Source organism: Pajaroellobacter abortibovis, assembly GCF_001931505.1.
Taxonomy (GTDB): Bacteria; Myxococcota_A; Polyangia; order Polyangiales; family Polyangiaceae; genus Pajaroellobacter; species Pajaroellobacter abortibovis.
Genome location: NZ_CP016908.1, coordinates 345,012 through 458,758 on the forward strand (window position 1 = coordinate 345,012; position 113,747 = coordinate 458,758).

114 protein-coding genes, 5 tRNA genes, 1 other RNA gene and 1 pseudogene (1 of these 121 only partly in view) are annotated in these 113,747 nt (G+C 47.0%); 69 read left to right on the forward strand and 52 right to left on the reverse strand.

Annotated features, from left to right (window positions below):
* The 6 genes from nusB to hemB all read right to left on the reverse strand — a co-directional run.
* Positions 1-74, reverse strand: partial view of a transcription antitermination factor NusB gene (gene nusB, locus BCY86_RS01705; RefSeq protein ID WP_075276175.1) — the 5' end (the start) only. It extends 361 nt beyond the left edge of the window; the window shows 74 of its 435 coding nt (coding positions 1-74); it begins with the start codon at positions 72-74; its stop codon lies off the left edge, out of view.
* Positions 75-80: 6 nt separating this feature from the next.
* Entirely contained in the window at positions 81-572 is a 492-nt protein-coding gene (gene ribH / locus BCY86_RS01710; RefSeq protein WP_075276176.1) for a 6,7-dimethyl-8-ribityllumazine synthase, read from the reverse strand.
* Positions 573-581: 9 nt separating this feature from the next.
* Positions 582-1,718 carry a 3,4-dihydroxy-2-butanone-4-phosphate synthase gene (gene ribB, locus BCY86_RS01715; protein WP_075276177.1) on the reverse strand — a complete coding sequence of 379 codons (1,137 nt, stop codon included), beginning with the start codon at positions 1,716-1,718 and terminating at the stop codon, positions 582-584.
* Entirely contained in the window at positions 1,715-2,395 is a 681-nt protein-coding gene (locus tag BCY86_RS01720; RefSeq protein WP_075276178.1) for a riboflavin synthase, read from the reverse strand. The genes ribB and BCY86_RS01720 overlap by 4 nt, the downstream gene beginning before the upstream one ends.
* Positions 2,396-2,463: 68 nt before the next feature.
* Complete coding sequence (locus BCY86_RS01725) at positions 2,464-2,925, reverse strand: hypothetical protein (RefSeq protein WP_156864983.1); 462 nt, start codon at positions 2,923-2,925, stop codon at positions 2,464-2,466.
* A 30-nt stretch (positions 2,926-2,955) separates the two neighbouring features.
* Entirely contained in the window at positions 2,956-3,954 is a 999-nt protein-coding gene (hemB, locus tag BCY86_RS01730; RefSeq protein WP_075276180.1) for a porphobilinogen synthase, read from the reverse strand.
* A gap of 76 nt (positions 3,955-4,030) precedes the next feature.
* On the opposite strand from hemB, the gene BCY86_RS01735 reads away from it, so the two are divergent.
* From BCY86_RS01735 to BCY86_RS01745, 4 genes are all read left to right on the forward strand, one after another.
* On the forward strand, positions 4,031-4,852 hold the full coding sequence (locus tag BCY86_RS01735; protein ID WP_083604113.1) for a uroporphyrinogen-III synthase: 822 nt from the start codon (positions 4,031-4,033) through the stop codon (positions 4,850-4,852).
* Positions 4,853-4,925: 73 nt separating this feature from the next.
* Positions 4,926-4,999 (forward strand) — tRNA-Met (locus BCY86_RS01740).
* A 154-nt stretch (positions 5,000-5,153) separates the two neighbouring features.
* Positions 5,154-5,324: a hypothetical protein gene (locus BCY86_RS09560; protein WP_156864984.1), complete on the forward strand. Its 171-nt coding sequence runs from the start codon at positions 5,154-5,156 to the stop codon at positions 5,322-5,324.
* A gap of 24 nt (positions 5,325-5,348) precedes the next feature.
* Positions 5,349-7,127 (forward strand): asparagine synthase-related protein, encoded by a 1,779-nt coding sequence (locus BCY86_RS01745; protein WP_075276182.1) that lies wholly within the window; start codon positions 5,349-5,351, stop codon positions 7,125-7,127.
* A gap of 5 nt (positions 7,128-7,132) precedes the next feature.
* Here the strand turns inward: BCY86_RS01745 and BCY86_RS01750 are convergent, their stop codons facing one another.
* Positions 7,133-7,996 carry a hypothetical protein gene (locus tag BCY86_RS01750; RefSeq protein ID WP_075276183.1) on the reverse strand — a complete coding sequence of 288 codons (864 nt, stop codon included), beginning with the start codon at positions 7,994-7,996 and terminating at the stop codon, positions 7,133-7,135.
* 87 nt (positions 7,997-8,083) lie between these two features.
* Positions 8,084-8,947: a phosphoenolpyruvate carboxykinase (ATP) gene (locus tag BCY86_RS01755; RefSeq protein WP_156864985.1), complete on the reverse strand. Its 864-nt coding sequence runs from the start codon at positions 8,945-8,947 to the stop codon at positions 8,084-8,086.
* An 18-nt stretch (positions 8,948-8,965) separates the two neighbouring features.
* Here BCY86_RS01755 and BCY86_RS01760 point away from each other — a divergent pair, with 18 nt between their 5' ends.
* Positions 8,966-10,675 (forward strand): ATP-binding cassette domain-containing protein, encoded by a 1,710-nt coding sequence (locus BCY86_RS01760; protein WP_075276185.1) that lies wholly within the window; start codon positions 8,966-8,968, stop codon positions 10,673-10,675.
* On the opposite strand, the gene BCY86_RS01765 is transcribed toward BCY86_RS01760, so the two are convergent.
* The 11 genes from BCY86_RS01765 to mnmA form a co-directional block, all read right to left on the reverse strand.
* Positions 10,661-10,999, reverse strand: coding sequence for a lasso peptide biosynthesis B2 protein (locus tag BCY86_RS01765; protein ID WP_075276186.1), 339 nt, complete (start codon positions 10,997-10,999; stop codon positions 10,661-10,663). The genes BCY86_RS01760 and BCY86_RS01765 overlap by 15 nt on opposite strands.
* On the reverse strand, positions 10,996-11,274 hold the full coding sequence (locus BCY86_RS01770; RefSeq protein ID WP_172824770.1) for a PqqD family protein: 279 nt from the start codon (positions 11,272-11,274) through the stop codon (positions 10,996-10,998). The genes BCY86_RS01765 and BCY86_RS01770 overlap by 4 nt, the downstream gene beginning before the upstream one ends.
* Positions 11,275-11,389: 115 nt before the next feature.
* Positions 11,390-12,766, reverse strand: a complete 1,377-nt coding sequence (locus BCY86_RS01775; protein WP_156864986.1) for a hypothetical protein — start codon at positions 12,764-12,766, stop codon at positions 11,390-11,392.
* Between the two features lie 27 nt (positions 12,767-12,793).
* Entirely contained in the window at positions 12,794-13,171 is a 378-nt protein-coding gene (secG, locus tag BCY86_RS01780; protein ID WP_075276189.1) for a preprotein translocase subunit SecG, read from the reverse strand.
* Positions 13,172-13,177: 6 nt separating this feature from the next.
* Positions 13,178-13,975 carry a triose-phosphate isomerase gene (gene tpiA, locus BCY86_RS01785; protein ID WP_083604115.1) on the reverse strand — a complete coding sequence of 266 codons (798 nt, stop codon included), beginning with the start codon at positions 13,973-13,975 and terminating at the stop codon, positions 13,178-13,180.
* Positions 13,972-15,213 carry a phosphoglycerate kinase gene (locus tag BCY86_RS01790; RefSeq protein WP_245776246.1) on the reverse strand — a complete coding sequence of 414 codons (1,242 nt, stop codon included), beginning with the start codon at positions 15,211-15,213 and terminating at the stop codon, positions 13,972-13,974. The genes tpiA and BCY86_RS01790 overlap by 4 nt, the downstream gene beginning before the upstream one ends.
* A 10-nt stretch (positions 15,214-15,223) precedes the next feature.
* Positions 15,224-16,240: a type I glyceraldehyde-3-phosphate dehydrogenase gene (gap, locus tag BCY86_RS01795; protein ID WP_075276191.1), complete on the reverse strand. Its 1,017-nt coding sequence runs from the start codon at positions 16,238-16,240 to the stop codon at positions 15,224-15,226.
* 89 nt (positions 16,241-16,329) lie between these two features.
* Positions 16,330-18,270: an ATP-dependent zinc metalloprotease FtsH gene (ftsH, locus tag BCY86_RS01800; protein ID WP_075276192.1), complete on the reverse strand. Its 1,941-nt coding sequence runs from the start codon at positions 18,268-18,270 to the stop codon at positions 16,330-16,332.
* A gap of 149 nt (positions 18,271-18,419) precedes the next feature.
* On the reverse strand, positions 18,420-19,346 hold the full coding sequence (gene tilS, locus BCY86_RS01805; RefSeq protein ID WP_075276193.1) for a tRNA lysidine(34) synthetase TilS: 927 nt from the start codon (positions 19,344-19,346) through the stop codon (positions 18,420-18,422).
* On the reverse strand, positions 19,343-19,549 hold the full coding sequence (locus tag BCY86_RS09565; RefSeq protein ID WP_075276194.1) for a hypothetical protein: 207 nt from the start codon (positions 19,547-19,549) through the stop codon (positions 19,343-19,345). Before BCY86_RS09565 ends, tilS begins: the two co-directional genes overlap by 4 nt.
* A gap of 72 nt (positions 19,550-19,621) precedes the next feature.
* Complete coding sequence (mnmA, locus tag BCY86_RS01815; protein WP_075277511.1) at positions 19,622-20,722, reverse strand: tRNA 2-thiouridine(34) synthase MnmA; 1,101 nt, start codon at positions 20,720-20,722, stop codon at positions 19,622-19,624.
* Positions 20,723-21,018: 296 nt separating this feature from the next.
* Between mnmA and BCY86_RS10465 the strand changes: the two genes are divergently transcribed.
* The 4 genes from BCY86_RS10465 to BCY86_RS01840 all read left to right on the forward strand — a co-directional run bounded on the left by BCY86_RS10465 (position 21,019) and on the right by BCY86_RS01840 (position 24,716).
* The gene (locus BCY86_RS10465; RefSeq protein ID WP_275935835.1) at positions 21,019-21,144 is read left to right on the forward strand and encodes a hypothetical protein; all 126 of its coding nucleotides are present in this window, start codon (positions 21,019-21,021) and stop codon (positions 21,142-21,144) included.
* Between the two features lie 300 nt (positions 21,145-21,444).
* A complete protein-coding gene (locus BCY86_RS01825) occupies positions 21,445-21,702 on the forward strand; it encodes a hypothetical protein (protein WP_156864987.1) in 258 nt (85 codons plus the stop codon).
* A 545-nt stretch (positions 21,703-22,247) separates the two neighbouring features.
* Positions 22,248-22,820, forward strand: a complete 573-nt coding sequence (locus tag BCY86_RS01835; RefSeq protein ID WP_075276198.1) for a hypothetical protein — start codon at positions 22,248-22,250, stop codon at positions 22,818-22,820.
* 603 nt (positions 22,821-23,423) lie between these two features.
* Positions 23,424-24,716: a hypothetical protein gene (locus BCY86_RS01840; RefSeq protein WP_075276199.1), complete on the forward strand. Its 1,293-nt coding sequence runs from the start codon at positions 23,424-23,426 to the stop codon at positions 24,714-24,716.
* 72 nt (positions 24,717-24,788) lie between these two features.
* On the opposite strand, the gene BCY86_RS01845 is transcribed toward BCY86_RS01840, so the two are convergent.
* A complete protein-coding gene (locus tag BCY86_RS01845; RefSeq protein ID WP_075276200.1) occupies positions 24,789-26,066 on the reverse strand; it encodes a S41 family peptidase in 1,278 nt (425 codons plus the stop codon).
* 176 nt (positions 26,067-26,242) lie between these two features.
* Between BCY86_RS01845 and BCY86_RS01850 the strand changes: the two genes are divergently transcribed.
* From BCY86_RS01850 to BCY86_RS01880, 5 genes are all read left to right on the forward strand, one after another.
* Positions 26,243-26,476: a TIGR04563 family protein gene (locus BCY86_RS01850; protein ID WP_075277512.1), complete on the forward strand. Its 234-nt coding sequence runs from the start codon at positions 26,243-26,245 to the stop codon at positions 26,474-26,476.
* Between the two features lie 238 nt (positions 26,477-26,714).
* A complete protein-coding gene (locus tag BCY86_RS01855; RefSeq protein WP_156864988.1) occupies positions 26,715-27,482 on the forward strand; it encodes a hypothetical protein in 768 nt (255 codons plus the stop codon).
* A gap of 27 nt (positions 27,483-27,509) precedes the next feature.
* Positions 27,510-28,364 carry a class I SAM-dependent methyltransferase gene (locus BCY86_RS01860; protein ID WP_075276202.1) on the forward strand — a complete coding sequence of 285 codons (855 nt, stop codon included), beginning with the start codon at positions 27,510-27,512 and terminating at the stop codon, positions 28,362-28,364.
* A 363-nt stretch (positions 28,365-28,727) separates the two neighbouring features.
* Positions 28,728-28,946: a hypothetical protein gene (locus BCY86_RS01870; protein WP_075276204.1), complete on the forward strand. Its 219-nt coding sequence runs from the start codon at positions 28,728-28,730 to the stop codon at positions 28,944-28,946.
* A gap of 443 nt (positions 28,947-29,389) precedes the next feature.
* Positions 29,390-29,701 carry a hypothetical protein gene (locus tag BCY86_RS01880; protein ID WP_156864989.1) on the forward strand — a complete coding sequence of 104 codons (312 nt, stop codon included), beginning with the start codon at positions 29,390-29,392 and terminating at the stop codon, positions 29,699-29,701.
* A gap of 192 nt (positions 29,702-29,893) precedes the next feature.
* Here BCY86_RS01880 and BCY86_RS01885 read toward each other — a convergent pair whose 3' ends face one another.
* Both BCY86_RS01885 and BCY86_RS01890 read right to left on the reverse strand, forming a co-directional pair.
* Positions 29,894-30,625 (reverse strand): glycosyltransferase, encoded by a 732-nt coding sequence (locus tag BCY86_RS01885; protein WP_075276207.1) that lies wholly within the window; start codon positions 30,623-30,625, stop codon positions 29,894-29,896.
* 7 nt (positions 30,626-30,632) lie between these two features.
* Entirely contained in the window at positions 30,633-32,021 is a 1,389-nt protein-coding gene (locus BCY86_RS01890) for a protoporphyrinogen/coproporphyrinogen oxidase (protein WP_245776247.1), read from the reverse strand.
* Between the two features lie 59 nt (positions 32,022-32,080).
* On the opposite strand from BCY86_RS01890, the gene BCY86_RS01895 reads away from it, so the two are divergent.
* The 10 genes from BCY86_RS01895 to tmk all read left to right on the forward strand — a co-directional run bounded on the left by BCY86_RS01895 (position 32,081) and on the right by tmk (position 41,378).
* Positions 32,081-32,566 (forward strand): single-stranded DNA-binding protein, encoded by a 486-nt coding sequence (locus BCY86_RS01895; RefSeq protein WP_075276208.1) that lies wholly within the window; start codon positions 32,081-32,083, stop codon positions 32,564-32,566.
* 124 nt (positions 32,567-32,690) lie between these two features.
* Positions 32,691-32,912 carry a 50S ribosomal protein L31 gene (gene rpmE / locus BCY86_RS01900; protein ID WP_075276209.1) on the forward strand — a complete coding sequence of 74 codons (222 nt, stop codon included), beginning with the start codon at positions 32,691-32,693 and terminating at the stop codon, positions 32,910-32,912.
* A gap of 13 nt (positions 32,913-32,925) precedes the next feature.
* Positions 32,926-34,143, forward strand: coding sequence for a DUF1385 domain-containing protein (locus BCY86_RS01905; protein ID WP_075276210.1), 1,218 nt, complete (start codon positions 32,926-32,928; stop codon positions 34,141-34,143).
* Positions 34,144-34,223: 80 nt separating this feature from the next.
* Entirely contained in the window at positions 34,224-35,315 is a 1,092-nt protein-coding gene (gene prfA / locus BCY86_RS01910) for a peptide chain release factor 1 (protein ID WP_075276211.1), read from the forward strand.
* A 139-nt stretch (positions 35,316-35,454) separates the two neighbouring features.
* A complete protein-coding gene (locus BCY86_RS01915; protein ID WP_075276212.1) occupies positions 35,455-35,799 on the forward strand; it encodes a histidine triad nucleotide-binding protein in 345 nt (114 codons plus the stop codon).
* A gap of 15 nt (positions 35,800-35,814) precedes the next feature.
* Positions 35,815-38,436 carry an MFS transporter gene (locus BCY86_RS01920; protein WP_083604117.1) on the forward strand — a complete coding sequence of 874 codons (2,622 nt, stop codon included), beginning with the start codon at positions 35,815-35,817 and terminating at the stop codon, positions 38,434-38,436.
* Between the two features lie 170 nt (positions 38,437-38,606).
* Positions 38,607-38,680: transfer RNA gene (locus BCY86_RS01925), tRNA-Ile, on the forward strand.
* A 120-nt stretch (positions 38,681-38,800) separates the two neighbouring features.
* Positions 38,801-39,526 (forward strand): zinc ribbon domain-containing protein, encoded by a 726-nt coding sequence (locus BCY86_RS01930; RefSeq protein ID WP_075276214.1) that lies wholly within the window; start codon positions 38,801-38,803, stop codon positions 39,524-39,526.
* 15 nt (positions 39,527-39,541) lie between these two features.
* Entirely contained in the window at positions 39,542-40,639 is a 1,098-nt protein-coding gene (locus tag BCY86_RS01935; protein ID WP_075276215.1) for a serine/threonine protein kinase, read from the forward strand.
* Between the two features lie 79 nt (positions 40,640-40,718).
* Entirely contained in the window at positions 40,719-41,378 is a 660-nt protein-coding gene (gene tmk / locus BCY86_RS01940) for a dTMP kinase (protein WP_075276216.1), read from the forward strand.
* A 101-nt stretch (positions 41,379-41,479) separates the two neighbouring features.
* On the opposite strand, the gene BCY86_RS01945 is transcribed toward tmk, so the two are convergent.
* From BCY86_RS01945 to BCY86_RS01955, 3 genes are all read right to left on the reverse strand, one after another.
* A complete protein-coding gene (locus BCY86_RS01945; RefSeq protein WP_172824771.1) occupies positions 41,480-42,268 on the reverse strand; it encodes a YcbK family protein in 789 nt (262 codons plus the stop codon).
* Between the two features lie 86 nt (positions 42,269-42,354).
* Positions 42,355-43,188, reverse strand: a complete 834-nt coding sequence (locus BCY86_RS01950) for a hypothetical protein (RefSeq protein WP_075276218.1) — start codon at positions 43,186-43,188, stop codon at positions 42,355-42,357.
* Between the two features lie 17 nt (positions 43,189-43,205).
* Positions 43,206-43,511: a YfhL family 4Fe-4S dicluster ferredoxin gene (locus BCY86_RS01955; protein ID WP_075276219.1), complete on the reverse strand. Its 306-nt coding sequence runs from the start codon at positions 43,509-43,511 to the stop codon at positions 43,206-43,208.
* Between the two features lie 201 nt (positions 43,512-43,712).
* Between BCY86_RS01955 and BCY86_RS01960 the strand changes: the two genes are divergently transcribed.
* From BCY86_RS01960 to BCY86_RS01985, 6 genes are read left to right on the forward strand one after another with little or no spacing between them, the layout of a single operon-like run.
* Positions 43,713-44,312 carry a hypothetical protein gene (locus BCY86_RS01960; RefSeq protein WP_075276220.1) on the forward strand — a complete coding sequence of 200 codons (600 nt, stop codon included), beginning with the start codon at positions 43,713-43,715 and terminating at the stop codon, positions 44,310-44,312.
* Positions 44,299-45,282, forward strand: a complete 984-nt coding sequence (locus tag BCY86_RS01965; RefSeq protein WP_075276221.1) for an ABC transporter permease — start codon at positions 44,299-44,301, stop codon at positions 45,280-45,282. The genes BCY86_RS01960 and BCY86_RS01965 overlap by 14 nt, the downstream gene beginning before the upstream one ends.
* Positions 45,283-45,299: 17 nt before the next feature.
* Positions 45,300-46,097 (forward strand): ABC transporter permease, encoded by a 798-nt coding sequence (locus BCY86_RS01970; RefSeq protein ID WP_172824772.1) that lies wholly within the window; start codon positions 45,300-45,302, stop codon positions 46,095-46,097.
* A complete protein-coding gene (locus BCY86_RS01975) occupies positions 46,090-46,605 on the forward strand; it encodes a DUF4149 domain-containing protein (protein ID WP_075276223.1) in 516 nt (171 codons plus the stop codon). The genes BCY86_RS01970 and BCY86_RS01975 overlap by 8 nt, the downstream gene beginning before the upstream one ends.
* 15 nt (positions 46,606-46,620) lie before the next feature.
* Positions 46,621-48,027 (forward strand): dihydrolipoyl dehydrogenase, encoded by a 1,407-nt coding sequence (gene lpdA, locus BCY86_RS01980; protein WP_075276224.1) that lies wholly within the window; start codon positions 46,621-46,623, stop codon positions 48,025-48,027.
* A 51-nt stretch (positions 48,028-48,078) separates the two neighbouring features.
* A complete protein-coding gene (locus BCY86_RS01985; RefSeq protein WP_075276225.1) occupies positions 48,079-48,744 on the forward strand; it encodes a PspA/IM30 family protein in 666 nt (221 codons plus the stop codon).
* A gap of 12 nt (positions 48,745-48,756) precedes the next feature.
* Here BCY86_RS01985 and obgE read toward each other — a convergent pair whose 3' ends face one another.
* Positions 48,757-49,800 (reverse strand): GTPase ObgE, encoded by a 1,044-nt coding sequence (gene obgE / locus BCY86_RS01990; RefSeq protein ID WP_075276226.1) that lies wholly within the window; start codon positions 49,798-49,800, stop codon positions 48,757-48,759.
* Between the two features lie 72 nt (positions 49,801-49,872).
* Positions 49,873-49,945 (reverse strand) — tRNA-Arg (locus BCY86_RS01995).
* Between the two features lie 156 nt (positions 49,946-50,101).
* Between BCY86_RS01995 and BCY86_RS02000 the strand changes: the two genes are divergently transcribed.
* A complete protein-coding gene (locus tag BCY86_RS02000) occupies positions 50,102-51,160 on the forward strand; it encodes a hypothetical protein (protein ID WP_075276227.1) in 1,059 nt (352 codons plus the stop codon).
* A gap of 12 nt (positions 51,161-51,172) precedes the next feature.
* On the opposite strand, the gene BCY86_RS02005 is transcribed toward BCY86_RS02000, so the two are convergent.
* The 5 genes from BCY86_RS02005 to BCY86_RS02025 all read right to left on the reverse strand — a co-directional run bounded on the left by BCY86_RS02005 (position 51,173) and on the right by BCY86_RS02025 (position 54,133).
* Positions 51,173-51,769 (reverse strand): SAM-dependent methyltransferase, encoded by a 597-nt coding sequence (locus BCY86_RS02005; RefSeq protein ID WP_075276228.1) that lies wholly within the window; start codon positions 51,767-51,769, stop codon positions 51,173-51,175.
* 21 nt (positions 51,770-51,790) lie between these two features.
* Positions 51,791-52,459 (reverse strand): 50S ribosomal protein L3, encoded by a 669-nt coding sequence (rplC, locus tag BCY86_RS02010; RefSeq protein ID WP_075276229.1) that lies wholly within the window; start codon positions 52,457-52,459, stop codon positions 51,791-51,793.
* Positions 52,460-52,478: 19 nt separating this feature from the next.
* On the reverse strand, positions 52,479-52,859 hold the full coding sequence (gene rplS, locus BCY86_RS02015) for a 50S ribosomal protein L19 (protein ID WP_075277514.1): 381 nt from the start codon (positions 52,857-52,859) through the stop codon (positions 52,479-52,481).
* 247 nt (positions 52,860-53,106) lie between these two features.
* Entirely contained in the window at positions 53,107-53,634 is a 528-nt protein-coding gene (locus tag BCY86_RS02020) for a hypothetical protein (protein WP_075276230.1), read from the reverse strand.
* 64 nt (positions 53,635-53,698) lie between these two features.
* Entirely contained in the window at positions 53,699-54,133 is a 435-nt protein-coding gene (locus BCY86_RS02025; protein WP_245776249.1) for a (deoxy)nucleoside triphosphate pyrophosphohydrolase, read from the reverse strand.
* Between the two features lie 129 nt (positions 54,134-54,262).
* Here BCY86_RS02025 and BCY86_RS10680 point away from each other — a divergent pair, with 129 nt between their 5' ends.
* The 4 genes from BCY86_RS10680 to BCY86_RS02045 all read left to right on the forward strand — a co-directional run bounded on the left by BCY86_RS10680 (position 54,263) and on the right by BCY86_RS02045 (position 56,122).
* Positions 54,263-54,499, forward strand: a complete 237-nt coding sequence (locus BCY86_RS10680) for a DNA gyrase inhibitor YacG (protein ID WP_083604120.1) — start codon at positions 54,263-54,265, stop codon at positions 54,497-54,499.
* Positions 54,500-54,714: 215 nt separating this feature from the next.
* Entirely contained in the window at positions 54,715-54,999 is a 285-nt protein-coding gene (gene rpsT / locus BCY86_RS02035) for a 30S ribosomal protein S20 (protein WP_075276231.1), read from the forward strand.
* Positions 55,000-55,065: 66 nt separating this feature from the next.
* Positions 55,066-55,139 (forward strand) — tRNA-Glu (locus tag BCY86_RS02040).
* Positions 55,140-55,306: 167 nt separating this feature from the next.
* A complete protein-coding gene (locus tag BCY86_RS02045; RefSeq protein ID WP_156864990.1) occupies positions 55,307-56,122 on the forward strand; it encodes a hypothetical protein in 816 nt (271 codons plus the stop codon).
* Positions 56,123-56,175: 53 nt separating this feature from the next.
* Here the strand turns inward: BCY86_RS02045 and BCY86_RS02050 are convergent, their stop codons facing one another.
* Complete coding sequence (locus BCY86_RS02050) at positions 56,176-56,997, reverse strand: lysophospholipid acyltransferase family protein (RefSeq protein ID WP_075276233.1); 822 nt, start codon at positions 56,995-56,997, stop codon at positions 56,176-56,178.
* Between the two features lie 110 nt (positions 56,998-57,107).
* Here BCY86_RS02050 and BCY86_RS02055 point away from each other — a divergent pair, with 110 nt between their 5' ends.
* Complete coding sequence (locus BCY86_RS02055; protein WP_075276234.1) at positions 57,108-57,608, forward strand: hypothetical protein; 501 nt, start codon at positions 57,108-57,110, stop codon at positions 57,606-57,608.
* A 553-nt stretch (positions 57,609-58,161) separates the two neighbouring features.
* Here BCY86_RS02055 and BCY86_RS02060 read toward each other — a convergent pair.
* The gene (locus BCY86_RS02060) at positions 58,162-58,359 is read right to left on the reverse strand and encodes a hypothetical protein (protein ID WP_075276235.1); all 198 of its coding nucleotides are present in this window, start codon (positions 58,357-58,359) and stop codon (positions 58,162-58,164) included.
* Between the two features lie 653 nt (positions 58,360-59,012).
* Here BCY86_RS02060 and BCY86_RS02070 point away from each other — a divergent pair.
* The 5 genes from BCY86_RS02070 (at position 59,013) to rfbF (ending at position 64,098) form a co-directional block, all read left to right on the forward strand.
* Complete coding sequence (locus tag BCY86_RS02070) at positions 59,013-59,999, forward strand: NAD-dependent epimerase/dehydratase family protein (protein ID WP_075276237.1); 987 nt, start codon at positions 59,013-59,015, stop codon at positions 59,997-59,999.
* Entirely contained in the window at positions 59,996-61,237 is a 1,242-nt protein-coding gene (locus BCY86_RS02075) for a class I SAM-dependent methyltransferase (protein WP_075276238.1), read from the forward strand. Before BCY86_RS02070 ends, BCY86_RS02075 begins: the two co-directional genes overlap by 4 nt.
* Before the next feature lie 38 nt (positions 61,238-61,275).
* Positions 61,276-62,193 (forward strand): NAD-dependent epimerase/dehydratase family protein, encoded by a 918-nt coding sequence (locus tag BCY86_RS02080; protein ID WP_172824773.1) that lies wholly within the window; start codon positions 61,276-61,278, stop codon positions 62,191-62,193.
* Positions 62,169-63,260: a glycosyltransferase family 2 protein gene (locus BCY86_RS02085; RefSeq protein ID WP_075276240.1), complete on the forward strand. Its 1,092-nt coding sequence runs from the start codon at positions 62,169-62,171 to the stop codon at positions 63,258-63,260. Before BCY86_RS02080 ends, BCY86_RS02085 begins: the two co-directional genes overlap by 25 nt.
* A 61-nt stretch (positions 63,261-63,321) precedes the next feature.
* Entirely contained in the window at positions 63,322-64,098 is a 777-nt protein-coding gene (gene rfbF, locus BCY86_RS02090; protein ID WP_075276241.1) for a glucose-1-phosphate cytidylyltransferase, read from the forward strand.
* A gap of 50 nt (positions 64,099-64,148) precedes the next feature.
* Here the strand turns inward: rfbF and BCY86_RS02095 are convergent.
* A tRNA-Gly gene (locus tag BCY86_RS02095) sits at positions 64,149-64,220 on the reverse strand.
* Between the two features lie 152 nt (positions 64,221-64,372).
* Between BCY86_RS02095 and mgtE the strand changes: the two genes are divergently transcribed.
* From mgtE to BCY86_RS02120, 5 genes are all read left to right on the forward strand, one after another.
* Positions 64,373-65,752, forward strand: coding sequence for a magnesium transporter (gene mgtE / locus BCY86_RS02100; protein ID WP_075276242.1), 1,380 nt, complete (start codon positions 64,373-64,375; stop codon positions 65,750-65,752).
* 79 nt (positions 65,753-65,831) lie between these two features.
* Positions 65,832-66,464 (forward strand): phosphoribosylglycinamide formyltransferase, encoded by a 633-nt coding sequence (purN, locus tag BCY86_RS02105; protein ID WP_075276243.1) that lies wholly within the window; start codon positions 65,832-65,834, stop codon positions 66,462-66,464.
* Positions 66,465-66,593: 129 nt separating this feature from the next.
* Positions 66,594-68,153 (forward strand): phytoene desaturase family protein, encoded by a 1,560-nt coding sequence (locus tag BCY86_RS02110; protein ID WP_156864991.1) that lies wholly within the window; start codon positions 66,594-66,596, stop codon positions 68,151-68,153.
* 312 nt (positions 68,154-68,465) lie between these two features.
* On the forward strand, positions 68,466-70,082 hold the full coding sequence (gene ffh, locus BCY86_RS02115) for a signal recognition particle protein (protein ID WP_075276245.1): 1,617 nt from the start codon (positions 68,466-68,468) through the stop codon (positions 70,080-70,082).
* Complete coding sequence (locus BCY86_RS02120) at positions 70,079-71,506, forward strand: carbohydrate-binding family 9-like protein (RefSeq protein WP_075276246.1); 1,428 nt, start codon at positions 70,079-70,081, stop codon at positions 71,504-71,506. Before ffh ends, BCY86_RS02120 begins: the two co-directional genes overlap by 4 nt.
* Here BCY86_RS02120 and BCY86_RS02125 read toward each other — a convergent pair.
* Entirely contained in the window at positions 71,503-72,096 is a 594-nt protein-coding gene (locus BCY86_RS02125; protein ID WP_075276247.1) for an acyltransferase, read from the reverse strand. The two genes, BCY86_RS02120 and BCY86_RS02125, sit on opposite strands and share 4 nt — an antisense overlap.
* Positions 72,097-72,127: 31 nt before the next feature.
* Positions 72,128-73,087 (reverse strand): Gfo/Idh/MocA family oxidoreductase, encoded by a 960-nt coding sequence (locus BCY86_RS02130; RefSeq protein WP_216636027.1) that lies wholly within the window; start codon positions 73,085-73,087, stop codon positions 72,128-72,130.
* A 142-nt stretch (positions 73,088-73,229) separates the two neighbouring features.
* Between BCY86_RS02130 and BCY86_RS02135 the strand changes: the two genes are divergently transcribed.
* A complete protein-coding gene (locus tag BCY86_RS02135) occupies positions 73,230-75,440 on the forward strand; it encodes a GumC family protein (RefSeq protein ID WP_075276248.1) in 2,211 nt (736 codons plus the stop codon).
* Positions 75,441-75,465: 25 nt separating this feature from the next.
* On the opposite strand, the gene BCY86_RS02140 is transcribed toward BCY86_RS02135, so the two are convergent.
* From BCY86_RS02140 to BCY86_RS02150, 3 genes are read right to left on the reverse strand one after another with little or no spacing between them, the layout of a single operon-like run.
* A complete protein-coding gene (locus BCY86_RS02140) occupies positions 75,466-78,015 on the reverse strand; it encodes an O-antigen ligase family protein (protein ID WP_156864992.1) in 2,550 nt (849 codons plus the stop codon).
* Positions 78,016-78,018: 3 nt separating this feature from the next.
* Positions 78,019-79,983, reverse strand: a complete 1,965-nt coding sequence (gene asnB / locus BCY86_RS02145) for an asparagine synthase (glutamine-hydrolyzing) (protein ID WP_075276250.1) — start codon at positions 79,981-79,983, stop codon at positions 78,019-78,021.
* Positions 79,984-80,024: 41 nt separating this feature from the next.
* A complete protein-coding gene (locus BCY86_RS02150) occupies positions 80,025-81,209 on the reverse strand; it encodes a glycosyltransferase family 4 protein (protein WP_075276251.1) in 1,185 nt (394 codons plus the stop codon).
* 48 nt (positions 81,210-81,257) lie between these two features.
* Here BCY86_RS02150 and BCY86_RS02155 point away from each other — a divergent pair, with 48 nt between their 5' ends.
* Positions 81,258-83,066, forward strand: coding sequence for an ATP-binding cassette domain-containing protein (locus tag BCY86_RS02155; protein WP_075276252.1), 1,809 nt, complete (start codon positions 81,258-81,260; stop codon positions 83,064-83,066).
* An 8-nt stretch (positions 83,067-83,074) separates the two neighbouring features.
* On the opposite strand, the gene BCY86_RS02160 is transcribed toward BCY86_RS02155, so the two are convergent.
* Complete coding sequence (locus BCY86_RS02160) at positions 83,075-84,340, reverse strand: hypothetical protein (protein ID WP_075276253.1); 1,266 nt, start codon at positions 84,338-84,340, stop codon at positions 83,075-83,077.
* 56 nt (positions 84,341-84,396) lie between these two features.
* On the opposite strand from BCY86_RS02160, the gene BCY86_RS02165 reads away from it, so the two are divergent.
* Positions 84,397-85,542, forward strand: coding sequence for a DegT/DnrJ/EryC1/StrS family aminotransferase (locus BCY86_RS02165; protein WP_075276254.1), 1,146 nt, complete (start codon positions 84,397-84,399; stop codon positions 85,540-85,542).
* A gap of 5 nt (positions 85,543-85,547) precedes the next feature.
* Positions 85,548-87,479 (forward strand): polysaccharide biosynthesis protein, encoded by a 1,932-nt coding sequence (locus BCY86_RS02170; RefSeq protein ID WP_075277518.1) that lies wholly within the window; start codon positions 85,548-85,550, stop codon positions 87,477-87,479.
* Here BCY86_RS02170 and BCY86_RS02175 read toward each other — a convergent pair.
* Positions 87,388-88,113 (reverse strand): sugar transferase, encoded by a 726-nt coding sequence (locus tag BCY86_RS02175; protein WP_075276255.1) that lies wholly within the window; start codon positions 88,111-88,113, stop codon positions 87,388-87,390. The two genes, BCY86_RS02170 and BCY86_RS02175, sit on opposite strands and share 92 nt — an antisense overlap.
* A 115-nt stretch (positions 88,114-88,228) precedes the next feature.
* Here BCY86_RS02175 and BCY86_RS02180 point away from each other — a divergent pair, with 115 nt between their 5' ends.
* Together BCY86_RS02180 and BCY86_RS02185 are read left to right on the forward strand one after the other, a co-directional pair.
* The gene (locus tag BCY86_RS02180; protein WP_075276256.1) at positions 88,229-89,299 is read left to right on the forward strand and encodes a UDP-N-acetylmuramate dehydrogenase; all 1,071 of its coding nucleotides are present in this window, start codon (positions 88,229-88,231) and stop codon (positions 89,297-89,299) included.
* A 31-nt stretch (positions 89,300-89,330) separates the two neighbouring features.
* Positions 89,331-91,223 (forward strand): hypothetical protein, encoded by a 1,893-nt coding sequence (locus tag BCY86_RS02185; protein ID WP_156864994.1) that lies wholly within the window; start codon positions 89,331-89,333, stop codon positions 91,221-91,223.
* 9 nt (positions 91,224-91,232) lie between these two features.
* Here the strand turns inward: BCY86_RS02185 and BCY86_RS02190 are convergent, their stop codons facing one another.
* On the reverse strand, positions 91,233-92,111 hold the full coding sequence (locus tag BCY86_RS02190; RefSeq protein ID WP_083604123.1) for a tetratricopeptide repeat protein: 879 nt from the start codon (positions 92,109-92,111) through the stop codon (positions 91,233-91,235).
* Between the two features lie 109 nt (positions 92,112-92,220).
* Between BCY86_RS02190 and efp the strand changes: the two genes are divergently transcribed.
* The 3 genes from efp (at position 92,221) to BCY86_RS02205 (ending at position 95,344) form a co-directional block, all read left to right on the forward strand.
* Positions 92,221-92,781 carry an elongation factor P gene (gene efp / locus BCY86_RS02195; protein WP_075276259.1) on the forward strand — a complete coding sequence of 187 codons (561 nt, stop codon included), beginning with the start codon at positions 92,221-92,223 and terminating at the stop codon, positions 92,779-92,781.
* Between the two features lie 275 nt (positions 92,782-93,056).
* Positions 93,057-94,556: a GTPase HflX gene (gene hflX, locus BCY86_RS02200; protein WP_245776250.1), complete on the forward strand. Its 1,500-nt coding sequence runs from the start codon at positions 93,057-93,059 to the stop codon at positions 94,554-94,556.
* Positions 94,557-94,705: 149 nt separating this feature from the next.
* Positions 94,706-95,344 carry a protein-L-isoaspartate(D-aspartate) O-methyltransferase gene (locus BCY86_RS02205; RefSeq protein WP_075276261.1) on the forward strand — a complete coding sequence of 213 codons (639 nt, stop codon included), beginning with the start codon at positions 94,706-94,708 and terminating at the stop codon, positions 95,342-95,344.
* Positions 95,345-95,360: 16 nt separating this feature from the next.
* Here BCY86_RS02205 and BCY86_RS02210 read toward each other — a convergent pair whose 3' ends face one another.
* The gene (locus BCY86_RS02210) at positions 95,361-95,774 is read right to left on the reverse strand and encodes a bactofilin family protein (protein ID WP_075276262.1); all 414 of its coding nucleotides are present in this window, start codon (positions 95,772-95,774) and stop codon (positions 95,361-95,363) included.
* Positions 95,775-96,008: 234 nt separating this feature from the next.
* Here BCY86_RS02210 and BCY86_RS10470 point away from each other — a divergent pair, with 234 nt between their 5' ends.
* The 3 genes from BCY86_RS10470 to BCY86_RS10685 all read left to right on the forward strand — a co-directional run bounded on the left by BCY86_RS10470 (position 96,009) and on the right by BCY86_RS10685 (position 96,682).
* Positions 96,009-96,152, forward strand: a complete 144-nt coding sequence (locus tag BCY86_RS10470) for a ferritin-like domain-containing protein (protein ID WP_275935836.1) — start codon at positions 96,009-96,011, stop codon at positions 96,150-96,152.
* A gap of 58 nt (positions 96,153-96,210) precedes the next feature.
* Positions 96,211-96,354, forward strand: coding sequence for a ferritin family protein (locus BCY86_RS10475; protein WP_275935837.1), 144 nt, complete (start codon positions 96,211-96,213; stop codon positions 96,352-96,354).
* Between the two features lie 169 nt (positions 96,355-96,523).
* The gene (locus BCY86_RS10685) at positions 96,524-96,682 is read left to right on the forward strand and encodes a (2Fe-2S)-binding protein (protein WP_420814550.1); all 159 of its coding nucleotides are present in this window, start codon (positions 96,524-96,526) and stop codon (positions 96,680-96,682) included.
* 76 nt (positions 96,683-96,758) lie between these two features.
* On the opposite strand, the gene BCY86_RS02225 is transcribed toward BCY86_RS10685, so the two are convergent.
* The gene (locus tag BCY86_RS02225; RefSeq protein WP_156864995.1) at positions 96,759-97,418 is read right to left on the reverse strand and encodes a hypothetical protein; all 660 of its coding nucleotides are present in this window, start codon (positions 97,416-97,418) and stop codon (positions 96,759-96,761) included.
* 89 nt (positions 97,419-97,507) lie between these two features.
* Here BCY86_RS02225 and ygfZ point away from each other — a divergent pair, with 89 nt between their 5' ends.
* Positions 97,508-98,458, forward strand: a complete 951-nt coding sequence (gene ygfZ, locus BCY86_RS02230; protein ID WP_075276264.1) for a CAF17-like 4Fe-4S cluster assembly/insertion protein YgfZ — start codon at positions 97,508-97,510, stop codon at positions 98,456-98,458.
* 294 nt (positions 98,459-98,752) lie between these two features.
* Here ygfZ and BCY86_RS02235 read toward each other — a convergent pair whose 3' ends face one another.
* Positions 98,753-98,956 carry a hypothetical protein gene (locus BCY86_RS02235; RefSeq protein ID WP_075276265.1) on the reverse strand — a complete coding sequence of 68 codons (204 nt, stop codon included), beginning with the start codon at positions 98,954-98,956 and terminating at the stop codon, positions 98,753-98,755.
* 321 nt (positions 98,957-99,277) lie between these two features.
* Complete coding sequence (locus BCY86_RS02245; protein WP_156864996.1) at positions 99,278-100,375, reverse strand: hypothetical protein; 1,098 nt, start codon at positions 100,373-100,375, stop codon at positions 99,278-99,280.
* 177 nt (positions 100,376-100,552) lie between these two features.
* Here BCY86_RS02245 and rnpB point away from each other — a divergent pair.
* Positions 100,553-101,033: RNase P RNA component class A (rnpB, locus tag BCY86_RS02250), an RNA gene on the forward strand.
* 67 nt (positions 101,034-101,100) lie between these two features.
* Here rnpB and BCY86_RS02255 read toward each other — a convergent pair.
* The 3 genes from BCY86_RS02255 to BCY86_RS02265 form a co-directional block, all read right to left on the reverse strand.
* Positions 101,101-101,487 (reverse strand): HesB/IscA family protein, encoded by a 387-nt coding sequence (locus BCY86_RS02255; RefSeq protein WP_083604125.1) that lies wholly within the window; start codon positions 101,485-101,487, stop codon positions 101,101-101,103.
* A 67-nt stretch (positions 101,488-101,554) separates the two neighbouring features.
* The gene (locus tag BCY86_RS02260) at positions 101,555-102,535 is read right to left on the reverse strand and encodes an electron transfer flavoprotein subunit alpha/FixB family protein (protein ID WP_075276268.1); all 981 of its coding nucleotides are present in this window, start codon (positions 102,533-102,535) and stop codon (positions 101,555-101,557) included.
* Positions 102,536-102,551: 16 nt separating this feature from the next.
* A complete protein-coding gene (locus BCY86_RS02265) occupies positions 102,552-103,376 on the reverse strand; it encodes an electron transfer flavoprotein subunit beta/FixA family protein (protein ID WP_245776251.1) in 825 nt (274 codons plus the stop codon).
* Positions 103,377-103,498: 122 nt separating this feature from the next.
* Between BCY86_RS02265 and nadB the strand changes: the two genes are divergently transcribed.
* From nadB to BCY86_RS02305, 9 genes are all read left to right on the forward strand, one after another.
* Positions 103,499-105,112, forward strand: coding sequence for an L-aspartate oxidase (gene nadB / locus BCY86_RS02270; RefSeq protein ID WP_075276269.1), 1,614 nt, complete (start codon positions 103,499-103,501; stop codon positions 105,110-105,112).
* A gap of 19 nt (positions 105,113-105,131) precedes the next feature.
* On the forward strand, positions 105,132-106,268 hold the full coding sequence (locus BCY86_RS02275) for a thiamine pyrophosphate-dependent dehydrogenase E1 component subunit alpha (RefSeq protein WP_083604326.1): 1,137 nt from the start codon (positions 105,132-105,134) through the stop codon (positions 106,266-106,268).
* A gap of 76 nt (positions 106,269-106,344) precedes the next feature.
* On the forward strand, positions 106,345-107,319 hold the full coding sequence (locus BCY86_RS02280) for an alpha-ketoacid dehydrogenase subunit beta (protein ID WP_075276270.1): 975 nt from the start codon (positions 106,345-106,347) through the stop codon (positions 107,317-107,319).
* A gap of 11 nt (positions 107,320-107,330) precedes the next feature.
* Positions 107,331-108,635, forward strand: a complete 1,305-nt coding sequence (locus BCY86_RS02285; protein ID WP_075277526.1) for a dihydrolipoamide acetyltransferase family protein — start codon at positions 107,331-107,333, stop codon at positions 108,633-108,635.
* 752 nt (positions 108,636-109,387) lie between these two features.
* Positions 109,388-109,648, forward strand: a complete 261-nt coding sequence (locus BCY86_RS02295) for a hypothetical protein (protein WP_156864997.1) — start codon at positions 109,388-109,390, stop codon at positions 109,646-109,648.
* Between the two features lie 498 nt (positions 109,649-110,146).
* Entirely contained in the window at positions 110,147-110,338 is a 192-nt protein-coding gene (locus BCY86_RS09570) for a hypothetical protein (RefSeq protein ID WP_156864998.1), read from the forward strand.
* Entirely contained in the window at positions 110,325-110,483 is a 159-nt protein-coding gene (locus tag BCY86_RS09575; protein ID WP_172824774.1) for a hypothetical protein, read from the forward strand. Before BCY86_RS09570 ends, BCY86_RS09575 begins: the two co-directional genes overlap by 14 nt.
* A 217-nt stretch (positions 110,484-110,700) precedes the next feature.
* Positions 110,701-110,901, forward strand: a complete 201-nt coding sequence (locus tag BCY86_RS09580) for a hypothetical protein (protein WP_156865000.1) — start codon at positions 110,701-110,703, stop codon at positions 110,899-110,901.
* The gene (locus BCY86_RS02305; protein ID WP_075276274.1) at positions 110,898-111,245 is read left to right on the forward strand and encodes a hypothetical protein; all 348 of its coding nucleotides are present in this window, start codon (positions 110,898-110,900) and stop codon (positions 111,243-111,245) included. Before BCY86_RS09580 ends, BCY86_RS02305 begins: the two co-directional genes overlap by 4 nt.
* 329 nt (positions 111,246-111,574) lie before the next feature.
* Here BCY86_RS02305 and lepA read toward each other — a convergent pair whose 3' ends face one another.
* Both lepA and BCY86_RS10690 read right to left on the reverse strand, forming a co-directional pair.
* Positions 111,575-113,383 carry a translation elongation factor 4 gene (lepA, locus tag BCY86_RS02310; protein ID WP_075276275.1) on the reverse strand — a complete coding sequence of 603 codons (1,809 nt, stop codon included), beginning with the start codon at positions 113,381-113,383 and terminating at the stop codon, positions 111,575-111,577.
* Between the two features lie 140 nt (positions 113,384-113,523).
* Positions 113,524-113,682 (reverse strand): annotated as a pseudogene (locus BCY86_RS10690) (ribbon-helix-helix domain-containing protein); the annotation flags it as partial.
* Positions 113,683-113,747 lie beyond the last annotated feature (65 nt).

Here is a 113,747-nt window from a genome sequence, read left to right on the forward strand (position 1 = left end):
AGGTTAAGCTCTGAGGCATCTATTTGAAATAAAATTTGGAGGGCTGCTTGTCGACCCGAATGACGTGCGCCCATTCTGGATTAAAGCCCCTGATCGGTGAGAATTTGATTGAGATTAGCCATTTCGATCGCTGCGAGTGCAGCTTCCCATCCTTTATTCCCCATTTTCGTTCCTGCACGCTCAGCCGCCTGTTCGATTGTTTCCGTTGTGAGAATGCCGAAGAGAATAGGGATGCCTGTAGAGAGGGTAATATGAGCAATGCTCTTGGTGACCTCGTGAGAGATTAAGTCAAAGTGGGAAGTAGACCCTCGTATCGCACACCCTAGAGCAATGATTGCATCGAATTTTTGCGATTGGGCAAGGCGTTGAAGTGGGATTGGCATTTCAAACAACCCAGGGAGACGGACGAGCGTAATATTTTCTGCTTTAGCCCCGTGCCGTACAAGGGCATCTTGGGCCCCTTCAATCAATCTATCCACAACCAGGTGATTGAACCGACTAGCGGCAATAGCAAAACGTGCCTCTTGTGGAACGATCAGATTTCCTTCAAGCGTGCGAATGGATACAGACATGGTGTGACCTCAACTTCCAATAACTTTGATACCAAGTGATTCCACTTCCGAGGCAAACACTTGTTCTTTTTCTCGAAGGCGAATTTGGGAGGACGATAGATGCCGTAGCACTTGAGCTTCTAGTCCACTGATTTGAATTCTCTTTGTCGGATCGATAGAGCTACTATCGGACAAGGGGGAAAGAGAGTCTGAAGCTAAAGATGGTGGAGAAGAGATTCCTCTGTGAGCATCAGACTTGTTTTTGTAGAGAAGCAGGATATCTGCGCAGTACTCATTCATTTCTTGGAAGAGTGTAGAAGCTTCTCCCCTTTTCAGGAGGGTATACAAAGCTGCTGACCCTTTCGGATCAATCGAAAATAGGCATAAGGGAGGCGATGATGGCTCTTTTTGGGTGCGTACCAGAGCAGCGAGAGAAATGTCTGGTAAAGCCGAATCAAATTCATGTAAAACCCATCTTGTTTGTTCTTCCTGAAGATCAAGGAATGGGGTCTGTTGAGTAGGCCATACAAGCTTTTCTGTCGACAATCGGTAGTAGATCAGGTCCTTAACGGTGACCAAACATAACTGATGCTTTTGTGCGAATGAACGAAGGGCTGTTGTTCTCGCAGGAACTCCGTGCTCGTCTATTACTTCACAAGTGACACCGGCAGGGGTTAGTCCAGCAAGTCTAGTTAGATCCACGGCGCTTTCTGTATGACCTGCTCTTTGGATAACCCCTCCTGGTTGTGCGCGGAGAGGGAAGATATGCCCTGGACAAATCAATTTATCTGGATTGCATTTCGGATCAGAAGCGAGACGGATAGTGTGGGCTCGATCGGCTGCACTAATACCTGTTGTTACTTCTGATTTGGACCCGATACTCACCGTGAATGCTGTTCCGAGCGTTGGGCGCTCATGTCCTGGCCATTCCATGAGGGGTAATCCAAGATGGTTGATCTGGCTGGGTGTTAGAGCCAAGCAGACCAACCCCTTACCGTGGGTAATCATAAAATTAATGGCTTCAGGCGTTGCATGCTGTGCGGCTAAGATCAGATCGCCTTCATTTTCTCGAGTCTCATCATCGAACACAAGAACTGGTTGACCGCGAGCCAAATCGGAGAGTGCTTGTTGCACTTGTTTCATAGAAGAACAAGGAAGAGATGTCATTCATCCTCTTGGGTTAAAATAGGGTCTGTTTTAAGTGAAGTGCCACGAATCTTCTGATTCAGATAGCCTGTTTTGGATAGAGACTGAAGAAGTGTGTTGTGCTCTAACCATCTTGCGACATAACGAGCCATAACATCGAGTTCTATGTTGACTTTTTGGCCTATCTTGAGACGATGGAGGTTCGTTAAATGACAGGTTGTAGGAATAATCACCACTTCAAATCGGTTGAGCTCAATGTTTGTCAGCGTCAGGCTTACTCCGTTGATGGTAATACATCCTTTGATCGCTAACATCGAGTTCCACTCCTTCGGATAGGAGAAGCCTAATTGAAAAGAGTCTCCTTTAGGGATGCGCTGGACGAGAGGTGCAGTTCCATCTATGTGTCCAAGGACCAGGTGTCCCCCTAAACGATCATGAAGCTGTAGTGAACGTTCTAAATTGAGCGAGGATCCAAGAGAGAGAGCTCCAAGAGTCGTGCGGCGTAGGGTTTCTTCTGAGGCATCTACCTCGAAGCAATCATTTTTAAGCTGAGCTATAGTAAGGCACGTTCCATCTACTGCGACCGATTCACCAAACGAAGGGAATAGAGAAGAGCATTGGATTGTAAGTCTAGCACCTGAACTCTTCTGAAGACGCCCCTTAAGAATACCACACGCCTGAATGATCCCTGTAAACATGGTACAAATGCTGAAAATGATAGTCAGTCCACAAGAAGGTGTAAAGAATAAATCCTTATTCTTGAAGGCTACGGTGAAGGCGGGGGAATAAAGGGGACGCGTGGGGGGAAATGAATCACCACCCGAGCGTAAAAGTGCGCGCACGTGTTGTTATGCACCACGACCTGACCAGGACCAGGTATGAACGTTTCTGCTAGGTTGCCTGAGGCTAGAGCAAAGTTGTCAGGGATAGGTTGGTTGGGATCGGGAGTGGCCTGATTCGGAGCCTGGTAACCGCTGATATACACCTTGACCTCGAGAGGGATGCGGTCTGAAAAATAAGGTATGGATAAACGCAAAATCTGACGGGGGCCATACGGGAGCCAAGCTTCTTCCATAGCGTTGCTTTCCCATGTCCTGTCGTCAATAAGACGTCCTTCCCCTTCTTTTAAGCCGAAATCGAGTGTCTCACCACCACACATATTCGGTTGACAGTGGCTGATCCCAATCCAAAAAAGAACTATCAGTAAAGGGTGGATAAAGTGATACATAGGCTTCAGAGAGGAAAAGAAATGGGGTCGCTAAGAGTAGAGCCATTCAGCTGCTTCAAGCGCATGGTAGGTAATCACGAAATTAGCTCCAGCGCGGCGAATGGCTGTCAACACTTCAAGAACAGCGCGTTCTAAGGGGAGTATTTTGTGCGCGGCGCTTGCATGCAGCATCGCGTATTCACCTGAAACGTGATAAGCGGCGATCGGAAGATAGGTTGATTCCGATAAGGTGCGGATGACATCTAAGCATAAAAGCCCGGGTTTGACTAAAAGGATGTCAGCCCCTTCTGCTTCGTCGAGCGCTGCTTCTCGGAGTGCTTCTCGCTGGTTGGAGGGGGGCAGCTGGTAGCTTGCGCGGTCCCCAAATTGCGGTTTACAGTCTGCTGCATCTCGGAAAGGAGCGTAGAAAGCACTTGCGTATTTGACTGCGTAACTCATGATCGCTGTAGGGTTATGCCCTTCCTGATCGAGGGCTTGTCGAATCGCGGAGACCTGTCCATCCATCATTGCACTTGGGGCAACCATATCTGCGCCTGCTCGTGCGTGGGTGACGGCAACTTTGGCAAGGACTTCTAAAGTGCTGTCGTTATCGATTTCGAAACCATTGAGGTGGGGAGAAGTGCTGGATTTGAGAAGTCCGCAATGCCCATGATCGGTGTATGCGTCTACGCATACGTCGGTCATCAGATAGAGATCGGGGGCAGCGTTTTTCATTTCAGCAAGGGCTCGTGGGACAGGGCCATCGGGATCATATGCGCTTGTTCCGTAGGCATCTTTCGTGGTGGGGAGTCCAAACAGGAGAGCTCCTTTGATGCCTCTCGAGACGAGTTCCTTGGCCTGTTGGCGTGCCTCTCGTACAGGATGTCTTATCTGATTCGGCATGTTTTTAATAGGTTCGCCTTTGTCGATGGAATCAGAGAAGAAGAGAGGGTAGATCAGTTGAGATGGCGCGAGGTAAGTTTCCTGAACGAGACTGCGGATGAATGGAGTTGCGCGAAGTCGTCGGGGGCGTATAGTTGGAAAACCCATAGTTTTTTTCTACCATAAATGTATCCAAACTGACGAATTCAAAGAGAGAGAGCACTATCCTCTTTGAAAGGCTGCAATGATGGAAGATAAGTCTCTGCAGGGCAAGCGGATTTTAATTACACGAGCTCAACATCAAGCCGAAGAAACAGCGGTTCTTGTGAGGAGTTATGGTGCAGAACCCCTTCTGGCTCCGATGATCGCACTGCGTCCTCCTCCTTTTCCTGAACTTGTCACGCATGCTCTTCACAGTCTCCCTCAGGGGTATCTGTGGGTTTTATTTACAAGTGTGAATGGGGTTGAGTGGACGTGGAAGGCGATAATCGAGCAGCATCTTGATGCATCCATTTTCAAAGGGGTTCGGCTAGGTGCGATTGGCCCTGCAACGGCTCGAGCGCTTGAGTCAAAGGGTCTTAAAGTCGATGTGGTTGCTCAGGAGTTTCGAGGAGAAGGACTAGCAAAGGAGCTTATTGAATCAAAAAAGGGTCCTCAACAAGAGAATCGCGTGCTTATTTTACGCGCTTTGGAAGCTCGCCAGGCTCTACCTAATGCATTGCGCCTGCACGGTTATCAAGTCGATGTGGTTGCTGTTTATGAGACTTATACTCCCTCTCTGGAAACGTTTCAAAACTTGGCATCCGCTTTTGAACATCAGGCAATCGATGCAGTTTTGCTCACTTCAAGCAGTATAGCTCGCTCTTTATGCGTGGGCCTTGGAGAAAGGGCCGGCTCGCTGCTAGAACAATGCTGTGTGGCAAGCATTGGCCCCATCACTACAGCCACATTGCACCGTTTGAGAATCAAGGTACATGTCACAGCCGATGTATACACCCTCCCCGCACTCTTGTCATCGTTGGCAGAATATTTCGCACACAATCAAAAAAGCGCTCTGGAGCTGTAGAACCCCTTATCTATTCTTTTCTTTCTATTGACAATCTGAAGGCGGAAAGATAGAGTGCTGAAGCGTGCATTAGTGCGCGGTGGAGCAGTCTGGTAGCTCGTCGGGCTCATAACCCGAAGGTCGTAGGTTCAAATCCTACCCGCGCTTCTTTTTCTTTCTTTTATTCCAAAACATAATAATTGTATTTTTTGCTGAACTCCTAACTTAATGCTGGATAGTTGGATTTATGCGAGCAAAAAATAAAGATATCTGATTGAAAAGTACTATCGAGATCTCTCGTAAGGCTTAAGGCTGAGGATTCATGAAAGTGCTGGAAAAGCAAGAAGATGAGCAGATAGATAATGCAGGTTTATCAAAAGGACCTAAACCTTATTCATCACCTAAGCTGCGTTATCTTGGAACGGTTTATGAGCTTACTCAAGGTGGCACGGGAACAAGGGCAGATAGTGGCTTACCTGGGCGGAAGAGGTAAGTATTTATTTGGTTGTCTTAAAGAATGATTGTAGCTGTCTTTGACTCACGAGGCGAGCCAGCCATTAGACATTTTTTCGAATGCTTCTGTCGAGATGCCCGACTTATCCTAGGGGACTTTTTAATAAAGGACTCTGTAGGGTTAGCATGTATTAATCAGGGTTATCTTTCATTGCTCAATCGAAAGCACGCGATGGTGATCTCAGGTTCTTTTTATTGTGAGGAAGAAGAAAAGCCCTTCCTCAATAGGTGGCGGGGTCATTTTGCACTTGCACGGTGTTATCAAGGTGGATTGCAATTAGTAAGAAGTCGTTTTGGAGGAAGAACGATTTATTATACGCATTGTCAAGAGGGGAATGGGATAGTAGCCTGCTCCTCTCTTACGTCTCTTCTCCAGTCTACTGAATGTTTGTCCTTTTCCAAAACTCTTTCTGCTTCTTACCTTGCTGCTCAACTAATGGGCGTTGCGTCAAGCCCTTCTAGTTCTTCTCCTTTTTCTTCTGTTCGCTGTCTTGGGATATCACAGGTGCTTACTATTCGAAAGGATGGATCTACCCTTTCAGAATCGTTGCCTTTATTAACCCCCTTTACGCCTGAACATCAGCCTCTGACTCCAGAAGAATGGAAAGAAGAGATAGAAAGTGCGTTGTTGAGTGCTGTTAAGAGAGGATTGGGAGATGCTAAGCGTGTGGCTGTTTATGTCGGGGGAGGGGTAGATTCCAGTGGGGTGTTAGCTGCTGCTGTAGCCGCAGCTCGGGGTGCTAAGAAACCAGAAATTAAGGCAATCGCACTTGATTTTGATGGTCCTGGCTGTGACCGACCTTATTTAAAAGCGCTTTGTGCTGCGCTTAGAATTGTTCCACTACGGATAAAACCATTTCACGCCTCTCACTTAATGGAAAAAGCGATGGTGCTTGATTCGGCTCCTTACGTTTGGCCAACGGGCGCAATGGAACTTATGATGGCTTCCAAGGCTGTTGAATTAGGCGCTGAACGTATTTTAACAGGATATCAAGGGGATGATGTATTCGATGGTGACCTCTGCCTTTTTCCTTATCAGATATGGAAAAGGGATGTTGTGGGGGGGATTTTAGGGGCGTTGCGCTATAAGGTTCCGTGGACTGCTTTACCGTGTACAAGATGGCGTCACTGGATTGTTTATCCATTATTAAAATACATGATTCCTTCTTGGATAATGCCGTACTGTCAATCACGCTATCGTCGGAGACGACTATCTTTTCTCCCTTACTGGGCAGGTCCTTTCCTTCGAGCAGAAGCCAGTAAATTGATGGAAATGCAGGCTCTACTCAAAATAGAGTTTCCTGTTTCTTCAGCTGCATCTCTGAGTGCCCTTACGCAAGCCTCTTACCTTCAGTTTTTTTGGAACATGAGATCGCAGACGGAAGTTACTGTTCCCGGTTGTTTTTATGTAGATCCTTTGGCGGATGAACGGCTGATTTCACTGATGATGTCTGTCCCTCCCGCTTTTTATTTAATAGGAGGGCAAGCGCGAGGACTCTTTCGAATGGTGCTTGCCTCGTTTGGTGTCCCTGATGTTGTACGCTTTCGGCCTGATAAAGCTGATTCTGAGTTAGCTTTTGGAGAACTTTTAGAAGGGGCAGGAGGGTGGAAATCGCTGCGACATCTTGCTCGACCGAACGCCCTCCACTGTTTAGGACTGGTAGATGCTTCTCGCTTCGAGGATCATTTTGTAAAAGTAATTAATAAAGGATTCCTCGCTGTAGATTGGCTTAACATATGGCCTGTGCTTGTGGTAGAGTCATTTGTAAGGGCATACAATTAAAAATCCTAAGGATTTGACTGCTTGGTCGAATCAAAGCTATCGCACAACTCAGATGCAGCAATGATAAAGTTTTCTTGACATTGATGTGTTCCTTGTCCAGAAGGGGCTTCACAAACCATCGAAGAGCACTGCATGTAATAAAGACTGGGATGATCCGTCAGTATATTAGAAGAACACTGGCTTCCTGTAGCAATGACCTTTGTACATATTCCCGAAGAAGCTCCTGCAGGTAAATTACAATACAGATCCTGGGGCTCAAGAAGACCTCTAAAACGACACTGATCCTGCTCTGTACAGGGTTCTCCTTCCTTTTTGAGCGCTGTACAAATGCCAGTGCTATGGTCACAATAACCGGACTCACATTCTATGGTATCTTTACAGCCTGGATCGCCTTCTTTTAAGTTTCCTGTGAATGCACCTACACAAGCTTTTAGAAGATCATAAAGTTTTATTGGAGAAACGCGGCTGCAAGAGAATTTAGAGGCTATTTCTATACATTGAGTTGCTTTATCTTGGTTGAATGAAACATTTGGACTGTTAAAATAAGGCTCTTTTTGGTAGAATTCTTCTCGGAGTCCCCCTGATTTTTTAAAAAGATCGGTACAAGTATCTTGAAGAAACGTCCCCTCATCGTATCCACAACACCTATTAATAGTCTCACAGAGGGCCTTTGGTTCTTCAATGGAAATGTTGTTTTTGCTGATTTCAATAGGCCATCCACTTTCTTTGCCTATGTCTGGTGAGGCCTCTGAGCCTGCATCTTTGTTTGGAATGCCTGTGTCAGAATCACATCCTGCTGTAGAGAGCATGATAAACACGAGTGAAAACACGCTCATTATGAACACAACAGGTTGAAGATTCCCTTTCATGTTTGCCCCTTACTAGTCTCATAAATGGTTGAAGATAAGTTATTCCTTCTATTCATAGCAGGTTGGCTGATGCATTGTTAACATCTACTAAAATTTTTTAAAAGACAAATTTTTATTTGTTTGTGTCTTGGTTTGGAATGGGTTGACTAATTTTTTGAGCAGGTAGATGCTTTCTCTTAAGGTAGAAAAACAAAGGGGGCGGGAAAGTATGTAGAAGGGGACTTGGTTGGCGAGAAGCTCTATTTGTTGGAATTCATTCCGAATGTGCACTGGCTCGTGGAGGGCAAAACGGAAAAGGTGTGTTGCAATTCCTAAGAAGTGCTGTCTCCCTTTGGTTAGGGTGAGAAGAGGGTCAGTTCCACCTGGGGCCCATTGGAGTTCAATCAGTGCACGAAGGTGGGTCAGTTCGCTTGTTTGGCGGGGAGGGAAGAGTGGAATTTTATAGCCTGGTGCGTAAGCGGAATGGGATGGGAGGGAAAGATATTCTACTGCGTCGTCGCGCAGCCATGTGACAGTTTGCGTAGGCAGTATATAGGGGTGCCCATTTTGCCACTCGATGGCTACCGTATCGTCGGCTAGAAGCGAGACGTCTTCGTCTTGGCAGAGCACTGCAGTTAAGGTGGATTTGCCGTGTCCACTTGCCCCTATCAGGGCAATGGCTTGTCCGTGGATGGAAACGGCTCCTCCGTGCAACGTCATTTTACCGTTTAGATGGCGTAAGAGAGCTTCGAGGTGGCTGCGAAAGAATTTTTCCAATAGCCAAGAAGGGGCGTTTGATGCTGGTGTCCAGCTATATGCTGTCCCATCTTGTTTGGCTTTCAGCCGTCCGTAGCCTGGGAAATCGGCGAGGAGATAATCGCCTTGGCGTCCAATACGACCGAAGAGCTCTCTGCTATTGTGTTGTTCTACCAACCAAACAATTTCTTCCTCTTTTTCTTTTAAGATAGTCATGCTTTTTCTTGAAAAATCATGAGTGTGGAACAGAAAAGAAGCAAGTGGAAAAAGGAAAAACATCCTCTATGGAGGCTTCTTTCTTGGCGTTTGTGTTTTCTTTGGATAGCTGTTCTCATCTTAAGGATAGGGGAATGGGGAGGAATCGGATGGATTGTATCAGCAGGGCTAAGGGGACAGAATAAGGAGATAGGCTGGTGGATTATTTTCGTGGCTATATGGATGGGAGCTGCTTCTTTCTTGAAACTTTTCCTTTGTTCTGCCTTGGAGGCTGTTCTTTTACAGGAAGCGTTCCGAGCTGTGTTGAGTGAGGACGGGAGGACATTAGATGGGCTTCAAAACGAGGATTTGACCCATGTCATTTGGGAAGGAGTAGGGAAGGGAGTAAGAATCGTTGGGGAAGAAACGTTGCGATTTGCTGTCAATGCGCTTGTTCTCCCTTGGTTTGCGCTCCTTTTTTGGAAAAGAGAAGGAACGCTTTCGCTTGTGTGGATGGGGGGAGGATTAGCGATTGGGGTGATACTTCTTATGCTCCTCCGAAGGCGATTTAGCCTTGGTTTTGAGCAACAAGAGGAAGCGGCGTATTGGTGTATGGCGAATGGTGTAGTCGCTACTGTCCGGGGACGGCTTGAATTGATTGCTGCAGGGAGAGAGGAAGAGCATCTGCGGCTTACAGGGAAGGCCATCGAAAAGTGGACGGACATAGGTCGACTTACTGCGATTGTTTCTACAGTCACTTCCCACCTCCCTTTTCTGTGTATGCTTGCTGTAGTGGGAGGGGGCTTCGTGATGATGGGCTTGAGCTCTACCGGAATCGAAACTCTATGGACTCGTCAGGGGATGGAGATGTTCGCTCTTTGGATGATGACCCTCCCCCCTTTAGTTGGTGTGGTCCATAGTTTTCTCGCGCTTGTTAGACTATTGGGACAGTGTCGGCCTTTTTTTGCTCTCTTGCAGAGGATTCCTGTTAAGCGGACTCCCATTGCTGTTCCGTCTCAATCTCTTCCTTCCCTTCCAACCACCATAGAGCTTCGCCACGTTTGTTTTTCCTATGGTGAGGTCTCTTTGGAGGAGCAACAGTTCCTCCTGGCTGGATTGAACATGGTATGGAAGCCAGGGACGTTAGTCCTAGTCAAAGGGCCGAATGGTTCAGGGAAGAGTACTTGGATCCGTTTGTTGCTGGGGCTTATTCAGCCCGATCAGGGGTCCATTCGTGTACAGGGGCGTGATCTGGCTGCTCTTGATCAAAAGGCGTGGCGTCGATCTATCGCTTTTCTCCCTCAGCGTCCTTTTTTCCCTGAGCTTGGTACTGTCAGGGAAGCGATTCAGTGGCTGATCCCTCATGCGGAACCAGTAGATATGGAAAGAGTATTGGAACGAGTAGGGCTTCGACCGTTTCTGATCGATACTATGAAGCATGATCCGCTTGGAGTCAGAGTCGCTACTTTATCGATGGGGCAACGACAGCGGCTGGCTCTTGCGCGTCTTTTGCTGCAGAAACGATCGATCTTTTTACTGGATGAACCGGAGACTAACCTGGATGAATTGGGGGTTATGCAGCTGGCGCAGCTAATGAAGGAAATCGTAACAAACGGGGGGATGATTGGAGCAGTAGTCTTTTCTCCGTATCTTCTGCGTATGCATGCTCAGATTCTACAATTAGGTTGTAACGGAATCCATGAGCAGTCTCCTCTGGAGGGTCAAGAGCGTTTTTCAGTGTGCTTTTAACGAGATCCACTTTTGCCATTTGGGATCCGTTGGTGTTACTGCAATGCCTTCTATCTCTACCCAAGCGTGTGCTAGAGTGGGCCCAGGTGGATTGACTCCGATAATCACCTCTGCCTTAGGTGTACGTGCGGCGATGGTGAGAGCTCGGCTTAAGCAGGTCCCCCCCCATAACGTTCGCACAGCTTTTTCTACTTTGCTGGAGCTATCAAGAGGCGGGAGAAGTTTTCCTATCTGATCCAAAATGGTTTTAGCTCTCTGAGGCTTTTGAATATGCAGAAGAGCATAGGCAAGAACATGGAGAATATGGTTGATTACTATCATCATCCGCTCAGTGCAGTCGGTGTGTGTATAACCAGCTTCTGATCTTCAAGTTCTTTGATGAGAAGAAGCGTATCTTCTTTTACCCGTTCTTTCGACTCGTCGTAGTCAATGGAAATCGCTTCAATGATCTCCTCGAGAGGAATGTTGCGAGTAATTCCCTCCCATATGCGAGCCCCAATAGGATCAAGTGCATAATACACTCCTCCGTTCAAATCAAGAATAATCAACTCTTCGTCGAATGCGCGAGCATGTACATCCTGAGCAATTTTGATCGGCACTTCGTTTCTCCTTATCTTCTTTTTTACTATAGGCTTATAGTAACATCAAATCCTCTGGATTAGGATTGGGCAGAGAGGGAAATGAGCTATGGGGTTGCGTGAGCACGATCTGTCTCTAAGGGGAGATCACCTGGGGGCAGGCTTCATGGGCACCTGAGGGGGGATGTTGGTAGGAGGGAGGATTCACAACTGCTTCTTCCGGAGCTCCGTAAGCGGCTAGCAGAGCAAAATGTTCATGAAAGCAGGGTGTTATAAGAAGGGGGGCTCCCTTTTGTCGTCCCCTTAAAGCATATCCGTGTTGAATTTGGTGCTCACGATCCTCGGAGGGGGTGGCTCCGGGATACGATTGCCATTCCTTTAAAGATGCTAATCCGTAAAGCAAGATCGCTGTACTGATCGAGACTGTCCGTAACATTCCTCGAGAAGAGAAACGCGGCAATATCTGCAATCCTGATTGCAAGCCATCCGCTCCAAATGCTGCGAGAACCCAAAAAAGGGGGATGAGTGGGCGTATGGGATGGTGGGTAGGTGCTTGGTCGCGTGCTTCTGCAATGGATAAAGCGAATAACCAAGCCAAACTCGTGATCAGAGGGGGAATCCAGCGCTTGCGGAACGATGACACAGCGAGTGCGGGAATTCCAGTTGCACCCCATAGCAGCAACCAGGATCCTTCTTGCCATAGTGCTTGCGGGTACAGAAAAAAATTTTCTGACACGGGAGACAGAGAGGTGTGAAGTTGTCGGTACATAGTCACTCGGTGCAGAAAATGAAAAGGATCGGTATGGGTATAGGCATTCCACGCTATCCAGGATAGAGGGCCTGAGAGGGATAAGAGAATGCAAAGAGCGGTATGCTGTTGGTTTGCTGATTGGTTTGTGGGAGTTCGAAAGAGAGCAGGTATGTGGAGAATGGCGAAAAGGAGGCAAAGAGGCCATGCTTCATAGCGTGATAAGCTGGCTATCAGAAGACAAGTGGCTACCCACTTTTCATTTTGTTTTCGGTCTATCAATAAAAGAGCTGTTCCTAAGAGTGCACCTGTCAGTCCTTCAGGAACTGGGCAGACTCCTAACCACGCATTCCATGGAGTGAGCATCCCTATGCATGTGGCGGAGAAAGCGAGTGAATTTGAAAAATGACGGGCGCGCAGTGCACCATAAATCAAAAGAGGTGCGATCGTTCCTATTCCGATCGAGACGATTCGAGCCACTTGTAAAGTGCGATCCGCGAGCATCATGAGCCCACCCATGATCCAGAAAGGGAAGGGTAGCCAGCTGGTTCCCGATGGATCCAATGTTGGGCGGGCCACCCATTTCTGCGCGATCACAATTCTTGCGTAGTCATCATCTGAGACGTGGGAAAAGCCAAGAGATAGAAGCCACCCCCCCCCCGCTAGTTTGAGGAGCATGAGAAGAAAAACAGGTAATCCTACGAGCCACTCGTTTCTTCTGTCCGATAAAACGCCTGGTCGAGTGGTCTTTTGCTCTTCGAACAATCCAATATCCCTATAGGCTAGAAAGAGCTATTGCGTTTCGGATGGAGAAGAATCCGAGAGGTTATTTTTTGGATGAATTGTTTCTGTTTCATCGAGTGGAGGGGTTGTTGATTCAGTAGAAAGTAATTTCTGTTTCTCGGCTTCTTCAATCTTTTGTTTGAGCGCTCGATCTCCTGCAGTGGAAAGATAAGCGAGAGACATGCTTGTTATCATAAAGATCGTTGCGCAGATGGTTGTCACGCGTGTGAGCAGATTTCCTGCGCCTCTCCCTCCAAAGACTTGTTGGGCCATTTGTCCTCCCATGGGGGTTCCCATGGTCCCTCCTCGCCCCTGTTGAAGAAGGACGACGAAGATTAAAAAGAGACACACAAAGATATGAAGGCATTGAAGGAGAAAAGTGAGCATATGTCTTTAGAGCCTTTCTTGAACAGAAGGGGAGATTGTTAGTTCGCTGGCGATCCGAGCAATGGCACCAAATAATTGGGCATCCAAGCTCGCACTCCCGATAAGACCGCCGTCTACATGAGGGCATGAAAAAAGGGAAAAGGCGTTGGTCGCATTTAAAGAGCCTCCATAGAGGAGACGAACCCGTTCTGCGCGCTCACGGTCGTGTTGAGCGAGTTGATGGCGGATACTGGCGTGCACTTTTGCCACTTCTTCGGGATGTGCTGCAGTGCCCGTTCCGATAGCCCAGATGGGTTCATAGGCGATTGCAGCTGGCAAGGATGAATACTTGGTTAGCAAAGGGATACAGATTTTAAGCTGCCTTTCGATTACCTGATCGGTTTTCCCGTTCTCTCGCTCTGCGAGCGTTTCCCCAACGCATAAGATGGGAGAAAGATTCTCGTGCAGGACCGCTTGCATTTTTTCCGCGATATGGGCGTCGCTTTCTCCGGCAAAGGTTCGCCGTTCACTATGTCCTAGAATCACCCACCTGCATCCTGATTCTTGCAACATCAGAGGGCTGATCTCCCCCGTGTAGGCACCGAAAGGTTGAGGATGTACATTTTGTGCTGCAAGACTTAACGGAGAACCATCGCACTCTGCTGCTACCGCTGCAAGTGCTGTGAAGGGGGGGGCGATGACGAGATCAACCCGAGGCAAAGTGCGCGCGCTCGCGGCACACCCCTTTGCCAACTCAAGGGCGGAGTGGCCACCGTGATGCATTTTCCAGTTCCCAACAACAAGAGGTTTACGCATCGGATTCATGATCGTAATGCCTCAAGACCAGGTAACTCTTTCCCTTCGATCAGTTCGAGCGCTGCACCTCCTCCTGTGGAAAGATGGCAATTGCCTTGAAAAGTCAGTGGTCCCCCCTGTTGAATCGCTGCAACTGTATCTCCGCCTCCAATGAAAATGGAAGCATCGAGTGTTGCTATTTTGTTTGCGAGCGCTAGAGTGCCTGCAGCGAAGATTGGTTTTTCGAAGAGCCCCATCGGTCCATTCCAGAAGATGGTCTTGGCATGTTCAATGACCTTTGCGTAGTGCTTGCGTGTTTCAGAACCTATATCAAGAGCCATTCGATAGGGTGGGATATTTTGTATAGGTACAGTCTCGACCTCAGTTGCGTGCGTAGAGGTTGCTGTAATGACATCGAGAGGCAGATGAATGGCTATTTGTTGCTTTTCCGCTTTTTTGAGAATGGAGCGGGCTAAAGCCAGTTTGTCGGTCTCGACAAGAGAAGCCTGAAGAGAGTAACCCTGTGCAGCGAGCAAGGTGTTGGCCATAGCCCCTCCGATAATGAGGCTATCCACCTTATCGAGTAGCGCGTAGAGGACACCTAGTTTGTCAGCAATTTTCGCTCCGCCTAGAATGGCCACGTAGGGCCTTGGAGGGATGCTTTTGAGCCGTTCAAGAGCGAGGATCTCCTTTTCGACCAGGAAACCGCACCCGCGATCGCGAAATAATTTGGGCAGCGCGCAGACACTAGCGTGTGTCCGATGAAGCGTTCCAAAAGCATCGTTGACATAGACTTCTGCAAAACTGGCAAGGGCCCTTGCGAAGGAGCCTCGATTCGCTTTTTCTTCTGCATGAAACCTTAAATTTTCCAGCAAGCAAAGCTGTCCTGCCCGTAGATCGAGAATCGCCTTTTTTGCCCCTTTTCCAATACAATCTTCAGGCATGTGTACATCGCATTGCAACAGTTCTGCAAGTCGAAGACCGCACGATTCAAGAGAAAATCTTTGCCTATCCGCGTCTACAATCTTCCCCATCTCGTTGGGAAGAGGGTGTCCCAAATGACTCGCAAGAATGACACGTCTCCCTTTCTTCATGATGTATTTAATCGTGGGGAGCGATTGCTGAATCCTTGTATCATCGAGAATCTGTCCCTTTTCATCGAGAGGGACATTAAAATCGACACGCAAGAAGACGGTTTTATTTTCTAAGGGAAGCTTCGCGAGAGGGTGTATCCCTCTCAGTCCTGTTGTCATGACATTGCACTCCATCCAACATCGTTTAAAAAGTAGAAGCGATCCGCTCTGCTAGTTCAATCATTCGGTTTGAAAATCCCCATTCGTTATCATACCAACTTGCTATTTTAACAAACCGATCTCCAAGGATGAGCGTCTGGGTTGCATCAAATATTGAGGAATGGGGGTCTCCTATATAATCTGAAGAGACAAGAGGCTCGTCTGTATATTTCAAAATTCCTCGGAGGGTCGTTTGCGCTGCTTGTTGCATGGCAGCGTGGATTTTGTCTTTGGATGTAGGCCTTTCTGTCTCAAGGGTGAAGTCGACCAGACTCACACTGCTGGTGGGGACTCGTAAAGCTGCGCCGTCTATCTTCCCAGCAAGCGCGGGGAGCACTCCTCGAAGCGCTCTAGCGGCACCGGTCGTTGTGGGGATCATATTTTGCGCAGCTGCGCGAGCTCGCCTTAAATCCCCTTTGGAATGAGGCGTCTCCAAGACCACTTGGTCGTTGGTATAGGAATGTACAGTTGTCATCAATCCCTGTTGGATTCCAGCATGCTCCATCATAATTTTAGCGATCGGTGCTAAGCAATTGGTTGTACAGGAACCGTTTGATATCACGTGGTGGTGTTTAGGATCATATTCATCATGATTGACTCCTAACACGATCGTCTTGTCGGGATTCTGAGCGGGGGCGCTTATAATCACCTTTTGAGCTCCCGCTTCAAGATGGGCAGCTGCCTTCTCGCGATTTGTGAAGGAACCAGTACATTCAAGTACAATATCAACTCCCAGTGACTTCCAAGGGAGTGCGCGCGGATCCCTCTCAGCGATGAGGGCAATGCGCTCTCCTTGAATATGGATTCCCCCCTTGGTTGCGCTGGCCTGTACCTTTGCCTTTCGATGAACGCTATCGTAGTTATAGAGATGGGCTAGCATCTTCTCATCGGCGAGATCATTGATGGCTACTAGTTCAATGAGAGGAGGGGGGGATTCATAAAAAATGCGAGTGATTGCGCGCCCAATTCGCCCAAATCCATTAATCCCAATTTTAACCTTCATCTCTCACTGTACTCCTTAAATTGTTCTGTAGATGATCTCGCAGCTATACACGAAGAAAAGAGAGATCGGAAAAAACTCTCCAAAAAGCTTCAAGTGGGGGCAGGCTTGGGTGGATTACCAAAGATACTGGCCACTTTAACTTGCTCTTTATTCGTCTTTTCCTTTTCGTGGTAAGAGGGGATCACAATTTTCTCTCGCTTGGGCAGCTCGCGCCCTTCCAAAACGGCATGGATTTCTTCTGCATCGAGCGTCTCTCTTTCTCTCAAGCATTGAGCGAGCGCTTCTAATTTATCGCGTTTCTCGAGGAGAATTTGCCGGACATAATCATATTGTTTTTGAATGATGGCGCGCACTTCTTGGTCGATTTCAACCGCGGTCTGTTCAGAATAATCCTGGTGTCGATTGCCGTAGTCTCTCCCTAGAAAGACTTGGTCCTCTTTTTTGCCATACGTGATCGGTCCTAACTTCTCGCTCATCCCCCATTCGCAAACCATCTTGCGTGCAATTTCGGTCGCTCGCTCGAGGTCATTTCCAGCCCCTGTGGTCAGGTGATTGAAGATGATCTCTTCTGCAATACGGCCTCCTAGAAGCCCTGCGATTCGGGATTCCGCTTGCTCTTTGGAGGTGCTGTAAGAATCCCCTTTAGGGAGATGCCAGGTGAGTCCGAGCGCTGGTCCACGGGGAATGATCGTTACTTTGTGAACGGGCTCATGGTGTTTCAAAGAGACCGAAACAAGTGTGTGTCCTGCTTCGTGGACAGCGGTGTTCCATTTCTCTTCTTCGCTGATGATCATCGAACGTCTCTCTGTCCCCATATACACCTTGTCTTTAGCCATCTCAAAGTCGAACATTGTCAGAGCGTCTTTATCTTGACGAGCAGCTAGCAGAGCGGCCTCATTCACCAAGTTTTCCAAGTCGGCTCCGGCAAATCCAGGAGTGCCTCGCGCGATCGTCTCCAGATCGACATCAGGGGCGAGAGGGGTCCGCTTGGTGTGTACGCGTAGGATTTCGGTTCGTCCTCGAATATCGGGACGCCCTACGGTGATTCTGCGATCGAATCGGCCTGGTCGAAGAATCGCAGGATCCAAAACATCGGGGCGATTGGTGGCAGCTACAATGATCACCCCTTTGTTGGCTTCTATGCCATCCATTTCTACGAGGAGCTGATTGAGCGTTTGCTCACGCTCATCGTGCCCCCCCCCGAAACCTGCCCCTCGATGCCGTCCAACTGCGTCGATTTCATCGATAAAAATGATACAGGGGGCATTCTTCTCCCCTTGCTCGAAGAGATCGCGTACGCGGCTTGCGCCGACCCCCACAAACATCTCTACAAATTCCGAAGCAGAGGTGATGAAAAAGGGGACTTCTGCCTCTCCAGCAATCGCGCGCGCCAACAGTGTTTTACCTGTCCCGGGGGGTCCGATCAGCAAAACCCCTTTGGGGATTCGACCACCCAGTCTTTGGCATTTCTTAGGGTCCTTTAGGTAGACGATGATCTCCTCTACTTCATCCTTGGCTTCGTCAATCCCCGCTACGTCTGCAAAGGTGACTTTAGGCTGCGCCTCACTGAGCAATCGCGCTTTACTCTTTCCAAAGCTCATCGCTTTTCCACCGCCCACCTGGATCTGGCGCATGAAGAGATAAAACATCCCGCCGATGAACAGCATGGGCAGCAGCGTCACAAACGTATTGGGCCAGAAGCTGGCGGTATCTTCTCTCTCGAAGTAGATTTTGGGGACAGGAAGATCAGGATTGCTCGGTTTTAAAGTGGCCAATAGCGTTTCATCTGCAATCGGGCCAAGAGCTTCCTTTTGAATCATTGCTTTCGAGCTATCAGCATTGCGAGAGTGGTATGTGTACTCGCGGTCCTTGATGTGAATATCTTCCACAGCTCCATTCTGTACTTCGAGTACGAAGTCGCTGAAGGCAACGATCTGCTTGCGGTCTGTAGGGCTTAGAAATTGCCAAATGGCCAAGAAAATACCAATAAGCAAAACCCAGAGGAATAGCGTTTTTTGCGATTGCTTCACGTTTTATTGCCTCGGCCCTTTCCATTCTGAAGGGCATAAAGAGTCATCATCCAATACGGTTACTATTTTATCCATAGATACAGTGAAGAGAGAGGTTATTATGTAGTTTCTTGATCTCCTTTAAAAAAATAAGCTTAGAAAACGAAACATCAACCTTTAGAAGGGTACAACTCTACAATGTTTTTCTCTGGATGCTCTACCATAATTTGATTGCGTTCTTTGTCATAGAAAGCAACAGACCCTTTTGACAAGGCAATCCTCATAGTTGTGGAACGAGTTTGAAGAAGGTGTTGTAGTGCTTTGCGTGTTGTTCTCGGTAGAGAGCGGAAAGGCGTTCCGGTCCTATCGGTAAATTCGGGTAAGGAGGGGACTAAATCAGAGGGCATAAAGAGTTGTGTAAGATCCTCTGCGAGATGACAGAGGTGTTGCTCAATCTGAGGGTTGAGCGATTGCAGGAGAGGGAGAATATGATAGCGCACACGCGTTCGGAGGAAACGGGGATTTTGATTGGAAGGATCCCGTGAAACAGGGAGTTGATGGCGCCTGACGTGAGCTTCAATGTCGAGGCGCGAAGCGTACAGGAAAGGTCGGATGAGATATCCGGAGCGAGGAGGAAGCACCGCAAGCCCTTTGGGTCCTGCCCCTTGCAAAAGGCGAAGCAACACGGTTTCTGCTCGATCGGTTGCATGGTGAGCTGTCGCGATGCAATTGGCTTGCATACGAGAAGCAGCATCCATTAATGCCTGAAAACGGGCTTTTCTTGCACGTGCTTGCAGATTTCCCCCTGGTTGGACAGATAGGCGAGTCCGATCGAAAAGGATGGAGAGATGTGCGGCGACTCGTGCAGCCTGATCGAGCTCCTGCTGTGCCTCTGAACGGAGCCCATGATCCACTCCATGAGCGACCAATTGAAACCCAAGCTTTTCTCTTAAAAGAGAGAGTACGTGAAGAAGCGCAGTTGAATCGGGACCACCGCTGATAGCTACAAGCACGACATCTCCCTGTTGAATCAGATGGTGTCTTTTGATAGCCTGGCGCGTTAGGGTGATAAGGGTAGGTGGATGCGATCGGCTCACGGGTCGGGACAATCTCCTCCCAATTCGAACTCTTTGCAGAGACAAAAGGAAGTTTCGTGATCGACGGAGAGACGCAATGGATAAGGATAGCCATGAATACAACGCTCAGAGTCCAAATCAAAATGGATGAATTCATCGCAGGTGTAACAAAGATGAAATTGAGACGCTTGGGCTAGAAATAAGAGATCTTTATGCGTTTCCATACGTCAATCTTTCTATGCTTTCCTTAATTCTATTCTAAGCTAAAATGTGAGATCGAACAGGATAACAGATTGCTAGGGGATCGCCCTGCTGATCAATCCTCCGCCCAACACACGGTCACCTTCATAAAAAACCGCAGTTTGCCCGCATGTAACAGCGCGAGCGGGCTTTTGGAAATAAACAATTGCTTCCCTCTCTTGATCGCCCATCTGAAGATCGACATCAATTCCTTCGTGGCGGTAACGAAGGCGCACTCTTGCACGCCGAGGAAGAGTCACTCCGGGTGCCAAAGTGACTTCTCGGATCAGCGCTGAAGAAGAAAAGAGATCCCGCTTATCCCCTAAACGTATAGTATGGGTTTCTGGATCGATGTGCGTTACAAATGCGGGTTTGCCTAAGGCGACACCAATCCCTTTTCGTTGCCCTATTGTAAAACGGTGGATCCCTTGGTGATTACCCTGTAGTTTTCCTTCGTTATCGAGAATGGGACCTGGCCGTATTCGATCGGGCGACGCGTGATTTTCAACGAAAGAAACATAAGCGTGCGACTTTGGACCTGCAAAACAGAGCTCTTGACTCTCCCCCTTAGTTGCACCTGGGAGACTACGCGCGATTGCTTCTTGGCGCACTTGCTCTTTGAAAAGATCACCCAATGGAAAGAGAAGCCGGTTCATGTATTCGAGGGGAGTTGCATATAGAAAATAACTTTGATCTTTTTCCGTATCGATCCCCTTTGCGACGAAGGGGATTCCATTGGCATCTTGCCCGATGCGAGCATAATGGCCTGTGGCCACATAAGCTGCGTTAAACCGTTCAGCGAGAGCAAATAGCTCCTTCAGTTTGATATGCTGATTGCACAGAACGCATGGGTTAGGAGTTTTCCCAGCAAGGTAGGAATCCACAAAAGGATTTATAATCATTTTCTTAAAAAGCTGCCGGCGATCAAATGTATAGTGAGCAAATCCAATCATGTCTGCCGTGCGGCGTGCATCATATTGGTCTTCTGGAGCACAACATCGGCTGTGTCCCCCTTGTCCTTGAAGATCCTCTGGGTAGTCCCATAAATGTAAGGTCACGCCAATCACATTGTACCCTTGTTCGTGCAATCGTGCAGCGCCTAAGGAAGAGTCAACTCCTCCGCTCATGGCCATGACGACTCGTTTAGCTTGTTCCATTGCTTCCACTTATATCATGTCCTCGATGAGAAAGCTTTTGTTTCATTAAGCTTCGGCACCGGCAAAGGTAGACATCTCATTTCAATTTCTTATGATGGAGGCGAATGATAAAAAAGTGGATTCTTTTGTTTGTAGGAGATCTAGTCGCCTGTTCAGTATCCCAGAGGGGTGCTGTTCAGTCCAACCCATTGCTATCCATGGTAGCTCCTGTTCAGTTTCATGACTTCAATTGATGAGCGGCCATTTACTTCAGAGAAGATGCGAGGGAAAAAAGCTGTGTTGGTTTTTGTGACTACGTGGGACTATTGAATCAGGCGCAGCTGGCATTTGTGAAAGAAGTTGCTCAAGAACAAGGGGAAAAGATGGCTTATGGCGTGATTGCGCTTCGAGAAGTATCGAATCGACCATTGGTCGAACTCTAGCTCTAGCGGAAACAGATGAATCTCCCTTTTCCTATTGCCGTTGCTCCACCGAGCTCAGAGGAGTTGAAAGCGTTCGGTTATATTGAGGAGGTTCCTTGTATGATAATCTTCGATGAAGCGGGGCAAATTGTTGCCTGTCATCCAGGACTGATCAAGAGTGACGAATTGCGCAGTTGGCTGCGCACTTATATGCAGTAGAGAACCTTAAAACAACTGCAGCTGCATGGTAGTTTGAATTTATCAAAGGGGTTCTTGGGATGTCTTTAGACGGTAGCCAGCTGAAACGTTCATAATGCTACCATGTTAATCGAAAGTGGGGTAGGGAAGTCAATGAGAGGAAACAAGAAGAGAACGCTGGGGATGTTTGGTTGGGTGGGGTGTGCGGGGCTTCAGGAAGGGGTGGAGCCAATCGTGGATACATCGCTTGCTGTCCGTATGAAGGAGGAGGAGATTTCTTTGCCTGAGTTTAAACAGGAGCGAGGACAGCCGGAGTGGAATGGAGGAGATGGAAATTCTTCTGAAAAAGACCCTTTACCAATGGCTCGGACGGATGTTTGATGGATCTGCCCAATGATATTTTAGAGTAGATTTTTTAGCATGTATCTCTTGCTGATGCGCAGCGATTGGCAAGAGTTAATCGTCGTATCCACGCTTTGGTTCATGGAGTGGCCCTTTCTGTTGCCTGTTGGGAACGACCTTGATTTAAGTCTATCCCAGGAGGCAAAGCAAAATTGCCAGCTCTCTTTATTGGATCAGGGAAATCGTAGAGGCATTTTAAATTGCCTTTCGAACAAAACAAAGCCTCTTCCCCTTTTAATGGAAAAAAAGGCGATCTCCGTCGTGAGATTTAGAGGGAGGCATGACCTGACGGTGAAGGACTTTCAAGCAATTGCCAAGACACCTATTGGGATCCTCGATTCGCGATGGGCTCGAGAGTCCCCGCAGCCGGTCTGAGGAGGTTGACTGATCCACCTGTGCTGGCGAAGTCGATTAAGCTATTAAAGCTGAGCCTGATCTATTTTGCTGTTGTGCAAGCCACGAATGATCGCACGAAATAGACATGGCAGCGAGCTGAAACGGCTCTTATTTTGATCGATTCAACTATGCTGAGAAAGCATTTGGAAGAAAACCAAAAACTCTTTGAAATCTCTTATGATTTTACTGCTTCACAACAGGAGACAGAGGAGTTGCGCGCTGCTTTGAAACAGATCAGCCAAGGCTTTGCATCCTCTTTACTAAAAATTAAATTTGTTCATCCTTCTGCTTTCTGTCCTGGTGAAATTCAAGCATTTAAGGATACTCGGGCAGCTGCTATCGAGTGGTTGCGCGAAGGGGAGTTACTTTCAGGTGGGCAGCTCAATGCGGCTATTGGGCTGGAATTTTGGCAGAAAACAGTGACACAGTTGTCAGTAGAATATCGCAGATATCTCACGGGAGAGGAGGGGCAAGTGCTCACGGGAGAGGAATTTAACACACTTATCTCTGCTTTTTCTGTGACGTTGAAACGGTTGGTAGTAAGAAATTGCTACTTTTTAGATGAGGTTTATGCTCTAAATTCTTTGCCTGGAACTGAAAAACTCCGAGAATTGGAGGAGTTGGAGCTTTGCCGTGCATTTCTGGAAGGTGTCTTCGAGCACGCTAATTGCTGGAAGTCTCTCAAACGGCTTGCATGTTAATCTTCTGTGTCTTCTTTGAAAGACCACACTTTGCGGTACCTTATTCGGAAGAATCAGCCTCAATTGAGGAGTCTCGAGTTAGAAGAGAATAGTTTTACCAATCAAGCGGCCTATCTTTTGTTGGATCAGGGTTAGTTAGAGCAGCTGGAAGAAATCGTATTAGTTGGTTCTCGTTTTACCGATGACTTGTGCGATACCCTGTCTGATGTGGAGGCCCTTAAAAATACGCTCGCGTCCAGGGCTCCTATTTGGTTGAATTGGAACAATGGTTGGACCTCATTCAGGATCTACCTGAATTCTCCCATACCTTTATCAAAGGTACACTGAACTTTTCCTTCAGTAGAAGGCTTGATTGTACAAGGAAGGCAGAACAGCTCTGAGAGGCATGCCCACGGTTGAAAACACTCACTTTGCTTTCAGGACCTTAAATTCAAGAGAGGGAAGCTAACTTCCATAGGAACTTTGAATGAGGGCTTCATTCGTCATTTTCTTGGGTGCATTTTCCCTCAATGTGTGTTGGCATGTAACATGAGTAGAAGTGCATGAGGAATGGATCGACTCAAGAACCAGACGATTGGAATAGAACTCTGAACAGTGAATCTCATGTCTTACTTTTCGGTTTTACAAGTACTCTTGGTCATAGGGATGCTCATCGGATGTCGTCGTTCCCCCTCATCACACCCGCCTTACCAAGAAGAGGAAGGTGGGATCGGAGGGGTCCGTTCGGAGGGGTCCTTGAGCAGAGAAAAAATGCACCGAGCCTCTTCGGATGCACTGTTGGCTCGTGTTTCGGATGCTCCTCCCCCTTCTAAAGATACTCTCCCCCCTCCGCGAGCGGGGCAGAGGATTGTCGTTTCTGCTAATCCCCATGTCTGGCTTGGTGCGATGCCAGGTGAGGACGGTTGGAATCCAGCTCAGGATGCACTGCCGCAGCTTGTTTCTCTGTCCGATTACGAAATAGACGCACTTCCTTATCCAAATGACCCAGCTCTCCCTTTTTCGACGCGGGTTTCCAAACAGGAGGCTGAACAACTGTGTGCTGAGCGGAGGGCACGTCTCTGCACGGAGGCGGAATGGGAGAATGCGTGCAGAGGGCCTGGAGATCAGTCCTACATTTCAGGCGCTTTCTGGGATCCTAACTGTACGCGTACACCATTTGCTTGTGCATCTGGGTACGGTGTGTATGCGATGGGGGTGATTCAAGAGTGGAAGACTGCTTTAGAGGGGGAGAAAGGGAGTGGTGTTGGACCTCGGGAAGTTGAAAAACTGGCGCAAAGGGGGGAGGGTAGCTTTAACGATGAAGAGGGAAAAGTGAAATTACCTTTTTCCATGCATCGATGTGCTGCTCATTGGACCCATGACACGAACAGAGGGGCTGGGTTCCGTTGCTGTCGAGGTAAGCCCAATGAGGTAGTGATGAAATGGCCTGTATTACACCCACCATTTCGTCGTCTTAAGATGGAGAAAAGTGCAGTTGCAGCCATTTTAAAGTCTTTTCCGGAGGTGGCATCATTTGCAACGGATGTCCGATTTTTTGAGGCTTCGGATGTGCGTAGCATCCTTGCAACACGCCCTCGGGATACAGTTGTTCCGGCGGGGCTTGTATTTACAGCGGACCCTTTGCTCTGGAATCCAGAGTTAGGGGTTGATGTGCTTATCATTGTAGGAAAAAGTAAGGCGGGAGCATTTATTGTTGCCCTTTATGTATTGGGGGAAGAACATTATAAACTAGCTTCCTCTTTTCTGTTTCGTAACGACATGACTCCTGTTGTGCTGGCTTATTACCCTAAGAGACGCCGCAATCTTCGATGGGTTTCTGCTTGTTGGGGATGTTGGGGTGAAAGTGGAAACGTACGGTTGGGGGAAGGGCACCGCCCTATCATCCAGCATGAATAAAGTAAAAAGAGAAATCCCCTTGCCTGCTATCCATCTACGTGTACAAGTTGGACGGAGTTTTTATCAAAGGGACTAGCCTGGTGCTCCGATACATCGGAGCATACTTCGGATAAGCTGTCGGGCAATCTGAAGAGAAAAATCTGCTTCTTCTTGTGTGGCAGGTGATGAGGTGAGCAGGGACTGCTCTTGCTTCTCTTGCTCCTGATCGCGCATTGTTAAATGGCCCTTGAGGTCTTTCTCCCGAGAAAAAGAGGGATGTGTAACCAACACCCGACTGGATTCTATTAGAATGTCTGGTTTGACCCCTTTTGCTTGAAGCGATTGGCCGCTTGCAGTTGTATAAAAACCAGTGGTTAAACATAATCCAGCTTGTTCAGGGAGATCGATGACGGTTTGGATATTGGTTTTGCCGAAGGTGATTCCACCAATGACCCAAGCTCGCTTGAGATCTTGAAGGGAGGCGGCGAGTAGTTCGGCAGCGCTTGCTGTTCCTTCATCGACAAGAATGGCTGTCGGTTGGTGGAGAAGTGCTCCCCCTTTTTTGGCTTGTATCGATTCTACCTTTCCGCGATGGTGGGTCGATAGAATTGTCCCGTTGTCAACAAATTCGTCGATGATAGCGATGGCTTGATCTACGGATCCACCTGGATTATTGCGTACGTCGAGGATAACCCCCTCGATGGAATGGAGGGCGAGGAGTTGATGGAGGTGATCTAGAAATTCACGATGCGTATTCTCTTGGAATTGACGGATTCGGAGCAAAGCAATGCTTGTTTCTAGAAATCTGCTTGTTAAGCTTGGGAATTGAAGCTCTTCTCTTATGACGGAAAATACTAGAGGGGTAGAAGTTCCCTTTCGGTGTACAGTCAGTTGTAGAGAGGTACCTGGAGTCCCCTGCATATGCTGGTAGAATTGTGCGAGAGGGAGTTCTTCTACTGGTATTCCGTAAAGATGTGTGATCACATCCCCTGCCTGCAGTCCCGCTCGTGCTGCGGGACTTTTTTCTATAAGTTCGGTGATTTGATAAATATCACCTTCTCTCCTTTTTACTTCGACCCCAATGCATGCAAATTTTCCCTTGAGGCGTGCTCGAAAAGCAGCGTATTCTTCTTTAGACAGGTAGGTTGAGTGAGGATCGAGCTCTTGTACCAGCCCTTTAACGGCCCCCTTAAGAAGCTGATTTCTGTCTACTGGATTAACGTGGAGCTGCTCGACTTTAACGAGGACGTGAGCAAACTGATCGATCCAATCATAAGGATTTTGCCTGATGTGAGCACTGACTACCTGAAGAGGGAGGAATGCTATCCACGCAACAACACAACCAATAGGTTTTTTCCTTCGCAGAATCATAGATGCCTTACTTTCTCAAGGGAAGATTGTTTGTTTGAAATATGATGAGATGGAGTCCTTCTTTTGGATCTCTTGCAAATCGCATCCTGTTTTTCCATGAACATGATAAAGTGCACCCATTGATGATCCTACTTTAGTAAAAAAGAATGCAACAAATGAATAAGGAGACCCTCTTGATGACGGAAGAAAAGGATTCTTTAGGCACGCTATGCCATCACGAATCAAAGACAGACAAACGGAAACAGAGCTTGTATTTTCCTGAATCGATGCTTCAAGAGATCAAGGAAGAGGCGACGCGTTTGGATCGTTCGCTGTCGTGGGTCGTTCAGCGAGCTTGGAAAAGTGCTCGGCTCGAAATCAAAAAGCTCCCCAGTGTGAATGATGCAGGGGACGATAAAGAAAAAGAATAGCATTATCCTTTGTTGCTTGCCCATTTCGATAGGTAGAAAGTAGTTCTTGTTTTCTAGGGTCTTTTTTCTGGTTTGTTTGTTCTATAGTGTTGTGCTATGCGCTGAGCCTTCAATCGGTTCAAGTGCTCCATCTGCCCTCGCTCCCGTTGAGTCTCGGAGCCCTTTTGCTTTTTCTGATCCTCTGAAAGCACCCTGTTCAGGCATCCCTAGGAAAGGTGTCTGGATAGGGAATACTTCGGTGGCTTTCCAATTGGACTTTGGAAACGGGCAAAAATGTGCCTACAAGCCCTTTACGACTCAAATGAGGACTCGCTATCGCAATGAAGTTGCGGCCTATCGGTTAGCGCGTGCGCTAGGTCTGCTCAACGTACCTTCGGCTTCGACAGTCTGTTTTGATAAAGGGAAGTTGAGGGCTATTATCAATTTTGGTCGTGAGGCGAGGCGCAAGCGATTCGATCAAGAGGTGAGATCCGAAACGAAGGGGAAGACGTGGGGCGCTCTGATGAGATGGATATCGCCTTATCAGACATTTTCTCTCAAGGAGGCACAATGGAAACCATGGCTTAAAAAAGGCGGAGAAGTCCCTTCGTCTAGCCGTTCTTTGGCTGTACAGCTCAGTACCCTTTTGGTCTTCGATGTGCTGATCGGAAATTGGGATCGCTGGAGCGGAAATAACCTCGGATTGTATCCTCCTACGCAGATGCTGCTTTATATCGATCACGACGGAGCTTTTTTCTATCCGGAACCTCCTCTGCTTCAGAAGACTCGTAAAAAATTCCAGGATGTTGACCGTTTCTCTCGCGGATTGATCGAAGCAATCCGTGTTCTTCTCGATCAAGACAACCAAGAAAAGCTGATATCTGTGATAGGAGAAGAGCAAACGGGAGTTCCTCTGCTCTCTTCTGGTGCGATGCAGGGAATTCGTGAGCGGGGGATATGGATTCTTGAGCAAATTGAGAAAAAAAAGGCTATCCTCGGAGATTCAGAAGTGCTGTACTTTGAATAGGCCCTACTATCCAATTGAGGAACAACTGTGACCTCTACGCAAGAAGAAATCGAAGTTTCGTATGATGTATCGAATGAATTCTTTCAGCTTTGGCTCGATGCGCGAATGCACTATACATGTGCTGTTTTTGAAAACGAGGGGGATACCCTTGAAGAAGCTCAAATCAATAAATCGAGGGTTCTTTACGATTTTGCAGAGCTCAGCAAGGATAAGACAGTGCTCGATATCGGGTGTGGGTGGGGTGCGAACCTTGAGTATCTGATCTCACGAGGGGTGAAAGAAGCGCATGGGGTTACCCTTTCTTCCGCTCAGTATGAAGAGATCCTGAAGCGTTGCATTCCAGGGGTTCACGTCTGGTGTGTTGATTATCGCGATTTTTCCCCTCCGATTACCTACGATGGATTGATCTCCATTGAGATGATTGATCATCTCTGTTCGCCTGCACAAGCAGCTCGAGGGCTAGCGATATCTTTGTATCGAGAATACTTTAAGAAATGTGCGAGTTGGATCAAACCAGGGGGATGTTTTGGTTTTCAGGCGATCTTGAGAAATCGGATTCCTCGAGACCGCAATGATCTAGCAGATCTCAAGTTTACTGCTGATATCATTTTCCCTGGAGGGCTCAACCCGAGGTTGGAGGAGCTAGTGGCTGCCGTGAACCCCTATTGGGAGATCTTGGAGCTCAAAACGCGCCGCCTTGATTATGGCAAAACGACAGGAGAATGGCTTAGGCGGCTGCGGCTCCACAAAAACGAGATCTGTGAACGGTGGGGTGCACAAGTTTTTAACGATTACGAGCGTTATTTGTCCACTTGTGTGCGTGCATTTGCTCAGTTTTGGTCGAGCGATGTCCAGATGAAATTACGCCGTATTCCTATTTAGCTAGTGGGGAGTAAAGGAATGCAGAAAAAAAAGCGGGGGAGTGTTTTTGTCTGGGGAACTGTGATGTGCTTTCCCTAGCAGAACGACTGCAGCTTCCTCTTGGCTCTAGGGTGCTTGTTTCAATTTTTCAAAAAAGATATATCTATATGAGAAGAGGGGGGATGGTTATACGGTTCAAACTAGATGATCAGATGGGGTGTTTTCCTAATATCTCTCGGAGGATGTGTGGGTCCTTCCCTGGAGAAGGGAGAACCTATCACCGTTCTGTCCGCTATGGAAGAACGGGATTGAAACAGGCGTGCAGCCTCTCTCCCGGGGAAGCAAGGCTTTGTTCGTCAATGGGTTAACCAGACTCAACAAGGTGTGTGGCGGGGTCCCATCAAGTGTTTATCCCTAGGTAACTTGAGGATCGATCATCAATTAGTCAGAGTCTTGCGGCGATATCGGATTCAAGAGATCGACTTGACGGGGGCTACATATTTGCTGGACTCTTTGAGAGTTTTGATGGGAGAGAGAACGATTCTCGCTGGAACTCTTGAGCGCATTCTGATCGATGAAATTGGGATCGATTATTTAAATTAAAGATTGACTACAAGTCGATTCGACGTGAATGAGCAAATATTATCCATTCTCCTGAGAGACAGGAAAGTATCGCTCGATTTGACCATTATGCCATGTATCGAAACGGAGAGGGATTGTCTTGAAAGACGGGCGGATATTTTAGTAACGGATTGGATTCATTCGGTGGCGAGGCTCTCGTATCAACCTCATGCTGACTCGAATACAAGTGCGGACCTTTTCTTGAGGCTTATGAAAGCTCAAGAGAGGCGGGTTACTCCGATGCAGATCGAGTTTTTGTTCTCCATGGATCCGGTAGAGCTGGAGCAGATAAAGCGCTTGCTTCGTCCTACACGTTGCAGAATGCTGTTGTGAGATTGTGGACGTATTACCGCGTGGATTGGTCTGATTGTTTAGTAATGCAAAAGGTGGGCGATATCCGATACGCCAAAACGAGATTCAGAGGATTGAGTCGGGAAAGTGTGGCGCTTTTGTTCAATTCGTTTTGCGGTCTCAAATCAGTGGAACATAAGACAGTAAATACAGGCAATGATCTATATCATGAAACGATATCTCGACTGGAGGCTTTGTCGATTGAGGAATTGAAACTCGGGTCTCGATTTAGCAAAGGGGTATTCGATGGGACCCGTTACTGGCCTCGAACTCATAAAAGGATTTCTTTGGGAGACCCTGAGGGTGGTTCCTTAACGACAGATGGTGCGTTGGATAAACTGTGGCAGGGCATTTTCTTTCGAGAAGTTGGTCTTGTGTGGAGATGAGTTTAGCGGTGAAGGAATTCAAAAGTTGATCGCTGGGGGTTGTCTTCATTCCCTGAGGCAGGCATTCCTTAGGGGGAATCGAGTCACGGATGATTTGATCACGCTTTTCTTTTCTCACGCAGCATCTCCATGGAAAGTGTGGTGATAGTGAATATTAGAAATTAGAACACTCCCTAAGGAATACTGCTCTGATTAGCCTTGGACTCGGATGGTGTAGGTCAGTTTAGCAATGTTTTTGAGGACATTGGGGACCCGCTTGAACAGATTAATGGAAGGGGGTCGTTTCTCTACAATACGCACTGGGATCTCTTGAATCCGTTTGTGAGCGCGGTCAGCTCGAATCACCAATTCGCTTGCAAAAACGTCTTTATCCGTAACGCAGGCATGGACAATATCGAGCAGTGCCGAACGACGGAATGCCTTAAGACCGTGAGTATCTGTCCCTCGAAAACCAAGCATCAGTTTGAGGAGATTGCAGTAGGCTTGGCTTGCTAGATGCCGGATGAGAGGGCGTTGATCTTCCGCACCCAACACCAACTTTGAACCTACCACAAGTTCGATGGAGTGTGTTTGAAGAAGGGTGATGGCCTCCTGATAGAAGTGAACATCTCCTAAATCGATCTCGTCGCAGATCACGAACTCCCCTTGAGCGGTTAAAATCCCTTGTTTGAGAGCATTGCCGTAGTTGGGCTCGACGAGGCTGATCAGGCGGATGATTCCTTTTCCATGGGTGGTTTGTTGATTGATCAGATCATGGGCGATGGAAGTGGTTTGATCTTTAGAGCCGTTCTCCGAGAGGATAATCTCATAAGTCCATGGATAAGCTTGTAATCGCTCCTGCAAATCGACAATTGCTGTGTGGAGGATCGCTTCTTCGTTGTGGATGGGGATGATAATGGAGATGGTTGGTGTATCAAGGGTCATGCGGCTCCTATAGGCTCAGAAGGGTCTTGGCTTTTTGCGCTGCTTCTTGTCCAAAGAGGAGTGCATCCTCCATGGAAGAATAGTTCCATCCCCCATAGCGTCCTCGAGCGAGAATAGCGTGTTCTTCATAGAATGGGTGAAGAACACGTAAAGCGGGGAAATAGGCGTGATTAAAAATCACATAAGCGTAGTCAATTTTCCGAGGGCGTACAAAATGAATATCATTTGGAGACTGAATGAGTTTCATTTCGATCATGCCTTGAATCACTTGAGGGGTGAGCTGATCGAGATTGGGCTCTTCTCGATTGACAAGCTCTACATAGAAACAAGCATGGCCAGGGGGGGCAAGTGCAGGACTAAAGTGCGAGTAACAACCGATGCGGTAAAAGGGATATTTTTCCTCAGGTACATAGATCCAATGATAGTCATTTCCTGATGGGCAGGAGGTTGCAACGTCCAGGTAGTACAGTCCATTCCAGCGCAATTGTTGATTGGCTTGGATGATCTCTGGAGTAGAATGGTCCAACAGTTTCCCGAGGACGGGAAGAGGAAGGGTGGCGATCAGCACTTGATACCGGACCTGCTCATCTTCAAAAAATAGGATCTTTTGACGGAAATCGATTTTGTAGGGGGCTCGCATGTATTCGATCTCTGGAAGTGTACGCGCCATTCCCTTGGTCAGTTCTCCTATCCCTTCTTTGGGATAGAGAAAGTTGGCATTGTATCCGAGTTCTTGGTGCTGTAGGCCAACTGCCCCTGCGATAACGTCTTCTACTTTCGGGATGGGAACGAATCGTTGACACCACTCGGCTGTGATTTCTTTTGGATGGACTCCCCAGAGGCGACGATTGTAGGGGATCATAAAATGTTTGCTGAACCCTTCTCCAAAATGGAGGTGGCAGAATTCTTCAAAATTGGTTGGCTGCTCTTGCTTTTTCTCGAGTAGGGTTTTGATAAAACCGAGCAGGCATTCTTGAGCTATATCAGGAGGCAATCCGTAGGTGTTCGCTTGGAAGGGATAGCGTGTGTAGGTCCCGTGAGACCAAATGCGCGAATTACGTTTAATTTGGAGGCATTCCCCCTCTATCCATTCCAGCGCGAGCTTGCGCATTTCAGGATTTTTCAGGTGGAGGAGGTGTCCAGTCCGATCGAACCGAAAGCCGTGTTCTTCAAGGGTAATCGCGTGCCCTCCTGGATAGCTCTGACTTTCAAAGATGCGAAAAGGGATACCAGCAAGCTTGAGATGATAAGCAGCTGACATGCCGGTTAGGCCAGCGCCGAGGATTGCAACGGGGATAAAATGAGCGGAAGAGGCCATTTGCGTATAGAATAGTAAGCATACCGCTATCAAGGCTGCCTCTATTGATAAAGAGAAAAAGGAACATTGTTGAAACAAGAGTCCTTGCTTTTCCTCTTCATCCATACTTTCGTGAAGACAAGAACTGGAGAAACATTATGGCAGAAGGATTAAATAAAGTCATACTGATGGGAAACCTCGGTGCAGAGCCGGAACTGCGTGTCACTGCAGGTGGGGAGGCGATTCTCAAAATGCGGTTGGCAACCACGGAAGTTTATTTGGATCGGACGAACACCAGGCAAGAGCGGACTGAGTGGCATTCCGTGACGATGTGGGGGAAAAGAGGGGAGGCTCTTGCCAAGGTGCTTTCTAAAGGCTCAAGCGTTCTGATAGAAGGATCATTGAGGACGTACAGCTATGAGAAAGGGAATGAAAAACGATATCGAACAGAAGTCATTGCTAACCGCCTGGTTTTCGTAGGCTCAAAGGGGCGCAGCGCTCCTCCCGATCAGGAAGAAGGTGCTCGAATGGATACATCGAACTCCCATTTGAAACATACGCCTCCCTCTTCAGATGCCGATTTTGATGACTTTGGGGCACCCCACGGAGGATTTGGAGAGCAAGATGAAGATATCCCCTTTTGAGTCAAGGAAATAGGAGGAAGGGTGGGATGTTTGGAGATAGGCGTTGGTATGTAGGGAAATCCATTGCGAAGGTGCAAAAGAATCGCTACAAAAGATCGTATTCATTTAAAACAAAGGGCCAATCATGAAAAAAGGAATTCACCCTGAATATCTCCCTTCGCGTGTTGTCTGTGCATGCGGTGATACATTTGTCACCCGATCTACGCGAGGTGACATGATGGTAGATGTATGTGGAGTTTGCCATCCTTATTATGCGGGGACCCAGAGATTAGTTGATGCTGCTGGACGTGTGGATAGGTTCCGCAAGCGCTACCAAAGCAAGTTTGGAAATATAAAAGAAGCATGAGCGAAGAAAAAGGATGGATCAACCTACCCTAGATTCGATCGGTATTCAGACGAATACATCTCAAGAGAGAGAGAGGCACATTCGTTCTTACGTGGGGGGACAGGCAGTCATCGAAGGGGTGATGATGCGCACCCCTCTTTCGATGACGGTAGCTGTGCGGCGTGAGGATGGAACCATTCTCGTCCGCAGCAGATGGGCTCCTATTCCTCATGAGGCATGGCTCAAGTGGCCCTTCGTTCGAGGGATTTCATCCTTAGTGGATTCGCTTCGGTTAGGAGGGGAGGCGATTCGCTTTTCCGCTGAGGAATGGGAAAAGAGACTCGCTTCGCTTTCTACTTCTGCTGTTTTGACATGGAGAGTTGGAAAACTGAGCTTGTGGACTTGGTGGAAAGCGTTTTTGATCACTTCCTTCCCCTTCCTATTACCTAATGAAGAAGGGAATTCGTCGCCTCTGGTCTCTGTCTCTGCTGCAAATATAGCCCAGACGATGCATTCGATGGAGACTGAGCGCGCTTCGTCCGCAAAGGGGAGCAGTGGGGCTGCGTCGATGTTGATCGTTGGGATCCTTCTCCTTTGGGTGGCTTTGCCTCAGATGATTGCTGCGGGGTTCAATACTGCGCTTCGCCTGCAAGTGCCTCTGCAGTCGCTTGCTTTTCAAGCTCTCACAGGAGGGGTCAAACTCTCTCTCTTGATAGGCTATCTGCTTTTCTTGCGCAGAGTGGCCGATGTGCGCCGCCTATTCCAATACCATGGGGCTGAGCATAAATCGATTTATACGTATGAGGCGGGTGAGCCTCTTAAGGTGCAGTACGCACGCGGGAAAACCACACTACACCCTCGCTGTGGAACTACTTTTATGGTAATGGTGGTTTTGGTTTCGGTGGTTGTGTTTACAGCGGTGGGAGGGTTATTGCCTCGAATCCATACAGGTTATGCACTGCTTGACCACTTTTTGTTTTTTCTTGAAAAATTGCCCTTTCTCCCTTTGATTGTGGCGATCACTTTTGAGATTCAACGTCTCTTTGTGAAACTCTCCGCCATTTCATGGCTACGTTTCGTTCTTTTCCCAGGGCTTCTCACCCAAAAGATGACAACAATGGAACCGGAGGATGACCAGCTTGAAGTCGCTCTTGTGGCACTCCGTGAAGCCTTGTTATCTGATAAAAAATGGTCTGCTCTAGGAGTGGAAGTGACCCTCTACGAAGCGTCTACTTTGTGCACATCTGCTTAGTTATTGCATACGATTGATGAAAATCGATCTGATAAGCATTGGTGATGCATGCATGTGGATTGTCATGGTAGGACAAAAAGATGCTGCCAATCGATAAGCTTGAACAGCTCTGTCGCCGATATGTGGAACTTGACGAGCTGCTATGTCAGCCTCAAGTGCTTGCTGATAGAAACCAGCTTTCCAAACTTAATCGAGAACGCATCGAACTTGAGCCAGTGGTACAAGAATTCTTCCGTTATCGTGAGGTCGATAAGCAAGTTGTGGAAAGTGAGCAAGCGCTCTCCGACCCCGAATTGCGAGGGCTTGCAGAACAAGAGCTCGCCTTCTTTTTAGCTGAAAGAGAAAAGTTGAGTAGATCGATCCAGATGCTCTTACTCCCTACGGATCCGCGGGATAAAAAAAATACTATCTTAGAGATACGGAGCGGGGAGGGTGGAGAAGAGGCAGCACTTTTTGCTGCTGATCTGTTTCGTATGTACGTGCGTTACGCGGAGGCAAAAGGGTGGATTATCGAAATTCTTTCGATGAGTGAGAGTGTGGGGGGAGGGTATAAAGAGATCGTTGCGCTTGTGAGTGGCAAGGATGTCTATTCTCATCTCCGTTTCGAAGGGGGGGTGCATCGTGTTCAGAGGGTTCCGCTAACCGAAACGCAGGGGCGAATTCACACCTCGACAGCCACTGTAGCTGTGTTGCCCGAAGCAGAGGAAGTCGATGTCCAGATCGATGAGAAAGATCTCGAGTATTCCATTGCAGCCAGTGGGGGGCCGGGAGGGCAAGGGGTTAACACGACCAACAGTGCTGTGCAGGTTCTGCATAAGCCCTCAGGCATTTTAGTCAAATGTCAGGACGAGCGCTCCCAGATCAAAAACAAAGCAAAAGCCCTCAAGGTACTGCGCAGTAGACTGTTAGAGATCGAATGTCAGCAGCGAGAAGCACAGCTTTCAGCAGAGCGGAGGAGTATGGTTTCCACAGGAGAACGCAGTCAGAAGATCCGCACGTATAATTATCCTCAAAATCGCGTTCGCGATCATCGTATTCAACTTAGTCTCAACAAAGATCGCGTGATCGAAGGGGAACTTGACGAGCTGATCACCTCTCTACGCACTCACCACCAGGCGGCTCTTTTACAAGGGGAGACTGCAGACTTTTCGGAGGATATCGAAGATGGATAGGTAGGGCTATTCCGTGCAATACGGAAAGCATGATCGGGTGCAATCGATCCGAAGGCTTAATAAACAAAACTACCGCTTATTTTGAACATGAGTATATTGAGTCAGATGATTAGAGTTTTGAATTTCGGAGTTAGCCGTGATGCGAGATTGTCTCTTTTGTAAGATAGCCCATCGTTTTATTCCTGCACGTATTGTCGCTGAAAATGAATACGCGCTTGCGTTTCATGATGTTCGACCGGTTGCTCCTCATCATGTTCTTGTAATTCCTAAAAAGCACATCTCTTTTCTTGGAGATGCAGCAATAGAAGATCGGGAGCTCTTGGGCCAATTGCTGCTCATGAGCAAAGAAGTCGCTGTAGCGCAGCAGATTCATGAGACTGGGTATCGAGTTGTGATCAATCAAGGTGAAAATGCTTGTCAGAGCGTCTTTCACCTCCATCTGCACATTATGGGGGGTCGTACTTTTGCTTGGCCACCTGGTTAATCGGGGAGCTCGAGGATGACTTTGATACGCATGCGCCCTTTTTTAATGTGGGTATTCCCACTTTTGTTTTTTGCTTATCAGTTTATTCTTCGGCTGGCCCCAGGACTTGCTCTTCAGGAAGTGACAAGCAAGTTTGGAGTGGATGCTACAGCATTTGGGTTTTCATCAGCGGCCTACTACTTCGGATATGCGGGGATGCAGATTCCTGTTGCCTTTTTGCTTGATCGATTAGGATCTCGGAAAGTGATTCCTATCTGTGTTATTCTTTCTTCGGCAGCAACCTTTCTTTTTGCGCATACGCAGCACTGGAGTTTTGTGTTGATAGCTCGATTTATGGTTGGTGCTGGCTCTGCTGCAGGATTTTTAGGAACTTCCAGAGTCATCTCCCTTTGGTTTAACCATGAGCAGTATGCAAAGTGGATAGGTATTACCTTTGGGGTGGGATTGGTGGGAGCTTTTTATGGGGGGAGACCTATTGCCTCTTTAATGAGCGAATTGGGGTGGATTCGAGTATTCGATGGGATGGCTTGGTTGGGTATCGTGTTGGCAGTGACGATCTTCGTTTTTTTGCGTGAGCCAGTTCAATCCAATCGAGCTGTCTCTGAGGGGTTTACTGGATCAATAGGAAAGCAGCTATGGGCTGTTATTCAGAATCCAAAAATTGTGATCATGGCTTTCTGCAGTTTGTTGATGGTGGGTTCACTGGAGGGTTTTGCAGATATGTGGGGTGTATCGTATCTAGCGAGCGAGTATCCTTTCACGAAGCAGCAAGCCGCTTTTCTGGTTTCGTTTATTTTTATGGGGATGCAGGTGGGGGGGCCTCTGCTCGCCTGGTTTGCTTCGAGGTTCCAAGCTTACTATGAAGTGACAGCAGCGACCGGTTTTTTGACAGCTTTTATTTTTGCTAGCTTTCTTTTATTCCCGCATTCGTTTGGATTCAATTTGCTGGCGGGTGGGTTTTTCTGGATAGGAATATTCTGTTGCTATCAAGTTTTGATATTTGCGATGGGATCTTTTCTTGTCTCTGAGGAGAATCGTGGGGTTGCTGTGGCTTTTTTGAATTGCATCAGTATGCTTGGGGGTTCTTTTTTTCACAGCGCGATTGGGTGGATAGTCGATAGATATGGGCAGGGGAGTATGCAAGAGGGTGTTTGGGTGTATCATGCCCATGCGTACGCTATGGGGCTTTGGACGATTCCATGTAGTGCTGTTCTTGGAGCCTCGATCCTGTTCTCTTTGCGTCCACCTAGAGTTAATACCAAAACCACTTCTGCACTTCTCAGTATATTGATCCTGTCGTTCGATGTGACAGCCTGCCGAAAAGCTCCTCCTCCTTTTATCTCTCCAGAGAGTTCAACGCAAAGTTTGTTGGACAAACAGAAAAAGGATGAACCCCCCGTTCCTCCGTGTGTTCTCACTCCTCACCATGTGATTGAGGAGCAAACAGGAGGTGATAATAAAGTGGTAACCTTGGGGGATATCATCCCTTTAGGAGATCAGAAGTGGGCAGTGGGAGTTCTTCGAGAGCAAAAGCAGGGGGGGCGCATTGGTTCTGTGGTTCTTGTTTCGTCTGAAGAGGGCCCTCTTTTCTTTTTTGATCTAGGGTTCGCTTATGGAGATATCCCTCCACCAAGACCGATGCAAATCAATGGAGAATTGTACGCTAGCTTTTATATCCAAGAAGGGGAATGGAACGAGAAACATACTGCTTCCAAGGAAGAGAAAAACAGAATCCTCGCTCTTTTCCACCTTAAGCAAGGTGAAAAGAGTCATCCCTTGATCTCTTTTGCCCAGTCATATGATGAGTCATTTGCTTACAGTATGGCTCTCCATTCATCTTCTTCTGGTCTTGTCGTTTGGGACGAAGATATTGATGCAGGTCGTAAGGGAAGCCTGCAAATGTCGCTTTTTCATCAAGACCCAGGAAAAGGAGAGATGAAGATGGTCAAGGGCACCTCTTTTCCTCTTGCCAAAGGGGATGTAGATTTCCCTTTGGTTGCTCTTCGCCCTCAAGGATATTGGATCTTTTGGATAGCTCGTCGCACGGAGCGAGTCTCTTGGTCGCAGTCGCTTCGAGAGGCGGGGGATTCTCCAAGACTCGGAGAACTGAGCTATTATAGCTGGCTCGAAGTGGCTGCGATCGGTGAAAAAGGGGGGGTTGTACAGGCTGCGAGACCGCTGACCTCTATGAATGGTCGTGTTGAAGACTTTCAGGTGTGGCCTCTGAGGAATGGAGAAGTGCTTGATGTTTGGGTCCGCGAGAATCCCGAGCCGTTTCAAGAAAGTGGGCGTATCCTTCGGATTCAGATGGAACTTGGTAAAGAAGCCCACCAATCCGTGGTCTTGGACAAAGGCGTAGGTAGAAATCGAATAGTTTTACTCGGAGATCATCTTGTGCCTAAGTGGCTTGCCTATGCTGATCTCACAAACCACTTTCACCTTTTATCAGTTCATTCAGAGAACGAGGGAAGCTCTTCTTTTTCACTCGATCTTCCTCTTGGTGATGAAGCAGAACCCCTCCCTATTCTTCTTAAAGCGAAAGGAAAAGGGGATCGTTCACTTCGCTTCCTTGCTGCTTTTTCGTCTCCGCAAGAGAGGAGGATCCGATTTTATACGGTCGAATGCCACGTTGAATAGGTTGAATGAACTTTTTTTACTTTTTAAAAGTAAGTGATAACAAGGGTCTCTCAATGGAGTCTCTTTTGGTATCTGTCGATGTTCTTCTTTGTATTTCTGTTGTCAGATGCTATGAATGGTAAGGCCAGCGAGATGACATCTTATCTAGAAGATGTCTATCAGCGATGCGAGGGTCTGTAGCTCAATCGGTTAGAGCCCCCGGCTCATAACCGGGTTGTTCCTGGTTCGAGTCCAGGTAGGCCCACTCAGTACTTCCATCTTCGTGACATGAGAAGAATAAAAAACGTGCAAGCAAGAAGTGGCTAGTAGTATTGTGGGAGGCACGGTAGAAGTATTAACGAATGTCTGGAAAAGGAGAATCTAGTTGAGCATCGCTGATCAGATCCGTGCCCTGGAAATGCTAGCTGCCTTGGATGCAGAACTGAAGATCATTGAAGAACAGATCGCTACCCATCAAGCTGAGCTTTCTTCGTTGAAAGAAGCTTGCGAGACGTTGGATAGAAAATGTACAGAAGAGCGGGATAAGCTCCTCGTACTAGATAAGAAACGAGCAGATTTTGTCGCGCAGAGCCGCTCGATGAACCAACAGCTCGAGCGTTCAAGAGAAAAAATGACTCGGGCGCGCAATGAACGTGAAGTGAACGCAATTCAGCGAGAGCAAGAAGAATTGCGTAGATTAGTTCGAGATCAAGAAAAAGAACTGAAGAAATTAGCCGTTGAGCGGGAAACTTGTGTGGATCGCATGGAAGCGGCTGAAAAAGAAGTCGAGGTGGTCCGGCAGCAAATCCAACACAAAGAAGAGCACGCTGCTGTCTACCTCGGAAGCACCCAAAAGGAGTGGGAGGAGAAAAAAGAGGGGCGTCAGCAAATCGCAGTGACCCTTCCTCCTGTACTGTATCGTCGGTATGAACTTATTCGGGAGAAGCGCGTCGTTGCGATTGCGCAAACCTCCGATGGTACCTGCAAGGCCTGTCATATTTCGCTTCCTCCCCAGCTTTTTTATCGCCTTCGTAGTGCGCCTCTTTTGGAGCAATGCCCTTCTTGCAGCCGCTTTCTTTATTATGCGTCAATTCAGGAAATATTAGCTTGATAATGATGAGGAAGTATGAAGACTTGCCTTTTGTGTCACCGTTACTTTCCTTCTAGCGCTGTCTTTTGTGTAGTTGATGGTGCACAGCTCGTTGCGACGAGTTCTAATGGTACGCAAGTCCGTCTGGATCTACGTATTGGCAAAATTCTATGTGGTCGGTATAAGCTCCAGCGGGTTGTTGCGGATGGAGGGGTAGGGCGAGTCTATGAGGCGATGGATCAAACAGCAGGTCGTCGGGTAGCTGTCAAGATATTGGACAAATATGTGGTTCGTCAGGATCCCAGCGCTGTAGGACGATTCAAGCAAGAGTACGAGGTCAGCACGCAATTGCCCCATGATTTTATTGTGCACATGTTTGATTGTCAGCAAGACCCTACTGAGGGGGTCTGGCTGATTGTGATGGAGTTTTTGGAAGGAAAAGAGCTACGTCATATTCTTGATCAGGAAAGGTGGGTCCATCCTGGCCTTTTCATTCGTATCCTTTCCCAAATTGCGTTGGGGTTGGACGCTGCTCATGCTCGCCGATTTGTCCATAGGGACTTGAAGCCAGACAATCTATTTATCTGTCAAGATGAGGATGGAGGGAGTGTCAAAATTTTAGACTTTGGTTCCGTTAAAAACACCAATGAAGGGGCACAGAAATTGACGCAAATGGGCATGACCATTGGCTCTCCTTTCTATATGGCTCCTGAGCAGACACAAGGATTGGATTCGTTGGATGCGCGAGCGGATATCTTTTCTCTTGGTGCGATTACCTATGAGTGTTTGACCGGCGTGCTCCCTTTTAGTGGACAGCATGGGATCAGTGTGATGCTCGCGATTCTAACGAAGGAGCCTATTCCAATCAGTGCCCAGGGGAAGAATCTGCCGTTTCCCACTCCTTCCAAAATGGATAGTGTGATCAGGAAAGCTTTAGAGAAAGAGCCTTCACGCCGTTACGAGACAGTCGGTGCTTTTGCAGATGCGGTTGGATGGGCTTATGGCCTTTCTGGAAGTCATGCACAGTGGGCGTGCACGGCTGCTCAGGAGTTAAAGGAACGATGCGTACAGCAGAAAGGCTCTGCTGCTTTTATTCTTCGTGTTGACTCGGATCCTTTTCATTCGTTGTCTTGATTCCAATAGGAGCTCACGCTGGCGGGATTCTCGGAGGGATACAAGTGGTTGGAACCGTTTTTTAATGGATAGATAGGGTATGGGTCAAGGGCGTTTTTTTGTGTTGGAAGGAGTTGATGGGGTAGGGACCACCACACATTCCCGTCAATTAGTGGGCGCCTTGTGCGCTCGTGGAATCCCAACGTATTGGACTTGCGAACCGAGTCAGGGTGCTATCGGAAAATTGATCCGTCAATTCCTTAAAGAGCCTGCTGTACTAACCTCTGATTCCTTGCATTGGGCGGAGATGGCGTTGCTCTTTGCTGCAGATCGCCTTGATCATCTAGAGAATGAAGTAAAGCCTCGCCTACGAGCGGGGGGGATTGTGGTGGCTGATCGCTATGATGCTTCGAGTCTTGCGTATCAGAGCTTGGATGGAGGTGGAGATAAAGAGGAGGGGATGGATTGGATACGGACCCTTAATCGCTATGTTTTGCGTCCCGATCTTGTTCTGGTCTTGGATATCCCTGCCGAACTTGCGGCTTTACGCCGCATGGGTCGCAATCAATCTCCAGAGCTCTATGAGCGTGAGGAAATGCAGCGCGATCTTGTCTCCTTTTATCATCAGCTCCATCGTCATATGCCTCTTGATCCTATCGTTTATATTGATGCAACAGGGGCGATCGAAGAGACACAAGCCCGGATTGTGAAAGCAGTCCAGCCCTTCCTTCCTTCTGAAGGATTTTTTTCTTTCGCATGAAGAAGAGGAGGAAGGGCTGTGTATTTGTGAAGTGTGAGGCATCAAGTGTTTTCTTGTTCGATGTCGGTGGGTGGGGAGGAAAAGAAGGGGTTCTGCTGTAGCTAATTGTCTACGGTGGGGATCCATTTCAAGGGTGGGGTGCTGTGTTCCCCTCGCCAACGAGCGTGTTCGTCATTCTGCTTGGCGAGGTCGAATAGAACCCCTCGAAGTCTGCTTTTTTGTCCGGGTGGACTTGAGTCGACCCAAAAGTAACTTCGATCGCGCACGTCGATATGTACAAATCCGCTGGTAGGATAGAGACCGACCCCTACAAAACCGAGTCCCCTTGCGAATTGAGCGACCTGCTCATCTTTGACTCCTGGCACAAGAACATCGACTGCTCTCCCCTTGCCGTGATTGGATTGATCGCCTCGAAGGGTACGATATCCCGAGATAATTCGCACTTCTTCAGCATGAAAGCGATGTTGGAGTTGGTAGAGAATATCGATGATGCGAGGCTCTATAGGATGTTGATTTCCTGTGGAGGGTTCACGCAGAAGATGAGCAGCTTTGTCTAAATCGAGTCCAGAAAATCCGCCTTTTTCTGAAGCTGCGGTCAAGATAACCCGCTCGCTTGTATTGATTGCATGAAGGACTAGCATCGGGAGGCCACGCTCGTCCAAGGGGGCCTTTTTCCCAGGGGTGGCCTGATGCCATTGTTGGCGGAGGGCTTGGTATCCCGTTGTTGTTGGCTTTTTGGTTGTGTTTGGGCGGGAGGGGACCCGAGAAGGGGTGGAGGAAACCCGTTGAGACCCATGGCTTGTATGGGGAGCTCTTGGTTTTGCTTTCCCTGATTTTTGCGAGGGGGAGGGTGCAGCGTGCGTGGTGCTCAGACAACCGACAACTCCCATCCACAAGCCCCCTACTACCCAGAAAAATCTGGTTGACATTGCTTGTAGACGATAGTCAAAAAATTGGTGGAAGCCAAACAGGATACCTAAAATTGCCAGCTGACTGCACTCGCAGGAGTAAGTGTCCATTCGTATAGTGTTTCCTTGTAAGAAAGGTAATTGCCATTGATAATATGGTGAGTGAGGCCTAATTCGAAACCGATATGCATGTCTCGAAACCCTGCTTCAAGTCCGAAAACAAGTCCACTCCAGAGTCGACTGGCGGAGAAGGTGGCAGAAAATTGAGCAAAAGAGGGGGAGGGGTTCTCATAGTCCAGTACCTTGACTCCGATATGCTCATAGCCTGATCGGGTCCCTAGCCAAGCTTTGTACATGCCAAGACTGCTTTCCCATCCCAAAAGCAAAGGGACATCAAAGCCATATCCCCACAGATCGGACAGCGTGATACTCGGGATGGAGAAAACTTGCTCTGGCCCGTGGAAAGGGACTGCTCCCCCTATGCCGATCGATAAGGCCAGGTGCCTTTTCGTATCTTTAAAGGAGCGACGAATATCCGCCCGTGCAGTACGCCCTGTATACGTAAGTCCTACCTCTAATGATTTCCCTAATCCAGTTCGGGCTCCTGCTACAGGGGCTAGTCCAGGGGCGAGTGTAGCCATCAACAGCACCGATTTCGCATAGGTTGGGTCAGCTTCTGGCGTAGACGGGGGTCGGTTGACTAAAAACTGGTGAGCTGTTCGTAGGTTATCGAGGGTGGGTCCGGTGATCCATTGACTGCTGAACCCTGTAAAAGCGCGCACTTGTTGGGGAGGTAGAACCCGTGCGGGGTGCAAAAGCGGGGTCCCACCTGCGCATCCACCTAGACTGCCTCCAGCTGTAATGGTTGCGATCACAGCGGAAAATCGACGTGTGGAGGACACCGGCCGTTGCAAAATAGTTAGGTTCGAAAGCGAGAAGGGTAATTGTTTTTAGTTGCCCGTTCTTTCAGCTCTTCATCATCGGGATGCAACTCAAGAGCTCGGTTGAGCAGGACATGTTCACTCTCCACGTGCTTTGGATCAGGTAGACAACATTCTACGGGACAGACAGCCTGACAGGCTTCATGATCGTGAAATCCCACGCATTCTGTGCAAAGTTCTGGATCGATCACGTAGAATTCTGCTCCTTCGCTGATTGCTTCGTTGGGGCATTCCGGTGCACAGGCCCCGCAATTGATACAGTCTGCTGTAATGTATGTAGCCATCGTGCAGAATCTCCTTCACTTGAGTATATCATGAATTTTCGTCTCGGTCGAACTCTTGATCGGGGTGCATCATAATTGCCGCAGTATGAATGAAGAGAGAAGGAGAGAAAGAAGCTTGTACTTTCGAACGCAAAAATAGGTTGTTCTCCGTTTTCTTTTCCCTTTTGATTAGAACTCTCTTTAAGTAAAGAGTAAAAGAGGATGATGTTCTTATTTCGAAAGGATCGACTTTTTTTTTTCATTGGGGTCAGCGGTAGCGCTTTCTCTTTGCTTGCCTGCGGCCGATCGGTTGGAGATCCCTGTAGACAGCTTTTAGATTGCTCGAGCCAGGGTCCTCTAGTATGCGATACCTCTCAAGTGGGCGGCTATTGTACGATTTTTCTATGTAGTAGTCAAGAACAGGAATGTCCCGAGCAATCGATCTGTGTACTGCCTCAAGCGGTGATTCCAGGTTGCCCCTATGACGATCGGCGTATTCCGCTTGGTGCTGTCGATCGCTGTATGCGAACTTGTGATTCCGATTCGGATTGCCGTTCAGGGTATGTATGTGCCTCACCTATTTCTCCCCCCTGGTTCGGTCGAGTGATGCAGGGAGATCCTACTCGGTCAGTCTGCTTACCTGCCCCTTCCTTTCCTGTAGATTCAGAAGATGGCAGTGCCGGAGAAGGAGGTCAATCCGTGTGTACATCATGGTGGTTTCAGGTCCCTCCCATTGATGCTGGTCCCCAACGTGCGTACCAGCAGTCAGATGCTTCTGGACTGTCGAACACAGATGCAGGAGTCATGAATGCCCCCTTCTGAATCCAGAGTGAGATTTCCCCTTTGCTATAAAGGGATCGGTCGGTTAGCTCGTATTCTGATGCATAGCTTGGGAGAAGTGTTCTTGGTGATTTTTCTACTTGCATCTTTTGTATTTCTGGCTGTTCGCCTGTTGCCAGGGGATCCGGCCATATTGATTTTGGGGGAACAGGCTAGTCCCATCGCACTCCATAAACTCCGTCAGCAACTTTACTTAGATGAACCGCTGTGGCTTCAATACATTCATTTTTTTAAGCGTTTCCTCACCTTACAACTCGGTGAATCGATTCGACATCCTGGCCTTTCTACGCACACGCGGATTTTTGCTGCTCTGGGGCCGACCGCTGCGCTTGCGGGACTGGCTGTTCTGTGGAGTACTTGGATGGGTATCCTCTTGTCCTTTCTTTCGGCGAGCCATTGGCTAAAAGGAAAAGCTTCTTGGCTGCGGACAGGGATCGTTCTGATTTCCTCGACTCCCCTCCTTTCCTTCGCACCGCTCTTCACCTACCTGCTTACCGCCCGTTTTCGCCTCTTCCCTCTTCCTGGGGATCCTGAAGCGGGTGGATGGGGACTCTGTATGGCCGCAGGATTCCTTGCTGTACCGCTTGCAGCTCACCTGGCCCGTGTAGGGGGGGCTGTATTGCAGCAGATAGCCAAACAACCCTTTTTAGTGGTAGCGCGCGCTAAGGGATGCTCATGGCCTCGGGTTTGGCTAGTACACGCACTGCCTGTAGCTTTGGGTCCATTCCTGATCGTGATTGCATCACAGCTGGGGGCACTTCTGGGGGGTACGCTTGTGTTGGAACGCTTATTTGAGCGTCCAGGATTGGGGACACTGATCTTAGAGTCCTGTATTGCACGAGATCTTCCTGTACTGGAAACGGGTGTGATCGTTGCTGGGATACTTTTTATTGGGGTGCAAGGGATTGCGATGGCCCTTCACCGTATGCTGGATCCGAGGGTGAGAATATGAGGTCAAGAGGATGGGTTTTGGTTGCTCTCCATTTGCTCCCATTGGGGTCACTTGTTGCTTTTATGCTTTTGGTTGTGATGTTTGCAAAAGAGCCCCCTGGTTGGCTTGAGCCGATGCGATGTTGGTCCCCTCCTTCATGGGATCGGCTGTTGGGATGCGGAGAAGGAGGAGTGAACCTCATTCATTTTGTCGCTCATGCGGGTCTATACGGTATGATGTTGGCTTCTATTGTGGCTTCTGTCAGCTTCCTTTTGGGGACTCTCGTCGGTTCAATGGCTGCTCTGTTGCAGGGGTACGCAGAGCGCGTGGTGAGCCGCGCCTGTGATATCATCCAATCGTTTCCCACTTTTTTGTTGGCTATTTCTCTTTTGTCAATTGTGCAATCCCCAGCTCGCATTCACCTCGCATTCATTTTTCTGCTTACGGAATGGGTTCCATTCGCTCGACTGGCGCTTACCCAAACGAAGGTGTTGCGCTGTGCTGGATTTGTGGAAGCAGCTTATGCACTTGGCTTAAACCATGGCCAGGTTATGTGGCGTCATCTTCTTCCCAATATGTTAAGTGTTCTCGCAGTGCAGTGGGGCTCGAGCGCTGCTTCTGTGATTATCATGGAATCCTCCCTGGCTTTTGTAGGCGTAGGCCCTCGCGATGGGATGGCGCTCGGTGTGCTCTTGGATCAGGGAATCGTCTCGATGCTTCGGGCACCCCATGTACTTTTGGTTGGCTCTTTAACAATTTTTATGACAAAAATTTCCTTTCTGCTTGCAGGGCAAGCGTTGGATGTTCATGTTCGGGTTTTTCGGTCTCATGCGTAACCTGTCCTTTTTTACTTTATGCATGGGAAGTCTTGCTTCCTCTTTATGGGTAGGGGGACTTGTCGTTGTGGGAGCAGTTGTGGCTCCTGCTGTGTTCCAAAATATTCCAGCCCCTTTGAGCGGGGATGTGATGATTGTAGTATTGCATCGCTTTCATATGTTCGTTCTCGGTTGTGCTCTCTTTATGTTGGCGATGGAGGGGCTTCGTGCTAAATTCTGTGAAGTGCGACGGCTAGATTGGGTGAGACTTTTCCTGATCTGTGGAGCGGCAGGGATGGCCTTGATCCAGACTTTTCTCCTTTCTCCTGGTATTGAATCGCTTTATCGGGCAGGTGTTGTTCGAGGAAGTGGAGAGCAGGGGAGGGAGCTTCAGACCATTCATTCCATAGCAGAAAAGATAGCTCATGGTCAGCTATTGCTTCTTCTGGCAGCCTTTGTGATCTATCTTTTGAGCGGTGCAACTTCTTTTCAATCCCGTAATTCCGCAAATCATTTAATGGATAGCTAGGAGATAAGAATAATCATGAAAAGCTATGATGCGATCGTGTTGGGTGGAGGCCCTGCAGGTTATGTGTGTGCGATTCGATTAGGGCAGCTAGAACAAAAAGTGGTGTGTATTGAAAAAGAAGAAGTAGGTGGCGTCTGTCTCAATTGGGGTTGTGTCCCGTCGAAAGCTATCATTTCTGCAAGTCACCTCTACCATAAAATCCAACATGCGGACACCATGGGCCTTATAATGCAAGGGGTGCGTGTCGATCCGCAGAAAATGCAGGGTTGGAAAGAAGGGATCATCAAGAAGCTGACAGGAGGGATCCGTGGTCTTTTGCGGGGCAATGGGGCTGAACTCTTGATGGGGGAAGCGTGTGTGATCGCCACCAATTGTGTTGAAGTCCGTACGCGGGAAGGGGGAAAAGAGATTCTGGAGGCCAAAAAGGGGATTGTGATTGCGACGGGCTCCACCACCATCGAGATCCCTGCTTTCAAATTCGATGGAAAGAAGATTATAGGGGCTAAGGAAGCAGTCAGTCTTCGTGAAATTCCCAAGCGGTTGTTGGTCATCGGTGGAGGGGTGATCGGTCTCGAATTGGGGGGTGCCTACCAGCGGCTTGGTTCTCATCTCACGGTGGTGGAGGCTCTTTCTTCTCTTCTCACAGGGGTTGACTCTGAATGTACCGCAGTGGTTGAGAAGAGCCTGACCAAAAACGGGGCAAAAATTCTTAAAAATACCAAGGTGATAGGATATCAGGCACAAGCGGACGGTTCTCTTGTCGTCCAGGTTGAGCTTCCAGAAGGGAAGAAAGAGAACATTGCGGCTGATGTGGTTCTAGTGGCCGTTGGAATGAGGCCGAACGGGAGCCGCCTCGGTCTAGAAGAGATAGGAGTTAAGGTAGAACGCGGGTTTATCCCTACAGATGAGTGTGGGCGGACCAACATCCCCTCGATTTATGCAATAGGGGACGTGAGCGGGTATCCTATGTTGGCTCATAAAGCGAGCAAGGAGGGGGAGATAGTCGCAGAAGTCATTGCAGGCCATAAGGCTGCGAAAGATTGGGTGGGGATTCCAAGCGCTATTTTTACAGAGCCTGAAATCGCTACAGTAGGGCTGACAGAAGCTCAGGCTAAGGAAAAGGGTATCGAGGTGATCATCGGGAAATTCCCCTTTGCGGCGCTCGGCCGTGCGTTGGCTGTGAATGAGACTGAAGGGATTTTCAAAGTAATTGCAGATAAGAAGACACACGAAGTGTTGGGTATCCATATCTGTGGCCCTTCCGCGACGGATTTGATCAGCGAAGGGGCGCTTGCTCTCGAAATGCATGCATTTCTTGAGGATATTGGTCTTACTATCCATCCGCATCCCACCCTGGGGGAAGGATTGATGGAAGCTAATTTGAATAGTCTTGGACAAGCGATTCATGTACTCAATCGATAAAGATAAGGCTTAGTTTGGGATATAGCTCATGCCACCAAACAGGAGGATCCAATGGGTATCTTTGAGCGAGTGGGGAAGGTGATTTCAAGTAATATTCACCATCTTCTTCATCAGATGGAGGATCCGAAAAAGCTCTTCAACTTGACGTTGGAGGAGATGAGAGAGGCTCTCCTCCAGAGGCGGCAGGATGTCATCAAAGCCATTGCGACAGAAAAACAACTTCGGAAAAAGGAAGAAGAGCTCGCAGCCGAGATTGCAAGGTGGGAGAAGCGAGCGGAGCTCGCCCTTGAGCAAGAGAATGAATTCCTGGCGGCCGAGGCAATCAAGCACAAAAAGCGTATCTCAGACACATATCGAGCGACGCAGACGCTCGCTCTCCAGGCGCAGGAAGCTGCTCAGGGGCTCCAACATCAGATCCAGCTGATGGAACAACATCTACGGGGAGTCGAATTGAGGCATGGGACGCTTACTGTTCAGGCGGGGAAGGGGAGAGAAGGAGAGGGAGCGCTGGGTGAATTTGAGCGGATGGAGGAGTGCATTGAAGAGCAAGAAGCAGAGGCGCATGCGCTTCATGAGTTGAACCGTGCTTTTGAAGAGGAGGCGATGGGAACGACACAGCTTGAAGAGGCCTTTCGCTACCTCGAACAAAAGCAGCAGGGATTGGAGAAAACGGGAGGAAAAGAGAAAACCGAGGGGACCCGCATCCGGATTGAATAAAGACTTCTGTCTTTATGTCCTATCATCTTGATTTGATGGTTCTAAGGGGTCGCTCTCCTTTTGCTTGATGAATGGATAAAGCGCGAAAAGCAGGTCCCTCACCCCTTCTCCTGTAGCCGAAGAGAATCGTTTTAGATCGATCTGGATCTTCTCAAAGCGCTTTTTAAGGACAGGATAGGCATTGCGAACTTCAGGTAGATCGGCCTTGCTCATCGCAACGAGGGTGGGGTGGTCTGCCAGAACTTCGTTGAATTGAACCAGCTCTTCCTGTAGGAGCTGGTAGTTTAGGAAGGGATCGGACTGTTCTGTCTCATCTAGAGTGATGATGTGGAGCAGTACTTTAGTCCGCTCTACATGCTTGAGAAACCGAGTGCCTAAGCCAATCCCCTGGGACGCTCCAGGAACAATACCTGGAATGTCAGCCATGACAAAACTAGCGTAGTCGTCTAACTTAACGACGCCAAGATGGGGGACAAGGGTTGTGAAGGGGTAATCTGCTACCTTCGGACGGGCTCGGGAGCATACGCGAATCAGGCTGCTTTTCCCTACGTTGGGAAAGCCGAGCAATCCTACGTCAGCCAACACTTTGAGTTCGAGCCATAGGAGTCGTTCTTCCCCTATTTGTCCTGGTTCCGCCCGTCTTGGTGCTTGGTCGATGGAAGTAGCGAAGTGGATATTCCCTCTTCCCCCTCTTCCCCCGCGGGCGAGGATTATCTGAGCGTGGGGGACAGTGAAGTCGGCTAGTAGCTCCCCTGTTTCTTGCTCGAACACTTGAGTCCCCAGAGGCACTTTCCAGATCAGATCCTTGCCCGATTTTCCATAGGCATCCTTCCCCTTGCCGTTCTCTCCATTGCCTGCTCTGAGGACATGGGTAGATGGGAGATCCCAGAGCGTTGACAGATTGGGGTCGGCTTCAAAGACAATGTCTCCTCCTCTACCTCCATCTCCTCCGGCAGGCCCTCCAAAGGGGATGTACTTTTCTCGGCGAAATGCAATGGCTCCGTCCCCTCCCTTTCCTGCGACCACTTTCATCTCACATGAATCAATAAATCTCACAAACTTCCTGCATTGGCACGAATTGTACTTTATTTAAGCGGTGGAACCTCGGTATCAAGATGCGAGGAGCAGCGCCCTCGGGCAGAGTCGAACTGCCGACCAACGGTTTAGGAAACCGCTGCTCTATCCTCTGAGCTACGAGGGCCAGTCGCCATGCCATAAAGCTGACTTGTTTTCCTATTTCCTGAAATTGCGTCAACGTGTGGCGACACAAAAACAATTTTTTCTCAATTTATCCCAACCTAAAGCATTCTCAACACATTAATTGGTAATCGAATGAATAAAAGGCTACATTTAAACTATGTGTATACCTTTGTTTATTTTTATCCCTTTTTTGATGGTTGCTTGCAGCACCTCTAACAAATCCCCATCTCCTGTAGTTCCTGTAATGGATGAAGACGCCTCTTCATATAATGAACAAGATGACGCTTCTTCACATAATGAACAAGATTCAGGTTCCGATGGCTACTCTCCGCCTCCTCAGGAAAGAGATGGTGCTGCTCCAGATATTAAAAAAGCTCAGCAGGAATTTCTTTCTCTTCAAAGGATTCGAAAAGACAATCCTAGTGATTCCTACAATTACCAGGTAAATGCTCCATTCGTTCAGTTTGTTTCGAGTGGTGGATCTATATCTAAAGTGCCAGTTGCGCCGTTTGTCCATGCCTATGATTATAGCATGCCTCATTTTTTTGGTCTCGTCATCCGATTCACTCCAGACTTTTTCCCCAATGTACCACCAACTCTTCAAGCGGCGCTAGCTCAGTATGGCGAATTGGTGTGTGACATCTATTTTGTAGCTCAAAGTAAAGAAATTCAGAGTGACACCCCATCTACAGTTATCAATGGAATCACTTTCTATACATTACTTATCCGTCCTCATCATTGGATGGATGACTATTTGACACGTCATTTGCAAGGTCAAGGACCCCCATGGACTTGTTATGCAGATGTTGGCATTTTTGAGGATGCGGTTCCGTCTGTTATCTATCCACAACATCCTAGCGCGGTACCATTGGGAGGTTTAAGATCATTCTCGGTATCTTCTCATGATCAAACATTATCACCGGATAATGCGTGGATTAACGTGGATAAAAATGAGCTACAAGTGTTTTGGATGTTGGTTGTTGATACAACCCATCGTCGAGCAGCAGCTGTTCTGCACGCCCTTCTGCCTGTAGACAATGATTTGTTCTTAAAGTTTAATAATTATATTCAGTATGGTATCAGTACAGGTGGAGTCTCGAAAGGGAAAGACCCTGCCACAGAAACATTGCCCGAGTTGGTGCAGGTGCTTGAACGGTCTCCTGAGTTTGGATCGACCCCCTTGCTTGTTAAGCTGAAGGCCCTTTTGGGGATGTAGTTTCCTCCCCATTTAGCGGCGTTTGAAGCCAACTAGAAAGATTTCTGAGCTGACCCGACGTGTGCCTTCGGGGCGAAATATCTTCTCGTGCTCAAATCGCTCACGGATAGCTGTGCGCGCCTGAGGGAAGTCGCCGCCCATCAAGAGTTTCCCTACGAAAGAGCCGCCCACTCGTAGAAATTCATCGGAGAAAAGGAGGGCTTGAAGAAACAGCTCGACGCTGCGTGCTTGATCGGCGAGATGCGAGCCTGTTGTGCTAGGAGCCATATCGCTCAAAACGAGATCGTAAGGGGCAAAAGGGAGCAAGAGCTCGCGCGAAAGCTCAAAAACGTTGCCAGGTATAAAGAGGTGTGGAGAAGGCAGGGTGATCTTTAAAGGCCTGCTATCGACAGCAACCAGCATCCCTTTGGAAGTGATCTTTTGAGCGACATAGATACTCCAACTGCCGGGGGCCGCACCTAGATCAAGGACGTGCAGCCCAGGGCGAAGAAGTCGGGCGCGCCGGTCTATCTCTTCCAGCTTAAATACACTCCGGGCAGGATACCCCCCTTTTTTAGCTTGTTGTGTGAGCACATCGCTCCCTTTATAGGGTGACTTTCGAGAAGGCATGAGAGTCCCCAGACGGAGAAACTAAGCAGTCCCCCCTTTTTTAGGAGCTTTAACGGTGTGACGGATCAACACCAGTCCATTCTTCGGGCCAGGTATAGCCCCTTCAACCAGAAGTAAGTGTTTCGCAGGATCAATTCCAGCTACTTTAAGATTGAGGATAGAAACAGTCTCATTCCCATACTGGCCAGCCATCTTCAAATTGGGAAGGGTCCGTCCTGGGGTCATGTTAGTTCCAATAGAACCTCCGTGTCGGCGGTATTCGTGGGTACCGTGGGTTTGTACCATTCCGGCGAAATTCCATCGACGCATAACCCCACTAAACCCTCGGCCGCGTGTCGTCCCTTGAGCATCAACGCGTTGACCGATGGTGAACAGACCGTCCAGTGGTAGGACCTGACCTATCTGGTAGGCATCTGCAAAAGCAGGCTCACATCGAAGTTCTTTGAGGACCCGTTTAGGAGAGACACTGACCTTCTTGAAGGTTCCTGCGAGGGGCTTGGTAGTATGCTTTTCTTTTCGCTCTTCGAATCCCAGAATCAGAGCTGTATAACCATCTTTTTCCTGAACTCGCTTGCCCACTACAGTGACGGGACCTGCCTGGATTGCTGTGAGCCGCTGTACTGTCCCGTCTTCTAGAAAAGACTGAGTGCAACCAATTTTTCGACCGTAAATACCTGGATTTTTATTCATGTTGATATCCTTGGATGGGCTAAGCTCCAGGCACAGAGCGCCCTTTTGTCTCTTTTTGGGAGCGAATTCGGGCTGCCTTTCCTTCGCGATCGCGGAGGTAGAAAAGGCGAGCACGTCGCACAATTCCGTTTGCCAACACTTCAATTTTTTCGATGCGGGGGGAATGGAAAATGAAAACACGCTCGACTCCTACTCCGAAGCTCACTTTGCGTACAGTGAAGGTACTGCGAGCTCCTGCTCGGTGGCGTTTAATCACGATTCCTTGAAACACTTGGATACGTTCTTTATCCCCTTCAATAATTTTGTAGTGGACGCGAATAGTATCCCCAACCCGAAAATCAACCAGATCAGAGCGGAGCTGAGATTTTTCAAACTCGGCGAGTATAGGTGAAGTATGCATAAAAATTCTCCGAGCCAAAAGAGGGCGTTCAGCAGAGGGCATCCAAACCATAGATGCCTCTTCTTGTCAAACCCCCTTTATGCAAGTTCATTCGATTTTGTTAACGAGTTATAATATAGATAGGATGCCTTTAGTCTCTTTCTTTCGAAGAAGACAAGGGATGTCTATCATTCGTTCGCAGGTGCTTCTGAATTTTCCGATTTGAGGTAGAGCCCCAAAGGATAGAGCCACAGCCAATATCAGGCGCTTAAACGCGCTTTTCTTGGGGGCCCAGTTGCAGAAGTTCGCCTAAGTAAGCTCCGACCAATGTGAACAGAATCCCGATCGCTGCGGTAATGACATAGAGGAACGTGGGCATCGTCCGAACAGTTTGGCTTTGTATCAACAAGAAGGTGCTTGGGATAGAGACAAAAAAGCTCGCGATGGTAGGTTCAGCAAAGGTGCGTCCTGGGGACAGTCGGGCTGTGATCAGTCCTCCTAAGAACCAGACGGGGATGCAGAGGAGCATTCCATTGCCCCCTTCAAAATCGAAAAAGCGAATCGCTGTGGGAAGCCCGAAAATGATCACGCCTGTGAGCAACACTTGCACAAGCAATGCGATTCCGATCCACTGCCCATTCAGTTCTTCTTGTTGAAATAGTGCTGTTGGATTTTCTGTTTGGGCACTGCCTTTGAAAAGAGCTTCTACCTTGGCTCCGCAAGAGATACACCGCGCTAAATCCGATGGGTTTTTAGAGAAGCCGCACGCTGAGCAGACAACGTTTTGAGTAGCCATGGCAATCTTTCATCCTTAAAACAAGTAACGGGAAACACAGTCTATGTTGGTTACTTTTGTATTCCTATTCTGTCAAGCTTGCAGAAACAGTTTGGTTTTGTTCTTGCTTTAGCCTTTCTCGAACCTTGTCGAGAACTTGACTGTCTGCGGGAGGGAAATGGCTTGGGATCAGCTCAGTCCAGGGGCTCCACCGAAATGCGACAACATCCAACGCTTGGGGTTCTGGTGAATGTGGCAGCCGATATACCTCAAAGAAAAGGAGTAGAAGAGGGCTTTCAATGTCTTCGTAATGATAAAAAGTGACGTCTAAGATATCTCCCACATCGATAGCGATCCCTAATTCTTCGCTCATTTCCCGCTTGAGAGCTTTTCGTGGATCTTCGATGGCACCCACTTTTCCACCGGGAAATTCCCACATTCCACCTAAGTGTGCTTTTTGTTTTCGTTGCGTGAACAACACACGTTGATTTTCAATTAAGACAGCAGCGACAACGATCATAGTGTGCATCATTTTCCTGTTGGGAGTATCGAGAATGTGAGATAATATGGGTGCAATATAGATGGCAGTTTGCATTATAAGGAGTGATATAGACTCTTTATGATTACTTTGCGAAATGGCGAATAAGAGATGAATGAACGGTTTTCTGCAAGGTGTATCGTATGTGGATGCTTGAAAACAAAGTTGGTTGGAAAAGAGTCGCATCGTCCTTTAGGACCTTTTTGTTCTGAGCGATGCCGTCAGGTTGATTTAGGCCGTTGGTTGGGAGAGGAGTACCGAATTGTGGATACAAGCGAAAGGAATAGGATTGAGTCTGATTTTTCAGAGAGTGCGCTATCTGTTGGTGAGAGTGACGGCACTGCCTAACAAATGATTGAAGGACAACCGGTTGCCTGTATGGGGAGAACAAATGAGAACTCTCTATAAAATTGTGTTGCATGATCATGATTTTGACAAAAGGTGGCTATTTTGCTTGACATAAGGTATGGAAGTGCGAAAAGAAAGAAAATCAATATTGGCATCTTTTTGCAATCTAAAATGCAACCAGACTATTGGTAGAAGTATGCAACGAGGTTGTTTAAGTGGCTAGTCATCCATCTGCTGAAAAAAGAAATCGACAACGAATTAAGCGTACCTTGCATCGTCGTGGAATTCACAGTGCTGTGCGTACATTTGTTAAACGAGTCCGTGTTGCGTTGCGCGGGGTAGATACTGCAGTTGCCCAGGTTGCGCTTAAAGAAGCAATCTCTAAACTTGGTAAAGCAGCAAGTAAGGGGATTATTCACGAAAAAGCTGCATCTCGAACGGTCGCCAGGCTCTCTCGACAAGTTTCTCAGTTAATAAGAGCAGCGGGGAATTCCTCGTAGAGGGAAATGCTATCAGGCCTTCATACCAGTTTGGAAAGCTTGCCAAGGATAATGTGTTATTTTTTTGTCCCCATCGTCTAGTTGGCCTAGGACAACGGCTTTTCACGTCGTTAACGGGGGTTCGAATCCCCCTGGGGACGCTTGGCCTGCAAGGAATTTTAAGCCTAATCACAATAAAAAAAATATATTGAGATAAAGGAGGTCCATGACAGTTTTGCCAAGATAAAGGTTGCATTTTTATTTTGTTGGATGTATTAAAAACAAGAAAGCAAGCATAATCTATTAATAAATGCTTGTATAATGAACATTGACAATAAAACGTCAATCTAACTCAATCTACCTATCTTCGGAGAAAAATTTCATGTCTATGATTACAAAACCAACGGTTCGTTATATATTAGGTGCCTTTTTTCTTAGCTCTGCATCTATGCTCGTAGCTTGTGGTGATAGTAAGGATAGTAAGCCTGCTACCAGCCAAGAAGGTGGGTCTGAAGCTGGATCTAAACAAGAAGGTGGGTCCGATAGTGGGTCTGAAGCTGAAGCTCCTCTTATGGGAGAGTGTGCCAAGCATGAAGACTGCGGTGGTGCGATATGCGACTCGGCTACAAAAAAATGTAAAGTGATTATGTTTGTGTCCAAAAACAAATATAAGGCAACACAAGTGGCTACAGCATGTACTGAAGAACTTAAGGGAGCTGCAGCAGCACTTCAGAATTTCAATTTTGTTCCTGTTGTCTCTAAGTCTGACAAAGATGTGAAGACAATATTTGCGTCGCTCAAAGGACCTGTTGTGCTTCCTGATGCTACAGGGACACAAGTGGCTTCGAGCGCTACAGCTATGCTTTCTGCTGGGACTACTCCTTTGGCGCGTGCTGTTTCGATTGGAGCAGATGGAAAGTCAGTTTCTGAGGTTAGTAACGTAGGAGTTATGACAGGAACTAAGGCAGATGGGACTATGGCAACAGATACAGCGAAAAATTGGACAGATGATAATGCAAAAGTTCAGTATGGGATGGCAAATGCAACTAATGGTGATTGGTTATTCAAGGGCACAATTGTAACTGTATCCTCTCCACAGCTTGTGTATTGTGTTTCGTCCGGAAACATGGGAAATAAAAATTAGTTTTCTGCTCTGCAAGTTGGTGCTTATTCTTCTTTCTAAGAATAAGCACCATTTTATTTTTGTGTTTTAGTAATAAATGAGCGAAGTTTCTTTTCTTCCTGACCGAGTTGATGGATTGCTATTAGTGTTTTGTTTGTAATTTGTTTATAGAGAGAAAAGGAGGGTGGTAGATCAAGCAGCGAGCTTAATGCTATTGGCTCTCCAAAGACAATAATAACATGTTCTCCTTGATGTCTCCAATTTGAGTATATTTGTTTTATAAAATGGTTAGTAAGACCATTGATGAATACAGGAAGAACAGGGACTCTGGCTTCGTAAATAAGCCTGCCTGTGCCATTCTGAGCAGGCAGTAGAGTATAAGGGTCTTCTCCTGTGTTGCGTGTACCTTCTGGATGGATACCAACGAATGTATTCCCACGTCTGAGAAGAGAAGTGAGCTCAGTAAGATTCTGATGGTTAAGTAGAGCTCTTTTTTTGTCTCTGAAAAAAGGGGGATACATCGCAAAAAAGCTCATTGTTCCATTGATTACTAGACCTAGGGGGTGATCGTAAAAAAAAGTAGAACGGACTGGAAAAAGGAGGCGATGACGGAGTCCATGACGTACAAGCAGTGAAGTAATGACATACAAGTCGAAGAAACTTCGGTGATTGCTTACACATAGAAAACTCTGAGAGGAATTTAAGGCTGGAAGTCGTTCAAGGCCGTGGACGTGTCGCAGGTGGCATGTTGCCCAGTTAATCCATCTTGCTCCTAGTGTTCGTTGGGCAAAACGTAGAGTTGTGTCGAGAGGGCCTATCTTTAACGTTTGACGAACGAGCTGAATGTGGAAACGTTCTATCCGACTGAGCGATGAAAAGGAGGACTTGAACACCATATGAATTCTCTACAGAAAAAGTCAGACGAGTCCTAGAGCAGAAAGAGAAAAAAACAAAAAAGTCAGGAAAAAAACTCCCGTCCTGGACGGATTCATGGCAATCTATAGCCATGTCAATATCATCAAATCGGACGGAAGCTCTCCGTCAACTTTTTACTCCTGTCCTTGCAGTGCTCAGCGAAACCCATCGCAGGGGTTTTGATGAGCTCTGCTCTTTTGCCTCTCTCGGAGAGGCTTCGAGTGCAGCCTTGAGGGATATTCAAGGGTTATTGCGTCGCCTGGAATCATCTCTGCATAGTGCTGAAGTGGGAAGAAATAGAAAAGGGCCTCAGGTTAAGGCAAATGTCCGAGGTGAAAGGCCTGATAGAATCTCTGGCAAGGCTCGTGGAGCACATGGCAAATCTCTTAACGCTGTCCCTTTGAGAGATATGATTCTTCCTATTCTACGAGAATCCAAAGTCCCTCTCCGTGTTCGGGAACTAAGCGAACGCGTTCTCAAAGCAGGATACCAAACCCAGAGTAAAAAGTTTGGGAAAGTTCTCTCCTCCTTGCTGGTGACCATGCCAGAAGTAGAAAGAGGGCCTGACGGGGGATATCGTCTCAAGTCATAGGGAACACAACAGACATGGAGCGTTTGTCTGAGGTTCATTCGCTTTGTTTATGTATGGAAAGATCTTGAAATGGCTAGAAAATGTTTCCATGCACAGTGCCTTTCTTACGTAGCTACCTTTCGTTCCGAGATATCTTCTCTGAACGTAAAAGCTTGCTGTCAGCTGTTTTCCTCTGCTTTTTACAGGCAGATGATTCTCAGCTGACGGCAAATAGGAGGAGCTGTATTTATTTACGTTTCTTCCTCCAAGAAAAGAAAAAAGCTCTTTTACATGTCTTTAATAAAAGAAAACGCGAGGAAACTTTTTCAGATACAATAATTGGTTTATTTTTATCTCCAATTAGAATGGTATGCACTGTGGTTCTTCCTGTTTTAGGAAGGTAATATGGAGTATCCAGTCTTGAAATGAGCTTCTATTTTGCTCGTACCTACCGCAGGTGGTAGTTGAAATGATCGACTAAAGGCCCCATACTATCTTTCAGTATACCGATATGCCTTTTCTTTCCCTTCCTTTCGCTCTTCTCCATGGAGAGTAAGTACTTGATGCTCAACTTTTAATTGGACGTCACTTCTGTCATCCCGAACAGCTCGGTCCGTATCGTATAGTTATATTCTCCTTCACAAATTTCTAGAGGGGGAAGTATTCTATCCCTGTATTCTTGCATTGGTTCTTTTTGCGAGAAGAAGTTTTTAAATAGATGAGTGATTTGGTACTGATGTGGATCGATTGCAAGCCTAGTTAAAGTAGTCATAACTTACCCTCCTTACACCACACTGGATATGGCTTCTTTTAAAAAACCATGTATGGGAAGGAAGAATGAAAGGGAAGAAAAGTGATTTTTAATGCTTATCATTTGGTTGTTCGCAGAGGATAAATTTTGGTTGTTTGAAAGAACAATTAATATATTAATCTAATTATTAAATTCGATAAAAGGTTATCTGTTAAAGAAAGCAGATTTTTTTATATCGCAATCTTTTTTTCTTGTCTTAACAATGGAGCGAAGAATGATTCCGGGGAGCATAATAGGTAGAAGGATAGCCTGAAGCAGGAACCTAAGTTCTCTTTTGGAAACCAATGACGTGAGCCTTGAGTGAGACAGAGATGGAGAGTCTCTCTGGAAATCAGAACAGCCCTATATTATCGACTTAAAGTGTGAAACAATGGTTGTCAAAGATTCTTCTAGAGAAGTGAAGACATCGAAATGTATATTAAACAGACCGAGCGAACAAAAGAGCTTTATCATTGGCTTGTGCGAGAAAATCCGGGACGTTGTATAGGTGCTCTTCTTCATACAACCTGTTAGTTCGATAAATGATATAATTTTTTTGATAAATGCTAAATTGTATGGAAAGAAAGAATAACGTTTGCTTGTCTAGATTGAAAAGCTGCATTAATCAGTAAAAGATGGTTCAAGTTGGTTTCTGGAGGGATCGGCCTACGTTCGTCACCGGAGGGACGGGGTTAGTTGGCTCTTGGTTAATTCGTCGACTTCTTGATCTGGGTGCTGGTGTGATCTGCTTAATTCGGGATTGGATCCCTGAGGCGGAGCTTGTTCGCAGTCAGGCGATTCAACATGTAAAAGTTGTGCGAGGTGACGTGCGCGATCAGAACTTACTTGAGCGTCTATTGGGGGAATATGAAATTGATACGGTATTTCATTTGGCAGCTCAGACAGTTGTGCCTGTTGCCAACCGAAATCCTATCTCTACATTTGAGAGCAACATAGCTGGAACTTGGTCTTTGCTTGAGGCGTGTCGGCGTAGCCCTCAAGTGCAGCAGATCATTGTTGCGTCTTCAGATAAAGCCTATGGCGAAGGACATACACTTCCATACACAGAAGATATGCCATTGCGTGGCTCTCATCCGTACGATGTTAGTAAGTCGTGTGCTGATCTAATCGTACAATCTTACACCCAAACGTATCAACTGCCTGTAGTGATCACACGATGTGGTAATTTCTATGGGGGTGGAGATTTAAATTGGAATCGAATTGTCCCAGGCACGATCAGGTCTATTCTTCGATCGCAGGCACCGATCATTCGCTCGAATGGAACATGTGTTCGAGATTACCTTTATGTAGAAGATGGAGCTGCTGCGTATGTTCTTCTGGCAGAAAAACTGGCAGCTCGTAGGGAACTCGTAGGCCATGCTTTTAATTTTTCAAACGATGTAAAAATCACTGTTTTGGAGCTTGTGGAGAAGATCTCAAAACTAATGAATTCAAATTTGGTGCCTTATATTCAAAATACAGCAAGCCATGAGATACAACATCAGTATCTTAGTTCAGCAAAAGCAAGGCGAGAGCTTCAGTGGAACCCTCTATTCACCCTAGGGCAAGGGCTTGAGCGGACTATTGCCTGGTATGCTGATTTCTTAGGGAATAGAGCATGAGCAATCTTAGTCGAAAATACGCTTGTCGTATCTGTGGGGATGAACTGCTTGAGGATGTTCTATCGTTTGGGAGAATGCCGCTAGCGAACTTGTTGCTTACTTATGAAGAGTTAGATAAGCCAGAATTAACATATCCATTGGACCTTGTGCGATGTCCATCTTGTTCTCTAGTTCAAATTACAGAGACGGTAGCTCCTGAAGTGCTTTTTCGTGAATATCTGTACTTTTCATCATTTTCAGATACGATGCTTCGCCACGCATCTGAATTGGTAGAACGCATAATTCACATGAAATCCTTAAGTCACGGTAACCTTGTGGTGGAGATAGCGAGCAACGATGGATACTTGCTTCAGCACTACAAGAAAAGTCAGATCCCTGTACTAGGTATCGAGCCAGCCACGAATGTGGCTAGATTAGCGCGTGAGAAACTGGGAATACCCACGATAACGGAATTTTTTGACACATCGTTAGCTGCCGATCTAGCTGCAAAGGGCCAGAAGGCAGATGTTATCCATATGCATAATGTTTTGGCTCATGTGTCTAACTTGCACAGTGTTGTAGAAGGGGTTCGGCTTTTACTTAAAGAAGACGGCTTGTGTGTTATTGAAGTCCCTTATTTAAAGAAACTAATAGAACAATGTGAATTTGATACGATCTACCACGAGCATCTTTGTTATTTTTCATTGACATCGCTTGTTTATCTTATGAAGTGCCACGAGCTATCGATCGTTGATGTAGAACAAATTCCAATTCACGGTGGCTCATTGCGTTTGTTTGTGAAACATGATGTGGAAGTTTCTATACAAGCGTCCGTTCAGGCTTTGCTGGATGAAGAAATAAGGTGGGGTTTGCTAAAAAAAGAAATTTATTCTGGATTTTCGGATCGCGCGTTGAAATTAAAAATAGAATTTCGAAATTTAATTCAAGACTTAAAGCGAAGGGGTAAGCGGATTGCTGCGTATGGAGCTGCGGCTAAGGGCAGTACTCTATTGAATTATTTTGAAATTGGGAAAGAGTGGATTGATTTTGTTGTTGATCGAAATGTATATAAACAAAATCGCTTTATGCCTGGAGTGCGTATACCGATATTCTCTCTTGCAAAAATTGAAGAACTAATGCCAGAATATATCGTTTTACTTGTGTGGAATTTTTCTGAAGAAGTGCTCCAGCAGCAGGCTTCCTATAGAAGAAGAGGAGGTCATTTTATTTTTCCTATTCCAGAAATCAAGATTGTATAAATGAATCTTTTAATCGTTAAGGAATCAATATGAGATTCATGGTTACGGGTGCTACTGGTTTTATAGGTATCCACATGACTAAGAGGCTTATAAAAGAAGGACATACAGTTTATGTGTTAATGCGTCCAAAGAGCAAGCAAAGGCGAAGATTTAATGATGAAGTAGGGTTGATTCCGCATGTGATTGAAGCTAATTTCTTGGATCGAGAGGCCGTACGTATTGCGTTTAATCGGTGTCAGCCAGAGGTATGTATTCATCTTGCGTGGTGTCCTGTTGCTGGAGGTCATATAAACGGGATCGAAAACATCCAGTATGTCGATGCAACAATGCATCTTGCTGAATGTTTATTTGAAGTAGGTTGCCATCGATTGATTGTTACAGGGACGTGCCTTGAATACGATACTACAGTTGGATATTTAGCAGAGAATACGCCTCTTAAGCCAAATTCATTGTATGCTGCATGTAAACATTCTTTGTTTGAGATGTTGACACAGTGGGCATCTATTCGTGGAGTGAATCTAACTTGGATTCGCCCATTTTATATGTATGGCCCATATGAATCAGAAAATCGACTTGTACCCCATGTTATTTCTAGCCTTCTGCGAGGAGAATTTGTTAAATTAACCGAAGGATATCAAATGCGTGATTACCTTTATATAGATGATGTAGTTTCAGCGATTTACACAGTCATCGCCCATCGCATACAAGGACCTATTAATGTTGGTTCGGGAGAACCAGTTACAGTAAGGCAGATAGTTGATATCTTGGCAAGGTCTTTTCATGGATCAAAATTAATTAAATATGGTGTAAAAAATAAAAGCAAAGAAACAGAAGAGCCTCTATTTATTTGTGCTAATATTGATAAATTAAGAAACCAAACAAATTGGAAGTCTCGGTTTGGTTTAGAAGAAGGACTAAAGGCTACCATTGAATGGTGGCAGAAAGCTGCGATATGAGTATATCCTTTTACAAGGAGTGTAATGGTGAAGAGGAGCAGCCTTTAGTTACAATATGTGTTCCCACAATTGGTCGGCTTGCATACTTGCCTGAAACAATTAAATCAATCCAAGAGCAAACATATCAAAACTATGAAGTGCTTATACTCGACAATGCGAGTCTGATGGATGCTGTTAAATTATTTGAGAATTATGTTGATGTAGATAAACGTGTCCGCATTGTTAGATCAGAAATTAGATTGCCTATGTTTGCTAATTTTAATAAAGGATTAAAAGAAGCAAGAGGAAAATATATTTCTTATTTTCATGATGATGACATTTATTTACCACTTTATCTTGAATCTTTAGTCCGTTTTCTTGAAAATAATTCAAGTGTTGGTTTAGTTAATAGCAATTTTGAGTGGATCAAGAAAGATGGAGAAATTATACGCTCATGTCGTCCAAAAACATGTATTTTGTCTGGTCGGCGTTTCATTGGGGAGACGATCCTGACAGGGACAGATGTGTTTAGTACCCCTGGGTATCTCTATCGACGTGCAGCGTTAATGGAAGTGGAAGGATTCGATGAAAGCATTCCACCTGAGGGGGGTGACCGAATCATATTGATGAGGATAGCTGAAAATTGGAATGTAGGCTTTGTTTCGGATTTACTTTGGAAGTATCGAGGGCATTCGATGCAAACCTCACAACTTATAACAAAAGTGTCAGCTATAGTGTCGTATGATAAATTATGTGATCAATATCTTAAAGGTCTTAAAAAGCGGTGGCCGGCTGAACGTAAATTCGTTCAAAAGTTGTGTTGGATCTGGATGGTGAATCGATTAATAAGAATTCTTTATGCATGGAGTATATCGGAGACGCTAGATGAGATGGAAATTTGTCTTAAGCAGTTGCAAAATGTTGGGGTGCCAAATCTAATCCTGAATAGGTTGCGTGGAGAGGCTTGGCTTTATATTCGAGATTCTTTTCTTTTGTCATATGCATTTTTGATTTTAAAGAAAATAGTTAGAAGTTACTGGGTGGATACGCTCTTAAAGAAAAATTTGTTAAAAGAAAAGCATAGATAGTTATAGTTTTGTTGATGTAAATTTTATCTGTTATAGAGAAGAACTTTCTGTGAGATGAAATATGCAAAAAGTTGTTATTCTTGCTGGGGGATTAGGTACACGGCTTGCTGAAGAAACACAAACCAAACCAAAGCCAATGGTAGAAGTTGGTGAACGTCCACTTTTGTGGCATATCATGAAATATTTTTCTCATTATGGTTTCAATGAATTTTTTGTTGCTCTTGGTTACAAAGGGGAGATTATTAAGAGGTTTTTTGCTGAATACCATTGGCTTTCAAGTGATTATATTAAGATTGATTTGACTGCAAAAGTAGTGCAGCCATATGCTGAGGTATGTGAAAAATGGCGTGTTCACTTAATTGATACGGGAATTGCTGCCATGACAGGGGGTCGACTTAAAAGGCTCCTACCATGGATAAAAGAGAGGACTTTCTTGCTAACGTATGGTGATGCTGTCAGTAATGTTAACTTGAATCAACTACTTAAGTTCCACCGTTCACATGGAAAACTTGCAACTGTAACGGCAGTACGACCTCCATCTCGATTTGGTGGACTTACAATCGATGATGGAAAAGTAGTTAATTTTACAGAAAAACCACAAATTGGTGAGGGATGGATTAATGGGGGGTTTATGGTGTTGGAGCCTGATGTCGTCAAGTATTTAGATAGCGACTCTGCAATTCTTGAAATTGATTGTTTAGAGCGTCTTGCAGCTGAAGGGCAGCTAATGGCTTATTGTCATCATGATTTTTGGCAATGTGTAGATACATTACGTGATCTGAAGATACTTCAAAAAATGTGGAATGCAGGCTCTCCATCATGGAAAGTCTGGGAGTAGCTAAGTTATGTAAACTACATGAGCTACAATCAACACTATGTATTAAAATGAGCGGGAGAAGGGATTCGAACCCTCGACGTCCACCTTGGCAAGGTGGCACTCTACCGCTGAGTTACTCCCGCAGTAGACATTCAGTTATTATTCATGATAAGGTCAATGTGTCAACGGCCTCTTGAACAAAAAAATGAAGATAACATCTGATCAATTATTAGTTTCAATAGACTGCAAAAAAAAGATCCAATTGGGATGAACAGTACTAAGGTGCTGCGATGCTATGCGACTTGGCACTTTACTGGCTCCTGATTTAAAACAGATTCTTAAAGAAGATCCTGAGGAAGTCCGTGTATTGCTTGAGGAGATTCATGCGGAGGATTTAGCGGATCTGATCGCTGAATTGGATCCCCATGAAGCTGCTGCCCTTTTGTCTCGTATGAAAGTAGAAGATGCGGCTTCTATTTTTACTTGTCTTGAAGGGTATGAGCAGGAAGGCCTTGTTCCGCATATGCAACCTGAATTTGTGGCTCATATCGCGAGTGAGATGGCTTCCGATGTGCGGGCAGATCTGTTTCGTGTGTTGCCAGAGGAGATCGGGGATCAGCTTCTGCGGACGCTAGAGTGTGTAGATCCGGAGGCTGCAGAGGATGTTCGGATCATTGAAAAATGGCCTGAAACAAGTGCAGGTCATTTGATGACGACGAGTTATCTCTCGGCATCACCTGCGGCTAAAGTAGAAGACGTGGTGGCTGCCATTCGAGCGCACAGCAAAGAGGGAGAAGAACCCCCCTTTCACATTTATATGGTGGATGAAGAGCATCATCTTCAGGGGAGCGCTTCAGTCTGCGCGGTCTTGCTCGCTTCGCCTGAACAGCCCTTTTCTTCTGTGCTGAGCGCGCATATGATGAGCGTTCCGCCCGAGATGGATCAGGAAGATGTGGCGCGACAGATGGCGCGTTATGACCTCAATATCATGCCTGTTGTGGATGAGCGGGGTGTTCTCTTAGGCGTGATCACGGTTGACGATATCATCGACGTGCTAACGCAGGAGCAGACAGAAGATGTACAAAAAATAGGGGGTGTTGAGCCACTTGAAGTGCCTTATTTTCACACCACCTTCTGGCAGTTTATTCGTAAACGGGCAGTTTGGCTTATCGTTCTCTTTTGTGAAGAGTTTTTTACACAGACGGCTTTACGTTATTACGACCCTATCTTTGAAGCGATCAAAGGCGCTTCCTACTACATTCCTCTGCTCATCTCAGCAGGTGGAAACTCTGGCTCTCAATCAGCAACGCTGGTTATCCGTGGTCTTTCAGTAGGTGAAATCGGATGGAAAGATTGGTGGCGTATCTTCTTGAGAGAGACGGCAATGGGGGTTGTGCTTGGGACTATCTTGGGTATGCTCGGGTTTGTGCGCGTGTTGATGTACAAAGACCAGCACGTCCCCTTTGCCTTGACAATTGGATTATCTTTGGTGGGAATCGTGGCAACAGGATGTACAGTGGGCTCGATGCTTCCTATGGTCTTGAGGCGCCTTGGATTCGACCCAGCGATGAGCTCAACCCCTTTTATTGCTAGCCTTGTCGATGTATTGGGGATTATCGTATTCGCTCAAGTTGCTAATTGGATCATGACAGAGGTTATTATGGGGGTTCCTTAAAAAGGACCGATATGGTAAAATCCAACTCCTTTTCTATTCCTTTCCTGCCGGTTTGCTTTCCAGTCCAAAGAGGAGAAATATGTTGAAACTAGGCGTATTGCTCTCTGGAAGAGGGACCAATCTCCAGGCAATTGTGGATGCTATTGAGGCGGGCCGACTGAATGCTAAGATCTGTACTGTGATCTCCAATGTAGCTGGTGTCCATGGGCTTGAGCGTGCCAGAGAAGCAGGTATTCTGCATAAAGTTATCGATCATCGGGCTTATCCTGATCGCCAAGCATTTGAAGAAGCACTCCTGAAAGTACTCCGCCGCGAGCAGGTAGAATATGTTGTGCTCGCTGGTTTTATGCGCATCCTCACCCCGTTCTTTTTGGAAGCCTTTTCCATGCGTATTATCAACATCCACCCCTCTCTCTTGCCAGCTTTTCCTGGGATCGATGCACAAGCGGCTGCATTTCGCTATGGGGTTCGGATCAGTGGGTGTACTGTCCATTTCGTCGATCAATCATGCGATGGGGGCCCCATTATTGCTCAGGTTGCCGTTCCTGTTCTTTCGGATGATTCCGAAGAAACCCTTGCTGCGCGGATTCTAGCTGCTGAGCATCAACTCCTTCCTCAAGTGCTTCAGTGGATTGCTGAGGGGCGTGTTCGCATAGAAAATGCTTTCCAGTCTGAAAAGCAGCGACCTCGGGTTCTGATTTCTCCCTCCTGAACGTAACAAGAGGGAATATGGGTCCAAGTCATGATCTTTCTGGTTTTTTTCCAGTCGCAAGTGCATGGGTGTGCCAGACTAAACGCGTGAGCAGCAAGAGAAAAAAGAATGTGAGGTTTAAGGATAGGGATGATGAAAAAGCATTATGACGTGGTGCTTTTGGGAGGCGGCTTAGGCGTTTTCGTGGCAGCTGCATTACTTGCTCGTCGCTCATGGCGTGTTCTTGTGATCGGGCACGATTTTGTGAAGCCCACGTACGCTTATGAAAAAATGGACCTGATGCGGCGTGCTTCCACATTTCTCGGTTATGTGTCTCCCTTATGGTCTCGGTTTCTGGGAGAACTTGCCCAATCCCAGTCTTTTAAAAGAAGACTCAAATGGGCGCATCCACATTTTCAATGGTGTGCTCCTGATCTTAGGTTGGATGTGGATCCGGATGACCCTCTGTTTCGATCGGAAGTAGAGCATCTATTTCCAGAGGTTCTTGCTGCTCTTGACTTTCGGTTCAGCGAGATACTTCGATTGAATGAAATCTGTGACCCAGCCTTGGAACAGGAAATTTTATGGCCCCCCTCTCATTTATGGGACAAATGGAAAATCAATCGAGCTGCTCGATCTCTTCCTTCTCTTTTGCAGCCCTTTTCTCTCGATTCCGTATGGCATTTCCCTTCGCATCATCCTCTCCATGCATTCCTTTCGATGCCGGTTCAGTTTGCTACATATGCTGCTTGCTATCAGAATGATTTCCCAGCCTTGCGGCTTTATGGTGCGTGGATGAAGGGGGTCGGAGCTCTTCCTTGTGGAGAGGAAGAACGTATTGCGTTTCTGTGTGAACGGATTCAAGGATACGGGGGGGATGTGCAGTTGGGCGATCGGGTGTCCACTATCCTCCATGAACGGGGTCGCGTGACAGGAATCACCGTGGAAGGGGAGGAGGAAGTGATCCATACGCATTTCCTTCTCACAAGTTTATGTGGACGTGATCTTTTCGAACTAGGTGAGCCGGATACATTGTCAGCTCTTCCTGTAAGATCCTTGCCGTTGGCCACAATGAATCCGACTCGATGGAAATTTGTGGTTTCGATGTGGGTGCACTCTGCGGCACTCCCGCCTGCGATGGCTCCCGAGCTATTCCTCGTCTCGAGAGGGTCTCACGAAAGAGGGGAAGCCGAAGGGTTCTTTGATGGGGTTCACTTGCAAGTAGAGCCTCTTCGGAGCTCTCGAGAAAACGTATCCCTTCTTGTGGCTGAAGTGTTGCTCACCTCTCTCGATTGCCTGCCTAAAGCACGTGAAGCTGTGATGGCAGTAGTCGAGTCTTTTATCCCCTTCCTGGAAATGCATTACCTCGTGGTGGATTCTCCTCACGATGGGCGCCCTCTATGGGACTATCGAAGTGGAGAGCGCAAGCGGGTAGAGCGTGTATCTTTTCTCCAAGAAGGGGCTTGCAAAGGGGCAGAATCGATGTCTCCCCAATGGGTTATCGACTCTGCACCCTGGTTTTATTCATTGGGGGCAGACCCGATCCAGACGCCCCTCGAGGGGGCGTTTCTCGTAGGTCCTAGTGTTTTCCCAGCATTGGGGCAAGAAGGTGAGCTTCTGGCAGCCTGGAGCACTGCGCGCTTGATTGCTCGCCTCGACCATCAGCGTGCGAAAATGCAGTGGAGCATGCGAACGCGGATAGAAGTGTAGTCTGAATGGTGGCTAGTCCTCAAGCAGTGCATGGCAGCGGTTAAGCCCTTGCTCTTGAATATCTTTAGGACTTTTTCTCTGTTGAATTCCTCTTCGGCAATATCCCCTTCAAAACTGCAACTTCGGATGAATATCTCGAGGCCTTCATTAGTTACAGGGGGGGTAAAGCCGGATTGATGAGGGGCAAAGCGAGGAGCATCTCTTCAAAGATCGCTTCGCTAAGATAAGTGGTTTTAAATGCGAGCAAGTTTTTAATCATATGACTTGCTTTTCCGCTTCATGCCACTTCTAAAATATTCTAAAGAATGGCTTATGTTTGATGCGATTGCACAGGGTTTTAAACAGGCCAAAAATAAGCTTGCAGGGCTTACTGAGCTTACTGAGCAGAATATTGAGACAGCGCTGCAGGAGGTCCGTACCTCCTTGCTTGAAGCAGATGTAGAGCTTGGGGTTGTTAAGGCTTTCCTCCATCGGGTTAAGGAAGAGGCAGTGGGGGAGATCGTCCGCATCCGAGGACGGGGGACGGGAGGTCAATTGTTGCGGGTGACCGCGGGGGATCGGTTTATTAAATATTGCTATGATGAATTAGTGGCCTTGATGTCTTCGGAAGGTCCTCCCCTTCGTTTTGCAGAGCGGGGTAGACCGACGGGGATTATGATGGTTGGGCTTCAAGGGGCAGGGAAGACGACGACCTGTGCAAAGCTGGCACGCTATCTCAAAAAGCAGGGGAAGGAGGTATTGCTGGTCGCAGCTGATCTTCAGCGCCCTGCGGCAATTGAGCAGCTTCAAATTTTAGGAGCTCAAATTCAGGTCCATGTCTTTTCTGATCCCAAGTTGACCCCTGTCGAGGTCGGTCGGGCTGGCCTTGAGGATGCAATTCGGCGCAAGGTAGACATTGTAATTTACGATACGGCAGGTCGACTTGCTATTGATGAGCCTCTTATGCAAGAGCTTGCCTCGCTCTATTCCCTTACGCAGCCAGAGAATGTGTTTTTGGTCGTTAGTGCGATGGTCGGTCAGGACTCTGTCAAAGTATCTAAAGGATTTCATGAAAGGCTGCAGCTTACGGGGGTGATTCTCACTCAGCTCGATGGAGATGCGAGGGGTGGGGCAGCTGTTAGTGTTAAGGAAGTAACAGGAGCTCCGATCCGTTTTGTTGGGGTAGGGGAATCTGTGGATAGGCTTGAGGAGTTTCGACCGGACGGGATTGCGAGTCGCATTCTCGGGATGGGAGATATCGTAGGTCTTATTAAGGATTTTGAAGAGGTTGTGGACCAAAAGAAAGCGGCTCGGGATGCGATGCACATGCTTCAAGGCCACTTCACATTGGATGATTTCCTACAGCAGATTCAGGTGATCCAGAGGATGGGTCCGCTTCAGGAGGTCATTGGAAAAATTCCTGGCCTCAGCGACATAATCCCTGGAAATGCGAAACTGGATGATCGCGAACTGAATCGGGTCCAAGTGATGATTCAGAGCTTCACTCTTTTTGAGAAGCAAGATCCGTATGTTCTCATCCGTGAGCCTACTCGCGTCCAACGAATTGCAAAGGGATCGGGACATTCCGAGGAGGCTGTTCAGGAATTTGTGCAACAGTTTCTTGTGATGCGTCAGATGATGGCGGGTTTTATGCGGCAAACAGGGCTTTTCAATAAACTGCCTGGATTTAAGCAGCTGTCTATGGTGAGAAACTTAAAAAAGCAGATCGCTCAAGGGCTAGAAGGGGGTGGGCCTTTAGCGGGGATAGGGTCCCCCTTTGGTGGTGGGGGATTGCCGTGGATGGGGGGGGGAGGTGGAGGGCTCCCTTTTGGGAACATGAGTTCTCAAGAAAGCCTCACCAAAGTTAAATCTCTCTCTTCAGCAGAAAAAAATGCGCGCAAGGCGAAGCGCAAGCGTGAAAAAGAGGCGAGGCGGAAAGGGAGAAGATGAAAAAAAACAACGTTCTTTCAGGTGTGTCTAGAAAAGGGATGCAGGATAGGATCCGAGGCGAATGGACCCTTGGGGTCACACGTGGGCTCCTTTGTACACTAATTCTCCTGGTGGCCGATGTTTTTTTTGTGGGGTGTATCAGCAAATCGAGAAAGCTCTCGGAAGACGAGAAAAAGGTGCTCGAGTCGTATGTGGTGCCCTCTTTACCTCAAGAGGGTGGAAGTCATCCGATCAAGATTGACTTTGCGAATCATCAAGTGGAGCTCATAGGCTATCGTTTTGACCCTGAAGTGGCTCGAACGGGGGAGCGGGTCAAGTTGACTTATTACTGGAAAGTGAATACGAAAGTAGGTAAAAAATGGCTCCTTTTTACACACGTTTTGAATGGTAAAGGTGTCCAGACAGATAACCTGGATTGGGTAGGGTCTTTGCGTGAGCCGAATCGTTATGGTCAACGGTTTGGGCCTGAAGTTTGGGAACCTGGAAAAGTCTACGTGGATGAACAGACATATATGATTCCGGAGGATTGGGAGGGAAACACGCTGACAGTGGTGGTCGGTTTGTGGAGGGGTGAAGAACGTCTCAAAGTGATCGCTGGTCCGAATGATGGCGATAACCGAGGTATTGTAGGGACTATTAAAGTTGAAAAACCGGGTAGTCCTTCCTTGAAAGATGGGTTTGCTATCAACCAGGTGCCTATTTTAGAAGTACCGCGTATTGCGGAAGGGGAATCCATTGTGGTGGATGGGCAGGCAAATGAGCCTGCTTGGGCTTCTGCCGCTACTATTGCTGCCTTTGTCGATGTGGGGACAGGGGCTCCCGATGCCAGTAGTCCTGTTCAGGGATCTGCGAAGTTAGCATGGGATGATGGTTATCTTTATGTTTTGATAGATATCCAAGCAGATCGAGTCCAGGATGGATTTACCTCTCCCGCTCAACAGCAGGGGCTTTGGACAGTGACAGGGCAACCTAAGCTCTGGCTCAAAGATACAGCAGAAATCCTGATTGCCCCTCGTGAAGGGGATGGCAATCAGGATTATTATGAGATTCAGATCAATCCCCATAACCGAGTCTTCCGGACCTACTACGAGAACTACAATACTCCTAAAACAGATCCCGACGGACCTTTTGGTCATGAAGATTGGTCTCTGATCATGCGCAGCCAAGTCGGAGTCCGTGAGGGGAAAGGGTTGTTGGGCACTGGGAAAAAGGGATATGCAGTAGAAGCCGCAATCGCCTGGTCTTCCTTCCATAAGGCCTCTAGGGTGCCACCCAATGAAGGAGAGATCTGGCGGGTGAATCTATACGCGATGAAAAACAACGGAGGGATGGCCTGGTCTCCGATTTTAGGACAGGGGAATTTTCATAAGGTGTCCCGATTTGGTAAGGTGCGTTGGGTAGCCTCTCGGAAGAACAACATTTAGTCAGAGGAATCGAGACAGTTGACTTGATGATCGAGTAGGTGATAGCGCCACCCGCTTTCTGGACAGATCATGATCCCGTTCTGATCGGGGGGAGGGAGGGGGGAACCATGTTGGCTGACCCATCCTTTTTGTCTCGCAGGAATTCCTACCATCAAAGCGTAGGCGGGGACAATGCTGCGGGTAAGGACTGCCCCTGCTCCAATGGTCGCATAGGGTCCTATAGTACTGCCGCATAGGATAGTTGCATTGGCTCCGATGGTTGCCCCTCGCCGCACTAATGTAGGTTCATAGAACTCCTGTGGATACTTGGCTCGCGGGTAAAGTACGTTGGTGAAGACACAGCAGGGGCCACAGAATACGTCTTCTTCTAGGATGACACCCTCATAGATAGAGACATGGTTTTGAATTTTAACACGGTGCCCCACTTCAACACCTTTCCCAATAAACACATCCTGCCCAAGAGTGCAGTCCTGCCCAATTTTGGCTCCAGCCATGATGTGGCAAAAATGCCATATCTTTGTGCCCGCTCCGACATAGCAAGAGGGATCAAGATAGGCGCTCTCATGGGCGAAATAAGAAGAAGAGTTCATCTCATCTGAAAGTGGAGGGTGAGAGCTGTATTCAGAAGCCCTTTTGTTTTAAGAAGGGATGTGTAGGTGAATGGTTTGAGTGGAGAGGGGCATGCCTTAATCGGTAGGCTAGTTCAATGGAAGGGCGGCTCTGTTGGAGTGAAAGCCCTTCTCCCTTGAGAATCGCTTGATACGCTTGCAGGTGAAGATGCTCGAATCCGGTGGAAACGTCTATGATTTCTTCTCCATCCAAAATTAGGGAGCGGAGGGGTCGCGCTGAGGGGGGAGTACCCGTTTGTTCTACGTCTTCTTTGGCAATCGAAAGAAACCAGTGAACGTGTGCGGACTTAAGTTCAAGAAATCCTGCGACTCGGTTTTTATCCAGATGATGGACTTGATAGGTCTCTACATCGCCAAAAAGCCAAAGCAAGATATCAAAGATATGGATCCCGATATTGGTCAGGAGCCCTCCTGATTTTTCCTCTGATCCTTTCCAAGAAATATGGTACCACCGCCCTCGCGGTGTGATGTAGGTGAGGAGTACTTCATGCTTTTGAGGTGGTTTTTCTGCACGTGTTATTTTGTGGATCTTTTGAAGCTGAGGATGATACCGTAGCTGCAGGATAGGATAGATCTGTTTTTCTGTCTCTTCCTCCAGACGTTCCAAGGAATCTAGATTTGATGGATTGATGACGATAGGTTTTTCACAAATAACATCTGCTTGTAAACGTAATCCAAGGCGACAATGCGCGTCGTGCAAGTAATTTGGGGAGCAGACGCTCACATAATGGGCGCCCTCGGATGGATTGCGCTGTCGTAATTTTTCAAGGTGTCGATCGAGTCGCTCCGTTTCAGTAAAAAAATGAACATCAAAATCATACTGATCCAGAATCCCTACCGAATCTTTCGGATCTGCAGCAGCGATCACACGATGTCCGCTCTTTCGGATCGCCTCTAAATGGCGGGCAGCCACATGACCTGCTACACCTAGCAACACGAAATTTTTGATCATAGAAATATCATAATGGTATTTAATGCTTTGATTGAATTTAATTAGAGATTAATTTTTATACTTTATAAAATAAAAATGTTTGGTGTGTGGCATCCTTTTTTTGGGGGGTGGATTTGAAGTATTTTAGTTTTGGATAAGATGAATGAGTCAACATTTTTTTTCTTTCTTTCAACAAGTTCCTTTCCTTAAGGAAACAAAGATTGATGCTAAGAAGGTATGGATTGTTTTGGCTTCCGTCATTATGATGAGCAGCTTGGTGGTTTTTATTTCTAGGTTTATTCCAAAGAAGTATCAATCAATAGCGATGGTGGAATTTGATCCAAATCCTGCCCCGTTGATGTACAATAAAGAATATCCCGTATTTCTTAATTTTTTTGATAATCAAGAATACTACCAAACACAATATAAAATCATTACATCTGACAGAGTGTTAAGTCGTGTTGTACGGGAGCTTGATTTGGAGAACGATCCTGTTTTTATGTCTTCTTTTGGTAATAAAACGGGAATTTCTCTTGCCGATATGATGGATGCGCTCCGCCATCAAGTTTTTGTTGAGCCGATCAGAAATAGCCGTCTTGTTTTGGTAAAAGTGGAAAATGCTGATCCTAAGCGTGCCGCTTATTTGTGTAATGCTGTGGTGCAAGCGTATGTGAAACAAAATCTAGAGAAGTCGATTAATGCTACGGCGGATGCTTCTTTGTGGCTCGGAGAGCAAGTCGATCGAGTGAAGAGAGTATTAGAGGAGGATGAGCGATCCATTTATCTTTTTAAAGAAAAAAACAAGCTTCCAAGCACTTCTATCAATGAGGCCTCTAATGTATTCCGGCTAGAGCTGCAGGCCTATGAGGAAGCCCTGACCAAAACCAGGACCCGCAAGCAAGAACTCTTGGCCCATCAAGCGGAGCTTGCTAAACTCTCTTCTGAAGATCCCAATTTGATTATTACATCTGGATTTCTTAATAATCCTTTTTTGCAAACACTTCGTTCTGAATACATGCATGCTCTCAAAGAGCGCAGTGAGATGGTAGCTGAAGGAAAGGGTGAAAATTATCCTGCTGTTTGGAAAGTGAATGAAAAAATAGCACAATGCCGGGCTACTTTACTTGCGGAAGTCAAAAATATCCAGATGGTCATTGAAAAGGATTTACAAATCCTAGAGCGTCAGGAACAAGGGGAGTTGAGGCTTTATGAGGATGCTCGAAAGCGTGCAGTCGAGCTCAGTGTTAAAGAAATTGAGTACAATCGTCTCGAGCGTTCCAGAAAGCAGAATGAAAGTCTCTATACTTTACTCATGGAGCGTATGAAGCAGGCTGATCTTGAGCGTATGATGAATGTTAATAACATTCGGATTGTAGATAATGCCTCGGAGTCTAAAAAGCCCATCTCCCCTAGAGTGGGTGTTAATGCGGTCGTAGGAGCTGTGATAGGATTGATTTTAGGAGTTAGTGTCATTGTACTCCAACAGACACTCGATAATACCATTAAGACACCGGAGGATGTGGAAGAGAAACTAAAAGCTTCTTATTTAGGTTCTTTTCCTCATGTTCGGGAAGCCACAAAGATTCATTCGTATTTTCAGGATAAAAAATTAAGAAAGCGGACAAATGCACAAATTCAAGAAGATGCAGAAGAGTTATCTCTCATAGCACACCGTTATCCACTTGGTGGCATTGCAGAAGCGGCTCGAATCATAAGAACGAATTTGATGTTTGTGAATCCAGATAATCCATGTCGTTCCTTTTTGGTATCGAGCTCGATGTCGGGGGAGGGGAAAACCACAACTGCATGTACAATGGCAATTGCTATTGCTCAGGCAGGACATCGAGTGTGCATTGTGGATGGTGACTTAAGAAAGCCTCGCTTGGCTGCTATCTTTAATCGCCAAGGGGATGTTGGATTGACTAATTTATTGATTGGGAATGTTACTTTTGAGGATGTGAGCAAGCCTACAGAAGTGGAAGGGCTTTGGAGCATTCCTTCAGGCCCTATCCCACCGAATCCGGGAGATATCGTCCATTCGGAAAAAGTTAATGCCTTCTTAGAACAGGTAAAAAAGAGCTTTGATTTTGTTTTGATTGATAGTCCGCCGCTTGTTGCTGTGACAGATGGAGCCCTTATGGCTACAAAAGTAGATGGTGTTATTTTTGTTATCCGTTCTGGGAAAACAACCTACCAGGTAGCTCGTCGTGGTTTGCGAGCTCTGTCTGATGTGAGCGTTAAGGTGGTGGGGGTTGTTCTCAACGCGGTTAATAGCCGCGAAAGAGGATATTATCATTATTACAACTATTATTCATCTGAACTGGATTCAAGAAGGCAAGATAAGCATGAGTCTATTCCTGTCTCTGTTGCCTGAAGAAGACAAGAAAAATGGTGAACGTTTAGTGCGTTAGAATTTCAGTGGTTAGAAATGCTTTTTCTGATTCGATCAGAGTGTTCCACTTACTCTCATTGGGTTGAAGTTGTTCTAGTTCCAGAAAGGCATTAAGGGCTTCATGATGTAGGCCTAAAGCAGAAGCGAGCGAAGCGAGTTGAGAGAGGATAGTAGGGTTGTGTGGTATGCATTCTTTCCCCTGCCGGTAGGTTGCTAATGCTTGATAGGAATTGTTCTGTTTGATATAGGCGGCAGCAACAAATAGAACTGCATTTTGGCGTGAGTATAAGGAATCAGATGTGAGAGCACAGGATATCGTCATAATAGTGCTTAAACTTTTTAAGAGCAGTTCCTGTTCCTGTTCTCGTTCTGCAATGTGTGCCGCTTCTGTTAAACAAATAAGTGAGTCTTTTTGTTGGGCAGCTAATCGTAGAAGGGACTCAATGGCGGATGCCCCTTCATGCGCTATTATTTTTACTTCTGTTTCTAGAATAAGTCCGTGGCAGGTATATGACTCTAGCTGTTGTAGCTTCTTGACGAGCGCAAGGGCTTGTTGAATACAAGATTGTTGTTCTTTGCACCAAGGAGAGAGGGATGGATGTCGAAGATCAAAAAGGATATTTTGTATTTTTTTTGTAAATATCTGAGCTATGTGGGAATCATATTCAGGTATCAGGTAGTCGAGTTGAGATGCGGTAGAAGGTAAGTAGGCTTGGAGTTTATCTGTCAATTGTAAAAGAAATGGAAAATGGACTGTAGAGACAGCAGGAATCATTTCTAAAGCGTCTTGATAGGAAGCAATCAGAAGCGGAACCCTTTGAAGTACAAGGGGAGAAATGCTGCTATCCTGTGAAAGCGCAAGACGGTATTCAAACCGCGATTGGCGACGATTTCGTTTTTCTAGTTCCCTAGCGATGATTGCATGGATCTGTCCATGGTGGGGTTGCCGTTCAAGCGTTCGGTTGGCCCAAGGAAGAGGGCTCTCGTCATGTGTAAAAGAGGCTCGTATTGCCCCCAGGGAAGGAAGGTAGGGGTCAGCGGGATGCCTGAGCATCGCGCTGCGCATAAACGAATGAAATGTAGCTTGATCAAATGGGGTGTGAAGGATTATTTCATAGGCGTGCTGTCGGTCCCAAAAAAGATCTTTGCCGATTGTTTGATAAGCGAGCCTTAGGAGCCCTAGTCCCATCACACAAACGGCGCCCATTTTAATGCGATGGTAAAATAGGCGAGGGACTGTTTGATTGATTTGATCTTTATCTAAGGTACCCACGACGCATCCCATGCATGTTGAGAGTGCGATACCAATGGCGGGCACCTCCATATTGAAGTCCACGAGGTTGTGAAGCGCTGTGGTGAGCAAAGCTCCCCAAGGGCCTAAGGTTTCCAATGAGTTTTTGGATGTGCGGACGGGGTAAAGCGCGTAGGTAAAAAGAAGGATTGCGAGGATAGATACAAGCCATCCCCATTCCGTTGCCCATTGAGCTATCCAATTTTCAGGGTGAGTGAAGCTGATGGACGGATGAACTGGAAGGTGAAATGGGAAAACTGTTTCAAAGGCACCACGTCCCATTCCAAAGAAAGGGAATAAAGAAGTAGCTTTAATGGCATACAGTGTTAAAGTGAGCTTAGAGATATCGGAATCGATCAGCTCAGACCACGCTTCCTCTTGGGAGGCGAGCACTCCCAAAGAAAAACTTGTAATTGTTAGCAGTAATCCGATAGCCCATAGTCGATGTCTTTTTTTTGTTAAAAATGGGATCTTTTTGCTCCGAACCAAAATGCATGACAATCCGGCAATCATGGCTAATATGCCCCCCCGGGAAGCAACCCATAACTGCATAGAGAAAAAAGAAAAAAACAATGGGATGGTAACAAATAAATATTCTTTTTGGAGAATTCTGCCGAATAAAATACAAATGCCTATATTAATGTAACCAGCAAGATGATTTGAATTGAGGAGCGGTCCCGTATGGCGGCCTACCGAGCCTGCGCGAGGTTGATAAATCCCAAAGACTTTGTCAGTGCCTATCCATGCATGTACTAAAGAGCATAAAATGATACATGCAACTGATAAAATCAGAATCCATTGAAGTATTTTTTGGTCTTTCTTATGTTGACCTAATTGAAAACATATTAAAAAAGTAGTCAGGTATATAAACCCTCGCAATGCTTGTACCCGAGTCTCATATGGACTCAGAGAGAGAGGGGATACAAGGGGACCCGCCTCATGAAGCGGAGTGAGGGAATTTTCCCAGATTCTCGCATTAATTGGGGCAAGGAAATGGATCCAAGAAATAGGTAGGGGAATGATTTGGATACAAGTGAAGACTGTCAAACCCAGACTGACGGTTACAATTATTTTCCCTCTTTGATTGAGAAAAAATGGATGGTTCCAGGAGGCGAAGAACAGAATGCCTATCGCAAGCAATGAAAAAAAACACAAAGTAAGTGTGTGGAGAGAACCAATAGCAAGGGAAGAGCCAATTATTAAAATAGTTAAGAGCCAATGAAGAGGCTTTCGATTTTGTAGAAAGAAAAGGGGCATATATCGCATGAGCTATTGCTTTTTCCATACGCGAAACGGTTTACTGTCTTCCACTCGGAGCAAACTGCGGACTTCATCTGGTCCTTTCCCGAGTTTTGCCTCTCCCCATAGGGATAGAACAACAGCATTCCATAAGATCTGAGGGTTGTGCTGAACCCATGTGCGCCATCTCCCTCCTCCTAAAGTTTTTGTGGAAAGAAGACCAAGCCTTTCGATTCTCTTTTCTGTGAACAATTCGTCGCAGCAAGGAGCGAGCCAGGTACGCAGCCATTGCTCTACAGGTACTCCCCAACCTTGTTTGGGGCGGCTAGCGAGCTCTGTTCCAAACCATTTTGCATGGAGTGCGCGAAGCACTTCCTTCCCTCGCTTACCAAGGGTAAATGAAGCAGGAAGCCCTAGCCCTGCTTCTACGAGAGAGTGATCGAGAAAAGGGACCCGCACCTCGAGAGAACAAGCCATGCTAGCGCGATCCATTTTGGTCAGCATGTCATTGGGAAGCATATTGGACAGATCGCAGAAGAGCGTGCGATAAAGCTGCTCTCCTTTTGCTTGATGAAATCGCTCTAAAGCCTTCGCTTCAAAAAAGGAGGCGGAACTTGTGTCTCGGAGGAGAGGGGCTGTCACTTCAAGAGAGGCGATCTGTGTTAAATACACGTAGGTGAGCGCATCGTCTTCTTCAAGGCCGCGAGCGATACGGTGAGTCTTTCGCAAAAGCTCACTCCACCGAGATGTTCGATCTATCCGTCGAGGAAAAGCATTGAGGACTTTCTTAAGTACCTTTCGAACGTAAGGAAAAGTAGCAAGGGCATCCCGCACTGGAATAATGCGGTGCTTAGCGTAGCCTGCAAATATTTCATCTCCTCCATCCCCTCCGAGCGCAACCTTATAGTTTTCTGATATTTTTTTGCATAAAATCCATGCTGCTATACTTGATGAATCTCCAAAAGGCTCGTCATGAGCCAATAAAGCTTCGGCGAGGGTTTTGCATATACTCTCATCATCGATGATAACAATCTGATGAGGTAAATCAAGTAATTTTGCTGTTTGTTTTGCATGCTCGGTTTCATCAAAGTGGCTTATGAGAGAACCTGTAGAATATGCTGTAGGATGGATACCGGAGTCTGTAATATAGGCATTAACCAGAGATGAGTCGATTCCTCCACTCAACATTGTTGCAAAAGGAACATCGCTTGTTAAGTGACCTTGGATAGATTTCTGAAGGAGTGGTTCAATCAGCTCACATGCTTCAGATAGCGTACGCACATATGCTGAGTCATGTGAGGGTTGGAGTTCCCAATAGACAGATTGATATGCTGTCCAGCCATCTAGATTCACGGTGTATCGTGTAGCAGGAGGTAAACGGCGGATTCCTGAAAAGATGGTAGCATCTTCCGGAATATAGCTCCACGAGAGCATAGCGTGCGCTGCGCTTTTATTAAGAGAGAAGAGAGGAAAAAAATGAGGCAGATGGCATAATTGTAGGAGGGAATCTAGCTCGGAAGAGAAAGCTAATCCTTGCTCAACTTGAGCGATGAAAAGTGGTTTAATTCCGAAACGATCTCGACTCAATATGATTCGCCGTTTGGGTTTATCGTAAATGCAAAAAGCCCACATGCCGTGTAGGTGTTGTTCCACTTTCTCAGTATTTTGCTGATAAAGTCGGAGGATTACTTCGGTGTCGCTCCGGGTGTAAAAGGGAATCCCTTGTTTTATCAGTTCCTTACGTATAGAAGCTGCATTATAAATTTCTCCATTATATACAATCGCGATAGAATCATCTTCGATGAACATTGGCTGTTCGCCGCCTGGAAGATCAATGATAGCGAGTCGCTGCATTCCTAAACTTATATTCTCATCTGAAAAATCCTTGCCACTGTCAGGGCCTCGGTGTGAAATGGCCATCCGCATGGATGAAATTAAGGCTTGCCTTTCAGAACGTTCGAGAAAATTGGCTGCTAAGCCTGCTATTCCACACATGACCTGCTCCACACACAAATCAAATGTCCTTTTAGCACATCTTATGATTTATATCCTCGAAGAAAAAGAAAACGATAATACAGTTGCTCTAGTGCTTCCCAGATCGGCTTTTGAGCAAAAAGACGCTCGACGCGTTTACGTCCAGCAATGCCATGTTCTCTTCTTAGGTTGTGATTGTTGAGATATTTTTCAATAGCTTGAGTAAGAGATATCGTGTCTCCTATAGGAACTACGGTTCCTGTCACCTCATGCTCTACAGCATCTGTGCAACCAATTGCGTTTGATGTAACAATAGGTAGTTGCATTGCGGCAGCTTCGTTGAGGACGTTAGGGAAACCTTCTCGGTAGCTGGGTAACACAAAAAGATCGAAAATAGCGTAGTATTGTTCAGGAATATCCGTATGAGGAATTAAACGGACTTGTGGGTCATTGCAAAAATTAGAATATAAATTTTCATTTTTTTCTCTTTCATCAAGACTTCCAATAATAACCAAATAGACATTTTGATTCTTTTTTTTAATTAAATTCCAAGATTCTTGTAGCTCAGGAATTCCTTTATCACATGTAATTCTACCTACATAGCCAATCACTTGGCTTGAATATGGTATATTCATGTCTTTTTTTAATTCAAAACAAGTGGACTTGGAAAATCGACGCGGATTGAACCGGTTTTCGAAATCAATTCCATTGCTTCCTTCGCACAATACAGTTGTTTTTTGTGCACTACAGATATTTTCGTAGATGACAAAATTGCGAAGAGAATGACTTTGACATAAAACCTGATGTGCGAGTTTGCATGATATTTTTTCAGTATTTTTGAGAAGATAATGTTTGCTTTTGGATGCAGTTGTGAAAGGTAATCCCCGCATATGATAGAAGCGTATAGGAACTTTGGCTACTGTAGCTCCAAGCATGCCAAGTAGTCCTCCTTTTGGCGTATGAGCATGGACAACGTGTGGTTGAATCTGATGGAGGATTTGTGTAAGTTGCTTTAAAATAAACAAATCTTGCTTTGGAGTAATAGCGCGCCTTATGGGTAAGGTATAAAAATGAACGCCTTCTTCTTGACAGAAATTTTCTATTTTATCATCTTGAATAGCAGCAATAATAGAAATTTCAAATCCCTTCTCTTTGATGAATTGAATTTGGTTTTTTATGAAGATAAGAGACGATGAAACTGTAAAGATATGAGTTAATCGATATGTCTTTTTTTGGGGTGTTAACATGAGTTTTAAAATTATTTTTTAGCTTTGATTTCTTATTTAATGAGTAAGATGATTAAAAAAATAAAAGATTTAATTATTCAAAATAGAAAAGATAAAATAAATATTTTTGTTGTTTTGGTGGCTTCCATTTTCGTTTCTTTCTTAGAAATTCTCGGTTTTTTATGTATTTCCTTTTTCATTCAGAGTATAGAAGGCGGGGTTAAAAAAGGTAAAGATTTTTTTCGATTCTCTCAGATATTTTGTTTTTTTCAGTTTGATTCATTTTATGTATCTGGTTGTTTTGTTATTTTTTTGTATGTTATTAGATATATTTCTGTTAATTTTTTAAATAGGTATTTTTTTGATTTTATTTATAGTAGACAGGAAATTGTATCTAGAAATTTTGTTGAGAGAATTTTTTATAGAAAGTATCCTTATTATCAGCATATTGACTCTTCTGAAGCGATTAATATTGTTTCCAGTCAAATTCCAGATTTTGTGCATTATGTTGTTGTTCGAATATATCTTATTTTTTTAGAAATAATTAGTTCCGTTCCCGTTCTTGTTCTTGTTCTTATGCAAGCTCCTAAAGCTGTTTTTGTGGTAGGTGTGCTTAGTGGTACTCTTTTTCTTATGGGCTATCGAAGCATTCGCAAAAGAATTGTCCCGTTGGGAAGGCGGGAAAGGGTGAGTCTTGAACAAATGGTTCGATACCTTCAACAAGGTTTGGGAATGCTGAAAGAGGCTCGTCTTGCTGGGAGGGAGTCTTTTTTCTTAGAGTCTTACGAAGAGAGCAATCGTGTGTTTTGTGACTCTAGAAGTTTATATATGACTTTGGCGAGTAGGATTCGTTTTTTGTTTGAGACGCTAGGTGTCATTGGATTGGTTTGTATAGGATTTTGGATATTTTTTTATAATAAAAATTATTATTATACTTCCACAACTTTGGGGATATTAGCTACTGGAATTGTTCGTCTTGTTCCAGCAATATCTAGAGTATTAGCTTGCTCTTTAGAGATACGACACTATATAAACAATGTAGAGATTCTGTGGCAGATGATTGTTGGTTCCAATAGATTGGAACAAAATATGCCTGCACAACAGATTTGTTCGACGCTTCAAAAACCTTTTCAGGAAGCACCCCCTTCTTTTATTCAAGAGGTAAGAATGATCGATGTAGAACATAACTATTCTTCCTCTTTAAAGCCTGCTCTTCATTCTGTTGCATGTTCATTTAAAAAAGGGGAATGTGTCGGTATCATAGGTCCTTCTGGCTCTGGAAAATCTACGTTTTTGGATATTTTTATGGGATTAATGAAGCCATCCGCAGGTGTTTTGGAGGTGGATGGACAAAAACTTATCTCCCCACATGATGTACAACGATGGCAGCGTAGAATAGCCTACGTGCCTCAAGATGTATTTTTGTGGGATGATAGTGTTCTGCACAACATTACATTTGACAATGAAAAAAATGGTTATGATCATGCTCGACTTGCCCAGGTAATTGAGCAAGCGCAGTTGGCGAGTGTTATCAAAGAACTGCCTCAAGGAATTCATACATGGGTAGGAGAGCGAGGGATACGACTTTCAGGAGGACAGCGACAAAGAATTGGTATTGCGAGGGCTCTGTATCGATCGGCTGAGGTGTTTGTTTTTGATGAAGCAACATCTGCGATCGATATTAACCTTGAACGAAGCCTTGTGGAAGTAATTCATAGTATAAAACCAAATAGACTAATCCTTATAGTCGCTCATCGCTTGGCTGCTGTTAGAAAATGTGATCGTATTCTCTTTATAAAGGGGGGGAGAATAGAGGATAAAGTGGACACAGATTACATTGTAGAGAAACAAGGGTGTTTGGAATTGTCTTCACGATGATGTTTGTTTTATTTGGGTTTGATGACAGACAAAGCAATGGACTGTTCTTCTTTCTTCTTTTCCGAATTCCAACAGGTTAGAAATCCTGTTACAAGCAAAACGAATGGAATTCTCATTCTTACAGCAAGTCCTAGATTGGATAATACAGGAGCGTTTAGGTAAATTATAAAGGATAGAAAGAATAGAACAATTAATGATGCAAAAACATCTTTTTTGCAGAGCTGGATAAAACCTCTTATACCCTGGTAAAAAAGTATGAGCCAATATAAGTTTTCAATCTTTGAAAGTTGGAAAAAGATGGATGAGGAAAAATTATCCCAGGGAAAAGGACCAAATAAAAAATAAATTGTTTTTAAGTGTAAAGCACCCATGCGAGAACTGGGGGATGCTAGCAAAATTCCTGAACCACCTTGAGAATTTGCTGAGATTGTATTCGCGACAGCCTCGTCTGAAATTTTTTCTTCAGTGTTTGCGATAATATAAGAGAGTAGTGGAGTATAGATTAATAGGAATAAAATTGGCACAATAAAAAAGGAGTAGTTAAAAAAAGAATGATATTTTTTTTGGAATGTTTGAAGAATGAAAGTCAATAGAATAAAAGGTATAATTCCAACGTAATAAGGACGACTGTACCATAAGCCTATTATGGATAGAATAATTGTTGTCTGCTGAAATATATCTATTTTTTTTATGAGACGTATTGAACTTGCAAATGTTGACACAATAAAAAGATTGACAAATCCTTCTTTGGTTGTGTCACAAGTAAAGGAAATGAAGGAGGGGAAAAATGTGGTTGCAAGTAGGGATAAAAGACTTTTTTTAGTATTTCCTGTGCAAGTGTAGGAGAGATGATATAAGTTAAGGGATGCTAGGCAGGCACTAAAAGCAACTGAAGCTGTGCATGTGAGTTCGGTGGTTAAAGTTATTTTTTCGCTTATGTCGTTTCCGATATAGATAAAGAATGCAAAAATGTTAATAGGGAGTGCGCATAGAATAGGTAAAGAGGTGCTGTCGTCGTAGGTTAGGTAATGGATTCCTTTAAAGCTCCAGATTTTAGCAAATAGAGAGGCCATACGCAGGTATGACATGGCATCGACTACTTCTACTTCTTTACCTTCAGATGTAACAATCGAGATATATTTTATTGCTAAGCGTGTCGCGTATCCTCCGACTATAATCCATGAAACATAGGCTTTATCTTTTTCTGGAGATATTTTTTTTGCTATGATATATAAAATGTGACCAAAAAAAAATATAAAGAACAAATTGATCATTGATTTATTTTAATATTGCATTAAGCGCATTAATGACAATGCAGTGAAAGAGTGGGATGAGAACGTCTCGTATTTATTTGTCTCCTCCTCATGTGGGTGAAGGGGAGCGTGCTTTGCTTCTTGAGGCTTTTGGTTCGAATTGGATAGCTCCATTAGGGCCTCATGTGGAGGCTTTTGAAAACGAGTTTTGTCAAAAAATTGGGATTTCTCATGCAGTGGCGCTTTCCAGTGGTACTGCGGCTTTACATCTTGCTCTACTTTTGCTTCATGTAGGCTATGGTGATGAGGTTTTTACTGCAACTCTGACTTTTGCAGCGACTGTAAATGCAATTCGTTATGTGGGAGCATCTCCTGTTTTGATCGATAGCGAAGTGCGCAGTTGGAATATGGATCCGGCATTGTTGGCTGAAGAGCTGAAGAGATGTGCGCATCGAGGTCAACTGCCTAAAGCTGTGATTGTAGTGGATTTATATGGTCAGTGTGCAGATTATGCATCTATTCTTGAGGTTTGTGCAGCTTATGATGTACCTGTGATAGAAGATGCGGCAGAAGCGCTGGGAGCTACTTATCAAGGAAAAGCTGCAGGGAACTTTGGGACTATGGCTGCTTTCTCATTTAATGGGAACAAAATCATAACAACAGGGGGAGGAGGGATGCTTGTTTCGTCTCGGAAGGATTATATTGATAGGGCTAGGTTTTTGGCTACTCAGGCGCGCGATCCAACTCCGCATTACCAACACTCTGAAATTGGGTATAATTATCGCTTGAGCAATCTACTTGCAGCTGTAGGGCGTGGTCAGTTACGCGTTCTTGAGGATAGGGTGATGCGGCGGCGCGCCCATGCAGCTAGATACCGTAGGGCGTTTGCAAGTATTCCTGGAATTTCTTTTATGCCTGAGGCGGCGTATGGTCGCTCCAATGGATGGCTCAGTTGTATTGCAGTTGATCCTTCTCAATTTGGTGTTTCTTGTGAGGAAATTCGGTTACACTTGGAACATCATCAGATTGAGTCTCGCCCTGTTTGGAAGCCTATGCATTTACAGCCAGTTTTTTCCAATTGCCGCGTTGTAGGTGGGAGTGTCTCTGAGAATTTATTCAATCGGGGGTTATGTTTACCAAGTGGCTCATCAATGAAGGAGCATGAGCAGGCAAGGGTTATCAATGCTATCCTCGAGCTGAGAAATAAATCGGTTGTAAAATAGTGTTGATGAAAAAAACATTCGGTCATATGCTCAAGTTTTGGATTGATGTGGGGTTGCTTATCGTTGCGTACGGGCTCTCTTTTTTTCTTCGATTTGATGGAGATATTCCTTCTGCATATCTAACAAAACTTTTCTTTACGTTGCCTTATATCATAGGGACTCAATACCTTTGTATTAAGGTGGCTGGTACGACCAAAGCGCTGTGGCGCTATTTTAGTATCTATGATTTTGCACGTTTGACTCAAGCGATAGGCTTTTGTACGGCCTGTTTTGTAAGTTGTTCTTATCTACTAAGAATGAATTTTATGCTCTGGACACGCCTTCAACTGGCTCTTGTCCCTATGAGTGTTCTCCTTATAGACGCAGTACTTGCTATTGGAGGTCTTGTAACTACTCGTATTTGTTCTCGTTTATTGATGAAGAAAAGAGGGTTGGTCAGTGGGGAAGGCAGTCAAGCTGCGGTACCAGCTCTTCTTGTAGGTGCCGGGCAGGCAGGAGTGATGGTTGTCAAAGAATTGCGGAGCAATCATGCTCTTAATATCAAGCCTGTTGGTTTTTTGGATGACGATCCATTAAAGATTGGCTCTGTGATCGAGGGTGTCCCGGTACTGGGTAAAATCGAAGACATTGGTGTGTTTATCGCTAAATATCAAATAACTCAGGTGTTGGTGACGATAGCCTCGCAATCTTCTAGCCGGATTTTTCGACGTATTGTTTGGATGTGTGAGGGTAAGAATGTTTCTATTAAGGTGATTCCAGGGCTTGGCCAGATTGTAGGAAGTAAGATCAATCTGTCTCAAATCCGTCAAGTCGCGATTGAAGATCTTCTGAGGCGGCAGCCTATCTCATTGGATGAAGATTTAATTCGACACAGTTTATATCAGCAGACTGTTTTTTTAACGGGAGGGGGAGGTAGTATCGGTTCAGAATTGTGCCGCCAGATCTTACGGTTTTCACCGGAAAAGCTCATTATTGTGGAGCGGAATGAGAGCGGCCTGTTTGAAATAGAACAAGAATTAAAACAGAATTTTCCTAATATCCCGGTACTCGCCTATGTTGCTGATATTTGCGATCCTATTCGAATGGAGGCTCTTTTAAAAAAACATTCCCCGTCGATTGTTTTCCATTCTGCTGCCTATAAGCATGTTCCCCTCATGGAGCTAAATCCTATCGAAGCAATACGCAATAATGTGCTGGGGACTCAGCTTCTTGCGGATATTGCGAATCGCTATCAAGTATCCAAGTTTGTGATGATTTCGACGGACAAGGCGGTGAATCCCACGTCTGTGATGGGAGCGTCCAAGAGAGCGGCGGAGATCTATATTCACGCTCTTTCAAAGCGAAGCCAGACTGCCTTTAGCAGTGTTCGTTTTGGTAATGTGTTGGGGTCTGTAGGGAGCGTTGTGCCTATTTTTCAGAAACAGATCAGGCAGGGAGGGCCTGTACGAATCACGCATCCGGAGATGAAGCGCTATTTTATGACGATTGCTGAGGCTAGCCAATTGGTACTTCAGGCTGCTGCTTTGGGGAAGGGCGGAGAGATTTTTATTCTAGATATGGGAGAGCCTGTTAAGATCGTGGATCTTGCAAAGGACTTGATAGCCCTTTCAGGGCTTCAGGAAGGGGAGGATATTGAAATCGTGTATACGGGGATAAGACCGGGCGAGAAACTATTTGAGGAGTTGACTTTAACGGGTGAGAACGCTGTTGCTACGACACATCCTCAAGTGTTTATTGGATGTTTTGTTGCTACTCCTTGGGAGGACGTAAAACGTTATTTTAACCTGTTGGGAGAGCTTTCACCGATGTCATCAGAAGAGCAGGTGAAGAGGTTACTGAGACGACTTATTCCTGAGTATTCGCCTCTTTCGGCCATGGATGGTGTCCTTGAGAGTGGGGTAAAGACGGAAAAAGTGATGGGAGGGCTGTCTCTCTAGAAAATTTGGGCATGGTTGCCTGTCCTGGGAAAAAGATGCCCTGACGTTTTAGAACAGATACAAATGTCTTAGCTAAAATGATGACATCGAGGGCTAGGCTCCAATGATCAACGTACCAGACGTCTAGCTTTAATTTTTCTTCCCATGTGAGCGCGTTGCGTCCATTGACTTGTGACCATCCGGTGATTCCTGGAAGTACGTCATGGCGGCGAGCTTCTTCAGGAGAGTAGAGTTGCAGGTATTCCATGAGAAGTGGGCGAGGACCTACAAGGCTAAGCTCTCCTTTGAGCACATTCAGGAGCTGAGGAAGCTCATCTAGACTGGTTGAGCGTAAAAAGTGTCCGAGAGGTGTAATCCGGTGAGCGTCATCAAGAAGAAGCCCGCGCTCGTCACAGTGGGCGTTCATCGTGCGGAATTTGAGGAGGGCAAAGGGACGACCGTGGAGGCCAGGCCTTGTTTGGCGAAAGAAAATAGGTGGTCCCATACGTGCATAAATGGCTGCACCGATAATGCCAAATAGAGGAGCTGTGAAAGCCAGCAGAGTACCTGCAATTATTCGATCGCCGCACTGCTTTATTGTGAGCCTCCATCCTCTTTGTTTGTGGCTAGGTGAGAGTGATTGGGATATTTTCATAAGCATGGTGTGAACTGATATTCTACTTGCAATCTCATCTTGAATCCATCACAACAAAGGCAAGAATGGGAATGTTCTTTATTTTTTACCAAAGCGTTTGTTTTTGACGAAATTCATGCGTATTCAGCAGCATGTTTGTTTGGCCCCGCTGACTACTTTGCAGCTTGGAGGAACAGCCAGTCAGTTTTTGGATGCTGGTTCAGAGGAGGATGTTGAGACCGCTGTCCAACAAATGGATAGCTTGCAGGAGCGAATCTTTGTGATAGGGGGGGGGAGCAATGTTGTCGTAAGCGATCAAGGTTTCGATGGGCTTGTGCTGAGGCCTACTCTTTCCGGGATGCATCTTTCTCGATTGAAAAACACGATTTTTGTAGATGTTGCTGCTGGGGAAGTATGGGATTCGGTAGTCGACGAAGCTGTAGCGCAGGGAGGGGCAGGAATTGAGTGTTTGTCCGGTATTCCTGGATGGGTAGGTGCCTCTCCTGTTCAAAATATTGGAGCGTATGGGCAAGAGATCGCGCAGGTACTTGTTCGTGTGCGTGCGTTCGATCGGGAGGAAAAGAAATGGGTGTGGATAGAGAAAAGAGAGTGTCAATTTTCCTATCGAACCAGTATTTTTAAAAAAAGCGATCGGTATGTTATCACACGAGTTCGCCTGAGCCTTATGGCCAGCGCAACGCGAGAGAGCGAGCCGATCAGTTATCCTGAGTTGACTCAAATTCTTGGTATTTCAAAAGGTGCAAGAGCCCCCTTAGAGGCAGTTCGTGAAGCCGTTATCGAGTTGCGACGTTCTAAAGGCATGATTCTTGATGCTCATGATCCCGACTCGGTGGGTGCAGGCTCTTTTTTTATGAATCCGATAGTGACTTCTGAAGAGTTGGCACAACTTGAGCGTAAGGCTTATGAGCAGAAGGAGCTCCCTTTCTCTCATCCCCTGCCTCATTTTGAGGCTGATGGAGGAAGATGGAAAATTCCTGCTGCTTGGCTTATTGAACACAGCGGTTTTTCCAGAGGTTTTGGAATGCAGCATGTTGGAATATCACGCAAGCATTGCCTTGCTCTCGTGCACCGCGGGGGGGGAACGACGAAAGAACTCCTTTTGCTTGCTGATCAGATTCAACAGGGAGTTTGGCAAAAATGGGGAGTTTGGCTTATGTTTGAGCCGGTTTTGGTGGGGTTCTCTTGAGGTTAGATTTGTGTGATTGGGTGAGATGAGGGTGCGCTCTCTCTTGGTATTCGTGTTGATGGTGGCCTGTGCGTGTGCTGTGGTTTCTGCTCGATGGTGTCAAAGAAAACACCCTTACGTCCCTTACAAAATTGAAGAGATCCTACAGGAGGGGGAAGGGGGCGTGCCTTGCAAACAAGAAGAGAAGAAGCTGTTAGTATGCAATGAATGGGCTAGCTTCGATGGAGGGACTTGGAAAATTCAAAATCGCTCTGTGTTCCCTGTCTCCTTGGAACGCCCCCTTGTAAGTGGAATTACTTGTGATTGGCAGGGGAATGGGGTTCAGGATGGGTTTGCTCTTGCGCGGGGCCCATTGGATGAAGGGGGATTTGACATCCTTTTTTATCGTATTGGAGAAGAAGAGAAAAAAGAGGAAAGTGAAGTACCGAATGCGTTGGAGGGTCTTAAGCCTTATGTGGTCGCCCAGGTCCCTTTGATCAATCCTGCTCCTTCGTGTATTCCATTCGAGCGTCTTGCCCCGCTTGGACAGACTGCATTGCTGATAGAGGTGGGGTATACTTGCCCTTCAATGTCTGCTTACCAGAAAGTGCATTGGTTTGGAGTACTGAGATTTGGTATGCCGCCTCAGCTGAGGTGGAGCGGAGCGATGTACGATCCTTCAGGCAGTCTGCCTGTCACTGTTGAGTTGAAAAGCCGCGACGAGGATCGTGATGGCGTTGAAGATTTGATTTTGCGAGTGACTGCGGAGTCCCCTCCCCTTCCATTTATCGCTGCTCTCCCCTTGAGTCTTCTTGTGCAGTGGCTCGATAGGCCTGCTGGCATGAGCAGAATACAGCACGAGCCTATTCATTCGCTGGGAATCCTTGTGAAGGGATTGATGAGTCGCGCTTCTGATCCTAAACAAGCCCCTTCCGTTATAGCCGAGGTGCAACAGATAAGGACATTGTATGGAGCACTGTGCATGGAGGGGGGGCGCCCCAGGATTGTGGGGATATTGGGGGTAGATCAGTTTCAATGCGGAGGGATAGAACTTTTGCAAGAGGCAGAGATGGCAGAGGTGCGTGCCTTTGCTGCTCTTGAAAAACCACTCGCAATGTTAATGTCTTTAGAAAGGCTTTACAAAACTGCTGGAGGTCTACCTACTTTGCGTGACATCCCAGCTTGGGGGCGTTCTCTTTTTTCTATTCGACAAGCTGCTTCCGTTCGTTTGCTGGATGTAGTAGCAGCCCCTAAGCCTTCCTTTCCCGCTTGGAGTTCTCTTGCGTTTGATCACGATCGCTATGTGCAGGTTCACACCTCAGAGGGTGCGCTTCTTCGGGTCAATCCAGACACTGGAGAATCGGAAGTCATTAAAGATAAAACGCCTTGGGATAGTCGGGTTTTATCTCCAGATGGTGCATTGCAATGGGAAAGAGTGGATGGCTTCTGTACAGGTGCCCCACTGCGTGCAGTGTTCAAGCATACCCGTGTAGTGGGAGGGGAAGAAGGGGGAGAAGAGCTGTCTCCTCTGGAGCTTATACTTCCCGCAGTTGCGCCGTTTAAAGTCAAGTGTGATGGTTCTGAGCACACGCAGGGGAAGGATACTATTCCTTTGGGATGGACTCCAACTGGACTTGAAGCTATGGTCGCAGGCCATCTTCTCCGAATGGAGGTCCCCATGAAACGTGTGACGTTGCTCTCATCTCCTAGTAGCGTATTTCCACCGCCATTTGGTTCTTCTCGATCTCCCAACGGGAAACTGTGGATTTATCCTTCCGAATATGGGTTTCTCATCCTCGGAAAGGGGGGGACATGGCTTTACCAAGTGGGCGATAAGATGCGAGATTGGGCTGGATTAAGCGATTGTACCCTCGACGATTCCCTGTCCTACGTAGCCTGTTTGTTCCATCAGAAACTGTGGATTGGTTTTTGGCCTTCCCTTTAAACAAGCTCTCTAGGGGGTAGATGGCGTAGGAGGGAGGCGAGCTATCTGCACACGGGCTTCTACTGCATACCGAGAATCAGGAAATCGCCGGAGGAGGGTTTGCCACGTGTTTTTTGCTTCGGGCCATGCTTGGAGAGCAGTTTCACAGAGGGCTAATTGGTAGAGGATATCATCTCGCACATCTTTAGGGAGTTTCGTCTCCATTAACTTGTGAAGAATGGCGATCGCTTCTGGATAACGCTGTAAATGGCGATAAGCTTCCGCGAGACCTATTTTCGCATTGAGAGCAGTCGGTAAATAATCAGCATACCTCAGGGATTCTTCGTAGGCCGATGCGGATTCTTGCCACCGTTGGGCGTGAGTTCGTTCGAGACCGCGCAGATAGGCTTCATATGCCAGTTGATGTTGGGCTTTTTCTGTCGCTTCTGCGAGAAAAGCAGCTTCTGTTTTCGTCATCCGCTCATTTTTGATTTCCTGGTAGTGTTCGACAAAATCTTGAAGGCGCCCTTGTTGAAGCAGTTCATAAAAAGCGTAAACTTGCCCTTCTGCGCGAGTATGTTCTTCATGCCATTTGTGTTCTTCGCGCCACTCTTTCCGGAGTCGCTCGATATCCCCTATTTTCTGCTGTGCTTCCAGTTTGATTGCTTCGACCCGCGCATCCCATGCAAATTTTAAAGCGACTAACACGACGAGTACAAACACAACATAAGCAGTAGCACTTGTCCAAACGAGGCGTTGTTCGCGCAATTGCTCTTTTTGAAGCATCGACCGAATGTCAGCGCTGAGAGCATTGGTGAGATTGTTTGTGCGTATTATAAGCGTTCGCGATTCGGTGAGTTCACGCTTAATTTCGCGAAGTTCATCATCCATTTCCAGCATGGTTGTCATTATACCTTAAAAACAGGAAAAGAAGACTTTCTAGAATGACAATGGCAGAGGATGTAATGTTCTATTGCTCCCTAGCAAGGGGGCGTGCTACTCAAATTGATTCAACATCATGCAAACCACGGATATTCGCAAAGGAATAAAAATTCAGATAGATGGCGTTCCCTATGCCGTCATTGAGCATCAATTTGTCAAACCAGGGAAAGGGCAGGCATTTACGCGTTGTCGTATTAAAAACATGACGAACGGAAACGTCATCGAACGAACTTGGAAGTCGGGTGAAGCGGTCGAACTCGCAGATGTAGAAACGAGGGGGATGACCTACTCTTGGGGAGAAGCCGATGCCTATGTTTTTATGGATACGACGACGGGTGAGCAGCTCTCGATCGATAAAGCGATGTTAGGGGATGAAAAACGTTTCTTGATCGAAGGGTTGGAGTGTAACGTTACGCTTTACAATGGTCGCGCAATCGCCCTGGAGCTCCCTTCTCACGTGGTCGCTCAAGTTGTGGCTACCGAGCCTGGCGTTAAAGGGGATACAGCGACAGGAGCTACTAAGCCAGCTACCATTGCTGGCGGTGCGGTCATCCAAGTGCCTCTTTTCATCAAAGAGCATGAATGGATTAAAGTGGACACCTCAACGGGCAGTTATCTCGAGCGGGTGAACCAATAATGATTCATGCATAACCCTCGAGTGAATGAATTCGTTCCCCAATCAGAGGGTTATGTAAGGTGAAGCATTGAATGATGATGTTGGCCATCCATCAATGATGGAAAGATAGAAGGTGTCCTATTGATCTTTACGGCAATACCACTGGACTTTCTCCAGCAGTCAAAAAAAAACTTGAGCGCATCTATCGCCGGCGTGTTCCTTTAGATTGCATCTCCACACCCGAGTTGACCCGTTCCTTAGTAGAAGGATCGCTGGAATCCCGTAGGCAAATAGGTGTGTTAATTCATCGCTCCGGTGAGATTGATTACGTTATTGTGGGCAGTGCCACAAAACTGATGCTTCCGGATATCGGGCGCTTGAGATCAGCGGAAGGGCGCTTCCGAGGGCTTCGTCTCGTCCATACCCACCTTTATCATGAGCCGCTCAGTCGGGATGATATTATTGATCTCGTCCGTTTGCGTTTGGACTTGGTTGCTGCCATTCAGATCGCTTCTTCGGGGGAAGCGCGTTCGATGACGTATGCGTATAACACGCCACTTTCTCGGACAGATGGGAAGAGTCAAGCTGGCTATCAAGAGATAGGACCTATCCCTCTCGGTCAGGTCAAAGTGCATGTGGGCTCTCTGATGGCGGACTTGGAGTCTGAATTCGCTAGGTATTCTGCGCTGCACAGAGTGCAAGCAAGAGAGGGGCGTGCCATTTTAGTGCACGTTGCTGAGAAAAATAGGCCTGAAGCGTGGAGACGTGCAGAGGAGGGGATGTGCGAGTTGCGCGAGCTCGCTTACACAGCGGGGACGGAAGTAGTGGATGAAGTGATTCAAATGCGCGAGTGTCTCGATCCCCAATTGGTCATCGGCAAAGGAAAGCTGGAAGATATCATTTTGCGCGCGATGGAATTGGATGTGTGTACGCTCCTCTTTGATCATAATTTGACTCCTGCTCAAGCGACAGCGCTTTCTCGCATGACCGATCTCAAAATTATCGATCGGACTCAATTAATTTTAGATATTTTCGCACAAAGGGCAGAAAGTCGAGATGGTAAACTCCAAGTAGAATTGGCTCAGCTAAAATACAGCCTTCCTCGATTGAGTCAGAGAGATGATTCGCTTTCCCGTTTAACAGGTGGGATTGGAGGAAGAGGCCCTGGAGAGACAAAACTCGAGATTGGGAAGCGGCGAGCCAAAGAGCGGATCGCCTATCTTGAGGATCAATTGCGGCAGCTTGCCAAACAACGCGCTCAACGGCGCCACAAAAGAGAGAGGAGTTGTGTGCCTGCGTTGGCAATTGTGGGATACACCAATGCCGGGAAAAGTACTTTTCTCAATACGTTGACGGGAGCGCAAGTGCTGGCTGAAAATAAATTGTTTGCGACGCTCGATACGCGTTCTCGCCAAGTAGAGATAGAAGGGGTGGGGCAGAGCAAGGAAAAGGTGATTATCACGGATACGGTGGGATTTATTCGTAACCTCCCGCCAGATCTATTTGCTGCATTTCGAGCTACCTTCGAGGAGACAGCAATAGCATCGGTGCTGCTTCATCTGGTGGACGCTAGTGCTCTCGCTTATGAAGAGCATATGGCTGTAGCCGAGCAGGTTTTCGAAAAATTAGGAATTGAATCGATTCCACGTTTACTTGTTTTCAATAAAGTGGACCTGATTTCTGATTTGGTTTCTACCGCGATTCAGCAGCGGTATCCGGAAGCATTGATGATCAATGCGCGGGATCCAGTCAGCGCGAAAAGTGTCTTAAGTAGAATGACTCACTTTGTGTTATAGTAAACTTTACAATTTTGTATTTCGATAAGGTTCTATTCTCCAAGCCATGCTTAAGTCGATAAAAGAGTTGGGGGCGATGGAGTGAGCGATATGTCCTTTCACTGCGCACATGCAATGTGCAGTGAGGGTTTTTCTTTTAAGGTGGGACGATGGCAATTCATTTCGAGCGGGAACGAGCACATATGGTCGAGTATCATTTGATGGCTCGCGGCATACGCGATCCGAGAGTGGTCCAGGCGTTCCGTGAAGTACCGCGTGAGCTTTTCGTCCCAGAGGATTGCCAAGCGTATGCTTATGCGGATTCCGCTTTGCCTATAGGAGAAGGACAGACCATCTCCCAACCCTACATTGTGGCGCTGACGGTTGTCTCCTTAGAAGTTCAGTCGGATGATCGCGTGCTCGATGTGGGAACGGGATCTGGTTATGCTGCCGCCATTCTCAGCAGATTAGCACGTCAAGTCATCTCGCTCGAGCGGATCTGTCCACTTGCAGAGAGGGCACGCTTGAATTTGGAACGTTTGCATTGTTCCAACGTGCAGATTATCTGTTCGGATGCGACACGAGGGTGGCCTCTTTTAGCTCCGTATGGAGCTATTTCAGTGGCCGCCAGCAGCCCTCAAATTCCTCCCCCTTTGATGGATGAACTTGAGGTTGGAGGGCGATTAGTGATCCCTATTGATTCGGGTGGCCAACAGACTTTGACCTGCGTCACACGTCTCGGACAAACAAACTATCAGCAAAAAATGCTCGTACAGGTTCAGTTTGTCCCTCTGATCGCGGACAATTGAATAAGGCAAGCCGTGCTTAAGGGAGCACTTCGGGTAGAGGGGAGGGGGAGGTGTTGGTCTGGGTGGGAGACGAAAAAGTCGATTGTTCGATGGGATCCATGCGACATGAGCCTTGAAACTCGACTCCGCGTTCGATCAGAATAGATGGGGAATGAATGTTGCCCAACAGTTTACCGGGTGCGTGGATCTCGAGTGTGTTTTTCGCTTGGATGTTCCCATATACGACTCCACCTTGAATGATAACAGTAGCAACTTCGATTTCTGCATGGACTTCTGCGTTTTCTCCGATGATCAGGGTGTCGTTACTCATGATCTCCCCTTTAAAGATACCGTTGATTCGCACGTTCCCTTCGAAGAAAAGCTTCCCCTCGAACTGAGTACCGTGACCTAGTAGTGTAGTGAATTCCGATGATGCGATTGATGGATCCATAACCTATTCAGTTAACAGGCAAACCTTATCGATGCAACCTACCTTCTTCTTTTTTTTCTGATTGCAGCGTGGGAAAGTCCCTCTTCATGCGTTTATTTTGGAGAAGATAGTTGGCCGTTCAAGAAAGGGACTGATACAAAAGAAGAACCTTATGATCTTTTTCAACAGGTAGGATGAAATGGTGCAAGGGGAACCTCAAGTTGTCGAATTGTTAAGTGAAACTATTACCATGAATTGACGGGAATCAATCAGTATTTCCTTCATGCGAAGATATGTCAGCATCGAGGGTATGAACGGCTTGCAGCAGCGATTTTCAAGGAGTCGATCGATGAGATGAAGCATGCCGAACAGCTGGTGGAGCGCATTCTTTTTTTATGAGGGGCTTCCCAATCTTTAGAAGCTTGGTAAGCTCGCGATCGGGCAGACAGTTTCTGAAATGTTGCATCGCGATCTTGCTCTCGAGCAAGAAAAGATTGCTCTGATGAAGCGGGGGATTGCATTAGCTCGGCAGCTTTTGGATAATGGCTCTGAGGACCTTCTGAGGAAAGTCCTTGTTTCTGAAGAAGGGCACGTGGAGTAGCTAGAGTCTCAAGTCGAACTCATTTATACAGTTAGGTGATGCAGTTTACTTGAGTCAGCAACTGCATTCTTAATTACTGGAAAAAAAGGACGGTCTCTTTTTAAATTACTATTGAGAATAAAATTCATTATCATATTCTCTGGGAGAGAAAAGAGGGAGCAATGTATGTATATGTTCTGCTGTAACAGAAGAGACGTTCAAACAAGTGATAGAAGAGGGAGCCTGCTATGTGCATACGTTAATGCGAGCCTGTCGGGTAGGTGTGTGGTGTGGAGCATGCATCCCGATGAACCAGGAAATGATTGATGCTTACAAGGTTGAGAAATAGAAAGGAGACGAGCATATGGCATGGGAATTGAGTATGGTTGGGATGGCAGGTGGATAGCTGTGCTTTCTGGGAGATTTCAAGAGAACTGAGCTACTGAGGAAAGAGGAGGATGGAGAAGTGTATTGTGAGGGGAAGAGGGGCTGGGGGGGGAAGCCGATTGGATCAGATAGCGGCGCAAGGCGTGAGGGATGTAAAGCAAGATATCGCGAATTTTTTCTTCGAACAGCGTTCGGATAAGGCCTGGTCCAATGTTAACCAAGACTCCATAGGTGATCAGTGCTTGGGGGGCATGGGAAGAGGTAATGATAGGGTCAAAGCGGATAAACCCCCAGGCATCTTCGATGGGATGGGGAGAACGTTTATCCATCCAAAACCGGGTGGTTCGATGGGGGATGTCTTTCTGGAAGATGAGGGTGTATTCTATATCCATCAGCGAGGTGCTGTGGCGCAGGTGTAAAAGCGGTTCATGTGGATTCGCAGTAGTCCATTTTGCGCTTTTGATTCGAGGGAGAATTGCTTGATAAGTTTCTGCTCGTTCAAGGAGAGGTGTCATCTGTTCCAGGGAAATGTCAACCAGTGTGTAGGCAACTCCTCCCACGTACCGCTGTTCATCTTCTTCGATTGTTTCTGGGAAAAGGAGGGTTTCTCCCATTTGCAGCTGTTGAATGGCATTTTCGGGGAGCACTTCGGCGGAGATTGGAAGACTCTTCAACAAAAGGAACAAAGCAAGGCGCATGTGCGTCCGATTCCATATGCAGAAGGGGGATCGAGCGAAAAGGGGGGACATGTTCGCAAAGTCAACAACCAAGGGTAGAAAAAGAAGCAATGGTCGAATCTATAGCCATCACATCTCAATTGCATGCATCTCATCAGAGTGCACTTCTCGTTCCAGCACAAAAATATACCATGTTTCGGGTTGGAGGTATAGATCGCCAAACTTGGCTCAATGGTCTCTTAACATGCGATCTCCTCACGCGATCCCAAGGCGCGGCACTCTACGGTCTTATTCTGGCTCCAAAAGGGAAAGTGCTCACCGATCTTTTCTTGGTCGAGCGAGGGGAAGAAATATGGCTTATTCTGCCCCTTGTTATGCGTGAAGAGGTGCAGGCATTTTTGGATCGCCATCTGATCATGGAAGAGGTTGAAATCCTGCCGTATTCGGGACCTTTTGAGATCTTTTTTATCCATGGTCCGAGAGCAGTGGAAGTGATGAAAACAGCTTCGGCTGAAAAAGGATGGCTGGCCAGTGGAGTTCTCGATCGGACTGGGCTGGGGGGGGCTTTGTGTGTGTGGGATCCCTCTGTGTTTTCAGATGGTATTCATCCGCTTAGAAAGATTCTCGATGAGAGAGAAGGGATATGGGGTGATACGTTGGGTTGGGAAATCTTGCGGATAGAGCGTGGTATTCCTGTGTTCGGCATCGATTTCGATGGTACGAGTTATCCCCAAGAAGCGGGTCTCGATAAAACAGCGGTATCTTTCTCAAAGGGGTGCTATCTCGGGCAGGAAGTAGTCTGCATGTTGGAGTTGAGAGGGCAGGTTAAAAAGAAATTGATGCGTCTCGCGATCCAAGGAGACTCCCCGCCCCCTCGAGGTGCAGAGCTGACAAATAAAGAGGGGATGGTGGTAGGATCAATCACGAGCTCTGAGTTTCATCCTGGGCTGGATCACGTGTTGGCTTTAGGTTGGGTCAAGCGCTCTGTGGCCGAGTTAGGTGGACCTTTGCAGTGTGGAACAGCGGGTGTTTCGGTCATCCCTTTGTTCACCTCTTTGTGACGAAGAGAGGGAAGTAATCGCTCGTTGCAGTTATCTTCGTTCTAACAGGAAACGGCGGGGGAGGGATTCGACCACGACAGGGACCACACGGAGAATTTTTAAGAAGACTTCACGAATCCGCCTTGAGCACCTCACCCAACCGAATGTAAAATACTTGAAGATATCATCAGTTACTGGAGATGGATTTTTTTCGAGAGCGATTGCCCTATGGTGAACACGCGAGGGGGCATGGCTGGTGAGACGTGTTTTCGAAGCAGTAGGGTTTTGCTTTGCACTTACAGCGATCGCTTCTTGCTAGGGATCAGAAAGATCTGATTCAGTAGAGATATGCTTCTGAGAGGAGGAAGAGTTGGAATGAATAGACAGAACTGAAGGGGGATAAAGTGGTTCTTTGAGGACAGGAGGGGATGAGGGATCTTCGATGGTGGAGTGGTTTGTCATGTCGGTCTTAGGAAGAGCGATGACCAGCACATCGAGGGTGACTGAGCGGCTGTTCAAAATTTCTCCTGCTAGTAGTTGAGGGCTCTATTCTGTCTTCCAGCTTCCAGAAAAGAAGGGCGCGGTAATTTTAACGTAGACGTTTCTTCTTGCAACCTGAATGTCTCTTTCCAGAGGAAGCACGCATGCGAGGCCGGGAATAGAACACGTTGGAATAGGGTAGGTTGGATGACTAAAGGTACATATTTCTGTTTTTTCGAGGATCCCTTTCGCTTCTAGCATCCGCGATGGATCTTGTGCCGCTTCAGCTATTGGATGAGGTCAGTTGGAATTAGGCTTCGGGGAGATAGGCGGAGGAGGGTGTGGCGGGCTTTGTCGGTTTCACAGCATTTCATAGGTTATGCCTCTCTTCAGCCCACTCAGAAAGAAGGGGGAGGGAGAAGAAAGAGAGGATTGTAGTCCAGATGGGGAGAGATATGCGAGACCGATCACAAAGCGGAACTGTGGTTCTGTTGGTGTATTGGTTCCAATCCAAGGGAGAGCTGTCCCACTGCCGAATTGGAGATTGAATCCTGTGTTGAATAGGTTGGTCGCTTGAAGCGAGAGCATCCATTCTGATGGGATCAAAAACATTCTCAGATCCTCTTTTGGAATGAGAGGGAGTGATTTCTGAACAGGAAAAGTGGGCAAAGCCCAAGCTTCTAGGAAAGCGATCAGCTTTTTGCGCGATGGGAGCAGATCATAGCCAACCCCTGTTATCATCGAGATCTGTGTTCCGATTGCTAGATTGCTCCATGTAGAGGTCGGACGAATGCGTGCTCCTGTCTCGACACCGAGCAGCAAGCGGTGGTGTTTCATCCCTAAAGCGAGACTTGGAAAGATGACCGGGATCCCTTCCCCTGCCAGTTGGAGGGGGTCACCCGTTGGAGCCGTCATCTGCAGCCTGCTGACTAGACTCCATGAAAGGGTAGAAGAGGGGGAAGAAGTGCTTGGAAGACGGTATGCGAATCCGAAGCGCATATCTCGTAGGGTATGGGTTCTGAGCTTTTCTCCTCCAGAGAGAGGAGCCATGCCTGCACCGGACTGCATCAGGGTAAAAGGGAGGATGACATCCAATTGAAGGCGAGGGAGTACTCCATAAGCGAAAAGTAAGTTTGTGTTGAGCTGATTTTCAATGACCGCCAGCTCTATTCCCATCGATTTGGGGGAGGGGACTTGAATAGTGATCGGTTGATATTGGTATGTGGTGACGAGTGCCACTGAAAATTCATACGGTTCAAGCAATTGGGTGGGACCTAGGGCGACAAACTCCCTTTTTCCTGGATGGGGCCAGAGGATATCAGAGTTAATGCAGCGAGACGAATAAGGTGTGCAGGTATTAGGGGAAGCTGCGAGAGATGTCTCGCATAGAAGAGCGATCCCTGTTATGCAAGTCGACCACTTCAGGATCAAATGTACAGAAACGCTTCTTACCCGCACTAGAGGCCTACCTATGAGAGGATTGTGGATAATCAATGCTAAGGTGATGAAAAAAAAGATTCATCTGCAAGAGGTTCATCTCGGTATTCACTTTTTGTAGTGAGTCGAGAGAATGCGAGAAAGCCAACTAAGATCCCATGTTGCATGGATAGTATAAACATGCAATTCTTATCCTGTTGATGTCACATAGGTTATCGCTGGTCTAATCTTAAATCTAATCCGCGTGGGTTAGAAAGGAGGACGAGAGGAAAGTCCGAGCTCCGTAGAGTACAATGCCGGGTAACCCCCGGTGGCGGCAACGCTAAGGAAAGTGCCACAGAAAAAAGACCGCCTGACCCAGAGCTTGCAGCTTTTGAAAGCTCTGAACAAGGAAGGTAAGGGTGAAAAGGTGGAGTAAGAGCCCACCGCATCTGCGGTAACGCTAGATGGCATGGTAAACCCCATTGGGAGCAAGGCCGTGTAGGTAGGCAAGCGATCATCTGCACATGGATTGCATCTCTCTCTCCTTTACAGGAGTAGAGAGGGAAGGGCTACTCGCTCGGGCCTACGGGTTGGCTGCTTGAGGTAGTCGGTAACGGCTATCCTAGAGGAATGATAACTGTTGTTGTTCAGATGACTGAAAGCAATACAAAACTCGGCTTATTTGCGGCATTGACCAAGACGCCCTCCAAGAATGGGGGGCGTCTTGCTTTTCATCGGTTCGGATATTATGAAAAGTCTCTCATTTAGGCTGAAAAAGAGGAACCACACCCACAAGAGCCTCTCTCATTCGGGTTTAGAAATTTAAATCCAGATGCTTGCGTGCCTTCCACATAATCGATCTGGGTATTTTTGAGATAGTGAAAACTCAAGGGATCTACATACAGGTGAATCCCTTGCGATGCAAACGTTTCGTCCATCTCTGTGACACTGTCTTCAAAATGGAGATCATAAGTCAGTCCGGCGCATCCTCCTCCTATGACTCGCAGACGCAAGCCCTGCCCTTCTAGGTTTTCTGCCGCTGCAATCTCTCGAACTTTTTCTGCAGCTCGTTCTGTGATTGTGATCCCCTCTCCATACTCAAGGAGAGTGGTTTTCTGGTTTGTCTCAATCTGTTCTGTGCTTGTGTTCATCAGTTTAACTCCTTTAAATAGGGGATGTACAAAAGGTTTGATTCGTATAACTCAAAAAGTGGATGCATTATGTATTTTGTATCGCTTTAAGCGCATTGACAAGCTCTGGCACAGCGACAAAGAGATCGGCGACGAGCCCATAGTCTGCGATGTTGAAAATGGGGGCACTAGCGTCTTGATTGATGGCGACGATGACTCTAGCATTTTTGATCCCGGCAGTGTGTTGAAGTGCTCCTGAGATACCGATTGCTAGATAGAGGAGGGGGGAAATGCTACGCCCTGTCTGTCCAATTTGGAGCTCGGGGGGAGCATGCCCCCCTTCACACGGAGGGCGAGTTGCGCCTAAGGTTGCTCCTAGTGCTTCTGCGAGCGGGCTGAGGAGTTCGATAAACCGTTCTTTGAGGGGACGTCCTCCCGCTACGATGATACGCGCATCTCCTAGGTTGGTCGCCCGCGATTGTTCTGAAGATAACGAGAGGAATTCTGTGCGCAGAGCTGCTTCATCAGAAGGGAGGAGAGGTATGAATTCAATCGGACTTGAGGAAGGGATTGGCTCTGCTATTGGGAATTCTCCTTGGCGAATGCTCACTACGTGGATCGGGGTTTCGATCGAGCAGGTTCCATAGGCATTTCCAGCAAGGAGTGCTCTTTTATAAGCGAGTTTGTTTTCTTGAAGAGAGACGGCATGAATGTCCGACGCATAGCCTGCTTGGAGTATAGCAGCAAGGCGAGGGGCAATCTCCTTCCCAAAGGAGGTGGAAGCCACCACCACTACTTCGAAAGACTTGGTCTGAGCGATGGAAGCGAGAGTAGGAGCAATATGCTCACAGAGAGGATAGGATAGAGAAGGGGTGTCGACGATCAGCACTGCTTCTGCTCCGAAATGAGCCACTTCTGAAGCTGCTGTAGTTGCCCCTTTTCCGACAACCACAATAGAAAAAGAGCCCCCTCGTTGGAGCAACTGTTGGGCAAAAGCGATCGCAGACAGCGTGGATCGCTGGAGCTTTTGATGCAGCCAATCTGCAATCACAAGGATATGCTTTTTCATAAGATCCAGAAGACCATTAAATTACTTTTGCTTCTTTGAGGTGATGGACGAGCTCTTGTACCGTTGAGACTCTGATCCCAGCCTTGCGCGGAGCGAGCGGTTCACAAGAAGAGTAGACTATTTTTAATTTTGTATCGGTTAGTAAGTCCATCTGGGATCGTTCTACAAGAGGTTTCTTATTGGCGCTCATGAGCCCTCTCAGCGAGGCGATGCGGACCCCTTGAGGATAAACGTGTGCAATGGGTGTGTGAGCTGAACGCACGCTTTGAGGCCCTACAACACCCATATTGACGGAGACCACTGCAGGTAATATTAAACGCATCCGCAGTACGCCAAAGTCCCCCTCTCGGTGGATCAGCAACCGGGTGTCCTTTTCGCTTTCGATGAAGGTGGTCGATGTCGCTTGAGGCCACTTGAGATAAGAGGCGAGGAGGCTTGCAACTTGACAGGAATCTGTGTCTGCGGCTTGTTGTCCCAGCAGGACGAGATCGGGCTTTTCTAACTCGACGAGAGATTGCAGGGTTCGGGCGACGAGGTCACCGTCGAGGGATTCGTCAGGAGTGGACACCCATATCGCGCGATCGGCTCCAATCGCGAGCGCTGCTTTTAAGATCTTGTTAACCTCCTGAGAGCCCAAAGAGGCGACAACGACTTCTCCGAGGCGCCTTTCCGAATCGGTTCCGTTCTCTGTTAAACGGAGGGCTGCTTCGAGGGCATACTCATCGTAGGGGTTGGGCCTCATCTCAAGCCCGAGCGCTCTTAAAGAAGAGAAGGGTTGAGATATTTGTTCAGCCCGTTCAAGATGAGCAACTTGCTTAAAAGGGACTAGAATTTTCAACATCTGGCCTTAATGGATCTCTTCATAGTCACTTTATCTTGCTTCTTTTAGAATATTTTGTAGGAAATACAAAAAAATAAATAGCTCTTCCTCAGAAAGAGCTATCAAAACTCTTCTGCGTTCTCATGCAGCTTTCATGTGATTATCTGATTATAGGGAGTGGAATAGCGGGTCTTTTATTGGCTTTAGAAGTAGTGGATTACGGGGATGTGATCGTAGTCACCAAAACTGTGCGGGATGAGTCCAATACGAAGTACGCCCAAGGTGGCATTGGAGCTGTAATTTCCTCTGAGGATTCTTTTGAATCGCACATTCAGGATACCCTGATCGCGGGGGGTAATCTCTGTAAGCCGGAAGTGGTTAGTATGTGTGTGCGCGAGGGTCCTTCTTGTATTGCTCGCCTTCAAAAATTTGGTGTTCAATTCGATATGGAGTCTTCTTCTCGCGGGGGGCCTCTGGAGCTCGATCTCCATTTAGAAGGAGGGCACAGTCATCGCCGAATTGTGCATCGCGGAGATGCGACGGGGCGTGAGCTTATCAATGCGCTGCTGGAGGCAGCGGATGATAATCCCCGTATCCGCATGCTAGAGAAGCATATGGCTGTCGATCTGCTGCTGAGCAAAATGGAGAGTGGGACTTCTCTCTGTGTCGGCGCTTATGTGCTCGACATTAAAAACAAGAAAGTGATTACTATTCGGTCTAATGCCACGATCCTTGCGACAGGAGGATCGGGCAAGGTTTATCTGTACACCTCCAATCCAGATATTGCCACAGGGGATGGGGTTGCAATGGCTTATCGCGCAGGTGCAGAAGTGGCTAATATGGAGTTCTATCAATTCCATCCCACCTGTTTATTCCATCCACAAGCGAGAAATTTTTTAGTCAGTGAGGTAATGCGAGGAGAGGGGGCCATTTTGCGAGGTGTCGATGGCATCCCTTTCATGAAGAAGTACCATCCGCTCGGTGAATTAGCCCCTCGGGATATTGTGGCGAGGGCGATCGATTTTGAAATGAAGCGCACGGGCGCTGAATGCGTCTTGCTCGATATCACCCAGAAAAAGCCGTCCTTTCTGCGCGAGCGTTTTCCGATGATCCATGCCGAATGCTTGAAGTTGGGGATTGATATCACAGTGCAACCGATCCCGGTAGTCCCTGCAGCTCATTATCAATGTGGCGGAATTGTCACTGATGTGAACGGCGAAACTTCTCTCCCAGGTCTTTGGGCTATTGGTGAGTGTGCGTGTACGGGCTTTCATGGAGCGAACCGCCTTGCTTCCAATTCATTGCTGGAAGGTGCTGTATTTGCATCAAGGGTAGCCCGGGTGTTGAAGGGGAGAGAAAAGCGGAAAATGCGCGGCTCCATTCCGGACTGGGAAGTGGGGCAAGCGACTGTTTCGGATGAAGCAGTAGTGATCACCCAGGATTGGGACGAGTTGCGCCGTTTTATGTGGAATTACGTTGGTATTGTTCGTTCGACGCAGCGCCTTCAGCGCGCTCTGCGCCGAATTGATCTACTGTGGGAGGAGATTCAAGAGTATTATTGGAACTACGTGGTGACGCGTAATTTGCTTGAACTTAGAAATATCGCTATTGTTGCTCGGCTCATGGTGGAAGCAGCTTTATCGCGTAGAGAGAGCCGAGGTATTCATTATCTGGTCGATTTCCCTTCCGTTCAAAAGAACTATGAAGGGGATACCATTCTCCGGAAAGGGAGCTCCCCTTTCCTTCGCAAATTGTAATCTGAATTTGGGATGCCTAATGCAAAAATTACAGAACACAACGTTAACTTCGATTCCTGCTCCTTCGAACTCTGGTTCAGAAAACACGCTGCTTCAAGTGTTGAGGGATGACTCTACGCTCAATCCTGCATATGATCCCAACCTCTCTGATGAGCTTGTGGTGCAGTTATATCGGCATATGGTGTTGATGAGAATCCTGGATGATCGGATGGTTGCACTGCAGAGACAAGGTCGCATCGGTTTTCATATTGGGTCTGTGGGAGAAGAGGCGTCGATAGTGGGATCGGTGGCGGCTCTTCGTGTTCAGGATTGGGTGTTCCCATGCTATCGGGAATTTGGTGCTGCTCTTTGGCGTGGGCTACCCCTTCAGAGCTATCTGGATAACATGTTTGGCAACAGTCGCGATCGGGTTAAAGGGCGTCAGATGCCTGATCATTATACATGGCGAGAAGGACATTTTGTGTCTGTCAGCTCACCTGTAGGGACTCAGATCACGCAAGCGGTTGGTTTTGCTTGGGCTGCCAAACAGAAGCGAGAAGAATTGGTTACTCTTGTCTATTTTGGAGATGGGGGGACGAGTTCCAGCGATTTCCACAACGGTATGAATTTTGCCTCGGTTTTTAAGGCACCTGCCATCTTTTTCTGTCGAAATAATGGTTGGGCGATCAGTGTTCCCACGGAAAAACAAACAGCAAGCGCAACCTTTGCTCAGAAGGGGGCAGCGTATGGAATCCGAGCTGTGCAGGTTGATGGGAACGATCTCTTTGCTGTCTACAAGGCTACAAAAGATGCCATAGACCATGCTGCGGCGGAAGGAGGCCCAACCCTGATTGAGGCGGTGACCTATCGCGTAGGAGCCCATTCCACGAGTGACGACCCACAGGTCTATCGAGATGAAACAGCGGTAGAGACGTGGCGAGGGCGTGATCCTCTCAAGCGTGTTCGCCTGTATCTGGAACAGAAACAACTATGGGGGGGAATGCAGCAACAACAGTTGGTTGAACAGCTCGAGAGAGACATCAAAGATGCGATTGCAGATGCGGAGCAGGTGGCTCCTCCTGGCTTGTCCACGATTATTGAAGATGTCTATGCCGTACCCCCTTGGCATCTCCGAGAACAGCTTGAGCAGCTGCTTCAAGGAGCCCGTCCGCGGTGATCGAAAACGTGAATGTTTCTGTTTGGCTTTTAAATTGTAGTGCTTTAGAAAAGTAAAATGGTTAGAGCTTAAATCGATGCCTTGCATGAATATGGTTCAAGCGCTTGGGGCTGGATTGCGTTACGCGATGGAACGCGATCCCCGTGTAATTGTAATGGGAGAAGATGTTGGGAAGTTAGGGGGAGTCTTCCGCGTGACCCAAGGCTTGTGGTCTACTTTTGGAGAGGATCGGGTAATCGATACGCCTCTCTCCGAAGGGGGGATTGTAGGATGTGCAGTTGGGATGGCGCTGTATGGTCTTGTCCCCGTTGTAGAGATCCAATTCGCTGATTATGTGTATCCTGCATATGATCAGATCGTCAATGAGCTTGCCAAGTATCGTTATCGTTCAGGGGGGGAGTTTTCTGCGAAAATGGTGATACGGATGCCGCTAGGAGGGGGGATTCGGGGAGGACATTATCACTCTCAATCGCCGGAAGCGCTGTTTGTTCATATTCCTGGCCTTAAAGTTGTCTGTCCTTCGAATCCGTATGATGCCAAGGGGTTGCTTTTGGCATCGATTGCAGATCCCGATCCAGTTCTCTTCCTTGAGCCCAAGCGGGTCTATCGCGCAGTCAAAGCAGAGGTCCCAGAAGGTCGAGTTTTGGTCGAGTTGGGCAAAGCTGATGTTGTCCGCGAAGGTACACATGTGACCTTGATTGCATGGGGCGCTATGCTTTACGAAGCGATCGCTGCAGCAGAGGAGGCGAAAAAGGACGGGATTGAATGTGAGGTTGTCGACTTAAGGACCCTTTGGCCTCTGGATATTGAGACGATTGTGGAGAGTGTTCAAAAAACAGGGCGGGTGATTGTTGTCCACGAGGCACCTAAGACTGGTGGACTGGGAGGGGAGCTTGTAGCTCTTATCCAAGAAAAAGCCTTCTATCATCTTGAGGCTCCTCCTGTGCGCGTGACAGGTCTTGATACTCCTTTCCCTTATATTCTTGAAAAAGAGTACCTTCCGCTTGCCCATCGGATCTATCCTGCCATCCTTGATACGATACGCTTTTGATGGAGGGTCGAATGAATCAATGGGAATTTAAATTGCCAGATATTGGGGAAGGGGTCACAGAGGGGGAGGTTGTAGCGTGGTTTGTGACCGTTGGGGATGAGGTTCAGGAAGATCAGCCTTTGGTTGAAGTGATGACCGACAAAGCAACTATGACCATCACCTCCCCCCGCGCTGGTAAAGTGGTGGAGTTGCGAGGGAAAGTAGGGGAAGTGATCAGTGTTCATTCTGTTCTGGTTGTGTTTGAGGGGGATAGAACTCACCGCGAAAGAGAGGTAGTTGCCAGTGCAGTCGGGGAGATCTCTGGCTCTTTGCCTGGTACACAAAATTCTTTCAATCGTTCTTCATTGGATACTCTAAAATCAGCAGAGAAACATTCCCTTGCTTCCAAGCCTTTGGCTACTCCTGCCATTCGTCAACTCGCTAGAACGTTGCATGTCGAGCTCACGCGGATTCCACCAACAGGAACACGGGGAGAGATCACGAAAGCGGATTTGCTCGCTTATGTTCAGAAGGGGCAAAACACAATCGAAAGTTTAAAAGAGAGCATTTGCTCTTTTCCTCAACAACAATCCAAATATTCTCCTCTTCCGGTCGCTCGACTAGGCCCCTCTTCTCCCTCTGAAGAAAGGGCCCCTTTGCTCGGGATCCAACGTAAGATGGCTGAGAGAATGGAATTGGCTGCCCATACAGCAGCGCTCTCTACTTTTGTAGAAGAATGCAATGTGACTGCGTTGATTCAGTTGCGCAAACGTTTTCAGGCTGCCGTTGAAGTGCAAAATACCAAGCTTTCTTTTCTGCCGTTTATTGTTAAAGCAGTGGTTTTCTCTCTTAAAAAACACCCTATCTTAAATGCGTATCTCGATGAGAAGGCGGGGGAGATCGTCTATAAAAAAGAGTACCATATTGGTATTGCGACAGCTACGAAAGCTGGACTTGTGGTTCCTGTCGTTAAGAATGCGGATCAGAAAAATATTGTGGATATTGCCAGAGATATTGAGCGCTTGGCGCGTGCGGCAAGATCAGGGACGTTGGGATTCCATGAGCTATCGGGCTCTACGTTTACTATCACTTCACTTGGGGCCAAAGGGGGACTGTTTGCAACACCGCTCCCTAATTTCCCTGAGGTGGGGATTCTAGGGGTGCATCAGATCAAAAGGAAGCCTGTCGTTGTCCAGGATGAGATCACCATAGGGGCAGTGATGCTCTTGTCGCTCTCGTTTGATCACCGTCTTGTCGATGGACAAACGGCAGCCAATTTTGCCTATGATGTGATCGGTTATCTAGAGAGTCCCGAACGCTTTCTTTTGAATATTTAAATGTTCATTAGAATAAAGTGGCTATTGTAGTGGTCTCTGTGTGGGTAGAAGGAGGCTCTGCGTCCTATGCTTTTGAAATAAGGTGAGGTAGAAAGGATCACGATCCTTTCAAGCGTCTGGATCACCCTTGATATCATCCTATTTTTAGGGCGCCTGTGGTGTAACCTACGAAAGCCGTTCTTTTATCTTTTCTGTCTCACTCAGTGGTAGCACTAGACGAGAGCTTCTTCGTTTTCTTCATGTTTTGCTTCACCTTGGCAGAGAGGGAGAGGAAGCAGACAGTTTTTTTCATTTTGCTGAATTCTTTTCTTTCTTGTAACGAGGCCAGGGAGTTGCCTCGAGGGAATTCTCTTGATGCGACTTTAGGAGGTGGAGTCATGGCTTATCTTAGAAGTTGCCGAGTGGGATGTATGCTTTTTGTGGTCAGCTGTATTGGATGCAGTGAGAGCCATATGGATTCAGATGCTGAGGAGCTACTTGCCATAGTAACCCAACAGAGCGCGCTGAAATTCATTGACTTATCTGCTTGGAGCAGTCTTAAGCTAATGAATTATGAGGAGATCAATGCTTTTCTGCAAAGGAGAAGCAATAGGATCTCGCACTTCAACTTTCCTTCAGGGGGAGGAAGGCCCTGACCGTATTTCATATTATGGAGAGTGTAGGTGCAGGGATTGTTGGACTGGACCTGCCGATACGAGTGTGACCGATGAGATAATCATCTATCTGGGGATAGATAAGGGGATCTGCATAGATTGATATTGGTGAATACGGAAGTCAATCATGTTGGGCTTGAGTATCTTAAGAAGCTAAATCTACGCGTATTGACGCTAGATAATCTGAGATTGGAGCAGTCTGTGTTGTCGACGGGAGGGATGGGCCATCTGCTTGCATATTGTCCTAATCGTATCTCCATCACTTTCTGCAGCTATGGATTTGCAGAAGAGATAATCCCCTACATTCTCCAATTCTGCCCAAACCTCACCTCTCTCTGGATCGCTGGCAACTGGACTTAGGATTTGAATAGAGAAGACACCGACGAGGTCAAGAACACCCTTTTGAAGTTGACTGTATTCACAGTAGGCGTGGAGGAGCAGATCGACTCATGTGAGCGAGGTCGTAAGGAGATTGCTTGAGGTAACCCTTACGTGGGGTTTAAGAAATGCTTTGAGTTCACCCCCCCGATGATTTTCAGGCTATAAAGTCATAAGGTACAAGGTGTAACCCTGTGGGGGACCAATGCCGATGACAACATGATGGAGGTGCTGAGTGTCTCGTCTTCCCTCCGGGATTTGGTGGTTTGCAGTTCGAAGGTGAGCACACTGCGGAGTCGGTACATTCACGACTTCAGCGGGAGGGTGACCGATGGGGCCTTGGCCTATGCCTAATTCTGGCCTGAGCTGCGCAATCTTTCACTATTTGGCAATCACTTGACTTCTGCGGCGCTTACCCATGCTCGTCGATGACATAAGGACTTTGCTTCGCTTACTCTCTATGGCAATTAATTCAGTGAGGTGACCATTGCTTTGCCTCCTTTGTGGCCTAAGTTGAATGCAGTGACGGTAGGGTTCTGTTCTCTGGAACACGGATTTAAGGATGAGTCTATTGGGTTGGCGACGAAGAAGTGGCCTCAGGTGACCCAGTTGTGGGGGGTGTTACGCTCTCCGATGAGGTATTCACGCAAGCGTGTGGGTGGTCATCAATGAATTCGTTGTCACTTCGCGGATGTCCGCTGTTGACGGACAAGACGTTGTCCATTCCGATGGAGAAGGTATGGCCGAAGTGGAGGTTTTGCGTCTGACGGATGAATTTACGGATGGAGCACTCTCTTGTCGAGGTTACCTGAGCTGAGTGTATTGTTCTGTCCTTATGGGGGAGGGGATAAAGCAATGAGGGGGTGTATAGTCTGAAGGGGAAGTTTCCAAAACTGACGCATTTTCACCTCAGGGGTGAGCAATTCAAGCCCTAGTTAGTGGGGTGGGTGATGGGGGAATAGGGAGAGGATGAAAGAGGTGAAGGTGGAGGACCCGAAGCTGTGTGAGAGTGAGGGAGAGAGAAGGAGCCTTTCGTGGGGAGGGGGGATTATACTGGATGTGAGCAAATGGGGGAAAGGGGAGGGAGTGATTGTGTCCTTTCCAGCGGGGATCCGATGTGGGGACGTGGGTACAGATATCCGAAAAGGACTGCGGTCACGTTGACTGCTCAAGCTGGCCCCATGTTGTCGTTGATTGGATTTGTGGGGGATTGTAAGGGGTGGAGCCTACGGTGACGCTGGACAGTGTGAGGGAATGCACAGCAGTCTTTGGCCCTCTCCCTGCTCGCTTTGCGTATCTCCTTGATGGTGAAGATAAGGGGCTCTACCCTATTCCTGCTGCGTTGATTGGCTACACGGTAGATGCGGTGACGGGGAGGTTGACGCCGATTACTGGTCTTTCGATGAAGGTGAAGCAATGGCCTACCCGTCTGGTCGATGCCTTGAATAGTCAATTTCTCTATGCCAATACCCTGCCTGGAGGGACCATCCATGCCTACCGGGTCCATCCCACCACCGAGCTTCTCACTGAAATCCAAGGGCCTCCCTATTCCATCTGCTCTGCATACATGGCCCTCTGACCCTCTTGACCGATTTCTCTATATTAGCACCAGCTCTGATTCAAAGACTATAGTACATAAAATCGATCCTCTCCCAGGACAATTGTCTCCCGTTCCCGGCTCCCCCTTTCAAACAGAGGAGCATATTCAAATGATCGCAGACGATAGGCTTGGTCATTTTCTCTACATCCCTAGTGTAGGGGGAAATATGTGAGTACGAGATCAAGCCTCATACGGGGAGTTCTCATCCTGTGCCAGGCAATCCTGTGATCCCCGGGAGGACGTCTTGAAGACATCTTCCTCACACCCGGTCCTTCTCCCTAGGGCATTGGTTCTCCTCTTGAATCGCGTTATTCGATTTTGAGAATCGCTAAAAATGCCTGTTGAGGGATTTCCACGCTGCCTACTTGTTTCATCCGTTTCTTCCCCTCTTTTTGTTTCTCAAGTAGTTTTCTCTTGCGGCTAATGTCTCCTCCGTAGCATTTAGCAGTGACGTCTTTACGCAAGGCCCGCACGGTTTCCCGAGCGATAATTTTGTTCCCGATCACTGCTTGAATGGCAACTTCGTATTGTTGCCGTGGAACAAATTCCTTTAACTTTTCTGCGAGCGCTCGTCCTCGAGAGTAGGCTTTCTCTTGGTGGACAATCGTCGATAACGCATCCAGCGGATTTCCGTTGACGAGCATATCGATGCGGACGAGAGGGCTGGGGCGATATCCTATAAGCTCGTAGTCCATCGAGGCGTAACCCTTCGATATGCTCTTGAGTTTGTCATGAAAGTCGAAGAGGATTTCGTTGAAAGGGAGCTCGTACGTGATCATCACTCTTTCCGGGCTGGAATACTGCATGCTCAGTTGAACTCCACGTTTCTCCTGACAGAGTGCCAAAATGGCTCCTACGTACGTAGAGGGAACATGAATGACCATTTTGACGATCGGTTCTTCCATACGTTGAATCAATTGAGTGGGCAGCAATTTTGCTGGGTTTTCCACACGCACCATTTCCTCGTTCGAGAGGTAGACGTGATAGATAACGCTCGGTGCTGTTGTGATCAGATCCAGATTAAATTCACGCTCAAGTCGTTCCTGGATGATCTCCATGTGCAGTAATCCTAAAAAACCACACCGGAAGCCGAATCCCAGTGCTTCAGAGGAATCCGCTTCGAAAGAAAAAGCAGCATCATTCATATGTAACTTTTCGAGTGCATCTCTCAGATCGGGATAGGAGGCACTATCGGTTGGAAACATGCCGGCAAAGACCATCGGCTTAACTTCCTTATAGCCGGGGAGTGCAGCAGGAACTTTTTTCCCCTTATGTACGATGGTATCCCCTACCTTTGTGTCGTGAACGCTTTTGATGTTTGCTGCGATGAAACCGACCTCTCCTGCATGAAGAGTTTCCAAGGTGACTGGAAAGGGTTGAAAAGCTCCTATGTCTGTAACTTCGTATTCACCGCCGGTGGTGAGAAAACGTATTTTATCCCCTTGGCGAAGGATGCCATCGACAACTCGGATCAAGGCGATGGCTCCTCGGTAACTGTCATACCATGAGTCGAAAATGAGGGCGCGCAACGGGGCTGATGCGTCTCCGCGAGGTGAGGGTACTTTATGCACAATTTGCTTGAGAATATCGGCTACACCTACACCTGTTTTCCCACTGCAGGTAATCGCTTCCGAACAATCGAGGCCGATCACTTGTTCAATCTCATGTCTTGTTTTTTCTGGATCAGCAGAAGGAAGATCGACCTTATTCAATACAGGCAAGATCTCGAGATTGTGTTCGAGCGCCAGATAAACATTGGCCAACGTTTGGGCTTCTACTCCTTGTGTTGCGTCGACCACTAAGATGGCCCCTTCACAGGCGGATAGGGATCGGGAGACTTCGTAATTGAAATCAACGTGCCCAGGTGTATCGATCAGATTGAATTGATACACCTCACCTTTCGGACAGACGTATTCGAGGCGTACAGCTTGTGCTTTGATGGTAATGCCGCGTTCCCGCTCGATGTCCAACTTGTCGAGAAATTGTTCTTTTGCTTGTCGTTTAGTGAGAGCTCCTGTCATTTCTAGAATGCGATCTGCAAGAGTACTTTTGCCGTGATCGATGTGTGCAATAATGCAAAAATTGCGAATACGTGAAGCAGCGTGAGAGGTAGGCATACGACCTATCGCTTTAGAGGATTCTGTCCTTTTTCATCAGTATGAATTGAGGCTTTGATTGGTGGTTTGGAGGGAGTAGAAGAGGAAGGGCTCTGGATCGAAGAGGAGATTGGATGGGTTGAAGGCATACTGAGTGGAAGCTGACCTGGGAGAAGATATTGATACTGATGCAACACAAGGTCGATCCCTTCCCGGATGTAGACTGCAACAGGAACTTTCGTGCGTTCGTGGAGGAGTCTGAGCTTATCCATCTGCTCAGGTGTCACGTAAATGGTGGTTGAAATTTTCTTTCGGGACATCCGTGTTGCTACCCTCTACAGTTCTTCGTTGGGTGAGGAGCCTTGCTAACTTGAAGGTTGATTGA

Excerpts from the sequence above, each read along its gene's own strand:
- lepA (WP_075276275.1), bottom strand. The coding sequence starts at position 113,383 with ATGCCTACCTCTCACGCTGCTTCACGTATTCGCAATTTTTGCATTATT.
- BCY86_RS02075 (WP_075276238.1), top strand. The coding sequence starts at position 59,996 with ATGAGCAATCTTAGTCGAAAATACGCTTGTCGTATCTGTGGGGATGAA.
- BCY86_RS02155 (WP_075276252.1), top strand. The coding sequence starts at position 81,258 with ATGATTAAAAAAATAAAAGATTTAATTATTCAAAATAGAAAAGATAAA.
- BCY86_RS09560 (WP_156864984.1), top strand. The coding sequence starts at position 5,154 with ATGAAAGTGCTGGAAAAGCAAGAAGATGAGCAGATAGATAATGCAGGT.
- BCY86_RS01725 (WP_156864983.1), bottom strand. The coding sequence starts at position 2,925 with ATGTATCACTTTATCCACCCTTTACTGATAGTTCTTTTTTGGATTGGG.
- efp (WP_075276259.1), top strand. The coding sequence starts at position 92,221 with ATGCAAACCACGGATATTCGCAAAGGAATAAAAATTCAGATAGATGGC.
- mgtE (WP_075276242.1), top strand. The coding sequence starts at position 64,373 with ATGCGACTTGGCACTTTACTGGCTCCTGATTTAAAACAGATTCTTAAA.
- BCY86_RS02255 (WP_083604125.1), bottom strand. The coding sequence starts at position 101,487 with ATGAACACAAGCACAGAACAGATTGAGACAAACCAGAAAACCACTCTC.
- BCY86_RS01965 (WP_075276221.1), top strand. The coding sequence starts at position 44,299 with ATGCCCCCTTCTGAATCCAGAGTGAGATTTCCCCTTTGCTATAAAGGG.
- BCY86_RS01960 (WP_075276220.1), top strand. The coding sequence starts at position 43,713 with ATGATGTTCTTATTTCGAAAGGATCGACTTTTTTTTTTCATTGGGGTC.
- BCY86_RS02260 (WP_075276268.1), bottom strand. The coding sequence starts at position 102,535 with ATGAAAAAGCATATCCTTGTGATTGCAGATTGGCTGCATCAAAAGCTC.
- BCY86_RS01945 (WP_172824771.1), bottom strand. The coding sequence starts at position 42,268 with ATGGGAGTTGTCGGTTGTCTGAGCACCACGCACGCTGCACCCTCCCCC.
- BCY86_RS02170 (WP_075277518.1), top strand. The coding sequence starts at position 85,548 with ATGAAAAAAACATTCGGTCATATGCTCAAGTTTTGGATTGATGTGGGG.
- BCY86_RS01755 (WP_156864985.1), bottom strand. The coding sequence starts at position 8,947 with ATGACTATCTTAAAAGAAAAAGAGGAAGAAATTGTTTGGTTGGTAGAA.
- ffh (WP_075276245.1), top strand. The coding sequence starts at position 68,466 with ATGTTTGATGCGATTGCACAGGGTTTTAAACAGGCCAAAAATAAGCTT.
- BCY86_RS01975 (WP_075276223.1), top strand. The coding sequence starts at position 46,090 with ATGCGTAACCTGTCCTTTTTTACTTTATGCATGGGAAGTCTTGCTTCC.
- BCY86_RS02020 (WP_075276230.1), bottom strand. The coding sequence starts at position 53,634 with ATGGCTACTCAAAACGTTGTCTGCTCAGCGTGCGGCTTCTCTAAAAAC.
- BCY86_RS01920 (WP_083604117.1), top strand. The coding sequence starts at position 35,815 with ATGACTTTGATACGCATGCGCCCTTTTTTAATGTGGGTATTCCCACTT.
- gap (WP_075276191.1), bottom strand. The coding sequence starts at position 16,240 with ATGAAGGTTAAAATTGGGATTAATGGATTTGGGCGAATTGGGCGCGCA.
- hemB (WP_075276180.1), bottom strand. The coding sequence starts at position 3,954 with ATGGGTTTTCCAACTATACGCCCCCGACGACTTCGCGCAACTCCATTC.
- BCY86_RS02130 (WP_216636027.1), bottom strand. The coding sequence starts at position 73,087 with ATGATCAAAAATTTCGTGTTGCTAGGTGTAGCAGGTCATGTGGCTGCC.
- BCY86_RS02085 (WP_075276240.1), top strand. The coding sequence starts at position 62,169 with ATGGTGGCAGAAAGCTGCGATATGAGTATATCCTTTTACAAGGAGTGT.
- BCY86_RS02060 (WP_075276235.1), bottom strand. The coding sequence starts at position 58,359 with ATGACTACTTTAACTAGGCTTGCAATCGATCCACATCAGTACCAAATC.
- lpdA (WP_075276224.1), top strand. The coding sequence starts at position 46,621 with ATGAAAAGCTATGATGCGATCGTGTTGGGTGGAGGCCCTGCAGGTTAT.
- BCY86_RS02055 (WP_075276234.1), top strand. The coding sequence starts at position 57,108 with ATGTCAATATCATCAAATCGGACGGAAGCTCTCCGTCAACTTTTTACT.
- BCY86_RS02265 (WP_245776251.1), bottom strand. The coding sequence starts at position 103,376 with ATGTTGAAAATTCTAGTCCCTTTTAAGCAAGTTGCTCATCTTGAACGG.
- BCY86_RS10475 (WP_275935837.1), top strand. The coding sequence starts at position 96,211 with ATGTTGCATCGCGATCTTGCTCTCGAGCAAGAAAAGATTGCTCTGATG.
- BCY86_RS01735 (WP_083604113.1), top strand. The coding sequence starts at position 4,031 with ATGATGGAAGATAAGTCTCTGCAGGGCAAGCGGATTTTAATTACACGA.
- BCY86_RS02165 (WP_075276254.1), top strand. The coding sequence starts at position 84,397 with ATGAGAACGTCTCGTATTTATTTGTCTCCTCCTCATGTGGGTGAAGGG.
- ribB (WP_075276177.1), bottom strand. The coding sequence starts at position 1,718 with ATGACATCTCTTCCTTGTTCTTCTATGAAACAAGTGCAACAAGCACTC.
- secG (WP_075276189.1), bottom strand. The coding sequence starts at position 13,171 with ATGCTCACTTTTCTCCTTCAATGCCTTCATATCTTTGTGTGTCTCTTT.
- BCY86_RS02225 (WP_156864995.1), bottom strand. The coding sequence starts at position 97,418 with ATGCGCCTTGCTTTGTTCCTTTTGTTGAAGAGTCTTCCAATCTCCGCC.
- ribH (WP_075276176.1), bottom strand. The coding sequence starts at position 572 with ATGTCTGTATCCATTCGCACGCTTGAAGGAAATCTGATCGTTCCACAA.
- BCY86_RS02210 (WP_075276262.1), bottom strand. The coding sequence starts at position 95,774 with ATGGATCCATCAATCGCATCATCGGAATTCACTACACTACTAGGTCAC.
- BCY86_RS01765 (WP_075276186.1), bottom strand. The coding sequence starts at position 10,999 with ATGATGATAGTAATCAACCATATTCTCCATGTTCTTGCCTATGCTCTT.
- BCY86_RS01955 (WP_075276219.1), bottom strand. The coding sequence starts at position 43,511 with ATGGCTACATACATTACAGCAGACTGTATCAATTGCGGGGCCTGTGCA.
- BCY86_RS02205 (WP_075276261.1), top strand. The coding sequence starts at position 94,706 with ATGGCAATTCATTTCGAGCGGGAACGAGCACATATGGTCGAGTATCAT.
- tpiA (WP_083604115.1), bottom strand. The coding sequence starts at position 13,975 with ATGAATCCGATGCGTAAACCTCTTGTTGTTGGGAACTGGAAAATGCAT.
- rfbF (WP_075276241.1), top strand. The coding sequence starts at position 63,322 with ATGCAAAAAGTTGTTATTCTTGCTGGGGGATTAGGTACACGGCTTGCT.
- BCY86_RS01720 (WP_075276178.1), bottom strand. The coding sequence starts at position 2,395 with ATGTTTACAGGGATCATTCAGGCGTGTGGTATTCTTAAGGGGCGTCTT.
- BCY86_RS01835 (WP_075276198.1), top strand. The coding sequence starts at position 22,248 with ATGCTGAGAAAGCATTTGGAAGAAAACCAAAAACTCTTTGAAATCTCT.
- asnB (WP_075276250.1), bottom strand. The coding sequence starts at position 79,983 with ATGTGTGGAATAGCAGGCTTAGCAGCCAATTTTCTCGAACGTTCTGAA.
- BCY86_RS01745 (WP_075276182.1), top strand. The coding sequence starts at position 5,349 with ATGATTGTAGCTGTCTTTGACTCACGAGGCGAGCCAGCCATTAGACAT.
- purN (WP_075276243.1), top strand. The coding sequence starts at position 65,832 with ATGTTGAAACTAGGCGTATTGCTCTCTGGAAGAGGGACCAATCTCCAG.
- BCY86_RS01845 (WP_075276200.1), bottom strand. The coding sequence starts at position 26,066 with ATGATTCTGCGAAGGAAAAAACCTATTGGTTGTGTTGTTGCGTGGATA.
- BCY86_RS02110 (WP_156864991.1), top strand. The coding sequence starts at position 66,594 with ATGATGAAAAAGCATTATGACGTGGTGCTTTTGGGAGGCGGCTTAGGC.
- BCY86_RS02005 (WP_075276228.1), bottom strand. The coding sequence starts at position 51,769 with ATGCCTTCTCGAAAGTCACCCTATAAAGGGAGCGATGTGCTCACACAA.
- BCY86_RS01760 (WP_075276185.1), top strand. The coding sequence starts at position 8,966 with ATGAGTGTGGAACAGAAAAGAAGCAAGTGGAAAAAGGAAAAACATCCT.
- BCY86_RS02190 (WP_083604123.1), bottom strand. The coding sequence starts at position 92,111 with ATGACAACCATGCTGGAAATGGATGATGAACTTCGCGAAATTAAGCGT.
- BCY86_RS01850 (WP_075277512.1), top strand. The coding sequence starts at position 26,243 with ATGACGGAAGAAAAGGATTCTTTAGGCACGCTATGCCATCACGAATCA.
- rplS (WP_075277514.1), bottom strand. The coding sequence starts at position 52,859 with ATGCATACTTCACCTATACTCGCCGAGTTTGAAAAATCTCAGCTCCGC.
- BCY86_RS02160 (WP_075276253.1), bottom strand. The coding sequence starts at position 84,340 with ATGATCAATTTGTTCTTTATATTTTTTTTTGGTCACATTTTATATATC.
- BCY86_RS02150 (WP_075276251.1), bottom strand. The coding sequence starts at position 81,209 with ATGTTAACACCCCAAAAAAAGACATATCGATTAACTCATATCTTTACA.
- ygfZ (WP_075276264.1), top strand. The coding sequence starts at position 97,508 with ATGGTCGAATCTATAGCCATCACATCTCAATTGCATGCATCTCATCAG.
- BCY86_RS10680 (WP_083604120.1), top strand. The coding sequence starts at position 54,263 with ATGAATGAACGGTTTTCTGCAAGGTGTATCGTATGTGGATGCTTGAAA.
- BCY86_RS01825 (WP_156864987.1), top strand. The coding sequence starts at position 21,445 with ATGTTAATCGAAAGTGGGGTAGGGAAGTCAATGAGAGGAAACAAGAAG.
- BCY86_RS09565 (WP_075276194.1), bottom strand. The coding sequence starts at position 19,549 with ATGGAAACGCATAAAGATCTCTTATTTCTAGCCCAAGCGTCTCAATTT.
- BCY86_RS02140 (WP_156864992.1), bottom strand. The coding sequence starts at position 78,015 with ATGCGATATATGCCCCTTTTCTTTCTACAAAATCGAAAGCCTCTTCAT.
- rplC (WP_075276229.1), bottom strand. The coding sequence starts at position 52,459 with ATGAATAAAAATCCAGGTATTTACGGTCGAAAAATTGGTTGCACTCAG.
- BCY86_RS02275 (WP_083604326.1), top strand. The coding sequence starts at position 105,132 with ATGCAAAAATTACAGAACACAACGTTAACTTCGATTCCTGCTCCTTCG.
- BCY86_RS01905 (WP_075276210.1), top strand. The coding sequence starts at position 32,926 with ATGGATCAACCTACCCTAGATTCGATCGGTATTCAGACGAATACATCT.
- prfA (WP_075276211.1), top strand. The coding sequence starts at position 34,224 with ATGCTGCCAATCGATAAGCTTGAACAGCTCTGTCGCCGATATGTGGAA.
- BCY86_RS02180 (WP_075276256.1), top strand. The coding sequence starts at position 88,229 with ATGCGTATTCAGCAGCATGTTTGTTTGGCCCCGCTGACTACTTTGCAG.
- BCY86_RS02070 (WP_075276237.1), top strand. The coding sequence starts at position 59,013 with ATGGTTCAAGTTGGTTTCTGGAGGGATCGGCCTACGTTCGTCACCGGA.
- BCY86_RS01935 (WP_075276215.1), top strand. The coding sequence starts at position 39,542 with ATGAAGACTTGCCTTTTGTGTCACCGTTACTTTCCTTCTAGCGCTGTC.
- tmk (WP_075276216.1), top strand. The coding sequence starts at position 40,719 with ATGGGTCAAGGGCGTTTTTTTGTGTTGGAAGGAGTTGATGGGGTAGGG.
- BCY86_RS02280 (WP_075276270.1), top strand. The coding sequence starts at position 106,345 with ATGCCTTGCATGAATATGGTTCAAGCGCTTGGGGCTGGATTGCGTTAC.
- BCY86_RS02000 (WP_075276227.1), top strand. The coding sequence starts at position 50,102 with ATGTGTATACCTTTGTTTATTTTTATCCCTTTTTTGATGGTTGCTTGC.
- mnmA (WP_075277511.1), bottom strand. The coding sequence starts at position 20,722 with ATGGAACAAGCTAAACGAGTCGTCATGGCCATGAGCGGAGGAGTTGAC.
- BCY86_RS02025 (WP_245776249.1), bottom strand. The coding sequence starts at position 54,133 with ATGATCGTTGTCGCTGCTGTCTTAATTGAAAATCAACGTGTGTTGTTC.
- nadB (WP_075276269.1), top strand. The coding sequence starts at position 103,499 with ATGCAGCTTTCATGTGATTATCTGATTATAGGGAGTGGAATAGCGGGT.
- BCY86_RS01885 (WP_075276207.1), bottom strand. The coding sequence starts at position 30,625 with ATGACCCTTGATACACCAACCATCTCCATTATCATCCCCATCCACAAC.
- BCY86_RS02080 (WP_172824773.1), top strand. The coding sequence starts at position 61,276 with ATGGTTACGGGTGCTACTGGTTTTATAGGTATCCACATGACTAAGAGG.
- BCY86_RS01985 (WP_075276225.1), top strand. The coding sequence starts at position 48,079 with ATGGGTATCTTTGAGCGAGTGGGGAAGGTGATTTCAAGTAATATTCAC.
- BCY86_RS01895 (WP_075276208.1), top strand. The coding sequence starts at position 32,081 with ATGGCAGAAGGATTAAATAAAGTCATACTGATGGGAAACCTCGGTGCA.
- BCY86_RS01840 (WP_075276199.1), top strand. The coding sequence starts at position 23,424 with ATGTCTTACTTTTCGGTTTTACAAGTACTCTTGGTCATAGGGATGCTC.
- BCY86_RS02175 (WP_075276255.1), bottom strand. The coding sequence starts at position 88,113 with ATGAAAATATCCCAATCACTCTCACCTAGCCACAAACAAAGAGGATGG.
- BCY86_RS02285 (WP_075277526.1), top strand. The coding sequence starts at position 107,331 with ATGAATCAATGGGAATTTAAATTGCCAGATATTGGGGAAGGGGTCACA.
- BCY86_RS01915 (WP_075276212.1), top strand. The coding sequence starts at position 35,455 with ATGCGAGATTGTCTCTTTTGTAAGATAGCCCATCGTTTTATTCCTGCA.
- BCY86_RS02120 (WP_075276246.1), top strand. The coding sequence starts at position 70,079 with ATGAAAAAAAACAACGTTCTTTCAGGTGTGTCTAGAAAAGGGATGCAG.
- BCY86_RS02135 (WP_075276248.1), top strand. The coding sequence starts at position 73,230 with ATGAGTCAACATTTTTTTTCTTTCTTTCAACAAGTTCCTTTCCTTAAG.
- BCY86_RS01750 (WP_075276183.1), bottom strand. The coding sequence starts at position 7,996 with ATGAAAGGGAATCTTCAACCTGTTGTGTTCATAATGAGCGTGTTTTCA.
- BCY86_RS01790 (WP_245776246.1), bottom strand. The coding sequence starts at position 15,213 with ATGGAGTGCAATGTCATGACAACAGGACTGAGAGGGATACACCCTCTC.
- BCY86_RS02050 (WP_075276233.1), bottom strand. The coding sequence starts at position 56,997 with ATGGTGTTCAAGTCCTCCTTTTCATCGCTCAGTCGGATAGAACGTTTC.
- BCY86_RS02125 (WP_075276247.1), bottom strand. The coding sequence starts at position 72,096 with ATGAACTCTTCTTCTTATTTCGCCCATGAGAGCGCCTATCTTGATCCC.
- rpmE (WP_075276209.1), top strand. The coding sequence starts at position 32,691 with ATGAAAAAAGGAATTCACCCTGAATATCTCCCTTCGCGTGTTGTCTGT.